At 62.1% G+C, this 115,343-nt stretch carries 104 protein-coding genes, 1 pseudogene and 1 riboswitch (2 of these 106 running past the window's edge); of the genes and pseudogenes, 68 read left to right on the top strand and 37 right to left on the bottom strand.

From position 1 onward, the window contains the following. Positions 1-806, bottom strand: the 5' portion of a protein-coding gene (locus J2Y48_RS11935) for an extracellular solute-binding protein (RefSeq protein ID WP_310417664.1). It extends 223 nt beyond the left edge of the window; 806 of the gene's 1,029 nt are visible here — the first part of the coding sequence; it begins with the start codon at positions 804-806; the stop codon falls past the left edge of the window. Positions 807-1,005: 199 nt separating this feature from the next. Between J2Y48_RS11935 and J2Y48_RS11930 the strand changes: the two genes are divergently transcribed. Then, the gene (locus J2Y48_RS11930) at positions 1,006-1,647 is read left to right on the top strand and encodes an XRE family transcriptional regulator (RefSeq protein WP_310417661.1); all 642 of its coding nucleotides are present in this window, start codon (positions 1,006-1,008) and stop codon (positions 1,645-1,647) included. 108 nt (positions 1,648-1,755) lie between these two features. On the opposite strand, the gene J2Y48_RS11925 is transcribed toward J2Y48_RS11930, so the two are convergent. After that, positions 1,756-1,941 (bottom strand): 4-oxalocrotonate tautomerase family protein, encoded by a 186-nt coding sequence (locus J2Y48_RS11925; RefSeq protein WP_405030211.1) that lies wholly within the window; start codon positions 1,939-1,941, stop codon positions 1,756-1,758. Between the two features lie 115 nt (positions 1,942-2,056). On the opposite strand from J2Y48_RS11925, the gene J2Y48_RS11920 reads away from it, so the two are divergent. Then, the gene (locus tag J2Y48_RS11920) at positions 2,057-2,911 is read left to right on the top strand and encodes an N-acyl homoserine lactonase family protein (protein ID WP_310417659.1); all 855 of its coding nucleotides are present in this window, start codon (positions 2,057-2,059) and stop codon (positions 2,909-2,911) included. A gap of 554 nt (positions 2,912-3,465) precedes the next feature. Here the strand turns inward: J2Y48_RS11920 and J2Y48_RS11915 are convergent. After that, the gene (locus J2Y48_RS11915) at positions 3,466-4,674 is read right to left on the bottom strand and encodes a hydantoinase/carbamoylase family amidase (RefSeq protein WP_310417654.1); all 1,209 of its coding nucleotides are present in this window, start codon (positions 4,672-4,674) and stop codon (positions 3,466-3,468) included. A 144-nt stretch (positions 4,675-4,818) separates the two neighbouring features. Here J2Y48_RS11915 and J2Y48_RS11910 point away from each other — a divergent pair, with 144 nt between their 5' ends. From J2Y48_RS11910 to J2Y48_RS11885, 6 genes are all read left to right on the top strand, one after another. Next, positions 4,819-5,727: a LysR family transcriptional regulator gene (locus J2Y48_RS11910; RefSeq protein ID WP_310417651.1), complete on the top strand. Its 909-nt coding sequence runs from the start codon at positions 4,819-4,821 to the stop codon at positions 5,725-5,727. A gap of 126 nt (positions 5,728-5,853) precedes the next feature. Then, positions 5,854-6,858, top strand: a complete 1,005-nt coding sequence (locus J2Y48_RS11905; protein WP_310417648.1) for a hypothetical protein — start codon at positions 5,854-5,856, stop codon at positions 6,856-6,858. Positions 6,859-7,018: 160 nt separating this feature from the next. After that, on the top strand, positions 7,019-7,876 hold the full coding sequence (locus J2Y48_RS11900; protein WP_310417646.1) for an ABC transporter substrate-binding protein: 858 nt from the start codon (positions 7,019-7,021) through the stop codon (positions 7,874-7,876). Then, on the top strand, positions 7,876-8,760 hold the full coding sequence (locus J2Y48_RS11895) for an amino acid ABC transporter permease (RefSeq protein WP_310417644.1): 885 nt from the start codon (positions 7,876-7,878) through the stop codon (positions 8,758-8,760). The genes J2Y48_RS11900 and J2Y48_RS11895 overlap by 1 nt, the downstream gene beginning before the upstream one ends. Then, a complete protein-coding gene (locus tag J2Y48_RS11890) occupies positions 8,757-9,536 on the top strand; it encodes an amino acid ABC transporter ATP-binding protein (RefSeq protein WP_310417643.1) in 780 nt (259 codons plus the stop codon). The genes J2Y48_RS11895 and J2Y48_RS11890 overlap by 4 nt, the downstream gene beginning before the upstream one ends. A gap of 18 nt (positions 9,537-9,554) precedes the next feature. Continuing rightward, positions 9,555-10,496 (top strand): arginase family protein, encoded by a 942-nt coding sequence (locus tag J2Y48_RS11885; protein ID WP_310417639.1) that lies wholly within the window; start codon positions 9,555-9,557, stop codon positions 10,494-10,496. 470 nt (positions 10,497-10,966) lie between these two features. Here J2Y48_RS11885 and J2Y48_RS11880 read toward each other — a convergent pair whose 3' ends face one another. Then, positions 10,967-11,896, bottom strand: a complete 930-nt coding sequence (locus tag J2Y48_RS11880) for an MYG1 family protein (protein WP_310417637.1) — start codon at positions 11,894-11,896, stop codon at positions 10,967-10,969. Positions 11,897-12,360: 464 nt separating this feature from the next. Between J2Y48_RS11880 and J2Y48_RS11875 the strand changes: the two genes are divergently transcribed. The 17 genes from J2Y48_RS11875 (at position 12,361) to J2Y48_RS11795 (ending at position 28,052) form a co-directional block, all read left to right on the top strand. After that, positions 12,361-13,899: an ABC transporter substrate-binding protein gene (locus tag J2Y48_RS11875; RefSeq protein WP_310417635.1), complete on the top strand. Its 1,539-nt coding sequence runs from the start codon at positions 12,361-12,363 to the stop codon at positions 13,897-13,899. Between the two features lie 53 nt (positions 13,900-13,952). Beyond that, entirely contained in the window at positions 13,953-14,879 is a 927-nt protein-coding gene (locus J2Y48_RS11870; RefSeq protein WP_310417632.1) for an ABC transporter permease, read from the top strand. Beyond that, entirely contained in the window at positions 14,876-15,595 is a 720-nt protein-coding gene (locus J2Y48_RS11865; RefSeq protein ID WP_310417629.1) for a PIG-L family deacetylase, read from the top strand. Before J2Y48_RS11870 ends, J2Y48_RS11865 begins: the two co-directional genes overlap by 4 nt. Beyond that, entirely contained in the window at positions 15,592-16,485 is an 894-nt protein-coding gene (locus tag J2Y48_RS11860) for an ABC transporter permease (protein ID WP_310417626.1), read from the top strand. The genes J2Y48_RS11865 and J2Y48_RS11860 overlap by 4 nt, the downstream gene beginning before the upstream one ends. After that, positions 16,482-17,480, top strand: a complete 999-nt coding sequence (locus J2Y48_RS11855; RefSeq protein WP_310417623.1) for an ABC transporter ATP-binding protein — start codon at positions 16,482-16,484, stop codon at positions 17,478-17,480. The genes J2Y48_RS11860 and J2Y48_RS11855 overlap by 4 nt, the downstream gene beginning before the upstream one ends. Beyond that, entirely contained in the window at positions 17,477-18,274 is a 798-nt protein-coding gene (locus J2Y48_RS11850; protein ID WP_310417622.1) for an ATP-binding cassette domain-containing protein, read from the top strand. Before J2Y48_RS11855 ends, J2Y48_RS11850 begins: the two co-directional genes overlap by 4 nt. Positions 18,275-18,290: 16 nt before the next feature. Beyond that, a complete protein-coding gene (locus tag J2Y48_RS11845) occupies positions 18,291-19,082 on the top strand; it encodes an SDR family oxidoreductase (RefSeq protein WP_310417619.1) in 792 nt (263 codons plus the stop codon). A 15-nt stretch (positions 19,083-19,097) separates the two neighbouring features. Then, entirely contained in the window at positions 19,098-20,249 is a 1,152-nt protein-coding gene (locus J2Y48_RS11840) for a mandelate racemase/muconate lactonizing enzyme family protein (protein ID WP_310417616.1), read from the top strand. Beyond that, positions 20,246-21,154, top strand: a complete 909-nt coding sequence (locus tag J2Y48_RS11835; protein ID WP_310417613.1) for an aldose 1-epimerase — start codon at positions 20,246-20,248, stop codon at positions 21,152-21,154. Before J2Y48_RS11840 ends, J2Y48_RS11835 begins: the two co-directional genes overlap by 4 nt. Before the next feature lie 25 nt (positions 21,155-21,179). Then, a complete protein-coding gene (locus J2Y48_RS11830; RefSeq protein WP_310417609.1) occupies positions 21,180-22,334 on the top strand; it encodes a mandelate racemase/muconate lactonizing enzyme family protein in 1,155 nt (384 codons plus the stop codon). Then, positions 22,331-23,074 carry an SDR family NAD(P)-dependent oxidoreductase gene (locus J2Y48_RS11825; RefSeq protein WP_310417606.1) on the top strand — a complete coding sequence of 248 codons (744 nt, stop codon included), beginning with the start codon at positions 22,331-22,333 and terminating at the stop codon, positions 23,072-23,074. Before J2Y48_RS11830 ends, J2Y48_RS11825 begins: the two co-directional genes overlap by 4 nt. 106 nt (positions 23,075-23,180) lie before the next feature. After that, positions 23,181-24,035 (top strand): fumarylacetoacetate hydrolase family protein, encoded by an 855-nt coding sequence (locus tag J2Y48_RS11820; protein WP_310417603.1) that lies wholly within the window; start codon positions 23,181-23,183, stop codon positions 24,033-24,035. Positions 24,036-24,041: 6 nt separating this feature from the next. Then, positions 24,042-24,788 carry an SDR family oxidoreductase gene (locus J2Y48_RS11815; RefSeq protein ID WP_310417600.1) on the top strand — a complete coding sequence of 249 codons (747 nt, stop codon included), beginning with the start codon at positions 24,042-24,044 and terminating at the stop codon, positions 24,786-24,788. 125 nt (positions 24,789-24,913) lie between these two features. Continuing rightward, the gene (locus J2Y48_RS11810) at positions 24,914-25,786 is read left to right on the top strand and encodes a transporter substrate-binding domain-containing protein (protein ID WP_310417597.1); all 873 of its coding nucleotides are present in this window, start codon (positions 24,914-24,916) and stop codon (positions 25,784-25,786) included. A gap of 73 nt (positions 25,787-25,859) precedes the next feature. Next, the gene (locus tag J2Y48_RS11805; protein WP_310417594.1) at positions 25,860-26,555 is read left to right on the top strand and encodes an amino acid ABC transporter permease; all 696 of its coding nucleotides are present in this window, start codon (positions 25,860-25,862) and stop codon (positions 26,553-26,555) included. Then, positions 26,552-27,319: an amino acid ABC transporter ATP-binding protein gene (locus J2Y48_RS11800; RefSeq protein ID WP_310417591.1), complete on the top strand. Its 768-nt coding sequence runs from the start codon at positions 26,552-26,554 to the stop codon at positions 27,317-27,319. The genes J2Y48_RS11805 and J2Y48_RS11800 overlap by 4 nt, the downstream gene beginning before the upstream one ends. Before the next feature lie 7 nt (positions 27,320-27,326). Continuing rightward, positions 27,327-28,052: a GntR family transcriptional regulator gene (locus tag J2Y48_RS11795; protein ID WP_310417588.1), complete on the top strand. Its 726-nt coding sequence runs from the start codon at positions 27,327-27,329 to the stop codon at positions 28,050-28,052. A gap of 396 nt (positions 28,053-28,448) precedes the next feature. On the opposite strand, the gene J2Y48_RS11790 is transcribed toward J2Y48_RS11795, so the two are convergent. The 4 genes from J2Y48_RS11790 to J2Y48_RS11775 are packed head-to-tail and all read right to left on the bottom strand — an operon-like array spanning position 28,449 to position 32,879. Next, positions 28,449-29,567, bottom strand: coding sequence for a beta-eliminating lyase-related protein (locus J2Y48_RS11790; protein ID WP_310417585.1), 1,119 nt, complete (start codon positions 29,565-29,567; stop codon positions 28,449-28,451). Continuing rightward, positions 29,564-30,598, bottom strand: a complete 1,035-nt coding sequence (locus tag J2Y48_RS11785) for a succinylglutamate desuccinylase/aspartoacylase family protein (RefSeq protein ID WP_310417582.1) — start codon at positions 30,596-30,598, stop codon at positions 29,564-29,566. The genes J2Y48_RS11790 and J2Y48_RS11785 overlap by 4 nt, the downstream gene beginning before the upstream one ends. Positions 30,599-30,658: 60 nt before the next feature. Beyond that, positions 30,659-32,197 carry an ABC transporter substrate-binding protein gene (locus J2Y48_RS11780; RefSeq protein ID WP_310417579.1) on the bottom strand — a complete coding sequence of 513 codons (1,539 nt, stop codon included), beginning with the start codon at positions 32,195-32,197 and terminating at the stop codon, positions 30,659-30,661. Continuing rightward, positions 32,190-32,879, bottom strand: coding sequence for a GntR family transcriptional regulator (locus J2Y48_RS11775; RefSeq protein WP_310417576.1), 690 nt, complete (start codon positions 32,877-32,879; stop codon positions 32,190-32,192). Before J2Y48_RS11775 ends, J2Y48_RS11780 begins: the two co-directional genes overlap by 8 nt. A 284-nt stretch (positions 32,880-33,163) precedes the next feature. Here J2Y48_RS11775 and J2Y48_RS11770 point away from each other — a divergent pair, with 284 nt between their 5' ends. Further along, complete coding sequence (locus J2Y48_RS11770) at positions 33,164-33,838, top strand: hypothetical protein (protein ID WP_310417573.1); 675 nt, start codon at positions 33,164-33,166, stop codon at positions 33,836-33,838. Positions 33,839-34,127: 289 nt separating this feature from the next. Here J2Y48_RS11770 and J2Y48_RS11765 read toward each other — a convergent pair whose 3' ends face one another. From J2Y48_RS11765 to J2Y48_RS11720, 10 genes are all read right to left on the bottom strand, one after another. Further along, positions 34,128-35,051 (bottom strand): carbohydrate kinase family protein, encoded by a 924-nt coding sequence (locus J2Y48_RS11765; RefSeq protein WP_310417571.1) that lies wholly within the window; start codon positions 35,049-35,051, stop codon positions 34,128-34,130. Beyond that, the gene (locus tag J2Y48_RS11760; protein ID WP_310417568.1) at positions 35,048-35,566 is read right to left on the bottom strand and encodes an ureidoglycolate lyase; all 519 of its coding nucleotides are present in this window, start codon (positions 35,564-35,566) and stop codon (positions 35,048-35,050) included. The genes J2Y48_RS11765 and J2Y48_RS11760 overlap by 4 nt, the downstream gene beginning before the upstream one ends. Continuing rightward, positions 35,563-36,303 (bottom strand): BtpA/SgcQ family protein, encoded by a 741-nt coding sequence (locus J2Y48_RS11755; RefSeq protein WP_310417564.1) that lies wholly within the window; start codon positions 36,301-36,303, stop codon positions 35,563-35,565. Before J2Y48_RS11755 ends, J2Y48_RS11760 begins: the two co-directional genes overlap by 4 nt. Before the next feature lie 27 nt (positions 36,304-36,330). After that, a complete protein-coding gene (locus J2Y48_RS11750; RefSeq protein ID WP_310417560.1) occupies positions 36,331-37,116 on the bottom strand; it encodes a GntR family transcriptional regulator in 786 nt (261 codons plus the stop codon). A 23-nt stretch (positions 37,117-37,139) separates the two neighbouring features. Next, complete coding sequence (locus J2Y48_RS11745) at positions 37,140-38,003, bottom strand: ABC transporter substrate-binding protein (protein WP_310417558.1); 864 nt, start codon at positions 38,001-38,003, stop codon at positions 37,140-37,142. A gap of 31 nt (positions 38,004-38,034) precedes the next feature. Further along, positions 38,035-38,799, bottom strand: coding sequence for an amino acid ABC transporter ATP-binding protein (locus tag J2Y48_RS11740; protein ID WP_310417554.1), 765 nt, complete (start codon positions 38,797-38,799; stop codon positions 38,035-38,037). Beyond that, positions 38,796-39,725, bottom strand: coding sequence for an amino acid ABC transporter permease (locus J2Y48_RS11735; RefSeq protein WP_310417552.1), 930 nt, complete (start codon positions 39,723-39,725; stop codon positions 38,796-38,798). Before J2Y48_RS11735 ends, J2Y48_RS11740 begins: the two co-directional genes overlap by 4 nt. A 429-nt stretch (positions 39,726-40,154) precedes the next feature. Further along, positions 40,155-41,273 (bottom strand): site-2 protease family protein, encoded by a 1,119-nt coding sequence (locus tag J2Y48_RS11730; RefSeq protein WP_310417549.1) that lies wholly within the window; start codon positions 41,271-41,273, stop codon positions 40,155-40,157. A gap of 449 nt (positions 41,274-41,722) precedes the next feature. Next, a complete protein-coding gene (locus tag J2Y48_RS11725; protein WP_405030210.1) occupies positions 41,723-43,381 on the bottom strand; it encodes an FMN-binding glutamate synthase family protein in 1,659 nt (552 codons plus the stop codon). Positions 43,382-43,483: 102 nt separating this feature from the next. Further along, positions 43,484-44,182 (bottom strand): hypothetical protein, encoded by a 699-nt coding sequence (locus tag J2Y48_RS11720; RefSeq protein ID WP_310417546.1) that lies wholly within the window; start codon positions 44,180-44,182, stop codon positions 43,484-43,486. Positions 44,183-44,795: 613 nt separating this feature from the next. After that, positions 44,796-44,942, top strand: a riboswitch (FMN riboswitch). Positions 44,943-45,067: 125 nt separating this feature from the next. Between J2Y48_RS11720 and ribB the strand changes: the two genes are divergently transcribed. The 3 genes from ribB (at position 45,068) to J2Y48_RS11705 (ending at position 48,738) form a co-directional block, all read left to right on the top strand. After that, complete coding sequence (gene ribB, locus J2Y48_RS11715) at positions 45,068-45,706, top strand: 3,4-dihydroxy-2-butanone-4-phosphate synthase (RefSeq protein ID WP_310417792.1); 639 nt, start codon at positions 45,068-45,070, stop codon at positions 45,704-45,706. 375 nt (positions 45,707-46,081) lie between these two features. Further along, entirely contained in the window at positions 46,082-47,284 is a 1,203-nt protein-coding gene (locus J2Y48_RS11710; protein ID WP_310417543.1) for an NnrS family protein, read from the top strand. Between the two features lie 263 nt (positions 47,285-47,547). After that, complete coding sequence (locus J2Y48_RS11705) at positions 47,548-48,738, top strand: cytochrome P450 (RefSeq protein WP_310417539.1); 1,191 nt, start codon at positions 47,548-47,550, stop codon at positions 48,736-48,738. Between the two features lie 100 nt (positions 48,739-48,838). On the opposite strand, the gene J2Y48_RS11700 is transcribed toward J2Y48_RS11705, so the two are convergent. Beyond that, positions 48,839-49,321, bottom strand: a complete 483-nt coding sequence (locus tag J2Y48_RS11700; RefSeq protein ID WP_310417535.1) for a hypothetical protein — start codon at positions 49,319-49,321, stop codon at positions 48,839-48,841. A 632-nt stretch (positions 49,322-49,953) separates the two neighbouring features. Here J2Y48_RS11700 and J2Y48_RS11695 point away from each other — a divergent pair. From J2Y48_RS11695 to J2Y48_RS11680, 4 genes are all read left to right on the top strand, one after another. Further along, the gene (locus J2Y48_RS11695; RefSeq protein ID WP_310417532.1) at positions 49,954-51,720 is read left to right on the top strand and encodes a hypothetical protein; all 1,767 of its coding nucleotides are present in this window, start codon (positions 49,954-49,956) and stop codon (positions 51,718-51,720) included. A 117-nt stretch (positions 51,721-51,837) separates the two neighbouring features. Further along, entirely contained in the window at positions 51,838-53,847 is a 2,010-nt protein-coding gene (locus tag J2Y48_RS11690; protein ID WP_310417528.1) for a hypothetical protein, read from the top strand. Between the two features lie 10 nt (positions 53,848-53,857). After that, a complete protein-coding gene (locus J2Y48_RS11685; RefSeq protein WP_310417525.1) occupies positions 53,858-56,599 on the top strand; it encodes a type I secretion system permease/ATPase in 2,742 nt (913 codons plus the stop codon). 13 nt (positions 56,600-56,612) lie between these two features. Beyond that, positions 56,613-57,953, top strand: a complete 1,341-nt coding sequence (locus J2Y48_RS11680; RefSeq protein WP_310417522.1) for an HlyD family type I secretion periplasmic adaptor subunit — start codon at positions 56,613-56,615, stop codon at positions 57,951-57,953. Positions 57,954-58,071: 118 nt separating this feature from the next. Here the strand turns inward: J2Y48_RS11680 and gdhA are convergent, their stop codons facing one another. Further along, entirely contained in the window at positions 58,072-59,421 is a 1,350-nt protein-coding gene (gdhA, locus tag J2Y48_RS11675) for an NADP-specific glutamate dehydrogenase (protein WP_310417519.1), read from the bottom strand. Positions 59,422-59,816: 395 nt separating this feature from the next. On the opposite strand from gdhA, the gene rnk reads away from it, so the two are divergent. From rnk to J2Y48_RS11640, 7 genes are all read left to right on the top strand, one after another. Then, positions 59,817-60,215 (top strand): nucleoside diphosphate kinase regulator, encoded by a 399-nt coding sequence (gene rnk, locus J2Y48_RS11670; RefSeq protein WP_310417516.1) that lies wholly within the window; start codon positions 59,817-59,819, stop codon positions 60,213-60,215. 377 nt (positions 60,216-60,592) lie between these two features. Further along, positions 60,593-61,690, top strand: coding sequence for a carboxynorspermidine decarboxylase (gene nspC / locus J2Y48_RS11665; protein WP_310417513.1), 1,098 nt, complete (start codon positions 60,593-60,595; stop codon positions 61,688-61,690). A gap of 39 nt (positions 61,691-61,729) precedes the next feature. After that, positions 61,730-62,968: a saccharopine dehydrogenase family protein gene (locus J2Y48_RS11660; protein ID WP_310417510.1), complete on the top strand. Its 1,239-nt coding sequence runs from the start codon at positions 61,730-61,732 to the stop codon at positions 62,966-62,968. Positions 62,969-63,231: 263 nt separating this feature from the next. Continuing rightward, a complete protein-coding gene (locus J2Y48_RS11655) occupies positions 63,232-64,467 on the top strand; it encodes an AGE family epimerase/isomerase (protein WP_310417508.1) in 1,236 nt (411 codons plus the stop codon). 245 nt (positions 64,468-64,712) lie between these two features. Next, complete coding sequence (locus tag J2Y48_RS11650; protein WP_405030209.1) at positions 64,713-65,609, top strand: DMT family transporter; 897 nt, start codon at positions 64,713-64,715, stop codon at positions 65,607-65,609. Between the two features lie 246 nt (positions 65,610-65,855). Beyond that, positions 65,856-67,634, top strand: a complete 1,779-nt coding sequence (locus J2Y48_RS11645) for a heavy metal translocating P-type ATPase (RefSeq protein ID WP_405030217.1) — start codon at positions 65,856-65,858, stop codon at positions 67,632-67,634. Positions 67,635-67,851: 217 nt separating this feature from the next. Next, positions 67,852-68,766, top strand: a complete 915-nt coding sequence (locus J2Y48_RS11640) for a DMT family transporter (protein WP_310417502.1) — start codon at positions 67,852-67,854, stop codon at positions 68,764-68,766. A 39-nt stretch (positions 68,767-68,805) separates the two neighbouring features. Here the strand turns inward: J2Y48_RS11640 and J2Y48_RS11635 are convergent, their stop codons facing one another. The 4 genes from J2Y48_RS11635 to J2Y48_RS11620 all read right to left on the bottom strand — a co-directional run bounded on the left by J2Y48_RS11635 (position 68,806) and on the right by J2Y48_RS11620 (position 72,577). Continuing rightward, positions 68,806-69,201 carry a VOC family protein gene (locus J2Y48_RS11635; RefSeq protein ID WP_310417499.1) on the bottom strand — a complete coding sequence of 132 codons (396 nt, stop codon included), beginning with the start codon at positions 69,199-69,201 and terminating at the stop codon, positions 68,806-68,808. 257 nt (positions 69,202-69,458) lie between these two features. After that, positions 69,459-69,953, bottom strand: a complete 495-nt coding sequence (locus J2Y48_RS11630; RefSeq protein ID WP_310417496.1) for a nuclear transport factor 2 family protein — start codon at positions 69,951-69,953, stop codon at positions 69,459-69,461. A gap of 139 nt (positions 69,954-70,092) precedes the next feature. Beyond that, complete coding sequence (locus tag J2Y48_RS11625; protein WP_310417492.1) at positions 70,093-71,232, bottom strand: alpha-hydroxy acid oxidase; 1,140 nt, start codon at positions 71,230-71,232, stop codon at positions 70,093-70,095. Between the two features lie 67 nt (positions 71,233-71,299). Continuing rightward, positions 71,300-72,577, bottom strand: coding sequence for an L-fuconate dehydratase (locus tag J2Y48_RS11620; protein WP_310417489.1), 1,278 nt, complete (start codon positions 72,575-72,577; stop codon positions 71,300-71,302). Between the two features lie 192 nt (positions 72,578-72,769). Here J2Y48_RS11620 and J2Y48_RS11615 point away from each other — a divergent pair, with 192 nt between their 5' ends. After that, a complete protein-coding gene (locus tag J2Y48_RS11615) occupies positions 72,770-73,606 on the top strand; it encodes an amidohydrolase (protein ID WP_310417485.1) in 837 nt (278 codons plus the stop codon). Between the two features lie 68 nt (positions 73,607-73,674). Here the strand turns inward: J2Y48_RS11615 and J2Y48_RS11610 are convergent, their stop codons facing one another. Beyond that, entirely contained in the window at positions 73,675-73,848 is a 174-nt protein-coding gene (locus J2Y48_RS11610) for a hypothetical protein (protein WP_310417482.1), read from the bottom strand. A 332-nt stretch (positions 73,849-74,180) separates the two neighbouring features. Between J2Y48_RS11610 and groL the strand changes: the two genes are divergently transcribed. Continuing rightward, positions 74,181-75,809 (top strand): chaperonin GroEL, encoded by a 1,629-nt coding sequence (gene groL / locus J2Y48_RS11605; RefSeq protein ID WP_310417478.1) that lies wholly within the window; start codon positions 74,181-74,183, stop codon positions 75,807-75,809. A gap of 201 nt (positions 75,810-76,010) precedes the next feature. Next, a complete protein-coding gene (locus J2Y48_RS11600) occupies positions 76,011-76,703 on the top strand; it encodes a GntR family transcriptional regulator (RefSeq protein ID WP_310417475.1) in 693 nt (230 codons plus the stop codon). Between the two features lie 52 nt (positions 76,704-76,755). Here J2Y48_RS11600 and J2Y48_RS11595 read toward each other — a convergent pair whose 3' ends face one another. Continuing rightward, positions 76,756-78,096, bottom strand: a complete 1,341-nt coding sequence (locus tag J2Y48_RS11595) for an alpha/beta fold hydrolase (protein WP_310417472.1) — start codon at positions 78,094-78,096, stop codon at positions 76,756-76,758. Between the two features lie 145 nt (positions 78,097-78,241). Between J2Y48_RS11595 and J2Y48_RS11590 the strand changes: the two genes are divergently transcribed. After that, entirely contained in the window at positions 78,242-79,384 is a 1,143-nt protein-coding gene (locus J2Y48_RS11590) for a Xaa-Pro peptidase family protein (protein WP_310417469.1), read from the top strand. 82 nt (positions 79,385-79,466) lie between these two features. Here J2Y48_RS11590 and J2Y48_RS11585 read toward each other — a convergent pair whose 3' ends face one another. From J2Y48_RS11585 to J2Y48_RS11570, 4 genes are all read right to left on the bottom strand, one after another. Next, positions 79,467-80,450 (bottom strand): zinc-dependent alcohol dehydrogenase family protein, encoded by a 984-nt coding sequence (locus tag J2Y48_RS11585; RefSeq protein ID WP_310417466.1) that lies wholly within the window; start codon positions 80,448-80,450, stop codon positions 79,467-79,469. Positions 80,451-80,585: 135 nt separating this feature from the next. Next, positions 80,586-82,166 (bottom strand): alkyl hydroperoxide reductase subunit F, encoded by a 1,581-nt coding sequence (gene ahpF / locus J2Y48_RS11580; RefSeq protein WP_310417463.1) that lies wholly within the window; start codon positions 82,164-82,166, stop codon positions 80,586-80,588. Positions 82,167-82,324: 158 nt separating this feature from the next. After that, a complete protein-coding gene (ahpC, locus tag J2Y48_RS11575) occupies positions 82,325-82,888 on the bottom strand; it encodes an alkyl hydroperoxide reductase subunit C (RefSeq protein ID WP_310417459.1) in 564 nt (187 codons plus the stop codon). 315 nt (positions 82,889-83,203) lie between these two features. After that, positions 83,204-83,896 (bottom strand): GntR family transcriptional regulator, encoded by a 693-nt coding sequence (locus tag J2Y48_RS11570; RefSeq protein WP_310417455.1) that lies wholly within the window; start codon positions 83,894-83,896, stop codon positions 83,204-83,206. Between the two features lie 322 nt (positions 83,897-84,218). Between J2Y48_RS11570 and J2Y48_RS11565 the strand changes: the two genes are divergently transcribed. The 14 genes and pseudogenes from J2Y48_RS11565 to J2Y48_RS11505 all read left to right on the top strand — a co-directional run bounded on the left by J2Y48_RS11565 (position 84,219) and on the right by J2Y48_RS11505 (position 98,613). Further along, a complete protein-coding gene (locus J2Y48_RS11565; RefSeq protein ID WP_405030208.1) occupies positions 84,219-85,319 on the top strand; it encodes an ABC transporter ATP-binding protein in 1,101 nt (366 codons plus the stop codon). A gap of 2 nt (positions 85,320-85,321) precedes the next feature. Continuing rightward, positions 85,322-86,245 carry an ABC transporter permease gene (locus J2Y48_RS11560; protein ID WP_310417452.1) on the top strand — a complete coding sequence of 308 codons (924 nt, stop codon included), beginning with the start codon at positions 85,322-85,324 and terminating at the stop codon, positions 86,243-86,245. Then, positions 86,238-87,041 carry an ABC transporter permease gene (locus J2Y48_RS11555; protein ID WP_310417449.1) on the top strand — a complete coding sequence of 268 codons (804 nt, stop codon included), beginning with the start codon at positions 86,238-86,240 and terminating at the stop codon, positions 87,039-87,041. Before J2Y48_RS11560 ends, J2Y48_RS11555 begins: the two co-directional genes overlap by 8 nt. Before the next feature lie 40 nt (positions 87,042-87,081). Then, on the top strand, positions 87,082-88,116 hold the full coding sequence (locus tag J2Y48_RS11550; RefSeq protein WP_310417784.1) for an extracellular solute-binding protein: 1,035 nt from the start codon (positions 87,082-87,084) through the stop codon (positions 88,114-88,116). Positions 88,117-88,259: 143 nt separating this feature from the next. Beyond that, entirely contained in the window at positions 88,260-89,441 is a 1,182-nt protein-coding gene (locus J2Y48_RS11545; RefSeq protein WP_310417446.1) for a serine hydrolase, read from the top strand. Positions 89,442-89,536: 95 nt separating this feature from the next. Beyond that, complete coding sequence (locus J2Y48_RS11540; RefSeq protein WP_310417443.1) at positions 89,537-91,207, top strand: amidohydrolase; 1,671 nt, start codon at positions 89,537-89,539, stop codon at positions 91,205-91,207. A gap of 175 nt (positions 91,208-91,382) precedes the next feature. Next, positions 91,383-92,255, top strand: a complete 873-nt coding sequence (gene aguB / locus J2Y48_RS11535; protein WP_310417440.1) for an N-carbamoylputrescine amidase — start codon at positions 91,383-91,385, stop codon at positions 92,253-92,255. A 168-nt stretch (positions 92,256-92,423) separates the two neighbouring features. Next, positions 92,424-92,987, top strand: coding sequence for a dual specificity protein phosphatase family protein (locus J2Y48_RS11530; RefSeq protein WP_310417437.1), 564 nt, complete (start codon positions 92,424-92,426; stop codon positions 92,985-92,987). 144 nt (positions 92,988-93,131) lie between these two features. Then, positions 93,132-93,524: pseudogene (locus tag J2Y48_RS25360) on the top strand (EamA family transporter); the annotation flags it as partial. Further along, positions 93,513-94,022: an EamA family transporter gene (locus J2Y48_RS25355; RefSeq protein WP_405030216.1), complete on the top strand. Its 510-nt coding sequence runs from the start codon at positions 93,513-93,515 to the stop codon at positions 94,020-94,022. The pseudogene J2Y48_RS25360 and the gene J2Y48_RS25355, both read left to right, overlap by 12 nt. Before the next feature lie 141 nt (positions 94,023-94,163). After that, positions 94,164-94,808, top strand: a complete 645-nt coding sequence (locus J2Y48_RS11520; RefSeq protein ID WP_310417431.1) for a DUF47 domain-containing protein — start codon at positions 94,164-94,166, stop codon at positions 94,806-94,808. After that, positions 94,808-95,818 carry an anion permease gene (locus J2Y48_RS11515; RefSeq protein ID WP_310417428.1) on the top strand — a complete coding sequence of 337 codons (1,011 nt, stop codon included), beginning with the start codon at positions 94,808-94,810 and terminating at the stop codon, positions 95,816-95,818. The genes J2Y48_RS11520 and J2Y48_RS11515 overlap by 1 nt, the downstream gene beginning before the upstream one ends. Before the next feature lie 353 nt (positions 95,819-96,171). Continuing rightward, positions 96,172-97,629, top strand: coding sequence for a DUF3300 domain-containing protein (locus J2Y48_RS11510; protein WP_310417424.1), 1,458 nt, complete (start codon positions 96,172-96,174; stop codon positions 97,627-97,629). 24 nt (positions 97,630-97,653) lie between these two features. After that, entirely contained in the window at positions 97,654-98,613 is a 960-nt protein-coding gene (locus J2Y48_RS11505) for a DUF2950 family protein (protein ID WP_310417421.1), read from the top strand. Between the two features lie 166 nt (positions 98,614-98,779). Here the strand turns inward: J2Y48_RS11505 and J2Y48_RS11500 are convergent, their stop codons facing one another. The 6 genes from J2Y48_RS11500 to speB form a co-directional block, all read right to left on the bottom strand. After that, positions 98,780-99,559, bottom strand: coding sequence for a carbon-nitrogen hydrolase family protein (locus J2Y48_RS11500; RefSeq protein ID WP_310417417.1), 780 nt, complete (start codon positions 99,557-99,559; stop codon positions 98,780-98,782). 39 nt (positions 99,560-99,598) lie between these two features. Then, entirely contained in the window at positions 99,599-100,399 is an 801-nt protein-coding gene (locus tag J2Y48_RS11495; RefSeq protein ID WP_310417413.1) for an ABC transporter permease, read from the bottom strand. Then, positions 100,396-101,250: an ABC transporter permease gene (locus J2Y48_RS11490; protein ID WP_310417410.1), complete on the bottom strand. Its 855-nt coding sequence runs from the start codon at positions 101,248-101,250 to the stop codon at positions 100,396-100,398. Before J2Y48_RS11490 ends, J2Y48_RS11495 begins: the two co-directional genes overlap by 4 nt. Then, positions 101,247-102,284: an ABC transporter ATP-binding protein gene (locus tag J2Y48_RS11485; RefSeq protein ID WP_310417407.1), complete on the bottom strand. Its 1,038-nt coding sequence runs from the start codon at positions 102,282-102,284 to the stop codon at positions 101,247-101,249. The genes J2Y48_RS11490 and J2Y48_RS11485 overlap by 4 nt, the downstream gene beginning before the upstream one ends. A 167-nt stretch (positions 102,285-102,451) precedes the next feature. After that, positions 102,452-103,540 carry a PotD/PotF family extracellular solute-binding protein gene (locus J2Y48_RS11480; protein ID WP_405030207.1) on the bottom strand — a complete coding sequence of 363 codons (1,089 nt, stop codon included), beginning with the start codon at positions 103,538-103,540 and terminating at the stop codon, positions 102,452-102,454. A 68-nt stretch (positions 103,541-103,608) separates the two neighbouring features. Further along, positions 103,609-104,667 carry an agmatinase gene (speB, locus tag J2Y48_RS11475; protein WP_310417404.1) on the bottom strand — a complete coding sequence of 353 codons (1,059 nt, stop codon included), beginning with the start codon at positions 104,665-104,667 and terminating at the stop codon, positions 103,609-103,611. Positions 104,668-104,851: 184 nt separating this feature from the next. On the opposite strand from speB, the gene J2Y48_RS11470 reads away from it, so the two are divergent. From J2Y48_RS11470 to J2Y48_RS11425, 10 genes are all read left to right on the top strand, one after another. After that, positions 104,852-105,889, top strand: coding sequence for a LysR substrate-binding domain-containing protein (locus J2Y48_RS11470; protein ID WP_310417401.1), 1,038 nt, complete (start codon positions 104,852-104,854; stop codon positions 105,887-105,889). Positions 105,890-105,900: 11 nt separating this feature from the next. Further along, entirely contained in the window at positions 105,901-107,076 is a 1,176-nt protein-coding gene (locus J2Y48_RS11465; protein ID WP_310417398.1) for an aminotransferase, read from the top strand. A gap of 185 nt (positions 107,077-107,261) precedes the next feature. Then, the gene (locus J2Y48_RS11460) at positions 107,262-107,750 is read left to right on the top strand and encodes a MarR family winged helix-turn-helix transcriptional regulator (protein ID WP_310417397.1); all 489 of its coding nucleotides are present in this window, start codon (positions 107,262-107,264) and stop codon (positions 107,748-107,750) included. Between the two features lie 241 nt (positions 107,751-107,991). After that, positions 107,992-109,236, top strand: coding sequence for a plasmid partitioning protein RepA (gene repA, locus J2Y48_RS11455; protein ID WP_310417394.1), 1,245 nt, complete (start codon positions 107,992-107,994; stop codon positions 109,234-109,236). 336 nt (positions 109,237-109,572) lie between these two features. After that, positions 109,573-110,775, top strand: a complete 1,203-nt coding sequence (gene repC / locus J2Y48_RS11450) for a plasmid replication protein RepC (RefSeq protein ID WP_310417391.1) — start codon at positions 109,573-109,575, stop codon at positions 110,773-110,775. After that, entirely contained in the window at positions 110,772-110,903 is a 132-nt protein-coding gene (locus tag J2Y48_RS11445; protein ID WP_310417388.1) for a hypothetical protein, read from the top strand. The genes repC and J2Y48_RS11445 overlap by 4 nt, the downstream gene beginning before the upstream one ends. A 63-nt stretch (positions 110,904-110,966) precedes the next feature. Then, positions 110,967-111,635 (top strand): TetR/AcrR family transcriptional regulator, encoded by a 669-nt coding sequence (locus tag J2Y48_RS11440; RefSeq protein ID WP_310417385.1) that lies wholly within the window; start codon positions 110,967-110,969, stop codon positions 111,633-111,635. Positions 111,636-111,689: 54 nt separating this feature from the next. Further along, complete coding sequence (locus J2Y48_RS11435; protein WP_310417382.1) at positions 111,690-111,905, top strand: heavy-metal-associated domain-containing protein; 216 nt, start codon at positions 111,690-111,692, stop codon at positions 111,903-111,905. 379 nt (positions 111,906-112,284) lie between these two features. Beyond that, entirely contained in the window at positions 112,285-112,923 is a 639-nt protein-coding gene (locus tag J2Y48_RS11430; RefSeq protein WP_310417379.1) for an NUDIX hydrolase, read from the top strand. A 169-nt stretch (positions 112,924-113,092) separates the two neighbouring features. Beyond that, positions 113,093-114,016: a glycosyltransferase gene (locus tag J2Y48_RS11425; RefSeq protein ID WP_310417376.1), complete on the top strand. Its 924-nt coding sequence runs from the start codon at positions 113,093-113,095 to the stop codon at positions 114,014-114,016. Positions 114,017-114,026: 10 nt separating this feature from the next. On the opposite strand, the gene J2Y48_RS11420 is transcribed toward J2Y48_RS11425, so the two are convergent. Beyond that, a protein-coding gene (locus J2Y48_RS11420) for a GMC oxidoreductase (protein WP_310417373.1) crosses the window boundary here: on the bottom strand, positions 114,027-115,343 show its 3' portion. The gene runs 276 nt beyond the window's last position; only the last 1,317 of its 1,593 coding nucleotides appear in the window; its start codon lies beyond the right edge, outside the window; it ends in the stop codon at positions 114,027-114,029.

Below are 115,343 nucleotides of genomic sequence, written 5' to 3'. Positions count from 1 at the left end.
TCCGCTCCCTTGAGCATGACGATATTGTTGATGCTGACCGGGATGAAGGGTTTTGGCGATACGAAGCGGAACTGCGGGCCGGCCTTGCGCAGGCTGAAATAGTTGGCGACCGGCGCAAAGGCGATGACGTCGATCTCGCCGGACGACAGAAGGCGAACCTGCTCGGCATCGGACGTGGTGAAGATCGAGAAGTTGGGCTTCATCGCCTTGGCCAGTTCGAAGCCGGGATCGACATTCTTCTCGTCGCCGCCGGCAAGCGCGGCCAGAAGCGCGATGAACAGACCGTTGTAGTTCGCGCCGTAAGGCGCACCGATCTTACCCTTCAGCCGCTCGTCCTTGAGATCGGTCCATTCCTTGATCTCGAACGGCGTCGTTTCCGCATTGTAGATAATACCGTAGGGCAGGTTCCAGACGCCGACGAAATTTTCGTTGGCCATGTTTGCCGGCAGTTGCGCGGCATTGGCGAGCTTGTCGACCGGGATCGTCTCGAGCAGGCCATCGCGCATGGCCAGCGTTGCAGGCGAGATGGCGGAAAGCCAGAGGTCGTCATCCATACGCCCCTTGTTGGCGCGAAGCGCCGCCAACGTCTCCATGGACGAGGACTGGAGCTGGATCTCGGAGGCGATGCCGCTTTGCGAGGCGAACGGATCCATCCAGTTGGCACGCATCGCCTCGCCATAGGCCCCTCCCCAGGCGATGACCTTCAGGAGCTTTTCCTGTGCCATGAGGCTGGACGCGCCGGCAAGGCCAAGCGCGCTGCAGGCGGCCGCCAGCTTCATGAAGTCCCGACGATTGAAAGTGCTCATGCTTCCCCTCCTCATTTGACGCGGCCCGCAGACCCGTCGACCATCCCATAACCGCATGCCCACCCTCCTCCAGGGCGATATCGGCATGTTTCCGATAAGGAATAATGGTCCCTGAAGGAAATGCAAGCATATTTTTGGTGCATTCGTATCTTCTCCGTGCTACGGGGCAAAAAACAGGAAACCGCGCGGAGGCAGCGTCGTGAACGGCGATCTATTTCGCAGCAAGAATGAAGACCCGGCCGTCGCAGGGCCGGAAGAACCGGGGCACGGCTTCCACCCGGAGCAGTCGGTCGGCGCGCGGTTACGAGCCATCCGGCAGGCACGGCGCTGGACCCTGGAAGAGGCCAGCAAACGCAGTTCTGTCGGGCGCTCCACCCTGTCCAAGATCGAAAATGATCTGATGTCGCCAACCTTCGATCTCCTGAAGAAGATCACTCGCGGCATGCAGATCGATCTCGTGGAGCTTTTCGACGAGCGGCAACAGGAGCTGGAGCCGCGCGGGCGCAGGAGCATCACCCGCAGAGGCGAGGGAAAAGTCAATCTAACCCGGGCCTACAGCCACGAGTTGATCGCCACTGACATGAAATCGAAGCGCATGCTGCCGTTCCGCACAACGGTCAAGGCACGCTCCCTCGACGATTTCAGTGGCTGGGAGCGCCACGACGGCGAGGAAGTGCTGATGGTCGCGTCGGGCACGGTCGAGGTCCACACCGAGTATTATGCGCCGACGCGGCTCGAAGTCGGCGACTCGATCTATTTCGACAGCCGCATGGGCCATTGCGTGATCTCGGTGGGCGAGAGCGACGCAGAAGTCCTTTGGGTCAGCTCAGGCGCAATGTAGCACTCCGCGTACGCTTCGGCTGCTGCCGGCCCCCGAAAAATTACAAAAAAACAAAGAGATGGCGCGCTCTGGCGATGCGCTCCTGCGCCAGCGCGGCAACGTTTAGCCTTACTCCTGCGACAGCAACTTGCCTGCGATGGCCCAGTCTTCGCGAGCTTTCTCGTCGAAGACAACAGTCACGTCTTCGGGCTTCGAACCGAAATGATCGACGAGCGCGGCCGTCAGCGCCTCGGCTGCCTCGGCTTTTTGCTGCCGGCTGCGACCCTTCAGAAACGATACACGAATAACGGGCATGCCTTTTCCCTTCCTGGAGACCGGTCCATAATCCTCCTAAGCGCGCAATCATCTCCTTGCAACAGCAAAAATTTCTGATAGGAAACATTTGCATTTAAAGATGGAGATTATTTCGATGACTCTTACCGTGCAGGTGCTGAACTTCGGCAACATTCGCGGCGACTGGACCGCGCAGCTCGCCGGCCGCAAGCAGGGCCGCCGCGTGCTCACGCCGACCAACGCGTTCCTGATCCAGGGCGGAAAATACCCGGTTCTGGTCGATGCCGGCACGCGCAGCGTCGAGGCCCTGACACGCCTGCCGCTCGGGCTGGAAACGGAATTTGGGCAAGAGCACAGCCTGGAGGCGCAGCTTGCGAGCCATGGCGTTCGCCCCGAGGATATCGGGATGATCATCCTGACCCATCTTCATGTCGACCACGCTGGCTATCTCGACCGTTTCCCGATGGCCACCCCGGTCATGGTCTGCCGCAGGGAACTCGAATTTGCATTCAGCGGCGCCAGCCCGATGGATTATGCGCCGGAAGATCTCCATCACATCGTCGAGCGGCTCTATACGCCGGGCGCGCTTGGCATGTTCGACCTGTCCTTTGGTGAGCGCGCGCCCGTCATGCCGGGCATCAGCGTCGTGTGCCTGGCCGGCCATACACCCGGCAGCATCGCCGTCGTCGTCGAGACGGAAGCCGGCGCGGTCTGCATCTGTGGCGACGTCGTCTACGACGTCCACGGCACGTTCGTCGAACGGACCGGCCAGACCCATGCCTTCGAACCGCAGACCTCCGGCAATTTTGCAACCAGTCGGGTCGAGGAAAAGCGCGCGATCAAGCTGGCCGCAAGTCTCGGCCGGTTCCTCTACCCCTCCCACGACCACCACGGCGCGGTCATGGAAGACGGCCAGATCGTCGGGCGCATCGGCCGCACCATTCCCGGTCCGCTGCTCCCGCTCGACCCGCGATACGCCACAGCGCCTTGATCGATCGCAGGGCTCGCGGCTGCCGTGGCAGCATCCCATGTTGCGGCAGCCGGGCCGAGCCAGAACGGGAGCTGGCAGCCGTGCCTCTCCCAGCGGTCATCTTGAGCACGAAGGAACACCGCAGGGAAATGATGACATCGAATCGCGGCTGATTTCGCTTAGTGGGGCATCAAACGCGCCGCATCCTGGCTCGACATATTGAGCACAGGGGTGCGTAGAGAACGTGAACGTGCAACAGGCCCCTGCACAGGGCTCGTGAGAACGGCTCAGTTTGCACTTCTCGCCTTTCCGCCGCAAAGGCTGAACGGGAGTCCTGATCCCTTTTGACTTTCGTCAGCGGCCATCGGATGGCCGCGTTCCACGTTTCGGTCATACAGAGTATCGGATCGACCCCTGGAAGCCGACGGTCTGCTTGGGTGTGACGCACGATTTGTCTCAGGGCGCTGACGTAGCGACCTTGGTCTGGACGAGGCGATCTCGGGCAGAGACTTTTAGACCGCAACGTCACGCAGTTTTCGCCACCCTCCCTCAGGCTCCCCAGAACGGCAATCTTTCTATTTCAAGCTGGCGACGACCTCAGCCAGCACTTCGGCGCCCAACGCCAGGTCCGCCCTGTCGGTGTCTTCAGCAAAATCGTGGCTGATGCCGCCCTTGGAAGGCACGAACAGCATGGCCATGGGAAGAACGCTCGATACATTGGCCGCATCGTGAAGAGCACCAGAGGGCATCCGGCGCCAGAGTCCCGGGGCCAGATGCTCGGCGGCTCCTGCCATGGCCTCCACCAATGTTGCGTTTGACTGTGTCGGCGCGATCAGATCGCAGCCGAAATGCTGCCATTCGAGACCAAGGCTGCCAGCTGTCTCACGCGCGGTGGCGTAGATGATCTCTGTCATCCGGTCGAGCCGTGCATCGTCAGCGTCACGCCACTGGATTGTGAAATCCGCGCGGCCCGGAACGATTGAATTGGCGTTCGGATGAAGATCGACATGTCCGACAGTCCATACGGTCGCTGGAGCAGCCACTTCCGCCAGCCGGTCGTTCACCACTGAAACGAAACGGTTCAAACCCTGAAAGGCGTCACGGCGCAAACGCATCGGCGTTGTGCCCGCGTGGTTCTGCTCGCCGAGAAAACGCATCTTTTCGGTTCGGATACCGACGATATTCTCCACAACACCAATGCTTTCGCCGGCAGTATCAAGCACCGGCCCCTGTTCGATATGGATCTCTAGGAATGCCGAGAAGCGATCTGTGGGGACCTCCCGTGCGTCAGGTAAACCGGTGCGCTCCAGTCGAGCCTCCCCGAGGCGAAGACCCGCGCCATCGCGGCATTCATCGGCTTCTTCCAACGACATCAGGCCCGTCCAGACGCGACTTCCCGGTAGCGTCGAAAAGCGTCCCTCCTCGTCCTGGAAGGACACGCAGGCGACCGGAGGACCGCCGTGCTCCAGGCTTGCCCGAGCGATCTCAAGCCCAACGATGACCCCATAGGCGCCATCCAGCCAGCCGCCCTCGGGCTGGGTATCGGAGTGCGAGCCGACCAGAATGCATTTTTCGTTTCCAGGCGGCAGGCCGAAGACGTTACCGATGGCGTCGACAGAAACCTCCAGCCCCGCCTCTTCCATCCGTTCGGCCAGCCATATCCGTGCTAATCGGTCGGCTTCGGAATAGGCCGGACGGACCACGCCGGTTTTCATCGCACCGATACTGCGCAGCGTGTCCAGATCGGCGAGCATGCGCTGAGTATTTATCCTGAAACGGGCCATCGTCGATCTCATCCCTCTGAAGAGGCCGCAGCCCCTCTCCCGAAACGCCACAATCCTGCAGCTTTAAGCCTAGCCTGTCCAATATTGCGGAGAAAGGTTCAAGATGGTTAGTTCACTTGCCGATTTGCGCAAGTGTGAGTTCGAATGGCCCGCTTTCTGACTTCCAGTTACGACGTACGCCACCTGCGTACATTTCTCGCCGTCGTCGAGCATGGCGGCTTGTCTTCCGCCGCCTATCGACTTGGCGTGAGCCTTTCCAGCGTCAGTCGTGACCTAACTGCTTTTGAGACGCGGCTCGGCCTTGAATTGTGCCGGCGCGGCCGCTCCGGCTTTTCGCTCACGCCGCAGGGCGAGGACGTCTACCAGGCAGCGGTCGGCTTGCGTTCGGTTCTGCAATCGTTCGAGGAAACCGTAGAGAACACGCGCCAGTCCCTTGGCGGCACCCTGATGCTCGGCACCATAGACAGCGTAATCACCAATCCGAATGCGGGAATAGTGTCGGCGCTGGCGAGGATGCATCGCATGTTCCCGGAAATGCAGGTCAATGTCAGCATGCACACGGTCTCGATCATCGACATGTATGTGCGCGACAGTAAGCTGGATGTCGGGATTACCGGTCAACCCGAAGGGCTGGAGCAGTTGGTTTACGAGCCGGCCTTCGTGGAAAGCCATCAGCTCTACATAGCCCGCCATTCGCCCTATTTCGACCTCGCCCGCCAGATGGGCGACAAGCCGCAAGGCCATACAAGGCCGCGCGTGCCCTACATCGCGCGGGAGTACCGTACGGATATTTTCAAGCCGTTCGAACGCGAATATCCGTTTCAGGTCGTGGCCCGCGGCAGCACACTCGAGGCCATTCTGGCCTCCGTTCTTGCCGGCGTCGGATGCGCGCTCCTGCCCTCGCATCTGGTGCAGAGCGCGGGCGATGCCCAGATTGTCGAAATCAAGACACGGCATACGCCCATCGATGTCCAGTTCCATTTTGCCTATCGGCGCGACGCAGCCAAGCGTCGCGCGATCCGAGCCATGCTCGACTGCTTCCGCAAACGGTAGCGGCCTCCCGGTCTCCATACTCCATCCTTCACTTGCAGTTTATGCAAGTTCGATTGCGTCCTTTGAGCTTTTGCCAACATCGATTTCGGTGAACGTTCACGAACCTTGCAATGTATGGAGGAATGCATGGCTGCTTCGATGTCGGTGACTTCACCCCTGGACCAGATCCATGTCGAGTCCGAATGGGCTCCGCTCAGGGAATGCGTCTATGGATCGCCTGACACCTGGGTTCTGCCAGTCTTCCTCAGCGACGTGAAGCTGCGCGCCCAGGGCGAGTTCGGCGAGTTCTGGGCAAAGAACCAGGGTCGCGACGTCAAGGATGCCTCCCCCGAACTGTTTGCCGAATTCAACAGCCAGATCAACGGCGCGATCGGCCTTCTGGAAAAGCATGGTGTGAAGGTTCATGTGGCCGGCGAAATCAGCGCCAGTAACCGCAAATATCCGCGCGGACAGGACCATGGCGTTTCAACGCCCTGGATGCGCGACCCCTTCGTGACCATCGGCAACAATGTCATCGAACTGGCGCCGCGCAGCTTCTTCCATCGACGCCAGCGCTTTGCCATCCGCGAAATCCTCGCTGGCACCATGGATCGCGGCGCGCGCTACTTCTCCCAGCCGGACGGAGGGGCCGACGACTATAATGAAGGCCCGGGATGGGGATATCTGGAAGGCGGCGACGTCTTCGTGCTTGGCAAGGATATTTTGGTCGGCAATTCCGGCGGCTGCAGCAATCCCGAGGGCGCGCGCTGGCTACAGCACATGCTGGGACCGGACTATCGCGTCCAGACGGTCAAGATCGACCCGATGTTCCCGCATCTCGATTGCGTGCTGATGACGCCGCGCGAGGGCGTCGCCGTCGCCTGCATGGAGGCGCTGCCCGACGGGCTGCCAGCCTTCATGAAGGACTGGGAGGTCGTTGCCGTTCCGAAGAGCCTCGCCAAGGGCCATATGGGCTGCAACAATCTCGTGCTCGACGACCAGACCGTCGTCGTCCCCTCGGAAGAGGCGCTAGACCCGGTGGCGGAGGCGCTTGCCGCCCGCAAATTCGAGGTCATTCGCATTCCCTATCGCGTGCCCTGCATGGCTGGCGGCTCCTTCCGCTGCGCTCATCAGCCGCTGATCCGCGTCTAGGGCATTTCCAGCCGAAACGGAATCGCTCCGGATCGGACAACGCGGAAAAACAAAGCACGAGAGTGCGCGCGGAAACAATCGCGCCGACATCGGGCGGCGCGGCTCACCCAACAATAGAAAAGAGATCGGGTTCATCCAGCCCGCAATCGGAGGAAAATTCATGCGGAAACTTGCGTCCATTCTGCCCGCCATCGCGGTGCTGTCGTGTGTAACATTTGCGTCGGCCAGCCTTGCAGCGCCGAACGAAAGGCTTCCCGAAGCGATAAAGGCGTCGGGGGTGCTGGTGCTCGGCACGACATCCAGCATCGGCCTGCCCTGGACCGGCATCGAGGAAGGCACCAGCGACGTCTATGTCGGCGTTGAACCCGACCTCGCCGCCGAGATCGCCAAGCGTCTCGGCCTGAAGCTCGAAGTAAACAACCTCGGCTTCGACTCGCTCATTCCCAGCCTTGAAGCCAATCGCATCAACCTCATCATGTCCGACATGCTGGATACGCCGGTCCGCCAAAAGAAGGTCGATTTCGTCGATCACATCATGGGCGGTTCCGCCATGATGCAGAAGACCGGTTCCGAGCAAAAGATCGCGTCCCTCGACGACGTCTGCGGCCTCAAGGCTTCGGCGTTGCGCGGCTCCATGGAATCGCTGTCGATCTCCAAACAGTCGGAAAAGTGCGTCGCCGAAGGCAAGCCCGCCATCGAAGTGCAGCTCTTCCCTGACACCGGCGCGCAGATAACGGCCCTCAACAGCAATCGCACCGATGTGGCGATGAGCGACCTCATCTATGTCGGCATGCTCGCCAACAAGCAGCCCGAGCAGTTCACGATGGTCGGCGAGCCGTTCAACTTCGGCCCGTGCGGCATCGCTGTCCCGAAGGACTCGCCGCTCGGTCCGCTGATTGCTGAAACCCTCGATGCGATGATCGCCGACGGTACCTATGCCGAGATCATGGAGCGAAACGGCTTCGTCCCGCAGTCGTACGTCACCAAGGCCGTCATAAACGGCGGCGTGGACCGGTAATGGCCACGTCCGGCAAACTGGCAGGGCTGCCGTCCGTACTCACGGACGAGCAGCTTGCATCGGCGCGGCTTTTGCCGCGCAGGCAGCCATGGACCTGGGTCGCGGCCGTCATCGTCATCCTGGTGCTTGCGAACGCGCTCTATTCGATGCTCACCAATCCCGGCTTCGGATGGCCGGTCGTCGGCGAGTATTTCTTAGCGCCGCAGGTCATGGCGGGTCTCTTCACCACTCTGATGCTCACCGCGATTTCGATGACGCTGGCACTGTTGCTCGGCATCATCGTCGCAGTTTCGGCTGCCAGCAGCAACCCGGTCCTGTCATCGGTCGCCAAGGGTTACATCTGGATTTTCCGCGCCATTCCGCTGCTGGTCCAGATCATCTTCTGGTACAATCTGGCAGCGCTCTATCCGAAACTGGGCTTGGGCCTCCCCTTCCTGCCATCGATCGTCGAGTTCGACACCAACAGCGTGATAACGGCTGTCAGCGCGGCCATCATCGCAATGTCCCTGAACGAAGGCGCCTACATGGCCGAAATTGTCCGCTCGGGTCTCAACTCGGTGGATTCGGGGCAACGCGAAGCCGCCCGCGCACTCGGCATGTCCTCCTGGGATTCCTTCCGGCGCATCGTGATGCCTCAGGCTATGCGCGTCATCATTCCGCCAACCGGCAACGAGACGCTGTCCATGTTGAAATATACCTCGCTGGTAAGCGTCATCGCCTTGCCGGACCTGCTCTATTCAACGCAGCTCATCTCCTCGCGCAACTTCGAAGTCATCCCAATGCTTCTCGTCGCCAGCCTCTGGTACCTGCTCGTCAGTACGATCCTGATGATCATACAGTCCGGTATAGAGCGGCACTTCGCAAAATCGGTGGTGCGTCCATGAGCGGTTCTGTGGTCAATCCAATCCGCGCGCGCGGCATCCGCAAATCGTTCGGCGCACTGGAAGTCCTGAAAGGCGTCGATCTCGATCTGGCCAAGGGCGAAGTACTGTGCATTCTGGGCCCCTCAGGCTCTGGCAAGAGCACCCTGCTGCGCTGCGTCAACCATCTGGAACGGCCGGATGGCGGCATGATCGAGCTGAACGGCGTGCCGATAGGCTACCGCCTCTCGGGTACGACTTTCCACGAACTGCCTGAGCGCGAAATACAGAAGCAGCGTGCCGCAATGGGCATGGTGTTCCAGCGCTTCAACCTGTTCCCGCACCTGACGGCGCGCCAGAACATCATGGAGGCGCCGCGCCGGGTTCTCGGCCTGTCGGCGGCCGAAGCGTCGCAGCGCGCCGAGCGCTTGATGAAGCAGGTCGGCCTTGCCGAAAAGATTGACACCTATCCGGGTGCGCTTTCCGGCGGTCAGCAGCAGCGGGTTGCGATTGCCAGGGCACTCGCGATGGAGCCCGCGGTCATGCTCTTCGACGAGCCCACATCGGCGCTCGACCCCGAACTGGTGGGCGAGGTTCTCGACGTGATGCGTTCTCTCGCCGACTCCCACGCGATGTCGATGATCGTCGTGACCCACGAGATCGGTTTCGCCCGCAGCGTCGCCGACCGCGTCATGTTCATGGATGGCGGCGTCGTGGTGGAACAGGGCAAGCCGCAGGACGTGCTGGCAAACCCTGAGCACGAACGAACCCGCGCCTTCCTGCGCAGAATCCTCGAATAACATTCCGGAGTACAAACTATGCTCGCCCCTTCATTTCCGACTTTCCTCGGTGCTGATAGCAGCACCGATCCCGCTGGCGTCAAAACGCCCTACGCCTTCCTCGGCATACCCTACGGTCCTGCATACGAGGCCTGGGAGTTGTCGGCAGCCGCCGACGCCGCCGACAAGGTCCGCGCCGCGGCAGTGGCACATGCCTATACCCGCTTCCTTACCCACTGGAATTTCGACATAGGCGAGCCGCAATTCGAGGACGGCAAGCCCAACCTGACCGACCTCGGCAACATTGCCGGCAACGTGCGGGAGCCAGAGCGCATGGTGGAGGACGCGGCAGTCGTGCTCGGCCCGCTTATCAGGGCCGGCGTGGTCCCTGTGGTGATCGGCGGCATGGATTCGGTGCCCCCCATGCTCGTCGCGCCCTTCGAAGGCCACGAGGACATCAATCTCCTCCAGATCGACGCCCATATAGACTTTCGCGATGAGATAAACGGCCGGCGCGACGGATTCTCCAGCCCGATGCGGCGCATCCGCGACTATTCCTGCGTCCACGATCTTGTTCAGGTCGGAGCACGCTCCATCGGCAGCGCACGACGGCAGGAAGTCGAGGCCGCGTTCAAGGCCGGCAACAGGATCGTGACAGCCTGGGATGTGCATGAGAATGGAGCGAAGTGGGTCGCGGAATCACTCGACCTTTCCCGGCGGTGGGTCGTCGCGCTAGATTGCGACGGCATGGATCCGACGGTCGCGCCGGGTGTCGGCGCGATAGAGCCGGGCGGGCTGACCTTCATTCAGACGGCGATCCTGCTGAACCACCTGGCCCGAAACAATCGGTTGGCCGGCATCGTCTTTACGGAGTTCCAGCCGGCAAGGGACGTGGGTGACACGACCGCGCACACCATCGCCCGCCTGATCCTGAATATTCTTGGGATGCAACGCCAACCGGAGCGCATCAGGCCAAAGTAGCAGCCAGAGGCGATGTTATGTTGACGGACGAATCTTATGCAACGCTGACGGCGGCATTCGATTGAGCTAGTCGGCGGCAATGATCCGCCCCACAGAGCGGGTTCGACCACCAGTGAAATCCGGTGGTCGAGCCTAGAGCAGTCGATCGACGTCTGCTTTGCGCCCCCGTTTCGGTCATTCAGAGTATCGGATCGAGCTCCTGGAAGCCGACGATCTGCTTTTACAAACAGGGAAATGCGGCTTGCGGCCGGTGCCCGAATGCCGGAAATAAAGGACAATCTCGAAACCGGCTCCTGCTGCTTCGCCGCCGGCTCGAAGAAAAGCAGGCGCCTATACGCATCGCCCGGTGGGCAGAGGCCGCGTTCGCCTGGAGGCGGAAGGGCGACTCGTCCTTGAAGCTCCCGGAGAGTAGTGTGCTTCAGGTTTGGCGGCCGAAGATGCGGCCGGGCAAACCAGGCTTGATCCGACGTTCAACCGGCTCTTTGCTCTGCGCCCCTAACCGCCAGATCAGCCAGAGCGAGGGCTGCCTCTCGTGTTCTGGCGGCTGCGATAAAACGGCCGTTGTGGCAGAAGCTGGCGCCTTCAACGCCAGTTGTCGCCTCGAGGTCGCTCCCGGTAAGTCCCGCCCAGGCCTCGGGTAGATCGGCACGCAATTCGAAGCCCTCCTCGGCGCGGCGAATTCCGGTCAGGCACCAGTCGGTCTCACGCGGATGGACGACGAACAGCAGATGATCCGCATCTGCCTTGACGATGGCCGGCCGAAACGGCATGCCCATCGGCAGCTCGAGAACGCGGCTCTTTCCCGCAGTCTCGATCGCCCGCAACACCAGCGCTTCGGCACGCATTTTGGCATGTATCCCTTCGATTTTCGCCTCGACGAAACTGCGGGCTACCGCCGCCGCCGCAAGAAATGCCCGATCGGTCGCCTCTGGATCCCGCTCGTCGAAGACAGGTTTCAACGTCTCCAGTAGAGACGGCAAGGTCAGGCTGGCCAGTAAGCCGGCGCTGTCCGGGCTGAGTGCACCATTGTCGACAAGGTCGACCGGCAACACGAAGCTCGCATCGAAAGCGGCATGCACCGTCTCGATAAAGCCGTCGGGGACAGAGAGGGCGGACAGATAATCGCGCCCGAAATGTTTCCAGATCAATCCGAACGAACTGAAGGGCCGACCGTCGTCGCGTTGCGGTGCTCCACGCTGGTGATGGTCGAAGATCCGGGCGACCGCATCGTAGGCGCCACCGACATCGTAGACGATACGATCAGCGCCGGCCGCGATCCATTCGTGCGCCCTGCTTCGAACCAGCCGCGCTTGCGGGAAAAGCCGCGTGAGGACGACGGTGGACAAGACTTCGTCGGCATGAAAACCGCCGGAATGCGTGACGAGGAAATCTGGAGTCATGCCAGGACCTTGTGTTTGAAAATTCTGCCGAGCGGCAAATAGCCAGTTTCCGGCATGATCTCAATCGACTTCCTGCAACCGCGAGAACCGTTGCCGCCGGCCTGACGACGCCGCCCGCGAGCTGAAAGAGACTGGATCCTGAACCTTTCCCCCGGCGGCCTGCCGCCTGGCACCGCAAACTCAACGATCGCGATGCCTTAGTTGTCGGTCCGTCGCTAAACCAGCCGTTCATGTCCCAGCGATTTGTGCCCACAGGTTCATCGCTGCGGCGCGCAGCTCGCGATTGTGGCTGTTCGCCGAACACTCCATGCCATGAATTATCCGACTTTTGCGTAGCCCGCAGTGCACGCCAACTGCCGTGAGCTATTTTTTCAACGGCGGCCTTAAGCGCTTGACATACGGTATACCGTATTTACTAATTGGGGAGGAGATACACCGCAACGAGTGACACAACGGGGGAGCAGATGACCAATTTGACAGGCAACGTCACCGGTTTAGCGTCAATGAACCTCAGCCGGCGCAGACTTCTTCAAAGCGCAGCGGCTGCAGGTCTTGTGAGCGTCTTACCGCTTCGGGCGGCGGCCCAGGGGACCCCTGAAGGTACTCTGGTGTTCGGCAATGCCGAACCGCCAACTTCGAACTACTGGGATCCTGCCGCCGGCTTTGGTCTCGTGGACGAGCAGGTGGCATCGCTGGTGCATGATTCCCTGCTCTCCTTCGGCGAAAAGGGCGAGATCACCCCCGGCCTCGCGACGACCTGGGCCATCAAGGACGATCGCACCGTCGCCCTGACTCTGCGCGAGGGCGTCACCTTCCACGACGGCACGCCTTTGACGGCCGAGGACGTCAAGGCCACCATCGATCGTCTTGGAGAGGGCAAGCTTGCCCAGTCCATGGTCGCGGTGCCGGGGATCTCGGTCACTATCCTGTCCCCAAGCGAGATCGAAGTGGTATCACCGGAGCCGTTTGGCGTGGTGTTGAATGCCCTGGCCTTCATCAAGGTCCTGCCGAAGGCCAATATCGACAATCCCGACAGCTTCAAGACAGGCGCCATGGGGACCGGCCCTTATCGTTTCGTCTCCTACAGCGGCAACGACGTAAAGCTGGAGGCGAACGAGAACTGGTGGGGCGGCACCCCTAAGATCAAGTCTGTCGTCTTCCGTTACATCGAGGATGCCGAGGCCCGCATCAACGCCTTGCTGACCGGTCAGGTCGACATCCTCACCCGCGTGAACGCCGAGTTTCTATCGCGCGTCGAGGGCAATGCGGATTTCAACGTGAACAATCAATCGCCACCCTCGCAGATCGTCGGTCTCATGCAGCACAACGGCCCGCTTGGGGACGTGAAGCTGCGCCAGGCGGTTGCCTATGCAGTCGACCGTGAGGCGATTGCCGCCTCGGTAATGCGTGGCCTTAATCCGGTCAACTATTCGGCTCTGCCAACCACGTCAGCCTTCTACGAACCTCTGGAGCCGAAGTTTGAACACAACCCCGAGAAGGCGCGCGAGTTGATCGCGCAGTCCTCCTATCCTGACGGCGTGACGCTGCGCATGGCCACGACCACGCTCGTGCCCAACCAGCTTGAAATTGATCAGATCATTGCCGCCTCGCTGCAGCAGGTGGGCATCACAGTGGAGCTGGAACGCTTGGAAGTAGGCGCCTACCGTTCGTCCTACAACACCTACGACATGACTCTCGACACGCTGGCGGTGTTCAATAACGACCCGGATTTCGTGTTGGGTACCTACATCGGCGCCGCCGGCGAGGCGGTGTTCCATCTCAAGGACGAGACTTACGAGAAGCTGCATGCGGCCCAGCGCGCGGCGCCGGCGGAAAGCCGGGCCGAGGCGGTGAAGGCGGCTGCGCAGTATCTTTGGGAGAACCAGATCACCTTCTTCCTGACCGACGAGATCTGGTACTCGATCGTCAACAAGCGGGTGAAGGACTATGTCCGCGCGCCGCTGGTTGGCGAGAACCTTGTCCCGCGTGCAACACGCACCTGATCGTTTGCGCGGGGGGCGTGTGACAGGCACGCCCTTCCGCCCACGAGGTTTCCATGAAGTTCTACATCCTGCAACGGATCATTCAGGCCCTGGTGGTCGTGTCGGCCATCACCGTCGCCGTGTTCGTGGTCCTGCGTCTTTCAGCTGGAGACCCGGCGCGCATCCGTGCGCCGGTGTTCGCGCGACCCGACGTAATCGAGCAGTATCGACGTGATTTCGGCATCGACAGGCCTATCGTTGAACAACTAGGCTCCTTCATCTCAAGCGCGCTGCGCGGCGATCTTGGCATGTCGTTTCGCTTCCAGGCACCGGTGAGCGAGCTGATTGCTGTTGCCCTTCCGAAGACTCTGGCGCTTGCTGGCGTTTCCCTTGCGATATCGCTGGTTCTGGCTGTTTTCCTGGGCGCGATGGCCGCTACTCGCCCGCGATCGGTCTGGGCAGTTTTGAGCACGGTTCTGGCCACGCTCGGCCAGTCGGCTCCGGTATTCTGGACCGGGGCGCTGATGGTGATGCTATTCGCTGTCAATTTCGGATGGCTGCCGGCCGGAGGCTACAATGGCCTTTCCAGCCTGATCCTCCCGGCGATCGCGGTGGCGCTTTCCATACTGCCCACGCAACTTCGCGTGCTGCGCAGCTCCATGCGCGGCGTGCTCGGCGAGGAATATATCCGCACCGCGCATGCCTTCGGCCTCTCGCCGCATCGCATAACCTTCGTCTACGCCCTGAAGAACGCCTGCCTGCCTTTGCTGACCGTGATCGGCGTCGACGTGGGTTATCTATTAGGCGGCGTCATTGTCGCGGAAGTGATCTTCGCCTTTCCAGGCATTGGTGAACTCGCTCTCGTGGCGATGAAGGCTCGCGACTACCCGCTGATCCAAGGCATCACCATCATCACGGCAAGTCTCTTCGTCATCGTCAATCTGCTGATCGACCTCGCCTATGCGGCCGTCGATCCCCGCATTCGCATGGAGAAGCTATGAATATCCTCGCCATCGGAGCCCATCCCGACGATATCGAATGCCTGTGCGCCGGCACACTCGCGCTCTATGCCCAGGCGGGCCACAGGGTCGTCATGGCCGTGGCCACCAACGGCAATGTCGGTTCGCCCACCTTGCCAAGTGAAGAGATCGCGGCGGTGCGGCGCAAGGAGCAGCAGGCTTCCTGCGACCTTATCGGCGCCGAACTGATCTGGATGAATTTCGACGACGAATGGCTGATGAACGAGCGCCCCACGCGCGAGCGTTTCATCGACGTCATTCGACAGGCCGATCCGGATGTCATGTTCATCCACTCGCTGAACGACTATCACCCCGACCACAGGATCGCGGGCCAGGTGGCCGAAGACGCGCGCATCCCCGCCTCGGTGCGGTTGGTCGAAACCAGCCTGCCCGCCATCGGCAAGATCCCGCACATGTTCTACATGGACACCGTCGGCAGCGTCGATTTCCAGCCCGAGGCCTATGTCGACATTTCCCCGGTCTTCGAGCTGAAAAAGCGGATGCTCCTCTGCCACGAAAGCCAGGATAGCTGGATGCGTGCGGTCTATGGCGAGGACACCTCGATCACCGACATGATGATCGATCAGGCACGCTCGCGCGGCCATGCCGCCGGCGTCCGTTATGCCGAAGGTTTCCGCGAGGTGCGCACCTACCCTCGAACCGGTTCCTGGGCACTGCTGCCGGGGTTCGGAAAATGACCTCGACAAGCCTTTATGCCGGCCTCGATTCCGGGAGTCCGAAGGCGCGGCGCGGGGTTCTCGCCCGGCTCGAGCTGACCCCGGCGCTGGCTGCCGGGCTGTTGTTGCTTGCGGCAATCGGCGCAGCCGTGACGGCGGCTCCAATTCTGACAGCGGCCGACCCGAATGCAGTGAACTTGCTTGCCGTGCGCAAGCCGCCGTCTGCCGACCACATCTTCGGCACCGACGCCATCGGGCGTGATCTGCTGGCGCGCGTGCTGTTCGGCGGGCGTGTTTCGCTGATGGTCGCTGGCGCGGGCATGATTGGTTCGCTATTCCTAGGCACGGTTCTGGGTATGATGCGCGCTTTCGGCCCCCAACTGTTGCGCGCAGCGGTCGATCGCATGATCGATATCCAGCTCGCCTTTCCCTACGTGCTTCTCGCCATCGCGATCACCAGCGCGGTCAAGCCCTCGGTACCGGTCCTGATCCTGCTCATGGTGCTCGCGGGCTGGGCGGGCGTGGCGCGGGTCGTGCGCGCGATCGCGCTTCAGGAGCGTTCCAAGGACTACGTCAAAGCGGCAGAGGTCATCGGCGCTTCGCGGCTTCGCATCGCGTGCTTCCACGTTTTTCCAAGCGTCCTGCCCAGCCTGATGGTCCTGGCTGCGATGCAGACTGCCGCGATGATCGTCTTCGAGGCAACGCTCTCCTTCCTCGGCATGGGCATCCAGCCGCCGACCGCGAGCTGGGGCGGCATCATGCTCGAAGGCAAGGATTACATCACCACCTCCTGGTGGCTGACCACGCTGCCCGGCCTTGCCATCATGCTGACCTCGCTCAGCCTCGTGCTGATCGGCGACGGGCTTGAATCAAGGACCGAAAAACTGCGCGCAAAGGAGTCCGACGCATGACCGGCACCCCACTGCTCGAGGTCGAGAACCTGACCGTGACCTTTCCGGGCCGCAACGGGCCGTTCCGCGCCGTCGATGGCGTCAGCTTCCGGCTGGCGCCAGGCGAAAGCCTCGTCATCGCCGGAGAATCCGGATCCGGCAAGTCGATGCTGTGCCGAGCGTTGATGAACATCCAGCCGGATCCGGCAAAAGTCGGCGCCGATCGGCTGGAGTGGCAGGGCCGAAGCCTGAAGGGCCTCGACGAACGCGAATGGCGGCAGTTGCGCGGCGGCGAGATCGCCATGATCTTCCAGGACCCGACGGCGGCCCTCAACCCGCTGCTGAGTGTCGGGCGACAGATCATCGACGCGGTGCTGGCGCATCGGCAGTGCAGCCGGGAGGAGGCACGGGCCCGCGCCATTGAGGTGATGGGGCTGGCCGGCCTGCCTGAGCCCGAGCACCGGCTTTCAAGCTATCCCTCCGAACTGTCCGGCGGCATGCGCCAGCGGGTCGCCATCGCGCTCGCGCTCTCGGCCGGACCGAAACTCATCATTGCCGACGAGGCGACGACCAACCTCGACGTTTCCATCCAGGCCCAGATCGTCACGCTTCTGAAGCGGCTGCGGAAAGAACTCGGCATGGGGCTGATCTTCGTGACCCATGATCTCGACCTTGCCGCCGAGGTCGGTGGCCGCCTGATGGTCATGTATGCGAGTCAGCCGGTTGAGACCGGGGCGGTCGTCGATGTGCTGCGAGACCCCTGTCATCCCTATACCCGCGGCCTCCTGCGTTCCGCGCCCACGCTGCATTCGAGCCGTGACACTCCGTTGCGCCCGATACCGGGACAGACGCCGAAGCCGGGCACGATCGGCACCGGAGCGCCCTTCCGCGATCGCTGCCCTGTGCCGGTTGCAGGGGTTTGCGAGATCAGGCGCGCGGAATGGACGGAAGCCGGACCGGGACACCGCGTTGCCTGCAATCGCTTCGCACTGGAAGGAAGGGCTGGACTGCCATGACCGCTCCCGTTCTTGAAGCCTCCGCAATCGGCAAGGTTTTTACCGGCCGCCGCGAAGGCAAGATCCACCATCACCATGCCCTGCGACAGGTCAGTGCCAGCCTGTCAGAGGGCGAGATCCTCGGCATCGTTGGCGAGAGCGGCAGCGGCAAGACCACGCTGTCGCGGATCATGATCGGCATCGAGTCCGCAAGTTCCGGCGAGATTGCCTTCCGTGGCACGCCGGTACGGAGGCAAGCTGACTGGCGCGCGCTGCGACGCCAGGTGCAATATGTGTTCCAGGACCCGTTCACGGCGCTCTGCCCGACGATGCGGATCGGCAAGGCACTGGCCGAACCTCTCGCGATCCACGGGATCTGCCCGACATCCGAACGCCAGCAACGGGTCGCGCAGATGCTGGAGATGGTCGGTCTGCACCCTGACATCGCTGGCCGCCTGCCAGCCCAGCTTTCCGGCGGCCAGCGCCAGCGAGTCAATCTGGCGCGGGCGCTGATGCTGGAGCCGCAGGTGCTGATCTGCGACGAAATCGTCTCCGGGCTCGACGTGTCCGTCCAGGCCCAGGTGCTGGCACTGCTGGTCGAGTTGCAAAAGAAGCTCGGTCTGTCGCTGATCTTCATCTCCCACGATCTGCGGGTGATCCGATATCTCTGCGACCGTGTGCTCGTCATGCATCTGGGCGAGGTGGTCGAGCAAGGGGCGACCGAACAGGTCTTTGACGCGCCCTCTCACAATTACACCCGAGCCCTTCTCGCCGCCATTCCCGACCGCAATCGGGTGACTGACACCCCCATTTGAACAATCGGAATGCAAAATGACCGAAGATCTTCGCTCACTCGCCAATCGGCGTGCCCTGGTTACCGGTGCCGCCCGCGGGATAGGAGCGGCCATCGCCGCTGAACTTGCACGGCGGGGTGCCGCAGTGCTGTTGGTCGACATCGACGGCCCGGAACTCGACGCCACGACCGACAGTCTGTCGAGGGGCGGAGCAAGGGTTCATGCTTTCCGCGGTGACGTCACCGCCGAAGCGGAACTTGCCGAAATGGCCCGCACCGCGCAGGCCCGCCTAGGCGGCCTCGACATCCTTGTCAACAATGCGGCAATCCTCGACGCCACGCCCCTCGATGCACTGACGCGCAGCCGTTATGCCGAGGTGCAGGAAATCAATCAGAATGCGGCTCTCTGGACGGCAAAGGCCATGCTCCCGCTGCTGGCGGCCTCGCCGCATGCGCGGATCGTGAACATCGCCTCGATCCTCGGGATCCGCGGCACCACCGACAGCCTCGCCTACGCCATTGCCAAGGGCGGTGTGGTCAACATGACCCGCGCGCTCGCGGTCGACCTTGCGCCGAAGGGGGTACTGGTCAACTGCATCTGCCCCGGCTTCGTAGACACTCGCATGGCAATCCTGCCTGACGGCAGCGGCCACGAGCACGAGGCCGACTGGTTCAGGGATGTCTACATCAAATATGGGCGCATACCCTTGCGCCGCCCCGCACCGCCGGAAGAGATCGCTCGCGCGACTATGTTCTTCTGCGGCGACGATTGCAGCTATGTGACCGGCCAGATCCTGCTGGTCGATGGCGGTATTTCCGCAACTTTCTGACCTGCCGAGGTAAGCATGAAAATCACCAGAGTCGAGGCCCTTGGCCTCTTCGGAAAATCACCAAAGGGCGGATGGTCGAACGAGATCAAGCCCGAGGATTCCATCCATAGCCTGATCGTCGTCCAGACCGACAACGGGGTGACCGGGATCGGGTCCGTCTTCACCGATGCGAGGCTGGTCAAGGCGGGACTCGATCTCCTACGCCCGCTGCTCATGGGCGAAAGCGCCAACGAACCGATGCGCGTGAGCGAAAAGCTGCACCAGAACACGTTCTGGATGGGCAGAGGCGGAACATTGACCCACGTTGTCTCAGGCGTCGACATCGCGCTCTGGGACATTTTCGGCAAGATCTGCGGACAGCCGATCGCACGGCTGCTGGGCGGCAGCTACCGCACCAAGGTGCGTGCCTACGCATCGATCCTCATGGAAGAACCCGATCTCATGCGCGAACGCACGGCCTTCTTCCGTGCGCAGGGCTTCAAGGCCATCAAGATCGGCTGGGGTCCGTTCGGGCGGCGCGACAATGCCCGTCTGGACGAGGACATCGTGCGTGCCGCGCGCGAGGGTGCGGGCGCCGACTGCCAGCTGATGGTCGATGCCGGCGCCAGTGATGCCTATTGGCCGAACGGCCTGAAATGGGCGTTGAACACCGCCCGCATGCTCCATGACTACGACGTGGCGTGGTTCGAGGAGGCGCTAAACCCGGACGCGCTGGATGACTTCCGCCAGCTCAGGCTCCAGAGCCCCGTACCGATCGCGACCGGCGAATGCCTGACGCGGCGCCAGTCCTACCTGCCATGGTTCGAAGCGCGCGCGCTCGACATCGTCCAACCGGACGTGACCAAAGTGGGCGGCATCACTGAGCAGGTGCGCATCGCCCAGATGGCCAATGCCTTCGGCATCAAGTACATCGGACATGGATGGAACACGGCCGTGGGCCTCGCCGCCGACCTGCAGCTTGCCGCGGCCTTCCCCGACACGGATCTGGTCGAGTTCATTGGCGGCTCGCCCTACATCGACGACATTGTCCAGACACCGTGGGCGCTTGATGCGGAGGGCATGCTAGACATTCCCCAGACGCCCGGCCTGGGGCTGAAGCTGAAGCTCGACAGCCTGGCAGACATCTCGGCCGACATGGAAACCGTCGCACTGCTGGCGGATACATGAAACGGCTCGACCTCACCTACGGGGCGTTGACACTCCAGCTTGCCCCCGCAAGCGGTGGTGCCGTTGCAGGACTTCAGCTCTCGCGCGGCAAGGAGCGCTTTTCGCTTCTGCGCCCCCTTCCCGAGGGGGCCACGGATGCGTTGCATGCCGCAATGTTTCCAATGCTGCCGTTCGCGAACTGCCTGCGCGACAACCGTTTTGATTTTCAAGGACTGCAGTTCGAGGTCGCGCCGAACATGGGCGGCAGCCGGCTGAACTTTCACGGTTCCGGCTGGCGTCTTCCGTGGCGGGTCGAACGCAGTGACAGGAAATCCGCAACTCTGTCTCTGGAGACCGACGACGGTATTTGGCGCTATCGGGCGGAACAGCACTTCGAGCTTGGTGAGCAAGGTCTGCGTGTGTGCATCAACATCACCAATCGTGGTGAGCACGCCATGCCCTTCAGCTTGGGCCTCCATCCATGGTTTCCCCGACATGGTATCGCGCATGTCGGCTTCGATGCCTCTGGCTTCTGGCGGCTGACCCCGGACGGCGAAACCTTGGCACTCGATCTGGTGCCGGATGAAGCCGATCATTCAACTCCGCGCGCCTTTCCGCGCCGTGCCTTCAACAATTGCTACGAGGGCTGGTCCCGCATTGCCCGCATCAACTGGCCCGCGATCGGCATAGGCGTGGAGTTGCTGGCCGATCCGGTTTTCGGGCGACTGATGGTCTACAGCCCGGCAGAGGATCCGGAGACCTTTTGTCTGGAACCCCAGACCTGCGCTCCCTGCGGCTTTGACTGGCTCGACGAGGATCCCGCTCGCGGCGGCGCCCATATACTCGCGCCCGGTGAAACCCTTTCTGGTGGCTTCACTCTGGGCATCATCCACACGGCCTTGGAGACTTCCGGCAATGAGAATTGAATCTGTAGACTTCTTTTACCTTTCCATGCCGGAGGTGACGACCGCGGCGGACGGCAGCCAGGATGCGCTGGTAGTACGTGTGGCCGCGGGCGGGTCGATCGGCTGGGGCGAGTGCGAGGCCTCGCCGCTGGTCTCGATTGCCGCGTTTGTGACGCCCATGTCGCATGGCGCCTGCCGTCCGGTGTCGGCCTCAGTGCTGGGCCGCAGCCTGACCTCACCCGACGACATCCGCGCCATGGCTGCTGATGTCGCCTACAATTCCATGGATCTCCTGCAAGCGGCCCACACCTGGTCGGGGATCGAGATGGCGCTGTGGGACCTGTTGGGTAAGGTTCGGGGAGAACCAGCCTGGAAGCTTCTGGGCTACCAGAAGGCATGGCCCAAGCTGCCCTATGCCTCGGTGCTCTTCGGCGGCACCCCCGAAGAAACCCTGAACCGCGCGCGCGCGATCCGTGCCCAAGGCTTCCGGGCAGCAAAATTCGGCTGGGCTCCCTTCGGAGCCTCGCTTGAAGGCGACATCGCTCAGCTGGAGGCTGCCCGTGCCGGATTGGGCGTGGACGGAGTGTTGTTGGTCGATGCGGGCCAGGTGTTCGGCGAGGACGTCGCGGCCGCCGCCGCGCGGCTTAAGGCCATGGAGCGCTTCGAGGTCACATGGTTCGAGGAACCTTTCAGAGGGGATGCGCTCAACGCCTACAAGGCGCTATCGCAAAAAACGGACAAGGTGGGCATCGCCGGCGGCGAGGCCGCGCACACGAGCCAGATGGCAAAGCACCTCATAGACTTCGGTGGGGTGAGATACATCCAGATCGACTGCGGCCGCATCGGTGGGCTCGGGCCAGCCAAGGCGGTGGCCGATCATGCGGCGGCAAGTGGCGTGACCTATGTCAACCATACCTTCACCTCCAACCTCGCGCTCTCTGCCTCGCTGCAACCCTATGCCGGGCTCAAGGAGCACAAGATCTGCGAATATCCAACAGAACTGCGTTCCCTTGCGCGTGAGCTTACCCTGAACCGCATCACGCCGGATGCCGAGGGCCTGATTCATGTGCCCGACGCCCCTGGCCTGGGAATCGAGATCAACCCGGACGCGCTCGCAAAATATCGCGTCGAGGTCGAGATCCGCGTGCAGGGCAGGACCCTGTTCGCTTCGCCCTGCCCCCAGCAAGAGGAAAAGAAATGAATCGTATCGATCTTGAAGGCCGCGTAGCGGTCGTGACCGGAGGCGGTCAGGGTATCGGACTGGCGGTCGCGCAAAGATGCGCGTCCTCCGGCGCGAAGGTGGCGATCTGGGACATGAACGCCGAGACCGCCGTCAGGGCAGCGAACACCATCGCAGAAGCGCAAGCCTTCACGGTGGACATCGCGGATGCCTCATCCGTCGCCGCCACGCTGGCAGACGTCGAAGTGGCCCTCGGTCCGGTCGACATTCTCGTCAACTCCGCCGGCATCGCCGGCCCCAACCATCGGCTTTCGGACTATCCAGACGTCGACTGGAAACGGGTGATCGACATCAACCTCAACGGCACCTTCAACGTAAACAAGGCCGTGACAAAGGGAATGGAGGCGCGCGGGTACGGCAGGATCGTCAACATTGCCTCCATTGCGGGTAAGGAGGGAAATCCCAACGCTGCCGCCTATTCTGCCGCGAAGGCTGGCGTCATCGCGCTGACCAAGTCGCTGGGAAAGGAACTTGCGGGACAGAATATCGCGGTGAACTGCATCACCCCTGCCGCAGCGCGCACGCCGATATTCGACCAGATGACGCAAACCCACATCGACTACATGCTCTCCAAAATCCCGCGCGGACGCTTCCTGGAGGTCGAGGAAGTGGCGTCCATGGTCGCCTGGCTGGTCTCGGAAGAGAACTCGTTCACGACCGGCGCCGTCTTCGACCTGTCCGGCGGGCGCGCAACGTACTGACTGTGTCAGGGATGCACCGGCGAGCGATGCGTTGCGCCAAAGGCAGGCCAAGCCGCAGGTCGAGCTCATAAATAAAAGCCCCTGAAATCCAAAGAAAGGCGATCACATGAAACTACTTCGGCTCGAACTTGGCGGACGCATCATTCCCTGCGTTCTGGATGATCGGGGACATGCGCGCGACGTCTCGTCACTGGTGAGCGATTTCGGCCCGGAAACGGCAATGTCGCTGGCGCCAACCCTCGCCGCAGCGAACCTGTCGGCGTTGCCGGAGGTCAATCGAACCGCGGCGAAAGTATTGGCACCGCTTTCGGCGCCCCGCAACATCTGGTGCATCGGGCTGAACTACTCCGACCATGCAGCAGAATCGGGCATGCCGATCCCGGATGAGCCGATTCTATTCAGCAAGGCATCTTCCACCTATTGCAGCCCTGACGATCCGATCCTGTGGTCGGACCGGATGACCAAGCTCGACTGGGAGGTCGAGTTGGGCGTGGTGATCGGCAAGGGCGGGCTGGACATTGCCAGAGAAGACGCGCTCGACCACGTCCTAGGCTATGTTCTGGTCAACGACGTTTCGGAACGTGCATGGCAAATCGAGCGTGGCGGCCAATGGGTCAAGGGAAAGAGCTTCCCGAATTTCTGCCCTACTGGCCCCATACTCACCACGACTGACGAGCTCGGCCCGGCTGACAATCTTGCGATGTGGCTCGATGTGAACGGCGAGCGGATGCAAACCGGTTCGACTTCGAAAATGATCTTCAACGTACCCACGATCGTTTCCTACATGAGCGAATTCTGTGCACTCCAGCCGGGCGATCTGATCTGCACCGGAACGCCGCCCGGGGTCGGTCTCGGCATGAAGCCGCCGCGTTACCTGTCGCCAGGCGATATCGTGACACTTGGCATCCAGGGGCTGGGCGAGCAGCGTCAGATCGTGACGCCGCTAAACGCGAAGGGCTGAGCGGCAATGGCAAGCACACAACGTCTGGAAGGCAAGATCGCGGTGGTTACCGCAGCTGGCCAGGGCATAGGGCGCGCAGTGGCGGAGCGGTTAGCCGCAGAGGGCGCAGAGGTTCATGCAAGCGACCTCAACCCGTCGCTCCTTACGACACTAGCCTGTGCGCACATCGATACAATGGATGGGACCTGCGCCAAAGCCGTAGATGCCTATTTCGCGAAATTTTCCCGGATCGACATATTGATCCATGCCGTGGGCTACGTGCATCAGGGCACGATCGAGGAATGCGAGCCGGAAGACTGGCGCCGGTCCATGGAAATCACGCTCGACAGCGCATACCTCGTGCTGCGCGCCGCCGTCCCCAAGATGACGACCTTTGGCGGTTCGATCACCACCATCGGTTCTGTGGTGTCCTCGATCAAGGGTATGCCCCGCCGCGCCGCGTATGGTGCTGCCAAGGGTGGGGTCATCGCCCTGACCAAATCCGTTGCTGCGGACTATGTCACCAAACGGATTCGCGCCAACTGCGTCTGCCCCGGAACCGTGGCATCACCTTCGCTCGAAGTCAGAATCGACGAGCTTGCCCGGAGTACGGGCTCCCGTGAGGTCGCCTACAACTCGTTCGTCAGCCGCCAGCCGCTGGGCCGGCTCGGCACACCGCAGGAGATCGCCGGCCTTTGCGCCTTTCTGGCGTCAGAGGATGGATCCTTTATCACCGGCCAGGCGATCAATGTCGATGGGGGTATCACCATCTAATGATTGCCAAGTGCTTTTACAGACAGTGAAGTATTTGACATACGGTATACCATATGCAAACTTTGTTCTGAACCGAAGATTGACATAACTCCAACAGAAAAGGTGCATTCATGAAATTGTCCTCTATGCTGGCCGCCTGCGCCCTCGTCGCGACGACATTTGCCTCCTCGCAGATCAGAGCAGAAGAAGCAGGTCAGGACTTTCGTTTCGAGTTCAAGCCGGATTTCGCGGCCTGCGAGGGCGATGGTTCGCTGAAAAAGGCCCTGTCCGATGGCATCGTGCTGGGCATCAGCCCAAGCCCGCCCTACACCTCGATCGATCCAGCGAATGGAAAGGCTGGAGGGATCGACGTGGAGATCGTCGAGTCAGCATTGCAATGGCTGGGCGTCACCAAGATCAGCTATGAAGTTGCGCCATTTAGCTCATTGACGCCGGCGCTTTTGTCGAAGCGCATCGACATGATCGCAGCCAACATTCATGTCACGCCCGACCGGCTCGAGGTCATCAGCTTCACAGGTCCCGGTTGGTGGTATGGCCCCGCGATCACGGTTCTGGCAGGGAACCCCTCGAGCATCCAAAGCTTCGAAGATTTGAAGTCGCACAAGGTGGGCGCCATCGCCGGGTCGGCTGCAGATGAATACCTGCGCTCAATGGGCGTCGAGGTCGTGCCGTTCCAGACCGACGCCGATCAGTTCATGAGCCTCTCGCAGGGTCGCGTCGACGTCATCTTGGAAGATGATGTGAAAGTCGCCACTTTCATCAATGAGAACCAGGGAGCGGGTATCGAGATGGTAGCCGGAGTGGCAATCCCGGACGATTTGATCTTTACCTATGGCTATGGATACGCCCGCTACGGCATGCGCAAGGACGACTGCTCTCTGCGGACGGCCATATCTCATGCGTTGGCTGAGGTGCGCGGCAACGGCAAGGTTTCGGCCGTCCTGCGCCAGAACGGTCTGAGCGACCGCAACCTGTTCTATTTCCCGGTCTCAAACTGATCTTTTCACAAGGGATGGAGGCGTCGGGAAGACCCCGCGCCTCCATCTCCTTGTGCCAGAGGAGACCACCCCGATGGAACTACTGAACTTCTCGGTTGTTACCCAGTACTATGACGTGCTGCTGCGCGGCTTCGGGATAACAATCGCGATGACGCTGGCCGTCATCACGATGAGCCTGGTTCTTGCAGTGCCCGTCGCGCTGGCACGGATGTCCAACTCGTTCCTGATCCGACTGGTGAGTGGCATCTATGTCGAGGTGCTGCGAGGAACGCCGCTCGTGCTGCAACTGGTTTACATCTACTTCGTCCTGCCGGGTGTGGGCATCCGGCTCAACGGTATGGTCGCGGCGATCCTGGCGCTGACGCTGCACTACACAGCCTATCTGAGCGAGGTCTATAGGGCCGGCATCCTGTCCGTGCCGAAAGGGCAATGGCAGGCCGCCTCAGCGCTCGGTATGTCGCGGAGCCGAGCCTTCATCCGCATCATCCTGCCGCAGGCGGTGCGGACCGTAACGCCGGCGCTCGGCAACTACTTCATCTCCCTGTTCAAGGATACGGCGCTGGCTTCCGTCGTCACTGTTCAGGAATTGCTGTTTTCCGGGCAGATCATCGCGGCCCGCACCTACCAGTATTTCACCATCTATACCGTCTGCATGATCATGTACTTCAGCGTAGGCTATCCGGCCGCTATCTTTGTACGCTGGCTGGAAAAACGGACAAGCAGCGGCTATGCAAGAAAGCGCTGCTATACGAAAGGCAAGGCCGCATGATCGAGCTGATCGGCATAGAGAAATCCTACGGCGCGTTGAACGTTCTAAAGGGTGTTTCGCTCTCAGTGGCCCGCGGCGACGTTGTCTGCATCATCGGCCCTTCGGGGTCGGGAAAGTCCACGCTGCTGCGTTGTATCAACTATCTGGAAGAGCCTGAAGCCGGCACCATCATGCTCGCCGGCGTTCCCGCCTATCGCGACATTGTCAACGGCCGAATGTTCCCGCGCCCACGTGCCGAGATCGATGCCACACGCCGCGATTTGGGCATGGTATTCCAGGATTTCAACCTGTTCCCGCATCTCACCGTGATGCGCAACATCACGGAAGCGCCGATCACGGTCTGCCGCGTTCCCCGCGCGGAGGCGGAGAAGCGCGCCGTGTCTCTGCTCGAACGCGTCGGACTTGCGGACAAGGTCGATGCCTATCCTGAAGAGTTGTCGGGTGGCCAGAAGCAGCGTGTCGCAATAGCCCGGGCCTTGGCCATGGGGCCCAAAGCCATGCTATTCGATGAACCGACCAGTGCTCTTGATCCTGAGTTGGTCGGAGAAGTATTGGAAGTCATGCGTAGCCTTGCGGCGGACGGCATGACCATGATCGTTGTTACGCACGAAATGGGTTTCGCGCGACAGGTTGCGGACAGGGTCATCTTCATGGATCAGGGTCAGATCGTCGAGGATGCACCACCGGAGCAGTTCTTCACCGCACCAGCCATGGCGCGCACGCGGTCATTTCTCCGCTCCGTCAACCCGGCATCGGCAGGATAAATCGTCCATGAAAACAAGAAACACCGGAGAGAGCGACATGGGTCATTCGCAACTCACACCCGGCGACGGCCGTGTGTCAGCACTCTCAGCCATCCAACGGCCCAAAACCACCGCCGACGAGGTCGAGGAACGCATCGTCCTAGCAATTGCGATAGGTGAGAAGAGCCCCGGCGAGCGCATCACCGAGGCCGAGCTTGCGTCGACCCTCAACGTCAGCCGCGTGCCGGCACGCGAGGCGATCCAAAAGTTACATTTGCGCGGTGTGCTCGTAGAAGGCGGCCAGCGCGGCGTGCGGGTTTCCGACTACAATGACGAGCGTATCGCTGAGCTTTACGAACTGAGATACGCCGTCGAATGCATCATCTTTCGGCACATCATGAAGAACGATTTCGATCGCGCACCACTGATCCGCAAACTCGACCAGATCGTCGCCCGGATGGGTGAGCTTGCAGGGTCCGGCGATCCGCTTGCTCTCAGCACGATTGACCTCGAATTCCACAGTGCCATCGTTCGACATTCGGGCAACCAACTCGCCCGCGGCATCTGGGAGGGTCTATCCCAGCATACAATGATCGTCTTTCTGCGCGACTGGGCCAATGTTGCCGACCGAGCCGGCGAGGTCGAGCTTCACAGGACATTGGTGGATTTTCTGCGCAATGGCTCTGCCGCCGATATCGAGCAGGTACTGGAGAAACACTATACGCCGGCGGCGATCCGCCTGGCGCGCGATTGAGGTGGTTCCAACCGGACGCGGCGCCGATCGGCTCGATCTCCGAGCTTGCTACGAACAAAATCGATGGCAGCAAGGGCGACGCCGAATGCCGCCGTCGGCATGGCTTTTTTGAAGCGTTCCGCGGCACACCCGCAGTGAGCATGCGAAAATTCCACCAACCTAGGCATCGTCGGCCAATGACCGGTCGGCAAATTCCGATTGCGGTTTTGCCTTCGTGAACTGTGGCCGCCAGGCCTCGGCGAGCGGTCGGTGAACCGCATCGGGTTTGCTGTCATGCTCAATTTAGAGCCAGGCAACGGAACCGCGGTCTCGCGCGCCCAGGCAATCCCTATGGCGGCTCTGGCAAAGCGCGGAGCACTCAAGATGAAGAGCACCGGAGGAATCAGCATAGCGCCGTTACAGGCGGGATTTCGGGCGTTCTCGACACGGGACATTCGCCAGAGCCTCGCTGCCGACACGGCCTGTTTGCTTCCCCGCTGTCGTGAACGAAGCTGCGAGACACTCTTCGATAGCACGGGCAAGCGCCTTGATTTCTGCCGGCTGGGTGTCGTGTGATGTCACCAGACGGGCGACCAGGTGCCCATCTGGCTGTTCCATGAAATAATGGAGAAAGCCCTTATCAGCCAGCATCTGGCTTTGATCGGAGCTCATCTCGACGAAAACCATATTACCCTCGACCGGATAGTGTGGCTGAATACCACTCGCCCGCAGCGCCTGGTCAAGCATTGCGGCCATGGTGTTGCTGTGACCTGCCGCGCGCAACCAATACTCACCGTCGAGCCAAGCTTGGATTTGCGCTGAAAGGAACCACATCCGGGCCCCGAGATGGCCGGCTCGTTTCATCATCCGTCGAAATTCTCGGGCATCGTCGGGGCAGAAGAAAATCACGGCCTCTGCCCCGATCGCTCCTCCTTTGGTCGCGCCAAGACACAGCACGTCGACCCCGGCTCGCCAAGTCAATTCTGCTGGAGACGCTCCGGTAAACGCCACTGCATTTGCAAACCGAGTGCCATCCATATGCACACGCAATCCCGCCAGCTTGGCCTTTCCCGCAAGATAAGCGATTTCGTCAGGGCGATAGACTAACCCTGTCTCGGTGCATTGGCTCAGGGAAAGGATGGCTGGTTTGCCGCGATGCGGATCTCCGCTGTCCATCAACGGAGGCAGGCTCTCTGGCAGTATTTTGCCGTGGCGACCCTCAATTGGCCGAAGCCGCACTTGAGAATGAAACTCGACCGCACCGCATTCATCGAGAAAGATATGCGAATTGCGGTGGCAGATCACCTCACCAAATCGGTCTGATAGCTGAGCAATGGCCAGGGCATTGGCCGCCGTTCCCGTAAAGATCGGGAAGAAATCAACCTCGTGTTCAAAAATCTGGCTGAGACTGGCGCGGGTCGCTGAAGTGATTTCGTCCTCTGCATAGGCCGAACCACCAGCAGCCAGAGCGTGCTGCAACCGGGCGAGAACGGCGGGAGCCGGCGGGCATGTGTTGTCCGAACGAAAATCACTCACGCCAGATTTTCCATCGCCGCTAGGATTTCTTCGCGTTCCGTCTCGCCCAGAAGCTGGAACAGACAATCGCCCTCCCGACTACGCCCCATTGTGCGAATGACAGAAACGATGCCATCGGTCCTGAATCGCAATTCCAAAGGTGCTTCCCAAGGGCTTTCCGGCCGGTGCAAGTAGCCGGCCAGCTGACCTGCTTCAACCGTGTCGCCTAGCTTGACAAGGGACTCGAGCACTCCAGCCTGCGGCGCGTAAACGAAATGGTCCTGAATGTTGAATACGAAACGTGTCGGGGTTTCGACTCGCCATTTCTCCTCCATCGCTAGGATACCAAAATGGTCGAGCACACGATAAATACAGCGCTCAGCCACTTCGAAGGCGTCATGCTTGAGCCGCCCGCCACCGCCGAACTCCCCGGAGAGGTGAATCGCACCCTTGCGGAGTGCCGCTCGACCAGCCACGGGTCCGCTCGGACAACCCGGCTGTGCCCAGGAAAACGGTGCGTTCATAGCCTCAAGGGCCGCAAATGTTCTTTGCGCCATCACCTTATCAGTGCCGAGGTCTGCATAAGAGCACGACAGATGATCCAGGGAGCTGCCCCCGGAGTGCAGGTCTAGAATCGCATCGCAGTGGCTGAACAACTCCTCGGCGATGAAGGCCGCAATACAGCCGGTTGGGGTATCGGTGTAACTGTCGCCAAAAGATCGATTTAGGTTTCCGTCATCCAGCGGCGAGGTGCGCTGCCCTGCTGCCACAGCGGGTCGATTGGCGGCCGGCAACACCAGGATCCGGCCGTGAATCCGACCCACATCGATTTCGCGAATAAGGCGGGTCAAGGCGAGTTGTCCCTCATACTCGTCACCGTGCGAACCCGCCATCAGGAGAAGAGTTGGCCCCTGACCGTTGGCAAAAACTGCGAATGGGATCGGAATTGTCCCATATGCTGAACGATGCACCGAGTGCTCGACCCGAATGAACCCGACCTGTCGACCTGGGGCCTCCAGATCGACGTCGGTCCACACTGCTGACAATGACATTTGAGATCTCCGCTAGCGCCGGTGGCTGGGAATGTAACCAGCCACTGTTGGCATCCGTCTTTATTCTTCGATCCAGACACGCTCGATGATCCGGTCGCCGGACAGATCCGACACTCCGCTTGGCTCAAAACCCTTGATCCGAGTGGACTTGGCATCGAGAAAATCTGCGAAGATTGGGATCACGCTGGGGCCTTCATCATGCAGGATTCTTTGCAACTCGCCGTAGATTTCTCTGCGCTTGTCGAAATCGAGGGTGGCCTTGCCCTCGGCCAGAAGCTTATCAAACCGATCGTTTGACCAGTAGCTTTCGTTCCACGCGGAACCAGTGCCGTAAATCAAGGAAAAGGTCTGATCGATGGGTCGATTAAGCCAGCTCGAAACTGCGAAGGGCTTCTTCATCCAGGTGTCGGACCAATAGCCATCCGCAGGACGCCGAATTACATTGAGCTTAATGCCGGCGGCAACGGTCTTACTCTGATAGACTTCAGACAGGCTGACCGCTTCTGGCAAGGCTGCATCCGAAGTATAGAGGTCCAGAGAAAATTCCGCGAGCCCGGCCTCTTTGAGATGAAATTTGGCACGATCGGGGTCGAAACTGCGCTGCTCCAGCGCGCCGTTGAAATATGGATTGTCTGGCGAGATAGGGTGATCATTTCCCAGCGCCCCGAGCCCTCCCATGACGACATCGAGCATTGCCTGCCGGTCGCAGCCGTATTTCAGCGCCTGCCGAACATGATTATTGCTCGTCGGCTCAGCGTTGAAAGCGCAGATAAAGGTCCAGTGCACCGCGCCCGGTGAGCGCACCAATTCCAGCGATGGGTTCCGACCAATGAATGCAGCAACTTTGCGGTCTACCTGATTTATTATATCTGCATGACCGCTTTGAAGTGCAGCAACGCGGGCGGTGGCGTCATTGACGACCGTCAGATCGACACGCTCGACATGCGCACGATCCGCCTTCCAATAGTTGGAATTGCGATTCAGGGTTGCTCGGATTCCCGGCTCAAAGCTCTCAAGAGTGTAGCCGCCAGTGCCGATTAGATTGGTCCAATCCTCGAACCCCTTCGGGACGATCATTGCGTGGTAATCAGCAAAGGTGCGCATAAACTCTGCATTTGCGCTGTCAAGCTTGAGGCTCACCTCATAGCGACCGTTGACAGCGATTTCGGCGATCACCCCGAAAAGAGATTTGGCGCCAGAGGTTGTGTTCTCGCCGCGATGAAGGTTAATCGAATAAACTACATCATCGGCCTCCAACGTTTTCCCATTGTGGAATGAAACGTCTTGACGGATGTGGAGAGTCCAGTTGATCGCATCGTCGCTCTCCCAGCGCTCAGCTAGTTCAGGCACGAGCGTGCCGTCCGGGAGAATTTCGACAAGCTGGTTGCAAACTGCAACACCAACGACCCGCTGCATTTGCTGGGTAAAGGCCCGCGGGTCCAAAGAATTGTCCGAACTACCGCCGGCCATCGCGAGGCGCAGTTCCCCGCCTTTTCGCGGAGCGGCAGCCCAGGTTGCGCCAAAAGGCATTAGTAGCCCAGCAGCAGCGCTTCCCGCCAAGAAACCGCGCCGTGTAAGCGATGATATGCAATTAGCCATGATTTGATCGCTCTCCGTTTGAATTGTCCGATGGATTGTTCTGCAGATCGTGCATATCGTCGTGCAGACTGCGTCGCGTATGAATGCGCACGGCAGTCGCTGCGGCTTCCTCGTCTCGTGCAAGGATCGCGTCGAAGATCGGCTTGTGCCACTCAAGAAGATTGATCCGTCGGGGCCAGTTCTTCTCTGACCACCTGTAAAGCCATTCGGTCTGTCCGGAGATCCCTTCATATTGGCGTATCAGTAGTTTATTGCCGCTGGCCCGAACGATACCCGCATGGAAACCCAGGTCTGCCTGAAGACGTTCTTCAGCGCCTCCATCCCGCTCAGCGACGACAAGTCGCTCATAGGAGGCAACCAGATCCGCCCGATTGTCAGCCTCCAGTGCCGTCGAAAGTAGGCGCACTGAAAGCTCCTCGAGGGCGCCGCGAACTTGATAGTTCTCACGCAGAACCTCTTCATCAACCGTCTGCACAGCCCAGCCGGAATAAGGTCGCCGCACGACGAGACTTTCCGTTGCCATTGCAGACAGAGCCGCTCGGATTGTGCCTCGGGCAACCTGCATCTTGTCCGACAGATCCTGCTCGGTCAGCCTTGAACCAGGGGGCAGCGTAGCGCCGATGATCATCTCGCGCAGTTGCTGGGCCGCGCGATCTACGAGGCTGAGTTTCTCAAGTTCCATCACTTTTTCCTTCCATCAACTACATCATTGTCGATTGTCAACAATTGTCAATCCGCCATGAGAGGATTTCTGCTCGACACGAGCCATTGGTCTCTCAATGTCCTGTCGGAGCGCCCCTAAATTCGCCTAGATGAGCACTGGCAGCTTGATCACACCGTTGAGGCGGTGCCGGCGGTCTGTTTGCGGACAATCAATCTCTATTCCACCAGATACTCCGGTGTTTTCAGCACTGCGCCCATGCTAAGAGGCGCCTACAACACAACAGAACACAACGAGATACGCCGATGCTTCCCTGGATTCAGCTTGATCGCGCAACCATTCCCGGCGATGGAGGTGAGTTGCGCCTGAAGCAGCGTGGTAGCGAATTTTCCATCATGCTCGGCTCGACCGAGCTGATGAACAGCAGGCTGAGCGGTTCTGAAGAGGCACTGGCAACGCTGTGCTGTGAGCGGATTGCACGGCGGAAAAACGCCAGCATCCTAATCGGTGGCCTCGGCATGGGCTTTACATTGCGGGCCGCCCTCGGCGGATTGCCAGACGACGCCCGAGTCACGGTCGCGGAACTCGTTCCGGCCGTGGTCGATTGGGCGCGGGGGCCGATGTCAGATCTCCACGAGGGCACGCTCGACGACCCACGTGTCGATATCAATATCGGTGACGTCGGCGCGCTGATCCGGTCACAGAAAGCGGCTTACGATGCAATCCTGCTCGACGTCGACAATGGTCCGGATGGGCTGACGCGCGCCTCCAACGACAGCCTCTATGACCGCAGCGGCCTTCGTGCCGCCAAAGTTGCCCTGCGCGCGAACGGCGTGCTTGCGGTTTGGTCATCCGCGCCGGATAGTGCTTTTACACGTCGATTGCGGGAGGTTGGCTTTGCCACCGACGAGGTGAATGTGCGCGCCAATGGAAAACGTGGTGGCGCCCGCCATGTATTATGGATGGCAACCAAACGATAGCATTTCAGTCGGGAACTGCCACCTGCGACGGAGCGCGGGTCAAAGAGCAAAATGTCGGCTCACACAGGCAGGCTGAGGATTTTCTCCTATACGACATAGTCACGCTGAGCCGTCGAAGGAGATCGCCAAGCCGCGTGCAGGATGGCACCGTCGGGCCCCGCCATCGACGTCTCCCAGCCTATCCGCCAGTCGTTGCTAGCGGACGGAAACCATTCAATGCGCTTGTTGCCGGGATCGTACCAGGGGCGGCCTATCGTCAGCCTGGGTACAAGCCTCCGTGTCTCGGGCCTCATCCATTGCGCCAGCGGTGAATGTCTTCGGCGCTCGCCTTGCCGCCGCGCGGTCCGTGGATCGTCACGGAGCGGGAGGCAGCAGCCACCGAAAACGCCAGCGCCTCGGCAAAGGGCTGGCCTTGCGCCAGGCACCAGGTCAGCGTGCCGCCGAAGGTATCGCCGGCGCCGGTGACGTCAACGACATCGACCGCAAAGCCGGGCGTGCGCAGCAGCGTCTCACCGCTCTTGGCCTCAGCACCGTCTGCGGCCAACGTGCGGACTACCCAGCCAATCTCGTGATCGCCCATCCAGTCGCCGATGCGGGTGATGTCGTCATGGCCGAAGGCGGTGCGGAAGCCGACCTGGTTGAAGATGACGACGGCGGCGCCGGTGAGGTAGGGCATGTCCTCGGCGGTGCAGCCGCCGACGTCAAGATCGAAGATGGCGCGGCGGCCATGGCGGCGCAGGTCCGCCAGCAGCCCGGCCTGCTTGATGACGCCGTCCTCCGCCTCGGCATGCAGCCGGCGGGCGCGGTAGAGCGTGGTGTAGAGGAAGCCCGGCTGGCGCAGGGCCGAAAGGCTGGCTGGCGTCAGCCACATCGGCTGCTCGCCCATTTCGACAGTGAGCACGACATGCTCGCCATCGACGAGGAAGATCAGGTTGCGCGATTCCGCAATGGCGGGATCGATCAGCATGTGGTCGACGCCGACGCCGTTTTCCTTCAGATCGGCGATCAGCCGCTGCGACAGCGCGCTGCCATTGAGCAGGGAAATGAACTGGGTCTCGCCGCCGAGTGCTGCGTGCACGACGGCGGCATTGGCGATCGAGCCGCCGATCTCGGCCGGCAGTTCCGTCACCATGCCCTTGTCGGCGCGGCCGGGCCAGCGATCGGCGGTGTAATATTCGTCGAGCGCGACGTCGCCGATGAAGAAGGCGGTCATGCGCCCGATCCTTCTTCCGCTTCGGTCCGGACCAGGCGTGGTCCGCCGGCGACCGGCACCCAGGGGCTTTCGCCCAGGCCGCAGATCGCCATCCAGTAGTAGGGCGTCGGGCCGGCCACGCCGCGGCAGGCATCGTGCCAGACGTTGCGGTGCATCACCACCGCCTGGCCCGGCGCGATCACGAAAGCCTCGATCTCGTCACGATGCGGCGCATCCGCGTCCGACGCCGGAGCGACGGCCAGGACGATTGGCTGTGCGGCGCAGAAGAGCGCCTCTTCGGTGTGCGGATGCCGCTCCATCGCCGTGCAGTGCCAAGGCGCACTGCCACCGCGGGTGATGCCGAGATGGCCGGATCCCTCGATGAGCGGCGTGCGGGTGAAGCCGTCGCGCCAGCCATCGCCGGCGGTCCAGATCACCTGCGGGTCGGTATCGCCGGTCAGGTCGTAGACTTTTCCGTATCGCGAAAAGTTTTCGGCGGTCACCGGGCTGGCGACAATGCCATCCGAGGCGGTCATGCGGCACTCCTGATGGCCCGCACGATGCGCATCAGCCGGGCAACATGGCTGGCCTCGACGCGGCCGGTATCCTTGTGGTCGTGCTTGAACCAGCTGCCGACGACGGCGCCGTCGGCATGGGCCAGTTGCTCGGTGGCATTGCTTTCGGTGAGGCCGGCGCCGATCAGCAGCGGCACGGTCCCGCCGGTCGCGGCGCGGAAGCGGGCCACCTTGTCCATGTCGGTCGGCTGGCCGGTGGCATCGGAGGTCACCACGAGACTGTCGCAGCGGGCGGCGCCGATGCGCACGTCCTCGGCCTCCGGCCGGCCGGACAGGACCGGCTGGTACTTGAACCGCACGCCGCCGAACAGCAGCGCCGAAACGCTCCCGCGGCGGGCGGCGAGATCGGCGGCGAACGGGACGTCGGCCTCCGGCGGCAGATGGCCGGCAACGGAATCGACCTGGATGAAGGCGACCGGATAACGCTCGGCGAGCGCAAAGGCGCGCGCATCGTCGCGCAGCACGTTGACGCCGATCTTCGTGCCGAGATCGAGGCCGCACAGCCGGTCAAGCACGCGCTCGACATCGTCGGCATCGGCGAAATAGTTTTCGACGACCAGCCCGTCGACGCCTTCGCCGGCCATGATGCGGGCTTCTTCATCCGCCTGGGCGAGCTTGGCGGCAGGGCCGTCGCCGGCCAGGTGCAGCATGCCGAGGATCGGCTTCGGCGTGGTAAAGGTCTCACTGAGACGGCTCATGTCTTGTTCTCCTGCGTCGCGCCGCTGTCAGGCTGGCGCGGTATCGCGCCCCCAGCGCGTTGCGAATTTCATTTGGACCGCCGGCGAGTAGACGATCGACGTGCGCTCCACCAACCGGTCATCGGCATCGAGCACATCGCCGCTGGCGCAAAGGTAGCCCGGCACGTCGGCCGCCGGGGCAAAGACCTCCCGCAGGCGATCGGACGGCGGCACGACGGTCAGCAGCAGCTCCGAGCGCACCGGATGGCGGTTGTAGTCGCGGCGCAACACCTCATAGAGAGATTGCGCCGCGAAATCGTAGGCGTCGATGCCGGGATAAAGGCCAAGGTCGAGCTGCGACGTATCGACGTTCAGCCAGCTGATCGTCTCGCCGTTGGCAAGCCCGCGGGCGCGGACCAGCAGCAGTTCGTCGTTCTCCACCTTGTGCTCCAGCACCCGGGTCACTGGGCGCTGGCCCTGCCGACGCGCCAGTTCCGTAAAACTGCCGAAGTTCCAGATGCTGTGGCTGACCGGTCGATGCGACACGATCGTGCCACGGCCGCGAACCTGCTGGACCAATCCTTCCGACACCAGCAGCGCCATCGCGTTGCGCACCGTGGTCCGGGCGATGCCGAACTGGTCGCGCAACTGGTTCTCCGAGGGGATGGCTTCCCCCTCGGAAAAGTCACCGCTGAGGATCGCGGCGCGGAGCGCCCGATACAGCTGCCGGTAGAGCTGCTCGCTCGAATAGAGGTCGAGGCGCAGCCGGCACAGCCTGTCATCCGGGCGTTCGCCCGTTGCGGTGGAGGCGTCTGGTGTGGAAGGAGGGGTCAAGGGCAGGCTCCGACGCGTTTTCGTTACTTCGTAGCGCCGTTTATCGTGAATTCCTCAACGCCGGCTTGCTTCAGGCCATAGCGGTCGAGGATCTCGGCGTAGGTGCCATCGGCCTTCATTGCATTGAGGGCCGCCAGCACGACATCGCGCAACTCGCCGTTCGCCTTGGCAAAGGCGATACCGTAGTGATTGATTTCGGCCACTTCGCCGATCTGGTAGAACTTGCCCGGCTCCTGCTTCATCAGGTCGAGAAGCCCTTCGAGACCGATCACCGAGGCCTGGGCGCGGCCCTGGCGGATCTGCATGATGTGCTCGGCCTGGGTCGGGATCTGGATGACGTTGATCAGCTTGTCCGCCGGGCAGACGGACTTGCCGAGTTCTTCGGCCCAGGTGACCCAGCTCGTGCCAGTCGCCACGGCGACCGTCTTGCCGCAGAGGTCGGCCTCGACCTTGATCTCGTCCTGGTGGTCGGCAGTCGAATAGAAGACGTTGCCGGTTTTGAAGTAGTCGATGAAGTCGAGCTGGGTCTGGCGCTCGACCTTGTCGGAGAAGGCCGTCATGATCAGGTCGGAGCGGCCGGTGACGACCTGCGGGATCAGTTGCGGGAACTCGACGTTCTGGAAGTCCGGCGTCAGGCCGAGACGTTCGGCAATGGCCTTGGCGAGATCGATGTCGAAGCCCTTCAGCTCGGTCGAGCCGGCGTCGTTGTATTCCATCGGCGGATAGGCAAGGCTGATGGTGACGTTGAGCTTGCCCGTGTCGCGCACGGCATCCGGCACGGCAGCCGCCAGCTTCTCGTCGGCGGCAGCATGGGCCGCACCGGTCGCGGCGAGGCTGAGGAAGGTGGCGGAGGCGAGCCCCAGGACCATAGGCAGCAGTCGTTTCATTCTCTGTTCTCCCATTGTTGAGCTTTGAACTTCAGGCCAGCACGCGGCTGAGGAATGTGCGCACGCGCGGATCGCCGGGATTGCTGAGCACCTGCTCCGGCGTACCCGTTTCGCGAATTTCGCCATCGATCATCACCACGACGCGGTCGGCCACCTCGCGGGCGAAGCCGATTTCATGGGTGACGACGATCATGGTGGTGCCGCCGCGCGCCAGGTTGCGCATGACTTCGAGCACCTCGCCCACCAATTCCGGGTCGAGCGCGCTGGTCGGCTCGTCGAACAGCATCACGCGCGGCTCCATCGCCAGCGCCCGAGCGATCGCCACCCGCTGCTTCTGGCCGCCGGACAGCTGCGCGGGATAGCTCGACGCCTTGCCGGCCATGCCGACCTGCTCCAGCAGCTCCATGGCGCGGGCCTCGGCCTCGGCGCGACGCAGGCCGCGCACGACCATCGGCCCCTCGGTGACATTGCCGAGCACCGTGCGATGCGCGAACAGATTGAAATGCTGGAACACCATGCCGAGCTGGCTCTGCTGGGCGCGCAGCCGCTTGACCGGCAATTCCTGCAGGGCACCGCCGCTGAGCTGGTATCCCATGATGGCACCGTCGACCCAGACATAGCCGCGGTTCGGCGTCTCCAGATGGTTGATGCAGCGCAGGAAGGTGCTCTTGCCGCTGCCCGATGGGCCGAGGATGCACAACACCTCGCCATAGGCGACTTCCAGGTCGAGGCCCTTAAGCACCTCGTGATCGCCAAAACTTTTGCGGATTCCGACCGCCTTGACCGCGAGACTCATGCTTCCTCCGAGGCGACAGCCCGTCGCGCCGCCCATCCCTTGAACCAGCTGGACTTGCTGACGGCGGCCTCGGCATCGCGGCCGAAATGGCGCTCGAGATAATACTGGCCGATGGACAGCACGGTCGTTCCGGCCAGATACCAGATGGCACAGACGAACAGCAGCTCGATGACGGCGCCGTTGATGAAATAGATGCGCTGGGCTGCGTTCAGCATCTCGCCCATGGCGATGGTGGCGGCGAGCGAGGAAAACTTCAGCATGCCGTTGGCGCTGTTGCCGAGCACCGGCAGGATCAGCCGCAGGGTCTGCGGCAGGATAATGCGCCGCATCGTCTGGCCGGGCGTCATGCCGAGCGTATGGGCCGCCTCCTTCTGGCCGCGATCGACGGAGGTAATGCCGCCGCGCACGACTTCCGTCAGATACGAGCCCTCGTTGACGCCGAGGCCGAGAACGGCGGCGACGAAGGGCGTCACCACGTCGACCATGCGCTCATCGACGAGGCCGGGTATGTAGAGCCGCGGGAAGACGAGCGCGATGTTGAACCAGATGAGCAGCTGCAGCAGCACCGGCGTACCGCGGAACACCCAGACATAGAGCCAGGCGGCAAGGCGCAGGATCGGGTTTTCCGAGAGCCGCATGATGCCGAAGGCAAAGCCGAGCGCGACGCCGAGCACCAGCGCGCAGCCCGAGATCAGCAGCGTCCAGCCGAAGCCGGTGATGATGACGCCGGCCGTCAGGAACTCCCCGACCACGGTCCACTGGATCTGCCCGACCGCGAAGGCGCGGCCGATCACGGCGAGCAGCAGGATGACGAGGCCGCCGCTGATCCAGCGGCCGGGATGACGCAAGCCGCGAATGGGGACCTCAGGTCCGGGCAGGTCCGAGAGTGACAGCGCGGCGGATGATTTTGGATTTGGCTGTGGCATGGCATCCAAATTGTAGGGTTAGGCCTACAACCTACTAGAGGCGTTGGTTGGGCCAGTCAAGCCAGCCGGGATCCTTTTTCCATGCGACTGTTCTTTCCCGGACGCTACCCAATGCATTGGCGATGCCGCCCTCTGCTTCCAGCGCGGCCCGATGATGGCGCTGGGGTAGCAAGGTTCACGTCGATTGGTGCTCGTGGGGGACGGACAGAGTCTTCGACACAACATTATGTGCCGCAGATGAGCGCCACCTGATCGATCCGCAGCAATTCTTGGCTGCTTGGGACAAGAGCCTGCTAGCCCGCGAGCGTGAGCGCGCTGACCCCGTGCCGGAGCAAGCCGAGCTTACCGGCACGACGGGTGCCAGAGAGCTCTACAATGTGCTTCCGATCGCGGGCACGTGCTTTGAACAGTGTCGCTGCCGGCTCAAGCTTACGGACGGGTCCGGTGTCGGCGCAGGGAATCAAAGCGGAAGTCCTCGGCGGCCGCGCGCAGCATCAGCAATTCCCCGATCGTCTCGAGGTTCATCAGGCCGACGAGACGCTTATCCTGATCGACGACCGCAGCGGCGGACGAGTTTGCAGCCCGCATGATGCGGAGGCTCTCGTTGATCGCAGTGTCCCTGGCAATCGTCGGGATCTCGGCGCGCATTACACTGAGCACGGATGCGTGCGCCCGCCCCTCCTTCATGGCGGCAATGATGCCGTCGCGGGTTAGCAATCCCTCGAACGTGCCGTCGGCGCCGACGATCGGAAACTCGTTCTGGCTCGTTGCGAGCAGAAGCTCGACCGCATCATCCAAGCGCGCGGATGGTTCAAGCACGGCGAACTTGGTCACCATTACATCTCCGACTGCGACCTGGCCGGAGATCGCCTCCAGATCGCTGCCCTGCGCTTCCGCCTGTGCGGCGAGATAAACGAAGACCGCGATTAGTATGAGCAGCGGATTATAGAACAGTCCGACAATGCCCATCGCGAAGGCGACGCCCTGGCCGATTCTGGCAGCAACTCTTGTGGCGCGCCCCCAGGGCCAGCGCATTGCCAGGACCGCCCGCAGCACGCGGCCGCCATCCATGGGAAAGGCCGGTATCATGTTGAACAGAACGAGGAAAACGTTCACGCCGGCGAGCCGGACCAGGAAATTGACACTGGGATCTTCGGGCGTCGTCAACTCGTCCCAACCGACCGCACCGCCAATAAAAGCCACGAGCAGGGCCGCGATCACCACGTTGACGAGCGGACCTGCAATGGCGATCAGAAGCTCCTCGAACGGCTTGGTCGGCATGCGCTCCAGTCGCGCCACGCCGCCGATGGGCAGAAGGATTATGTCGGGCGTCCTTATCCCGAACCTGCGCGCGACGGCAATGTGCCCGAACTCATGCAGCACCACACATGCGAACACGCAGACGACGAAGACCGTGCCTTCCCAGGCCGCCGGTGCTCCGCCGATCCGATAATGCATGAGCCAGATCCAGACGAGCAACAGCAGGAAAGTCATGTGCATGCGGATGGCGGTGCCGCGGACAGTTCCAAGCGTTACGGACCATTCCATGGTATTCACCCGTTTTTGCAGCGGCACGTCGCCCCGTTCGCCCCAGCGATGTCGGCCGAAAAGAACGGCAGATATGCGAGGGCCAAGAGATTGACGCCGAGCTGAAGGATCGCGGCGCAGAGAGCCGTTTCAAGTGTGGCGTCACCCGTGCTTGCCGTCAAATCGATCGCACGCCGCCGGTCGGCGCGGGGTCGCAGCTATTGCTCGGCATTTTCTGCAGCACCATTCTAACGCGGGCGGAGACCTCCCGCAGATGTTCTCTATAATCGTAAGTATCGTCGAGATTTGGAGGTGTCGCGGACACGGCTATTGGGCTGTCCGGCGCGAGGACAGCACCCGCGGGTGCTTGCGGTTCGGAGAGCCGTGCAGCCCTCCGAACCCTATCCAAATATCCCGGTCATCTTGGACGCAGGACATATCGAGAACCGGAGCAGTCTTGCGGCCAGCCCTCAGGCGACGCGTTTGCGCGCCGTAAATGGCCCATGTGGAATTTCCGGCGGGGCGAACGTGTCCGCCGATGCCCGGTCCCAACGGCTGTGCCAGTCGGCGAGGCCTTCAATTTCCTCGTCAGCGAGCAGGAAGCCTTCGGGGAGATAGGGATAGGCTTCATTCCCATCCAGGAATTCATTGTCCTTCTGCCTGAACATGAAGTGGTAGGGCATGAAGTCGCTCGGATTGCTAAGCCCGGCCGCACCGGCGATCTCGCCCAACGCTTTCATCGTGTTGCGATGGAAACGTGCCACCCGGTCACTCTTGTCGCCGACGTGGATTGCTTTTTGGCGCAGCTTGTCCTGGGTGGCGATGCCAACCGGGCAGTGGTTGGTGTGGCAGGACTGGGCCTGGATGCAGCCCACTGCGAACATGAAGCCGCGGGCCGAATTGCACCAGTCCGCCCCCAGGGCGAGCGTGCGGGCGATGTCGAAGGCGGAAATGATCTTGCCGGCGGCGCCGATCTTGACCTCGTGCCGGATTCCCGCGCCACGCAAGGCATTGTGGACGAAAGTGAGGCCTTCCAGCATCGGCATGCCGACACGATTGGCAAACTCCACGGGTGCCGCACCGGTCCCCCCCTCCTTGCCGTCGACAACGATGAAGTCAGGGATGATTCCGGTCTTGAGCATCGCTTTCACCATGCTCAGAAACTCCCGGCGATGGCCGATGCAGAGCTTGATGCCGACCGGTTTGCCTCCGGACAAGTCGCGCAGCTGCCCGACAAACTCCATCAGGCCGACCGGCGTCGAGAAGGTGCTGTGGGCTGCGGGCGAAATGCAGTCGACCCCCATTGGAATACCGCGGGCCTCGGCGATCTCCTTTGAGATTTTCGATGCCGGCAACATGCCGCCATGGCCGGGCTTGGCGCCCTGGCTGAGCTTTATCTCGATCATCTTGATCTGAGGATCGGCGGCCAGCTCGGCAAACCGTTCAGGTGAGAAGGTGCCGTCGTCGTTGCGGCAGCCAAAGTAGCCGGATGCCACCTGGTAGATCAGGTCGCCGCCGCCCTGGCGATGGTAGCGGCTGATGCTGCCCTCGCCCGTGTCATGTGCGAACCCGCCCTTCTTGGCGCCCGTGTTCAGCGCGAGGATCGCATTTGCCGACAGCGAGCCGAAGCTCATCGCCGATATGTTGTAAAGGCTGGCATTGTAGGGCTGCTTGCAGGCAGACCCGCCGATCCTGACCCGGAAGTCGGTCGTCTTGATCTCCGTCGGCGCGGCAGAGTGGGTCAGCCATGCATAGCCGGAACCGTAGACGTTCTCGATCGTGCCGAAGGGCCGCTTGTCTTCGACACCCTTGGCGCGCTGATAGACGAGACCACGATCCTGGCGGCTGAATGGTTCTTCATCCCGGTCGCTCTCGATCAGATACTGGCGTAGCTCGGGACGGAAGCTCTCCAAAATAAAGCGCATGTGTCCGATGATCGGATAGTTGCGCAAGATCGCATGTTTGTACTGCCGCATGTCGCGCAAGCCGACGAGTGTCAACGCCACGAATAGTGCGGCGAAGATCCACATCCAGTGGCTGTAGAGGCTTGCCGCGATGATCGAGGCAAACGCAAGCAGCGCCACAAAAGCAAAGATGGCGTAGCGCTGGTATGTGGGGAAAACTCTCACGGCTGGAGACCCTCGGGAAATCAAACTCTCTATCGACAGCGGTCGGGAGCACCGACCGAGCGTGCCGCTGCTACAACGCAGCGGCACGCTCGTCAATTTGTCTTATCCGGCCTGCAGGAAGCCGACCTTGGCGGCGCTTTCGCTGGCGAAGTAAGTATAATGGAATGCATCGACCCGTCCGCTGATCAACGGCACTTCGTCGCGTCTCCAATACCAGGCGGTTTTGTTGAGTTCCTGCTCGAACGCAGGCGAGCTTGTGGCGGACCAGAAGCCGCCGATGCCACCAGGCTTCAGGGCCCGCTTTATCTGTCCGATCCCGGAGCTCTGATAGATAGCTTCGTTCGGCGCGCGCACGGTGAAGTCAGGTCCGTTGTCCGTGTCCATCAGGATCACGTCAAAGGGGTCCCGCTCTTCCCCCAGCACCTCCATTGCGTCACCAACCCGAACTTTGACACGGGGGTCTTGCAACGGATGGTCGGCAAGGTGTCCAATATGGGTTCGGTTCCACTCGACGATCTCGGGAACCAGTTCGCCCACGACGATCTCCGCATCCGGCTCCAGATGCTTCAGGGCCGTCCGCAGGGTGAAGCCCATGCCAAGGCCGCCGATGAAGATCCTGCGTGCCGGCGCACCGTGCAGCCTCAGGGAGCGTTTCGCGAGGATGTCTTCGGATTGGTGGCTGAGGTTCGACATCAGCTCCAATCCATTGTAGCGGATTTCGAACAGCTCGTTTCGTGTACGCAGGATAATCTCGTCGCCAGCAGAGTTGCTGGCGCGTGCCAGTTCGGTCCAAAGGGTCACGGCTATTCCTAACGATTTTTTCAGGCTGCCTTGCAGCCTCATATTACGCTTAAGGGTGTCGGAAGTTCGGGTTGCCCGGCTCGACTAGAGCCGCGGCAACCCGAAGGCATCGCCGACGGTTGCGCCGTTCTGGAATGCAAAGATCGCGGACCTGGCCGACGCCATGTATCGCCGGTCGCCAACCGCCTCGCCCGTCATCTTGAAAATGGACAACGGATCCCTTGCCCCGCCGACAGCGTCGAGCCGTGCAGGGTGAAAGCGATGACAGAAGATGGAGGTCTGGAATGCGGGAGATACACCCATTGACAGGCCCAATCAGTGCTGCGCTTGCGCGCTGGCAGAAGAACGAACCGCAAATGATGAGGATCCCGGGGCGGAAAAGTGTGCGGCGTCTGGTTCAGAAAGGCCCGCACCGGGACAAGCCGGGTGCTTCCTTAGCGAGCCTCGATATCCTGACGAATGTTTCCAAGCACATGATGTCTATATGGTTCCCGAAAAGGGCCGTTCAATGGCAATAGGACCAGTAGCATTTTCGGCGTGGATTAGCGAAGGGGCATCTTCGCGTCGAGGGACGCGCCCCCTTGCAATTTACGGTCGATTGCTCCTATCTTCGCGGCGTTCTCAGGGCGGGGTGCAATTCCCCACCGGCGGTATCGGGAAACATCCCGGAGCCCGCGAGCGCTTCCGGTCTCGCCGGAAGGTCAGCAGATCCGGTGCGATGCCGGAGCCGACGGTATAGTCCGGATGAAAGAGAGCAAGGTCACTGCAGCACTCCTCGCGGAGGCGCGACGGTGTTTGTTCGCCCAAGGGAAGTTTTGCCGATGCGCGCAGGCGCGAAGGCGCAACAATGGCCGGGATCCGGCCCAACCCTTGAAAGACCGAAGTATGACTATCCATAAAATTGAAGATGCGATCGCCGCCATTGCCCGCGGGGAGATGGTTATTGTCGTGGACGACGAAGGTCGCGAAAACGAAGGCGACATCGTCTTTGCATCTGAGGATGCGACGGCTGACAAGATCGCGTTCATGATGAACAAGGCCCGCGGCCTGATCTGCGTGTCTATGGAAGGTGCCCGTCTTGATGCGCTGGACATTCAACTGATGGTTCCCAACAACACGGAATCGCTCAAGACCGCCTTCACCGTTTCGGTCGACTACCTGCCCGGAACGACGACGGGCATCTCGGCTGCAGATCGCGCTGCAACCATCAGGGCTCTGGTCGATCCGGCTGCAAGGCCGGAGGAGTTCGCGCGGCCTGGGCATATTTTTCCGTTGCGGGCCAACCCGCAGGGCGTGCTCGGCCGCCCCGGCCACACGGAGGCTGCCGTCGACTTCTGCCGCCTTGCCGGCAAGACCCCCTCCGGCGTGATCTGCGAGATTGCCAACGACGACGGCACCATGGCCCGCTTGCCGGATCTCGAGATCTTTGCCGAACAGCATGGCTTGTGCCTCGTGACGATCGAGGATCTCATCGCCTACTTGCACGACACGCAACCTTCCCGACTTGCGGAAGCCGCCGCATAGGCGCGACGACCATCATTCCGGGGCGGCATCGGCCGCCCCGGAGTGATGCATGTCATGTCCCTCGTCTCCGTCCTCGACCTGGCCCGTAAGCCTCTCATCGATCGCCCGGCCATCCCGTCGTCCACGGATCCGCACCGGATAGCCATCGGCTGCGGCAAGGGCTGCGAGCCGTCCTGCCCTCTCCGGATCTCCCCCGACCCCGTTGGAGCAGCGCACCCGCATACTTGCGTTTTCGCAAAGAAGGCGCCCGATGGAGGCCCTATTCATGGCTTTGATTATTTTAGAAGACTGCTGCATGAGCCGGAAACACACCTCACTGACCGCCTCGCTGCATCCCATCCGGCGCGCGCACGCCATCACCGAAGGAAACTGACCATGGCGAGTCAAGCCCCGACAAAACCGTCTTCCGCAGTTGCGGGCTTCTTCTCGGCGGGCTTCCGCCCCTTCTTCCTCTTCGGTGCCCTCCAGCCGGCGGTGATGATGGCGCTTTGGGTCCCGTGGTTTCTCGGCTGGACGCAGCTGCCGTCGGCAATGCCACCGGTCGCCTGGCACCAACACGAACTGATGTTCGGATACGTGCCGGCGGTTATCGCCGGATTTCTGTTGACGGCGGTTCCGAACTGGACCGGTCGCAAGCCGCTGTCCGGTTGGCCGCTCTTTCTGCTTTTTGCGCTCTGGCTGGCCGGCCGCGTGGCGATCGCCTGCTCGGATTGGATCGGAGCCGATGCGGCCATGGTGGTGGCTGCAGGGTTCCTGCCGGTCCTTGCCATCTTCGTCCTGCGTGAACTGGTGGTTGCGGGCAACCGGCGCAACTACAAGGTCGTTGTTGCCCTCGGCGCGTTGTTCGCCGCGGAGCTTCTGTTCTTTTACGAAGTGAGCCGCTACGGTTTCGCCGAGATAGCCGATCGGCTGGCGATCGGCACGATCATCATGCTCGTCGCCATCATTGGCGGACGCATTATTCCGGCCTTTACCGGCAACTGGCTGCGCCAGAAAAATCCGGGCAGAATGCCATCGTCTTTCGACCGGTTCGACATGGCCGGCATGGCCCTCGCCTTCCTGGCTTTCGCCGCGTGGGCGATCGCAGCACGCCTTGAGGCCTTCGTTTGGCCGGCCGGCATCCTGATGCTGCTTGCTGCCGGTGCGCAGTTCGCGCGGCAATTGCGCTGGGCGCCGCTCCGCACCGTTTCCGAGCCGCTGGTGACGGTGCTGCATGTCGCGTTTTTCTTCGTTCCAGCCGGTTTCCTGCTGACGGGCGCAGCCCTGCTGTCGGGCGACATCGGCCTGCGTACCGCGGGCATCCATGCCTGGACGGTGGGCGCGATCGGCGGCATGACGCTCGCGGTGATGACACGAGCCACACGCGGGCACAGCGGCCAGATGCTGCGTGCACCCGCATCGACGGTCCTGGCCATCTATGTGCCGATTGTCCTTGCCGCGCTGGCACGGATCGTCGCAGCCCTTGCGCCGGAACTCACAGTGCTGCTCCTGCCACTTTCCGGGGCGTGTTGGATCGTCGCCTTCCTCGGTTTTGTCGTGCTCTACGGGCCGCTGCTCCTGCGTCACGGCGTCAGATAAGCGGCGCGGACATGCCGGAACAGCGGCCGCGCGCTGCACTTCGACCATCATGGCACGGAGCGCGACAAACGGTTGCTGCCTTTGCCCGCGGCATCCCAGCCGCTCCTCCCCGGTCCTGGCGGCTGCAATTATAAAGTGTGAGGTTCGCGACCTTTTCCCAACGGCCAATCAGGATTTGCGTCACACTCTTTGCGCCACGGCAAAGAACGCACGGCTCGACTTTCCCACAGATGGCAGGAGATCGACACGAGGGGGCGAGGCAGATGAAATCAACAGCCGGCACGGAATGCGACACCAACGGGCCGTCGGGCGGACCTGCCTTCGATTGGGACCCCCGCAGCGAAGCTGTTCTGAACGACCAGTTCCAGGCCTATGACCACATGCGCAAAACCTGCCCCGTTGCCCACAGCGATTATCTCGGCTGGTCGCTGTTTCGACATGAGGACGTCCTGAAGGCGCTCATGGATCATGAGACGTTCAGCAATGCCGCGTCGCGGCATCCATCCGTGCCCAACGGTATGGACCCGCCGCAGCACACCCCCTACCGACGGATGATCGAGACCTATTTCACGGCGGAACGGGTCGATGCCTTCGAGCCTGAATGTCGGGCCATCGCGCGCGAACTGGTCGCCGGCCTGCAAAAGGGCCACTCGACCGAAATCATCAGCGAATTCGCCGATCCCTACGCGGTCCGCATCCAGTGCGCCTTTCTCGGGTGGCCAGCCTCGCTGCACGGTCCGCTGCGCCAGTGGGTCCGCAAGAACCAGGAGGCCACCCTGGCCCGCAATACGGAGGCCATGGCGGCGATCGCGCTGGAGTTCGACGGCTATATCCGGGGCCAGTTGAACGAACGGGAGCATGCCGGTTCGGCGGCACCGGACGACATCACCACCAGCCTTCTCCGGCAGACCGTCGACGGTAAACCACTCGACCACGACGCCATTGTCAGCATCTTGCGCAACTGGACCGTGGGCGAGCTTGGCACCATCGCGGCTTGCGTCGGCATCGTCGCGGATTTCCTGGCGGATCGCCCCGAACTCCAGGCGGAGCTCCGCCGGGACATTGGCCGTTTACTTCCGGCCATCGACGAGATCCTGCGGCTGCACGCACCGCTGATATCCAACCGGCGTGTGGCGACAAAGCCGGTTGAAATAGGTGGTCGCAGGATTGCGGCTGGAGAGCGGATCACGCTCATCTGGGCCTCGGCCAACCGCGACGAGGCCGCCTTTGATGACGCCCGAGAATTTCGCCTCGATCGCGACCCCTCGCAGAACCTGCTCTACGGCGCTGGGATCCATGTCTGCCCCGGTGCTGCTTTGGCTCGGATGGAACTGCGTGTGGTCATGGAAGAATTGCTCGCGCGCACGGATCACATCGCACCGATACCCGGCGGCGGCGTACGCGCCATCTACCCGGCGAGCGGCTTCGCATCACTTCCGTTGCGGATCAGCTAGGCAGTCTGCCTTGCCGCCGGAACTGCAGTTCTCCATCGGAGCGTTGTGAAGGTCACCGACTGCTGCGGACCGGCGTCAGAAGCCCCGCCGTGCCGCAGACCTATCGAGGAAAATTATACTTTTCAGTGATGTCCCACAGCCTGTGATTGAGGTCGATCAGTGAGCGAATGCTCTCCTTGATCCGCGCCATCTCCAGGGTGTCGAGCGCTTCGACTTTGCCGTACTTAACGTCGTCCTTGCTGTCGAATATCCGCATGAGCTGCGTCAGTCCCTGGCCGCTGTCCGGATCAAACGAATAGATGCAGTGATTGTATTTGTTTCTCAGTTTCGACAGGTCGCTCAGCCGTCTCGTCGCATCCAGCACGTCGTTGCGGCATTCAGCCGATGTTTTTTGCATCTTCGCCAGGCGCTCGACCAAGTCAAGACGCGCGCGGGTCGTATTCAACGTCAGAAAGATGACGATGGCCGTCTCTTTGTCGACCTGGGCAAGGCCGGCAATCATGTGGATCAGAAGGCTCTCCGTGTTTGTCCAAGTGTAGTTTAGCTGCCCAACCAACAGGAGTATTTCCTGAAACTTCGGCATTCCTTTCCCTCCAAATACATCCGCAAAACATACCCGAGATACCACATCCGGATATTGCCATCAGTCTGACCGCATCAACCTCAATGATGTCTCACGCACCAGAGCAATCCAAAGGGTAACGTCCCTAACTGCAATACGGCAGCGGAGTAATTCGCAACAAGGCATAGCCGTTAGTAGTATTTCCCTAGGTCATAAGGAAGGTGCAGAGCAAAGCCATCCTTGCCAGAATTCACGGTTCCGCGGAAATCTTTTAGCGAACCCCTTCTATCAACGGCAGTACTGGGGCCTATTCGAATACCCCGTAGACGCAGCACGATCATACCCCCTAACTCCAATGGTCAGCTATAACGATCGCTCCTTCCCAACAGACTATTGCGCCGGGCTTGGGTCAAAACATGGAATGCAAGCGAGGCGGATATGCCCCGGTTACGACCAGATGGACCCCGTTTGAGCCCTATTCCATTTTGACCCAAATCCGGAGGAGGAAAAAATCCTCCAGTTAGTGGTGCACGGCCGCGAGAACGCGCCCGGCGCAACCAAAAAGCACGACTCATGTTCAACCGCCGCGCGGTGATGACCCCAAGAAGATGAATGGCGGTCAAGCCAGCGGCTCAGCGACAGAGGATAGAGCTATGGCTGACAGAGGCCGGACCAACTGGGATCTTATCAACGACGATCCGAGTCAGGAACAGGAACAACAACAGCAAGAGCAGCAGCGCCAGCAGGAGCAGCAGCAGCAGGAACAGTCGTCCACCCAGGACCAGACATCCACTCAGGATCAGTCCCAGACAAGCGAATCCGAGAACTTGAATGGCAATGGCAATGGCAACCTGAACCTTAACGGGAACGGAAACCTCAACCTGAACGGCAACGGCAACTGGAATTCGAGCGAAAACTCCAACGCCAATACCAACTCGAACACCAACGCCACAACCGTCGGCGTCACCGTGGACGTCGGAGTGAACCTCGACGGATTTGAGCCGACCGACAACGACTTCGCCGACATCGATCAGACGGGTAACAACAACTCGATCGATGGGCTGTTTAACATCCAGTTCGACAACATCCTGAACAATGCCTTCAGCGGCGACGGCAACAACGTAGCGAACGTCTTCAGCCAGGTTGCCAACCTGCAGGACAACGACACGGTCGAGAACGCCAGCGTCTCCAATGACGGCACGGCCAACTTCAACCTCGGCGCGTCCGGCGGCACGGCCAACGCGGAAGAGGGGATTTCGGCTGGCGGCAGGGGCGGTTCGGGCGGCGACGATGCCGACGCCGACGGCGGCGACGGCGGTGATGGTGGCTTTGCGCTCGGCGGCTTCGCCGTCGGCGGCGACGGCAGCGGTGGCACCGCTGGCAGTGGTGCAACTGGCGGCACCGCCAATGGTGGGGCGGCAACCGGCGGCGCAGGCTCGAGCGGCAACGCCAATAGTGGCGATGCCACCGGCGGCGCAGGCGCAGGCGGTGCAGGCGGTGCGGGCGGTGCCGGTGTCGGTCTCGGCCTTGGCCTTGGTCTCGGCCTTGGCGCCGGCCTGGCATTGGCCGGTGAAGGCGGCGACGGCGGCGACAACGATGGCGGCGACGGCGACGAAGGCGGCGATGGCGGCAACGCCAACGGTGGCGAAGGCGGTGATGGCGGCGACGGCGGCGACGGCGGCGACGGCGGCACGACCACGACCGGCGATGCCGGCGCGGCGGCCGGCAATCTCCTCGGCTTCCTCAGCCCCGCTCTCGCCGCGGCCGTTTCGGGCGTCGATGACTCGAGCAACGGCGGCGATGGCGGTGCCGGCGGCGGCGGAGGTGCTGGCGGCGCCGGTGGTACCGGTGGTGCCGGTGGAGCTGGTGGTGCTGGCGGAAGTGCTACGGATGCCGGTGACGGCGGTGCCGGCGGCAGCGCGACCGGATCCGGAAGCGGAACCGGCACCGGTACAGGTAGCGGTTCTGGTGCCGGTGGTGCCGGTGGTGCCGGTGGTGCCGGGACCGGTGGCAGCGCGGTCAGCGGCTATGCGGACAGCGGCGACGGCATCGGCGGCGACGCCTCGGCCGACGGCGGCACGGGCGGCCTGGCCCTCAGTGGCGCCTGGGCCGACGGTATCGGCGGCGACGGCTATGGCGGCTGGGCCCTTGGTGGGGACGGCGGTGCAGGTGCGGCCGGTGGTACGGCGACGAATGGTGACGGCGGCGCCGGTGGCAACGGCGGCTCGTGGGGCTCGAACAATGGCGATGACGGCTACGTCACCGGCACGAGCCACGCTTCGGCCGACGCTGCGATCAACCTCAGTGCCTTCAACCAGGAAATCGTGCTCGGCGCGAACCTGCAGCAGAACGCAGTCGACATGACGGTGGTCGGGGGAGACCTCATCAACACCGTTGTCGGTGAAGACGACGACGCATGACGCGATGAAGTGGCTTCGCCCGGTCTGGGCGAAGCCACTTTCGTTTGATCTGACCGTGCAGTTCCTTCCAGGCTGCAGGGCTCGCCTAACGGCCAAACGTCGAAAGGGTCGCGTGTCATGACGGCAATGGACAAGATCACCGAAGAGATCGCCCATTTCATCGGCATGTTCCAGCTCAATGCTGAACGCGCAATGCATAGGGAGGCCTACGACGATTTCCAGGCCCACAAGTCCGTGGATGCGGATTTGCCCCCGCCCCTCCCCGATAAAAGTCCGTTTGCGGCGCCCTATGACTTTCTTGGCTATGACCCGGGCGTGAAGTACTTTTCCCCGGGGCCTGAGCTCATCTATGTGCCGCCGTGGAAACTGCCGCTCCCACAGTTACCAGCAACGCCGTTCAACCTGGAGTCCTTCCCCTTCCCCGAACCGCCTTGGCACACGCCGCAAGGCTTCGCTGCGGGCATCGCTGCCAACACGGTCCTTATGCCGGAAATCGATCCCATCGGCTCGGTAGTCACCTACGTCAACCAGATGATCCTGCTCTCCGATAACGACTATTTCAGCGTCGGCGGGCACGGCCTGGTTTTCTCGCCCAATCCGGTCGACAGCGCGGAAATGCTCGATGCGGCAGAGATGGCCTATTCGCTGTCGCCGATCGGCGACCTGCAACGGCCGGGATCGAGCGCGGAGATCATCGAGACGATCAAGTTGGCCGGGACGCGGCTGGAACAGGTCGACGCCGATCACGACGGCCCCTTCAAGGTCTTCGTCACCCAGTCGACGTCCCTCCAGGGCATCTATGTCAACGGCGAACTCGTCGACGAAGCACCCGATCTGAAGGACTACTACAATTTCGACGACCAGGAAGAGGAGGCGCCGGACGGCGACACCTGGACCGGCAACGTGACGGTCGGCGAGGACGGATCCTACAAGGTCGAGGCTTCCGTCACCCTGACCGCAGGCGACAATACGCTGGTCAACGAAGCCATTCTGAAGAACCTCTGGACCGGGGCCAAGGTCACCGCGGTCGTCGGCAACTACTACGAAATCAACGCGATCGTCCAGGTCAACGTCCTGTGGGACGTCGACACGATCAGCGCCGGCATCAAGGACTGGTCGAGCAACGGTACGATCAACCAGCTGTTCAACATTGCCGAGTTCGAGCGCATCGACAAATCGACCGATGACGACACCGGTGCCGATCTAGGCGGCTTTCCCAAATACTGGTCGATCACCAAGATCGACGGCGACCTGCTGATGGTCAACTGGCTCGAACAATTCATCTTCAAGACCGACGACGATATCGGTGTTTTGTCTTCGTCCGGGGTCACCACAAGCGTCATCAGCGGCGGCAATCTGGGGGTCAACCAGACGTCCATTCTCGACCTTGGCTTCGCCTACGATCTGATCATCGTTGGTGGCTCCGTGTACGACGCCAACCTGATTCAACAGATCAACGTGTTGTTCGACAACGACGTCGTGGGCGCGCTTCCCGGATTCCATACGACGGGTACGGGCTCGGTATCCACCGGCGGGAACTTGCTGTGGAACGACGCCTATATCGCCAACATTGGCGGCGCCGACCGTTTTGAAGCCCTGTCGAGCAAGTATCTGACCCTCGCAAACGATCTCGCAGACGGCGGCAACAGCATTTCCAAAGGCGTGTTGACGGATGATGCCTTCACCGGCTTGGAAGGCTTGCGGGTTCTCTACATCAATGGTGACCTGCTCAACCTGCAATATATCAAGCAGACGAGCATCCTGGGCGACAGCGACCAGATCGCCCTGGCGATGGACCAGTTGAAGCCGCATCTGGATGCGGACTGGGCCGTGTCGACAGGCGGAAATGCGCTCATCAATCACGCCGTCATCCTTGACCTGGACTCCTTGGGAAAGACCTATGTCGGAGGCGAAAAATACTCCCAGGAAACACTCGTCCAGGCGGAACTGATCTCGAACAAGCCCGACTTCGGCGGCCCCGGTGCCGACGCACTGGTCAGCGAGGCCGTGCTGTTCCTCGACGATTCGATGCTCGAGCCCGCTCACGAAGCAGCACCGGGCGTTTACCTGCCTGCCGCTCACGAAGGGCAGACGGACGACGGGCTGCAACACCTACTCGGACATTGAGGGGAAAACGATGTCAGACCATCGGAGGAGGGCTGCCGACTCGACGGATGCCTATGCACTGTTCGAGCAGGCCGTACAGCAATGCCGGGACGCGGCGGCCATCGACCCGCATGCGGAACCCGCACAGCCAGCGCCAGAGGGGCCACCGGATCCGCCTTTGTTGTCGCTGATCCAGACGGTCGATCCGCCTGCCGCCGACGAACGGCCCTCGCCGGCGAAAGATTCTCCGCCTGGCGAGGCCATCAATACAGACGACCGCGCGGGCGACATCCCCTTTTGGAGTAGCGCCCGCAGGAGCTTCCAGCCCGCGACGTCCGGTTTGGTTCAAGTCGTGCCTGATTTCACCGCAGAGGCGCCGGTCCAGCCTCTGGCTACCCGGCCCGAACCGGTCCCGCAGATCACCAAGCCTTCTTCATGCGCTGGCGGAAACGAATCGGGTCCGACCAAGTTCGTTGCGACCGTTACAGCGCTCGCGCCTGCCCTGAAAAATCCGCGGCAGGCGGAATCTCGCGCCGCCCCGCAGGCAAGCGCGCAGGACGGCGATGCCGAGACGCATCGGTCGATCGGCCATGTTAAACCGGCACAGGCCAAATCCGACGGCGGCTCAGTCAAGGCACCGGAACGCGTCACGGCAGTTGCAAATGCCGCTTCCCCCCCGAAGGCTAGCGAACTCTCCGAACGAAGCCCGGCCCTGGCTGCCCAAGGCGGGCCAGCCGCCGCACCATTGCAGGCAACTGGCCACGATCCCGCCGCGCAACCGCCGCAGCGATCGGAAAATACAGCATCGGCTGCGCAGGCGCGCACATCTGGTTCAGATGCGGTGCAAGCCGATGAACGGGTGCTGCCGACCGGAAAGGCCCGTCCTGCCCCGGTGAAGCGGGAGGAGACGGTGGCCAAAGGCCCGGAGGGCATCGTAACGATCGAGGGCGACACGGGGCCGATCAAGACCGACGAGCACCGTCCCAACAAGACCCTTAACGGCGGTGGCGGCAAGGGAACGGGTTCCGGCGGGGGCACGTTTCACAAACGCCTCGGTCCCGTCGATTTCTCCGCCAGCCTCAAGGCTGGTGTCGATGCCGTTCGGCGCAACCTCGTCGTCGTCATGATCTTTACGCTCGCCAGCAACATTCTCGTGCTGGCGATTCCGATCTACCTGTTCCAGATATCGGATCGGGTTCTGACAAGCCGATCGATGGACACCCTGATCATGCTGACGCTGGTCATTGTCGGCGCCATCGTCCTGCAATCGATATTTGACGCCATTCGCCGTTTCATTTTGATGCGCACCGCGGTCGAGGTCGCCGCGCAGCTGGGCGCTCCCATTCTCAGCGCTGCGGCGCGCGCGTCCCTGAACTCGAACGGCCGGGAATACCAGACGCTGGGCGATCTCCAGCAGGTCCGCTCGTTCCTGGTATCCAGAACGCTTCTGTCGTTTCTTGATGCCCCGCTTGCGCCCTTCTTCGTGGTGGCCGTCTTTCTGATCCACCCCCATCTCGGGGCCATCGTAATTGCGACCGCTCTCATGCTCCTGGTCTTCACGCTCATCAATCAGCGACTAACCGCAGCTTCGTTTGCGGAAGCGAACACCGCGCAGGTGAAGGCCAACCTCCACCTGGAGTCGATGTCCCGCAACTCACAGATCATCAATGCACTGGCGATGATACCGGAGGCGGTGCAGATCTGGGGACGGGATACGGCGGCCTCCCTCAAAGCGCAGGTCATCGCCCAGGACCGCAACATCGCCGTTGCGGCCGCTTCGAAGGGCGTCCGGCTGCTGGCACAGGTCGCCATGCTGGGTTGGGGGGCGCATCTGGCCATTCAGGGCGAAATGACCGGCGGCATGGTGATCGCCTCGTCGATCATCGCAGGCCGCGGGTTGGCCCCCATCGAAGGCGCCATCGAAGGCTGGCACCAGTACAGCCAGTCCCGTGCCGCCTATGGGCGGATAACGGCCCTGCTCAAGGCCTCGCCGCTGAATTTCGAACGCCTGAACCTGCCGCGGCCGGAAGGCCGCCTCGACGTCGAGCGGTTGCTCTACGTGCCCGGTGGCACCAAGCGCGTCGTGCTGAACGGCATTTCCTTTGCGCTGCAACCGGGCGATTCCTTGGCGGTCATCGGCAATTCCGGCGCGGGAAAGACAACGCTGGGGAAGATGCTGGTCGGCTCGATCCTGCCCACATCGGGAAACGTTCGCCTCGACCTGATGGATTTGAGGAACTGGGACCAGCGGCAGTTCGGCGAGAACATCGGCTACCTGCCGCAAGACGTGCAACTGTTTCCGGGTACGATCAAGGCGAACATCGCCCGCATGCGCGAGGACGCAACCGACGAACAGATCTACAGAGCAGCAATGCTGGCCGACGTCCACGAAATGATCGCCACGCTGCCGCATGGCTACGAGACGATCGTGGCGGCCGATGGAGCACCGCTTTCCGGCGGCCAGAAGCAGCGAATCGCACTGGCTCGCGCGTTCTTCGGCGATCCCCGCATGGTCGTGCTCGACGAGCCCAATTCGAATCTCGACAGTGCCGGCGATGCGGCGCTCACGCGCGCTTTGCAGCATGCGAAGGACCACAAGATCACGGTGATAACGATCACCCAGCGTCCGTCCCTCCTCAACAGCGTCGACAAGGTCTTGCTGATGGTCAACGGCACGGTGGCGCTGTTTGGCATGCGCCAGGACGTCTTGAAGGCGCTGGAGGCACGCGGAATCAACACCGAAACCGGCTCGTTCGGCCATCTGTTGCAGTAGGAGTTCCCCGAACATGTCCGATATAGCCAAGGTCCATGACATCGAGTGGTACGCGGACGTTCCCCGATCGATCCGGAAACAATTGGCGGTCGGAATGATCCTGTTGTGCGCGACATTCGGAGGTTTCGGCGTCTGGGCGTTCACCGCCCCGCTGGCCGCCGCGGTCATCGCCCAGGGCAGCTTTGTCGCAACCGGGCGCAACAAGGTCGTCCAGCACTATGAAGGCGGCATCATCAAGGAACTGCTGGTCAACGAGGGCGACGAGGTGGTGGAAGGCCAGCCGCTGATCAAGCTCGACGAGACGGCTGCCTTGGCCAAGGAACGGGAACTGTTCCTCCGTCGGATCCGGCTGGAGGCGACCGTCGCGCGCCTGACCTCGCAGTTTGAGGGCGACGAACAGATGGAGGTTTCCGAACTGCTGGACAAGTATCGCGGCGACGCGGAAGTCTGGTCCATCATCGTCAACCAGCAGCTCAACTTCAAAGCGCAGCGGATGAAGCAATCCAACGAGCTTTCCCTGCTCAGCCAGAACATCAAGGCACTGGAATTCCGCAGCGTCGGCTATAACCGGCAACGTGACGCGGTCATCGAGCAATTGTCGCTGCTGAGGGAGGAGCACCAGAACAAGAAAAAGCTGGTGAGCATGGGGTTGCTGCGGCTGACCGAAATGAAGGCGCTCGAACGCGCGATGGCCGACGCCCAGGGGCAGATCGGCAGGCTGGAGGCCGAGGTTGCCGAGACGCAGGCGCAGATCGTGAAGGGCCAGCAGGAAGTCAGCCGCGCCGAGGTCTCCTACCGGGAAGACGCGCTGGACAAGCTGCAAGCCATCCAGGGCGATCTCGACACGGTGCGGGAGCAGGCGCGCCAGGCCGAGAATATTCTGAAGCGCGTTACGATCATCGCACCCGTCACCGGCACGGTGATCCGCACCTACTATCACACGCCGGGCGGCGTCATCGAAAGCGGCAAGGGAATCCTGGAAATACTGCCGAAGGGCGTGCCCTTGATCATCGAAGCCCAGATCCCGCGCAACAGCATCGACAGCGTCGCGGTCGGGCAGACGGCGACCGTTCGCCTGGTTGCCCTGAATCAGAGGACGACGCCGGTTCTGCATGGCGAGTTGTTCTACATTTCGGCCGATGCGCTGGAAGACAGCAAACCCGGCATGCCGGCCCATGATGTCTATCTGGCGCGTATAGACATTCCGGCGAGTGAACTTGCCAAGGTCAAGGGATTCCACCCGACTCCGGGAATGCCGGCAGAGGTGATGATCCAGACGGCGCAGCGAACCTTCTTCAGCTACCTGGTCAAGCCGATCACCGACAGCATGTCCAGGGCGTTCACCGAGCGCTGATTCCTCCGAAAGGGAGCGGGCAAAAGGCAACGAAAGCGGAACTCCGTCGTCCCGCTTTCCATGCCCCGCCCGAACTGAGCCACGGGCGACTGGTCGCCCGTGGCTCGATCAATCTGCGTCAGATGACGCCGAGGGCGTCCATCGCCTCCGCCACGCGGACGAAGCCGGCGATGTTGGCCCCAAGCACGTAATCGCCGGGCGCGCCATATTCCTCCGCCGTCTCGGCACAGCGGTCGTGGATGTCGCGCATGATCGTCGCAAGGCGCGTCTCGGTCTGCTCGAACGTCCAGCTGTCACGCGAGGCGTTTTGCTGCATTTCCAGTGCCGAGGTTGCAACGCCGCCGGCATTCGCGGCCTTGCCGGGGGCAAACAGCACGCCGGCGTCCTGGAAGATGCGCACGGCTTCCGGCGTGCACGGCATGTTGGCACCCTCGCCGACGGCAGTGACGCCGTTCTTGACGAGGAGGCGCGCATCCCGGCCGGTTAGTTCGTTTTGCGTAGCCGACGGCATGGCGACATCGCAGGGCACGTCCCAAACGGAGCCGCCCTCCACATAGTGAGACCCGGCCCCTTTCAGGCGCGCATATTCAGCGATCCGGGCCCGGCGAACTTCCTTGATTTCCTTGACCAAATTGAGATCGATGCCCGCCTCGTCGACGATGTAGCCGTTCGAGTCCGAGCAGGCGACGACCTTGCCGCCGAACTCGATCACCTTCTCCATGGTATAGACCGCGACGTTGCCCGAGCCGGAGACCACCACCCGCTTTCCTGCAAAATCCTGGCCCTTGGTGCCAAGCATCCGCTGGACGAAATATGTCGCGCCGTAGCCGGTTGCTTCCTTGCGTGCACGCGAGCCGCCATAAAACAACGCCTTGCCGGTGAGGACGCCCGCCTCGTAGCGGTTCGTGAGCCGCTTGTACTGGCCGAACATGTAGCCGATTTCGCGTCCCCCCACGCCGATATCGCCGGCCGGGACGTCGGTGTATTCTCCCAGGTGCCGGTGCAGTTCGGTCATGAAGGACTGGCAGAACCGCATGATCTCGCGGTCCGAGCGGCCTCTCGGATTGAAATCTGATCCTCCCTTGCCGCCACCGATCGGCATGCCCGTCAGTGCGTTCTTGAATGTCTGCTCGAAGCCGAGGAACTTGATGATGCCGACGTTGACGGACGGGTGGAAGCGGATTCCGCCCTTGTAGGGGCCTAGTGCCGAATTGAACTGGACGCGGAAACCGCGATTGATCTGGACCTGGCCGGCGTCGTCGATCCACGGCACGCGGAAAATGATCTGGCGTTCCGGTTCGCAAATGCGTTCGATGAGTGCGTTCTCGGCGTAACGCGGATGTTTGGCCACCACGCGCCCAAGGCTTTCAAGAACCTCCCGAACGGCTTGATGGAACTCAACTTCACCCACATTACGCCGTAAAACCTCGGTGAGGATCGGCTCCAACTTCTCATCTACATTGGTCATCGTGCTCTCCGTGCGCCGATAGTTAACAAGGCAATCGTTGGCGCGAAAACGGAACTATCGGAATATCGGGACGATTTGAACCGGAAATTGACAAAGTTCGGTGCGGTGCTCTCCGCGATCATCTGACGCGGCCTCCTTGACACCGGATCGTCGAGCGGCAATCATTATAAGATGACTACTAATTCGATCGCCCATCCGGGTAGCCGGTACCAAGACTGTCCGATCGCAGGACATTAGCCCGAATCCGGTCGCTGTCGCGCCCCGGGTGTCGGGGAGCATGGTAGTCATCTTCTGCAACGCGCGACACCAATCAACAAACACATCTACCCGCTGCGGCATCGTTCATCGTGCGCGCAGAAGCGACACATTGCAGATTGAACAGGAGTTACATCGTTATGAACAAGCCGTTGATCTATGTCCGGGAGGCCGACTATGCCCGCCTCAACGATCTGGCCCAAGCCGCGCTCGACCGCAATTTCGAAGTTGCGGACGAACTGCTCGGAGAATTGGAGCGCGCGTCGGTTCTCCCGAGCGATCAGGTGGCGTCCGATACGGTCCAGATGGGCTCGACCGTGACCTACGAAACCGAGGCCGGCCAGGCCAGGACGGTGACGCTTGTTTATCCGGGCGACGCCGACATCGAACAGGCGAAAATCTCCGTGATGACCCCCATCGGCGTTGCCCTCCTTGGTCTTGCGCCGGGACAGGCCATCGACTGGAAGGCCCGCGACGGTCAGAACCACCGGCTGAAGGTCGTCGAGGTGAAGGATAATGCCCCCGCAGAGGGAGCCTGACGGGTCGCGCTCCCCCAGGCAGGCCGATGGGCCAAAACCCGCTACCGGGGGTCCCGCCCACGCCTTGACTTCCCGGGCTTCCGGACTTAGATGGCGCCATGCTGTCGTTCTTCTCTCACCGCGGGCAGAGGCTATTGCGATTTAAGGCGCGATCGTAGCCCGGCCGTTGCAACGGTTGTCCGCGGCCGGGACGAGGAATCGCGCAAGGTGCTCCCTTAGCTCTAGAGATGACAATCCCGTCACCGCGCCGATGTGCAGGACGCCGGTGCCGCTTTCCGAATTGAACACGATAGGCCGACTGAGCGATCCATCGCGCGGAGGCTTGCATGCGGGAGAAGACCGCAACGCCTTCCACCTCACGAAAGACACGAAGATCCATGATCCAGACGCCCTACTATCTGATCGACAAGTCGAAGCTTCTCCAGAACATGGAGAAGATCGCCGAGGTGCGGGAGAAGTCCGGCGCCAAGGCCCTGTTGGCGCTGAAATGCTTCGCCACCTGGTCCGTCTTCGATCTGATGCGCGACTACATGGACGGCACGACGTCTTCCTCCCTCAACGAGGTACGCCTCGGTCACGAGCGCTTCGGCAAGGAAACCCACGCCTATTCGGTTGCCTATGCCGACTATGAGATCGATGAGGTCGTCAGCCATGCCGACAAGATCATCTTCAATTCGATCGGTCAGTTGGAGCGTTTTGCCGACAAGGCCTCGGGCATCGTCCGCGGCCTGCGGCTGAATCCGCAGGTGAGTTCCTCGAGCTTCGATCTCGCCGATCCTGCCCGCCCCTTCTCGCGTCTCGGCGAATGGGGCGTCGCACGCGTGGAGAAAGTGATGGACCGGGTTTCGGGCTTCATGATCCACAACAACTGCGAAAATTCCGACTTCGACCTGTTCGACAGCATGCTCGGGACGATCGAGGAACGCTTCGCACCGCTCCTGAAGAAGGCCGAATGGGTCAGCCTCGGCGGCGGCATCCACTTCACCGGCGACGATTATCCGATCGAGCGCTTCGCCGAGCGGCTGAAGCGTTTTTCCGGCGAGTACGGCGTGCAGGTCTATCTCGAGCCCGGCGAGGCCTCGATCACCAAATCGACGACGCTGGAAGTGACCGTGCTCGACACGCTTTTCAATGGCAAGAATCTCGCCATCGTCGACTCGTCGATCGAGGCCCACATGCTTGATCTGCTGATCTATCGCGAGAACGCGAAGGTCTCTCCGAATGAAGGGCCGCACAACTACATGGTCTGCGGCAAGTCCTGCCTCGCCGGCGATGTCTTCGGCGAGTTCCGATTTGCGAACGAGTTGAAGGTCGGCGACCGAATCTCGTTCCAGGACGCCGCCGGTTATACGATGGTCAAAAAGAACTGGTTCAATGGCGTGAAGATGCCGGCGATCGCCATCAGGGAATTGGATGGCAGCATCAGAACCGTCCGCGAATTCACCTATACGGACTTCGAACAGAGCCTTTCCTGAGGCTCCTTGGCAAACGGGTAGAAGGAGATATCCCCCGAAATGAAAAAGAACGTTCTCATCATCGGCGCCGGTGGCGTGGCACAGGTCGTGGCGCACAAGTGCGCCCAGAACAACGATGTATTGGGAGACATTCATATCGCTTCGCGGACCAAGGCGAAGTGCGACGCGATCATCGCATCGGTGAATGAGAAGAAGGCGATGAAGCAGCCGGGCGTCCTCGAAGCCCACGCGCTCGACGCCCTCGACATCGAGGCGACAAAGGCGCTGATCCAAAAGACCGGCATCCAGATCGTCATCAACGTCGGCACCGCCTTCCTCAACATGTCGGTGCTGCGCGCCTGCATGGACACCGGCGTCGCCTATATCGACACGGCGATCCACGAAGAGCCGGGCAAGATCTGCGAGACGCCGCCGTGGTATGGAAACTACGAGTGGAAGCGCGCCGATGAGTGCAAGGATAAGGGCATCACCGCCATCCTCGGCGCCGGCTTCGATCCGGGCGTCGTCAACGCCTATGCGCGCCTCGCCAAGGACGAATACCTCGACAAGGTCACCGAGGTCGACATCGTCGACATCAACGCCGGCAGCCACGGCAAGTACTTCGCCACCAACTTCGACCCGGAGATCAACTTCCGCGAATTCACCGGCGTCGTCTATTCCTGGCAGAAGGGCGAGTGGCAGACCAACCAGATGTTCGAGATCGGCAAGGAATACGACCTGCCGGTGGTCGGCAAGCGCAAGGCCTATCTCTGCGGCCATGACGAGGTGCACTCGCTGGCGAAGAACATGGACGGCGCGGACGTCCGCTTCTGGATGGGCTTCGGCGATCACTACATCAACGTCTTCACCGTGCTGAAGAACATCGGCCTGCTCTCCGAGCAGCCGGTCAAGACGGCGGAAGGCCAGGAAGTCGTGCCGCTCAAGGTGGTCAAGGCCTGCCTGCCGGACCCGGCCTCGCTCGCCCCGAACTATGAAGGCAAGACCTGCATCGGCGACTACGTCAAGGGCATCAAGGACGGCAAGGAGCGGACGGTGTTCATCTACAACGTCGCCGACCACAAGGAAGCCTACAACGAAGTCGGCTCGCAGGGCATTTCCTACACCGCGGGCGTGCCGGCGGTCGCCGCTGCCATGCTGGTCGCTCGAGGTGAATGGGACGTCAAGCAGATGGCAAACGTCGAAGAACTGCCGCCGAAGCCGTTCCTCGAAGTCCTCGGCAAGATCGGACTTTCCACCTGGATCCAGGAAAACGGCGAGGAGCGTCCCCTGTTCACCTGAGCGGGTCGCTGATTGCTCCTAACAAGGGACTCGCGGTCATGCCGCGAGTCCAGTTCCGGCAGTTGCGTTGCCGTGCGTTGCAGCCGACAGCGGCTGCGACGATATCTGCAATTTAAAACGTTTTAAACTTGCTCATGCACCAATTCTAAGCAATAAAGTGCCTCCCATTCCGTTGACCTCGCCGAGATCAATTCGGCCGAGAGTCCCCCGGTATCGAACGGTTTACGGTTTCGTTCGACATGAATTAGCGAGGAGGATACACCATGGGCACGAACGGTCAGTTGGGCCTTGCCTGGCGCAAGCGGACCTATCATCGCGAATGGCTCTGGACCCAGGCGAACGGCCTCTTCGACTTCTTCCAGACCAACACGTTCAATCCGAATGGTGGCTTCTTTGAACTGGACGCCGATGGCCGGCCGCTGAATCCCGGCAACCCGACCCGCGGCATCCATTCGACCACGCGCATGGTGCATTGCTTCTCGATCGGCAGCCTGCTTGGCCGGCCAGGTTCCGACGACATCATCGACCATGGCATGCGGTTCCTCTGGGAGAAGCATCGCGACCATGCGCGGGGCGGGTACTACTGGTCGCTCGACAACTCCGGCCCATTGGATACCAGCAAGCAGGGATATGGTCATGCGTTCGTGCTGCTGGCAGCGTCCAGCGCCAAGGTTGCCGGCCACCCGGACGCCGATCGCATGCTCGCGGATGTCACCGACGTTCTGAACACCCGTTTCTGGGAGGACGAGCACGGCGCCATCGCCGAGGAATTTGCCGCCGACTGGTCGCTGGTCCCGGGGTATCGCGGTCAGAACTCGAACATGCACCTGACCGAAGCGCTGATGGCAGCTTTCGAGGCCACCGGCGAGACGGATTATCTGCACAAGGCCGAACGGATCGCCGACTTGATCATCCGCCGCCGGGCCGGCGAGAACGGTTTTCGCGTGCCGGAGCACTTCGACGAGAACTGGGTGCTCGACAAGGATTACCAGGGCAACGAGATGTTTCGCCCTTCGGGCACCACTCCCGGCCATTGGCTCGAATGGGCGCGGCTGGTGCTGCAGCTCTGGTCGCTTGGCGGACGCAGGCACGACTGGATGCCTGAGGCGGCCAAGGCGCTGTTCTTACAGTCCATCGAACTTGCTTGGGACGACGACAAGGGCGGCTTCTTCTACACGCTCGACTGGAACGACGAGCCGGCCAAGCGCAGCAAGCTCTGGTGGCCGATGGCCGAGGGCGTGGGGGCGGCGGCCTTCCTGTGCGAGCACCTGCCGAGCGCCTTTCACGAGACCTGGTACCGGAAGATCTGGGACGGCATTTCCCGTCACTTCATCGACCGCGCACGCGGCGGCTGGCATGAGGAACTGACCGAGGATCTTACTCCGAGCTACACGCTCTTTTCCGGCAAGGGCGATATCTATCATGCCCTTCAGGCCTGCCTGATCCCGCTCTATCCGGCGACAGGCAGCCTGACCAAGGGCATCGTCGAGGCGGGTTAGCTGCCCGTCACGATCTCAGCGTTCGGAAGCGCCGTTTGATCGAATGCGCCGCAGGCTGTTTCCTCCGGCTTATCAGCCGGGGCAGGCGCTTGAACCGCTCTCGCCTTGACCGAGCACAACCACTCACCGGTGCGAATACTGCCCCTGTTGCAAGCGGCACCATTCTGCTAGCTCTGTCATCTCCTCCCCCCCCCCGCCTGATCTCAGCCATCGGGCCGCCGTTTGCACTTTCAAGCAGGAATCCATTGACCCAGACCCAGACTTTGCCAACATCGGCGTCGGCCAACCAGGTGGCGCTGCTCGCAATCGTCGCCGGCAGCATCGCCATCGGCGGCTCGCCGATTTTCGTGCGGCTTTCCGAAGTCGGCCCGCTGGCGACGGCGCTCTGGCGGGTTGTACTGGCGCTGATCCCGTTGACCATCTTTTCACTGCTCAACCGTGGCAAGCGCAGTGACGTGCCACCGCGGACACTTGGCGACTGCTTGCTTCTGGCACTGCCGGGTGTGTTTCTCGCAATTGACCTCGCCGCCTGGCACATTGCGGTCAAAATCACCTCCGTCGCGAATGCCACGCTTCTTAGCAACGTCGCGCCGGTCTTCGTGACCATTTTCGGGTGGCTGCTGTTCGGCTTTGCGATCACGCGCACCTTCGTTGCCGGACTTTTCATGGCGGCGATCGGCATCGTGGTCCTCAAGGGCGGTCCGGCGGCGCTCGAGGGCGGCGACCTTCACGGCGACGCAATCGCTGTTCTGGCGGCAATTTTCTATGCCGGATATATCCTCGCCATTAACAGATTGCGCACCCGCTACGACACGTTGCGCATCATGCAATGGGGATCGGCCTCGGCCGCCTGCTGCCTGCTGCCGGTCACGCTGTACTTCGAGCCGGCGCTATTGCCCTCCACCGTCCCTGGCTGGGCCACCGTCTTCGGCCTGGCCTTTGTGTGTCACGCGGGTGGACAGGCGCTGATCACCTATGCCCTCGCCTTCCTGCCGGCAGCCTTCTCTTCGCTCACGCTGCTATTGCAGCCGGTTGTGGCAGCCGTGCTCGCCTGGGGCCTCCTTGGCGAATCGCTCGGCGTCATGCAGGCGATCGGCGGCTTGATCATCCTGGCAGGAATCCTGATCGCGCGCCGCGGATAGTCGCCGAGCGGGGCAACAGGAACCGTTTGCGATACGCGGAAGGATGGTGTCGGTGTAGCACTGTTTCCTTCCGCGTATCGACTCGTCCGATGGGGTATCCTAAGCTCCTTCTTTACCAATTGTTTCTGCTCCTCACCGCATTCGTTCAGGGGTGTGTTCGATATTGCGATCACGAAGGTAGTGTCTTTGTCGACGTCCATTGCCAGTTCTCTCTTCACGTTGCGATCGACGCTCGTCGCCATCGCCATGGCTGGCTTGGCCGGCGGCACGATCACCTGGCTCTATGGCAGCGAAACATGGGCCGACCGGACTTGGTTCACGGCCACCGTCCCGGTACTGATCGCGCTCGCCATCGAGATCGTCACGTCGTTGCGAAAGGGCGAAGTCGGCCTCGATCTCGTCGCCGCCTTCTCAATGACGGCGGCGCTGGCCTTCGGCGAACCGCTCGCCGCAAACGTGGTGGCGCTGATGTATTCCGGCGGCCAGCTTCTCGAAAGCTATGCGGAAGGACGGGCACGGCGCGAGATGACGGCGCTGCTGGGGCGGGTCGCCCACACGGCGATGCGCTACACCGGGGAGGCGCTGGAGGAAGTCCCGCTCTCGGAGATCCGGGCCGGTGACCGAATTCTCGTTCGCCACGGCGAAGTCGTTCCGGTCGACGGCACGCTTGCATCGGAGGCGGCGGCCCTCGACCAATCGAGCCTCACCGGCGAGAGTGCCAAGGTCGACAAGGCGAGCGGGGACGAGATCCTGAGCGGTTCCACCAACCTCGGCAACGCCTTCGACATCATCGCCACCCGTCCGGCTGCCGAAAGCACCTACGCCAACATCGTGCGTCTGGTGCAGCAGGCGCAGGCGAGCAAGGCCCCGAGCGTGCGCATCGCCGACCGCTACGCGGTGTGGTTCCTGGTCCTGACGCTGCTGATCGCAGGCGTCGCCTGGTGGCTCTCCGGCGACCGCATCCGGGCGCTGGCGGTGCTCGTTGTCGCCACGCCGTGCCCGCTGATCCTGGCACTGCCGGTGGCAATCATCTCCGGCATGTCCCGTTCGGCCAAGCTCGGTGTCCTGATCAAGAGCGGGGGCGCTCTCGAGGCACTTGCCAAAGTGCGGACGGCCGTCCTCGACAAGACCGGCACGCTCACCTACGGACAGGCCCGCGTCATCGAGATGAAGACGACGGAGGGCTGGGATGGACAGGAAATGCTGCGTCTGGCGGCATCGCTCGACCAGGCGTCAAGCCACGTCATCGCCGAAGCACTGGTCGGGGAAGCGCGCCGACGCGGCCTGCCGCTCTCCACACCAACCGACATCAGCGAGGCGGCTGGCACGGGCGTCACCGGCGTGGTGGACGGATGCCGGGTAACGATCGGCGGCAGCCGCTACGTCCGCGACAGCAGCAAGGGTGACCCCTATGCCCTGCGTGACGGGGTCCCTGACGATGCCGCGGTGGTGGCCGTCGCGGTGGACGGAGAGCTTGCCGGCATCATCATGCTGGCCGATCGGATCCGGCCGGATGCGGCGGCGATGCTGGAGGCTTTGCATGGTGTCGGCGTCGGCCGCATCGTGCTTGCTTCAGGCGATCGGTCCGATGTCGTCGCTGCGGTCGCGGCAAAATTGGGGATCGACGAGGCACATGGCGAACTGACGCCCGCACAGAAGGTTGAGATCGTCCGTCGGGAATCGTTCAAGGAGCCAACCATGATGGTCGGCGACGGCGTCAACGATGCGCCGGCATTGGCGACAGCGACCGTCGGCATCGCCATGGGTGCCCGCGGCGCAGCCGCGTCTTCGGAGAGCGCCGACGTGGTGCTTCTCGTAGACCGGCTCGACCACCTCATAAAGGCGATCCATACCGCGCATCGAACGAAGAGGATCGCGCTGCAGAGCGTTCTGATCGGCCTCGGGCTGTCGGTCGTGGCAATGCTGGTCGCGGCGGCAGGCTATCTCCCGCCGGTCGCCGGTGCCTTCACGCAGGAACTGATCGATATTGCGGTGATACTCAATGCCCTGCGCGCATTGCGCTAAAGCGCTTCGCGATCTTTCAGATTCGCTTGCCGCGCTTTGGGTCGTTGTTCTTTCGCATGTCTTGGCCCCACATGCTGACGCGATGCTTCGCTGGACTTCATGCAGCCATCAATATTGTTGACTGGATCGTCGCGAATGTGCGAGAGGCGACAGTGTCTCTTCGTGGCCGGTAGACGCCTTGCGCAGGCGCAGTGCCCAAGCGCATGAAAGCCACAAAATGACAGACGCGATCACTTCCTCCTCTCCCACATCCCATTCCAGCGGCACACGCGCCGGCATCTTGATCATGGTGTTCGGCATGGTGTTGTTTTCGTTGAACGACGCGCTCGGTAAATGGCTGGTCAGCAGCTATTCGGTTCCGCAACTGATGCTGATCCGCAGCATCGCGGCAATCGCCGTGCTTCTGCCGTTCTTCTGGCGCACCGGCTGGCGGAGCCTGATCCGGGTCGAACGCCCTTGGCTGCAGGTGTTGCGTTCTTTCCTTTTCGCCTTCGATGCGGTGGCGTTCTACTTCGCGGTCGGTTATATGCCGCTCGCCGACACCATGACCTACTGGCTGGCAACTCCGATCTACGTTGCCGCACTCTCGCCGCTGATGCTGGGTGAAAAAATCGGCTGGCGACGCTGGACAGCGATTCTGGTCGGGTTCGCCGGTGTCGTCATCGCCCTCGAGCCGTCTTCCGAAAGCCTCACTCTGCCCGCCTTGATCGCATTCTGCGGCAGCATTGCCTTCGCCCTTGCCATGGTTCTCGGCCGCACGCTGCGCGGCACGCCGGATACCACGCTGGTCTTCTGGCAGGTGGCGGGCGCCGGCCTATTTTCGGTGGTGGGCCTTGCTTTGAATCCGGGCGGCTGGGCACCGGTAAGTCCGGTTGACTTCGGCCTGCTTGGTCTGCTCGGAATCGTCGCGATGGGGGCACACATACTGGTGAACCGATCGCTGAAACTGGCGGATGCATCGACGGTCGTGCCGCTGCAATACACCTCGCTCATCTGGGCGGTCTTGTTCGGCTGGATCTTTTTCGGCGACCTGCCGCGCACGGCGATGCTCGTTGGCGCCGGATTTATCGTGGCCTCCGGCCTCTTCATCTTTTTCCGAGAGCAGACGTTGAAGCGAGACGGACGGCGCTGAGCGATTTCGGCTCGGGGTAGCGGCGCCGTCCCCTGCCGCCTATTGGAAGCGTCCCTGCCGCTGCAGCACCTCGATCTTGTAGCCATCTGGATCGGTGATGAAGAAGAAGCGGGCAATCATTGTACCATCGCGATTGAATTCAACGATCTTGTTGGGGTTGAGGCCCAGCGCAGAGACGCGCGCGTGCTCCGCATCGAGGTCGGAGACCGAGACGGCGAGATGGCCGTAGCCGTCGCCGAGCGCATAGGGTTCGGTCCGGCCCTTGTTGACCGTCAGTTCGAGCTCGAATTCGCTTTCAGCATTGCTGAGATAGACGAGCGTGAAGGTTTCGAAATCGAGCCGGTCGGCCACGTCAAGGCCGAAGGCCCGACGGTAGAATTCGACCGAACGGGCCTCGTCCAGGACGCGGATCATGGAGTGGATGGATTTTGCCAATTTGGGCCTCTTCTGCTTGCTGCGTTTGGCGAAAACCATTCGTCGAAAAATGGTCGCGATCAACGACAGCCCCGATACCACAATTGACAAACATTGGGTGATAAATGCCGGGAAGGACCGGGCTTTTCCATCACGGCCCTTCGTGACATATGAGATCACAGCCATCGCCTCGCTATGGCGAAATCGTCTAGCGACGATCCACGCACGCGCTGCCGATGCCGCACTCGCACCGACCGTCTCAAGGCGGAAGGCTGCTCTCAGGCGTTTGGCCGGTCGGCATCTTCCATTGCGTCCAGCGGTTCCATCGGCACCCCCGGCACGCCGGTCCAGATGCCGGATGGTTTGACAAAGCCGATGATCTCCGCCGCGAGCAGCGTGTCGACGAACTCGGTGAATTCGATCACGCGTCCCTCGCGAAAGGTCAGCTTGTCCATCATCTCGGTGTCGAAGAATTTGTCTTCCGGGATGAAACGAACCGGACCGGTCCGATGGACCACCGCCGTGTCGCCGTCCACGTGCATGCTTTCGATCTTCATGACGGACAGGTCCCAGTTCGCGATCAAATCAGCAAAACGGGCCCGGATCTCGGATGCGCCCTCGACCATGTGCGTCAGCGGACCCAGGCGAAAGTTGCCCGCAATGCGGAAGCTGGCGTCCGGGTCGACAAGGCTCATCACCGCGTCAAGATCATGGTCATTCCGGGCCCTGTAGAACGCCCGGACAGTTCTCTCGAGTTCGCTGCGATCCATCATGGATGCCTCCCTCCGTTTGAACGGAGGGAGTGTGCGCCCGTTAGCCATCGCAGGCAATTCCGGGCGCCGCATCATTTTGGATTAACTTTTGCAGATTTGACGCGAGAGGTGAGCGGGCAGCGCTGCCCCCCGCCGCCGATCACTCCTGGTGCAGGTTTCGCCGCGACAGGTTGCGCACGTCGCGTTCACCGCAGAGCGCCATGGTGGTGTCGAGTTCCTTGCGGATGATCTCCAGCGCCTTGGTGACGCCGCGCTTTCCGCCGGCGCCGAGGCCATAGAGGAAGGGGCGGCCGATATGGGTGCCCTTGGCGCCGTAGCAGAGCGCCTTCAGGACGTCCTGGCCGGAGCGGATGCCGCCATCGAGATGCACCTCCATGTGCCCGCCGACGGCATCGACGATGCGCGGCAGCATGCTGATCGTCGACGGCGCGCCGTCGAGCTGACGGCCGCCGTGGTTCGAGACGATGATCGCGTCGGCGCCGGTGGACACGGCCATGCGCGCGTCCTCTTCGTCAAGGATGCCCTTGAGGATCAGCTTGCCGCCCCAGCGCTCCTTGATCCAGGCGACGTCCTTCCAGGAGAGCTGCGGGTCGAACTGCTCGCTCGTCCAGACCGAGAGCGAGGTGAGATCGGTGACGCTTTTGGCGTGGCCGACGATGTTTCCAAAGGTGCGGCGCTTCGTGCCCAGCATCTGGGCGCACCAGAGCGGCCGCGTCGCCATCTGCCAGATATGCTTCGGCGTGAACCTGGGCGGTGCGGACAGACCATTGCGGATGTCCTTGTGGCGCTGGCCGAGAAGCTGCAGGTCGAGCGTCAGCACAAGTGCCGAGCACCCGGCGGCCTTGGCGCGATCGATCAGGTTCTCCACGAATTCGCGGTCTTGCATGACGTAGAGCTGGAACCAGAACGGCTTCGTCGTGACAGAAGCAATGTCCTCGATCGAGCAGATGCTCATGGTCGAAAGCGTGAAGGGAATGCCGAACTCCTCGGCGGCCTGCGCCGCCAGCATCTCGCCATCGGCGTGCTGCATTCCGGTCATTCCGGTCGGGGCGAGCGCGACGGGCATCGACACCTTCTCGCCGATCATCTCGCTTGCAAGCGACCGGTTGGTCATGTCGACCAGCACACGCTGGCGCAGCTTTACCTTATGGAAATCCTCCTCGTTCGCCCGGTAGGTGCCTTCGGTATAGGCGCCGGAATCGGCATAGTCGAAGAACATCTTCGGCACGCGGCGCTTCGCGCGCGCCTTCAGGTCGGCGATCGTCAGGATATCTTCCACGCTAGTCTCCCCCCAGTCAGGACGGACGGCATGCCGGACGGCGCCGCCAGAAATCAACGTCCGCCTTTTAGGGCCGGAAGGTGTATTCGGCAATCGATTCCGGCTTCATCTCGATCGAAAATCCCGGTTTGGTTGGCGGCATGTAGGCAGCGTCTTGAATGACGCAGGGATCAACGAAATGCTCGTGCAGGTGGTCGACATATTCGATCACCCTGCCCTCTTTCGTGGCGGAGACGGCGACGTAATCGATCATCGACAGGTGCTGGACATATTCGCAAAGCCCGACGCCACCGGCGTGCGGCCAGGCGGGCAGCCCATATTTCGCCGCGACCAGCAGCACCGCCAGCACCTCGTTCAACCCGCCCATGCGGCATGAGTCGATCTGGACGATGTCGATGGCCCCTTCCGCGATGAACTGCTTGAACATGATGCGGTTCTGGCACATCTCGCCGGTCGCGACCTTCACCGGGCCTACGCCCGCGCGGATCTTGCGATGGCCAGTAATGTCGTCCGGGCTGGTCGGCTCCTCGATGAAGTAGGGCTTGGCAAAGGCAAGCTTCTTCACCCAGTCGATTGCCTGGTCCACTTCCCAGACCTGGTTGGCGTCGATCATCAGGAAACGGTCCGGGCCGATCACCTCGCGGGCGATCGTGAGCCTGCGGATATCGTCGTCAAGGTCGCGGCCGACCTTCATCTTCACGTGGTTGAAGCCGGCGTCCACCGCCTCCTGGCAAAGGCGCCGCAGCTTTTCCTCCGGATAGCCGAGCCAGCCTGCCGAGGTGGTGTAGCAGGCATAGCCCTCACGCTTCAGCGTCTCGATTCGCTCGGCCTTTCCAACCTCGGCCTTTTTCAGGATCGCAACTGCCTCGTCACGGGTCAGGACGTCGGTGAGGTAACGGAAGTCGACAATATCGGCGATCTCCTCCGGCGAGAGCTCGCAGACGAGTTGCCAGACGGGCTTGGCGGACTGCTTGGCCAGCAAGTCCCACACCGAATTGACGATCGCACCGGTGGCAAGGTGCATCGCCCCCTTGTCCGGTCCGATCCAGCGCAACTGGCTGTCGCCCGTCAGGTGTCGCCAATATTTTCCGGGCGCTTTGCGCACCGCGTCCAGCTCCGTGCCGACGACCAGATGCTCCATGGCCCTGATCGCCATGCAGCAGATGTCGTTGCCGCGGCCGATGGTGAAGGTCAGTCCGTGGCCGGTAAGCCCAGGCTGGTCGGTGTCGAGGATGACATAGGCGGCCGAATAATCCGGATCGGGGTTCATCGCGTCGGAGCCGTCCAGGTTCTGCGATGTCGGGAAGCGCAGGTCGAACACGCGCATGCCTGTGATACGAGCCATTTTGTCCTCCTACGCAGCGAGCGGCGACGGTCCAGGCGATGCGCCGCCGTTGATGCTTGTCAAGTCATAATTGTACTTTATACATAAGAGACAAAAAATATCGCTGTCAACGACAGGAACAAACAGCGGCTTGAACGTTTACGCCGCTCTGCGCAACATAGGTCCGAACGCGGCAACTCGGGGGAATGCGCCATGTTCATCGACACGCACCTGCACCTGATCGACCAGTCGAGGCTTGCCTACCCCTGGCTTTCCGGCGCCGGCGACCTGAACCGTGATTTCACCTATGCCGAATACGCGCGGGAAGCGAAGCGGCTCGGCATCGAGACGGCGCTGCATATGGAGGTCGACGTCGCGACCTCGGATATCGAGGTCGAGACCGAGGTGGTACGAGCCCTCGCCGACACCACCGGCGACCTGATCCGGGGCGTGATCGCCGCCTGCCGGCCGGAAGAGATCGACTTTCCCGCCTATCTGGAAAAGTGCACGGCCGATCCGTTCGTGAAGGGGCTTCGTCGCGTGCTGCACGTCGTTCCCGACGACATTTCGGAGCAGGCGCTCTTTCGCGACAATCTCAAGCGGTTGGCAAGCGGTCGGCTGACCTTCGACATCTGCATGCTGGCGCGCCAGCAGCCGCTCGCGCTCACGTTGATCGACAGCGCGCCGGCCGTTCACTTCGTGCTTGATCATTGCGGCGTCCCGGACATCGTCTCCGGTGCCTTCGACAACTGGAAGCGCGGGATCAGCGGGATTGCACAGCGGCCGAACGTGACGGCCAAGGTCTCTGGCATCGTCGCCTATGCGGATCCGCAGACCTGGACCGTCGACACCATCCGGCCCTATGCCGAGCACATCGTCTCCGCCTTCGGCTGGGATCGGGTCGTCTGGGGCAGCGACTGGCCGGTCTGCACGCGCGGCGGCGGCCTTTCCGTCTGGGTCGGCGCGACGCAGGCGATTTTCGGCGCTTGCACGCCCGAGGAGCGGGAAAAACTTTACCGAGGAAATGCCAAACGTATCTGGAACCTATGAGGCGTCATCTGTGTGGTCGGCTGTGCGCACCACAAGACAATCCCATCCGCCACGCTCGGGCGGAACGGTTATCCCCCGATCAGGCCGAAGACCAAGGCCACGACGAAGAGGAAGGCCGCAGCGGCGACCACGTTGCAGACGATCCCGTCCAGAGCCCAGCGCTGGGTGCGTTTCGAACGTTCGGACTGCGCTTCGCGCTTGTGACCAAAGCCCGCCTTGCCGACAGCATTCGCGTTGCCCATCGTCGTCTTCCTTTCGTTCGGACGCCCCGTTGGACAAGCGCCATCCGTCGGACCTGTCATGCCCGCGACTGCAAATTATAGAGAATGTCTATAAGAATGATAGGGTTCATTTTCTCTTTTTTGCCACAATCGTAAACAGCCGTACCCGGCGGAACGGCAATGACTTTCTGTCTGTCCGTCGCGCCGGATCGGATCCAATCCCGCTCCGCGCGTGGAAGCGTAGAGGCCACGAAACAGGTTAGCAGTCCGCCTTAGGGAGTGCTAATATTTGCCGCCGCATCGCTGAGAACGAAACTCAAAGGGCACTTTGCGACCGAAGGAGGAGAAGTAAAATGGCTGCGAAGGAAGTGAAGTTTCATACCGAAGCCCGCGAAAAGATGCTGCGTGGCGTCGACATCCTTGCCAATGCAGTCAAAGTGACGCTCGGCCCGAAGGGGCGCAACGTGGTGCTCGACAGGTCGTTCGGCGCTCCCCGCATCACCAAGGACGGGGTCACGGTGGCAAAGGAGGTCGAACTTGAGGACAAGTTCGAGAACATGGGCGCCCAGATGGTGCGCGAAGTGGCCTCGAAGACGAGCGACATCGCCGGCGATGGCACCACCACCGCAACCGTTTTGGCCCAGGCGATCGTCCTGGAAGGCGCAAAGGCCGTCGCCGCCGGCATGAACCCGATGGACCTCAAGCGCGGTATCGACAAGGCGGTCGAGGCCATCGTCGAGGAACTCAGGAAGAATGCCCGCAAGATCACCCGGAACGACGAGATCGCCCAGGTCGGCACTATCTCAGCCAATGGCGACACCGAAATCGGCCGCTTCCTGGCCGAGGCGATGGAGAAGGTCGGAAACGAAGGCGTCATTACCGTGGAGGAGGCCAAGACCGCCGAGACCGAGTTGGAGGTGGTGGAGGGCATGCAGTTCGACCGGGGCTATCTCTCCCCCTATTTCATCACCGACCAGGAAAGGATGCGCGTCGAACTGGAGGAGCCGTATCTCCTCATCCACGAAAAGAAGCTCTCCAACCTGCAGGCGATGCTTCCCGTCCTCGAGGCGGTGGTCCAGTCGGGCAAGCCGCTGCTGATCATTGCCGAAGACGTGGAGGGTGAGGCTCTCGCCACGCTGGTCGTCAACAAGCTTCGCGGCGGCCTGAAAGTCGCGGCGGTCAAGGCACCGGGTTTCGGCGACCGTCGCAAGGCGATGCTGGAGGACATCGCCATCCTGACCAACGGCACGACGATCTCCGAAGACCTCGGCATCAAGCTCGAACACGTCACGCTGGAGATGTTGGGCCGGGCCAAGAAGGTTATGGTGGAAAAAGAGCACACCACGATCGTGGATGGGGCCGGCACCAAGCAGGAAATCCAGGGACGCATCACCCAGATCAGGGCGCAGATCGAGGAAACAACGTCCGAATACGATCGGGAAAAGCTCCAGGAGCGGTTGGCCAAGCTTGCCGGTGGCGTTGCTGTCATCCGGGTCGGGGGCTCGACCGAAGTCGAGGTCCGGGAACGCAAGGACCGGGTCGACGATGCAATGCATGCGACCAGGGCTGCGGTTGAGGAAGGCATCCTGCCTGGCGGCGGCATTGCCCTGCTCAGAGCAGTGGCGGCGCTTGGCGGCGTGCAGACCGACAACCCCGACCAGAAGCACGGTGTCGAGATCGTCCGCCGCGCCATCGAGGCTCCAGTGCGCCAGATCGCGGAAAACGCCGGCGCCGAAGGCTCGATCATCGTCGGCCGGCTGCGCGAGGTGGCCGATTTCAGCTATGGCTGGAACGCACAGACAAACGCGTTCGGCGACATGTTCGCGCAAGGCGTCATCGACCCGGTGAAGGTCGTTCGCACCGCACTCCAGGATGCGGCGTCGGTAGCGGGCTTGCTGGTCACCACGGAAGCCATGATCGCCGAGAAGCCGAAAAAGGAAGGCCCAATGCCGCAGATGCCGCCAGGCGGCATGGACTTCTGACGACAGCACCGTATCCGCACCAAGGAGCGGGTACGGTGTTCACATCTCAAGCCGTTCGGCGAAGAACTCCCTGCAGTTCATCCCCCATCGCCCCCATGCGGAGATCGGCGGCGGACTTGATCTGTCTTCAAGTTGGGTGCAAGCAAGACAGTCAAAGGCTGCTCGCAAAGAGACAAAAAGCCGAAAAAGGGGAACAAGGGCATGGAAGTTAACAAAACCCGCGGGTCGGGACCGCAAACAATCTACGGCAAGATTCGCCAGGAAATCCTGACGATGGCAATGAAGCCCGGCAGCCCTCTGGACGAGGCGAGCCTTTCCGAGCGTTTCGGGATGTCGCGCACGCCCGTGCGCGAGGCGCTGCTGAGATTGGCGGCTGACGGGCTGGTGACCACGTTACCGAACCGCAACACCGTGGTCGCGGCCATCGACTTCGCAGCACTTCCGGCCTATTTCGACGCCTTGACGCTGATGTACCGGGCCACGACGCGCGCCGCCGCGATGCGCAAGGATCGCGAGGCCATCGCCAAGATCCGCAATCACCACGACGACTTCACCAAAGCCGTGGACGAGCAGGATGCGTTCGCGATGATCGAGGCCAATCGCGAGTTCCACGTCGCAATCGCCGAACTCGGCGGCAACCCCTACTACACGGCCTTCTTTGCACGGCTGCTGGACGAGGGCAGGCGCATCCTGCGCCTGTACTACTCGTCTTTCAATGATCGGCTGCCGCGTGAATTTGTCGATGAACACGAGGAAATCATCGCCGCGATCGAGGCCGGCGACATCGACCGGTGCGACCGGCTGGCGACGAAACACGCGACCCAGATCGTTCGCCAGATCCAAGATTATGTCGCTCGTGACCTGCAACGCCCGATCGATTTCGCGGCGGCGTAGTCACTCCGATGGCGATCGCAGGTCGCACCTGCAATCGCCGTAAGCATCGACGTCAGGCGAGCGGGCCGCCGCGCTCCTTCACCATCGTCATGAGGCGGGTGAGCACGGCGCCGGACTGGCGCACGCCGTCGTGCTCGTACTCGTTCGTGACCCAGGCCTCGAGGTTGCCGACGCGGCGGGCGGTATCGAGCGACAACCCCGCGTCGACATACATGTCGTCGAAATAGATGGCGGCGGCGACGGGTACTTCATTTGTCGCCAGCCGTTCCGGATCGTAGAGCCTGCCGTGGCTCTTGCGGGCGGCGAGCGCCTCCGCGCCGGCGCGGAACGGACGCAGCGAACGGATCTCCTCGAACATCCACGGATACAACATTTCGCCGGTGAGTTGCAGCGGCCGGTGATCCTCGGCGAAGTCGGGATATTCGGCACGGATATGCTCTGCAGCCCAGTCGGTGGCGCCGTCTCCCTGGCCGTAGATGCTCTCATGGAGAACGGCAAAAAGCGGATTGGCGTCATAGGAGGTGAGCGCCATGACGGAGGCAAGGAAGTGGTCCGACAGGCGATCCTCGCCCGGGCCCGAAAACGCCTCGTCCATCAGCCAGTGGACGTTTTCGAGGCCTGGCGCCATGCCCAAGTCGATGCCGAGGGTCTGCAGCCGGCGCACGGTCAGCCGGTCGCCGTCCGGCAGGCGGACGTCGTTGTCGGCGATAAAGTCGGCGATGCGACCGATCCGCTCGCGATCGTGCGGATAACGATGGTAGTAGCGCGCGTTCTTCTCCGCCACGCGCGGATAGGTGCGGCGATAGACATCGGCGGCCGTCGCGTCCAGTCCCGCCAATCCGCCGGTCACGTAGCAGGCCGCAAGCCCTTCCGGTGCCTTCGACAGGTAGGTCAGCGTCAGAAATCCGCCATAACTCTGGCCGAGCGTCGACCACCTCGCACCGCCAAACACGGCCTTTCGCAGGTGCTCGCAATCCGCGACGATGCTGTCGGCGCGGAACTGGGAGAGGTAGTCAGCGGCCGCCTCCGCGTCTTCAAAGCCGGCCATGGTCGCGCTTTCGATGCGCGTGCTTCGACCGGTGCCGCGTTGATCGACGAGGATGACGCGGTGGGTCTTCAGTGCCTCGGCGAGCCAGGATGGCCCGCCGCCGGTTGGGCGCGGCGACTTTCCTCCGGGGCCGCCCTGCAGGAAAACAAGCATCGGCAGGGTTTCGCGTTGCCGCGCGGGATCACAAACCTCCCGGGCGAACACGTTGATCGTTGCGCCATCGGGCCTCGACCAATCCAGCGGGACAGGCACGACATGGTCACGAAAAAACATTCCCGGAATGGTATACTCTCGGACAGTCAATGGTTGATCCTCGTCATTGGATTGAATTGCTCCCGGCGGCATGGCGCGAAAGCGAGATGGCGACCATAGCAGTCGCCACGCCTGTCGACAAATTGCCTACAAAGGAAATATGCTCGCTGCCCTGATGGAACGTGGCCCCGCCTTACCGGCGTCGGCCGTCTTCGCCAATTCGAAACTGGAGCCTCGCATGTCTTTTTCAACCCCTCCCGCACCCATCACCGACGCAGAGCGACAGCTGCGGCTCTATCGGCTGCGCCAGGACATGCAGGCAGGCGGCTTCGCCGGCGTTCTGCTCGGCTCCACGGAAAGCCTGCGCTATTTCACCGGCCTTGAATGGCACCAAAGCGAACGCCTGCTCGGCGCGCTCGTCACCCCTTCCGACCTCTCCTACATCGTTCCCGCGTTCGAGCGCAGCCGCGTGGAAACCCTGCCGCACCTTCCGGGCGACATCGCCACATGGGAGGAGGAGGAAAGCCCTGCGGCACTCGTGGCCGCATTGCTCGGACCGAAGGGGCGGCTGGCACTCGACGACGCGCTCCCGCTCTTCAGTTTCCACGCGCTCGCGGCATGTCTGGGCATGGATCGGCTCGCCGACGGCGGCCGTCTGGTCCGCGACCTGCGCCTGCGCAAGTCGCCGGCCGAGATCGCGATCATTCAATATGCGATGGGACTGACGCTGGAGGTTCAGAAACGCGCCCACGCCATCATGAAGCCCGGCATCCGCGCTTCCGACGTCGTTCGCTATATCGACGAACAGCACCGGGCACTCGGCGCAGCAGGCGGTTCGACCTTCTGCATCGTCTCCTTCGGCACGGCCACCGCGCTGCCGCATGGCGCCGAAGGCGACCAGACGCTTGCGGCGGGCGACGTCATCCTCGTCGACACCGGAGCGAGGATCGACGGCTATCACTCCGACCTGACCAGGACCTATGTGCTGGACGAGCCGGATGCCGAGTTCGCCCGCGCGTGGGCGATCGAGCGTGAAGCACAGCAGGCCGTTTTTGATGCAGCGAAGATCGGCGCACCTTGCCACAGTCTCGACGACGCCGCGCGCGCCGTGTTTACGCGCCACGGGCTGGGACCCGATTACAAGCTCCCGGGCCTGCCGCATCGTGCCGGCCACGGGTTGGGGCTCGAGATCCACGAGGAGCCCTATCTCGTTCGCGGCAACACGGTGCCACTTGCCGAAGGCATGTGCTTCTCCAACGAGCCGATGCTCGTTTTCCCCGATCGCTTCGGCATCCGGCTCGAGGACCACATCCACATGACGGCAAACGGTCCGGCATGGTTTACGCACCCGGCGAAGGGCCCCGCCGAGCCATTCGCCTGAGCAACCCGACCGTGACGGCGGCGGCACCCTTGCCGCCGTGCCCGTTTGACTGCCCTTTCTGGTGTCAGGCGGGATGATCAGACTACGGAATGAGGACGGCCGCGCCGCTGAGCCGTCCGGCCCGCAGATCGGCAAGCGCATCGTTCGCACGTGCCAGTGGATAGGTGACGGTGTGCGTCCGGACAGACGCCTTGCGCGCGATCTCGAAAAATTCCCGCCCGTCCCGGCGCGTCAGGTTGGCAACCGATGCGACGCTCCGCTCCCCCCAGAGAATGGAATAGGGCATGGCCGGCAGATCGCTCATATGGATGCCGCCGCAGACGACGCGCCCGCCCTTGCGGACAGCACGGAGGGCGGCGGCAACGAGTTCGCCGGCGGGGGCGAAGATGATGGCGGCGTCCAGTTCGACCGGCGCCGGCAAGTGTGAGCTTCCCGCCCAGACCGCTCCAAGACTGATTGCAAAGGCCTGCGCATCGCCGTCGCCCTCGCGGGTGAAGGCATAGACCTCGCGCCCCTGCCAGCGGCAGACCTGAGTGATGATATGGGCGGCGGCGCCAAAGCCGTAGATGCCGATGCGTTCGCTATCGCCTGCCTTCTTCAGGGCACGCCAGCCGATCAACCCGGCGCAAAGGAGCGGCGCGAGCGAGGCCGCATCCTGAGTGCGCTCCAGCTCGAAGGCGAAATCGGCATCGGCAAGTGTGTGCGTCGCAAAGCCACCGTCGCAGGTGTAGCCGGTGAACAGCGGTTGGTCGCAGAGATTTTCCTCGTCGCGGCGACAGTAGGGACATTGGCCGCACGCATGGCCGAGCCATGGAACGCCGACGCGGCGTCCGATCCTGTCGCTGGAGACGCCGCCTCCGACCGCTTCGACGATGCCGACGATTTCATGGCCGGGGACGAGCGGCAGTTTCGGTTCGGGCAGGTCGCCGTCGACGACGTGCAGGTCGGTGCGGCAGACGGCGCAGGCCTCCACTCGGATCAATAGCTGGCCGGCAAGCGGCAGTGGATCGGGCCGCTCGACCAGGCGAAGCGGGTCGCCGATCCTCTCCAGGATCATCGCCTTCATCGCGCTTCCTTCCGCGCATGAGCGGATATCAGTCTACCGCGTTCGAGCGATTGGAAAAGAAGCAGCGAACCCGGGTCGGCTCACCTTTGTTGAAATGCACGTTCAACAGCGGTGAGCCAACCGGTGGCAAGGCCTTTAGGCCGCCTTGGCGTTGTCCGTATCCGGCGCCGAGGTGCGCATCAGATGGTCGAAGGCGGCAAGCGAAGCCTTGGCACCCTCGCCGACAGCGATCACGATCTGCTTGTAGGGCACCGTCGTGCAGTCGCCGGCGGCAAAGACACCGGGAACCGAGGTCTGGCCGTGGTTGTCGACGACGATCTCGCCACGCGAGGACAGCTCGATGGTGCCCTTCAGCCATTCCGTGTTCGGCAGCAAGCCGATCTGCACGAAGATGCCCTCCAGCGAAAGCGTGTGGCGCTGGCCGGCAATCCGGTTCTCGTAAACGAGGCCTGTGACCCTCTGGCCGTCACCGACCACCTCCGTCGTCCTGGCATTGAGCAGAATTTCGACGTTCGGCAGGCTACGGAGCTTGCGCTGCAGCACGTCGTCGGCGCGCAGCTTGCCGTCGAACTCGATCAGCGTCACGTGGCTGACGATGTTGGCGAGGTCGATCGCCGCTTCGACGCCGGAATTGCCGCCGCCGATGACCGCCACCCGCTTGCCCTTGAACAGCGGCCCGTCGCAATGTGGACAGTAGGCCACGCCCTTGTTGCGGTACTTGTCCTCGCCCGGAACCTCCATCTGCCGCCAGCGTGCGCCGGTGGAGAGGATCACCGTCTTCGAGCGCAGCGTCGCGCCGTTGGCCAGTTCGACGGCGATCAGGTCCCTCCCCGGCACCAGCTTCTCGGCGCGCTGCAGGTTCATGATGTCGACGTCATAGTCCTTCACATGCGCCTCCAGCGAAGCGGCAAGCTGCGGCCCTTCGGTATGGCGAACGGAGATGAAGTTCTCGATCGACATCGTGTCGAGCACCTGCCCGCCGAAGCGCTCGGCGGCAATGCCGGTGCGGATGCCCTTGCGCGCCGCATAGATCGCAGCCGCCGCCCCTGCCGGACCGCCGCCGATGACGAGCACTTCATAGGGCTCTTGTGCGTTGAGCTTCGCCGCGGCGCGGGCGGCGGAATTGGTATCGAGCTTGGCGACGATCTCCTCGATCTCCATGCGGCCCTGGGCGAAGACCTCGCCGTTGAGGTAGACGGTCGGGACCGACATTACCTGACGGCTTTCGACCTCCGCCGGGAACACGCCGCCGTCGATGGCGACGTGCTTGATGCGCGGATTGAGCACGGCCATCAGGTTCAGCGCCTGCACCACGTCCGGGCAGTTCTGGCAGGACAGCGAGAAATAGGTCTCGAAGGTCAGGTCGGTGTCGAGCTCGCGGACCTGGTCGATGATCGCCTGCTCAACGCGGGGCGGATGGCCGCCGACCTGCAGGAGCGCCAGCACGAGCGAGGTGAATTCGTGGCCGAGGGGAATGCCGGCAAACCGCAAATGGATGTCGTGGCCGGGGCTGCTCAGCGCGAATGACGGCGCGCGCTCGCCATCGTCGCCGCGCTCGGTCAGGGAAATCTTGTCGTTCAGCGCCACCAGTTCGTTCAGCAGCGTCATCATCTCCTGCGACTTCGCGCTGTCGTCGGTCGAGGCCGTGATCTCGACGGGGCGAACGAGCTTTTCGAGATAGGCATTGAGCTGGGATTTGAGATTGTCGTCGAGCATCGGGCACTCCGTATAAGAGCAATTCCAGCAAGAGCGGGCAGGGTCTCGCGTTCGGAATTGCGTACAAACAAGCAGTTAGACATCGCGGCCGCGGTCTTGGGAGGAAGACGCGGCAGGGTCGCCGCCCCGCATCGAGCGGGGCGGCGCATCGCTAAAGGTTAGATCTTGCCGACGAGCTGCAGAGAAGGGGCGAGCGTCTTTGCGCCCTCTTCCCACTTGGCCGGGCAGACTTCACCGGGATGGGCGCGGACGTACTGCGCGGCCTTGACCTTGCGCAGCAGGTCGGCGGCATTGCGGCCGATGCCTTCTGCCGTGATTTCCATCGCCTGGATGATGCCGTCCGGGTCGACGATGAAGGTGCCGCGGTCGGCGAGGCCCTCGCCTTCACGCATGACTTCGAAGTTGCGGGTAATCGTGCCGGTCGGGTCGCCGATCATGGCGTACTCGATCTTGCCGATCGTCTCCGACGCGTCATGCCAGCCCTTGTGGCTGAAGTGCGTGTCGGTCGAGATTGAGAAGACCTCGACGCCGAGGCGCTGCAGTTCGGCATAGTGATCGGCCAGGTCGCCGAGTTCGGTCGGGCAGACGAAGGTGAAGTCGGCCGGATAGAAGAAGAAGATCGCCCACTTGCCCTGTATGTCGGCTTCGCTCACTTCGATGAACTTGCCTTGCTTGAAGGCCTGCGCCTTGAACGGCTTGATGGGGGTATTGAGGACGGACATGGGTACTCCTGTAGAAATTTGCTGCAAAGCGAAAATCGCTTCGCGGCGCAACATAGACAGGAGCTAGTGATAAGTAAAATGGATAAAGAATGAAAGTTCGATAGGTGCGAACTATCGCCGCGGCTGTGGCCAAGGGGCGTCGCGGCACGCACGGTTCTCAATAATTGGCCTCTCACGCCAATCATCCGCTGCAAGCATCAACCGGCTTGCGCGTGGCCAGGTTCGCTGATTGAACGGGGGGGAATTTTTGCCGAATGTAATGGTCGGCGTACAACGGCTCGTCGTCGTCCAATTGGGAGTGCCATGCCGGCACCGCTACCGCCTTGTTGCGAACGCGCGTGCGGCGGCGTCTAGAAACTGCGTCCGGCCAAGATGGCCGATTCCGTCCTGGATATCCGCGGTTATTGCTGTTTTCAGCGCTTCCGCGTTCTTGTCACGAATCGCAACCATCGCCTCGGCGTGGCGGTCTACCTTATAGCTTTGCCAATGGTTCTCGGCGGCGTGGCGCATGAAGGGGCCCAGACGTAGCCAGAGCGATTCGATCATCGGCAGAAGCACGCCGTTGGAGTGGACTTCATAGATGCAGCGGTGAAAATCGAAGTTGGCCACCATGCCGCGTTCGATATCCCCGGCATCGTAGGCATCGTCCACCAGGGAATCGAGATGCTGTAGCCGGGCGACGCGGATGAAGTCCATCTCCGGCAGGGCCCGTTCGGCCGCAACCGTCTCCAGTGCGATCCGGGCGGCAAGGATCTCGTCGAATTTTTCCGGCACCATTTCCGGCACGCGGACACGGCGGTTGTCCAGAAGCTCCAGCGCGCCGTCGGCCACCAGATATTGCAACGCCTCGCGCACTGGCATGGCGCTCACGTCCAGCATCTCGGCGAGGCCGTTGATGGTCACCGGTTCGCCCGGCTGGAAACGTCCCGTCATCAGGGCGTGGCGTAGCGTGCGATGGACCCAGTGCTTGATCGATTCGTACGGTTGCCTTTCCTCCGATGCCAGCATGCCTGTCCCCTCCGTGGGTCGAGCCCGATGCCCCTTTGTGGGTGCGTCGCGCATTGAACTAACCCTTTGAAACCGCGTTTTTTCTCAATTCCGCAGGCGGATCGCTCCGGAAAGGCTCGCGTTCAGTTCCCCGGCATATTTCGACGTAGGGTTGATATTGTCCCGTCCGCGAAATTGCCTCTTTACAGTTTTGATCAAATTATGGTTTGTTGTGATCATAAGCAAGCGACGACTATCACATAGAAGCTGCGGCAAGCAGCCATTGTGCAGACCGCCGGGGTGAAGGGGGAGCCTTTCAGAACCCGGGTGAAATGGGGAACAAATGGACCAGACCCAGGTGAAATCCGCCAATGGCGGCGCTATCGGCATGCGCGCCATCCAGAAATGGTTCGGGACTTTTCAAGCCGTCAACGACGTGACCTTGGATATCCGGTCGAACGAGTTCTTCACGCTCCTTGGACCTTCCGGTTGCGGCAAGACCACGCTCCTTCGAATGATCGCTGGCTTCGAGCTGCCGACCGAAGGTCAGGTCCTGCTCGACGGCAAGGACATCTCCAGCCTTCGTCCCAACCAGCGACCGGTCAATACGGTCTTCCAGAACTACGCGCTTTTCCCGCATCTGACCGTCGCCGAGAATATCGGCTTCGGACTGAAGATGCTGGGCACTCCGAAATCCAAGATCGACGGCGTCGTCAAGGAAATGCTGAAGCTCGTGCACCTTGAAGGTCGCGGCGACAACGCGGTGACGCAGCTGTCCGGCGGCCAGCAGCAGCGCGTGGCCCTGGCGCGCGCCCTTGCGCCGCAGCCGAAGGTGTTGCTGCTCGATGAGCCGCTTTCGGCGCTGGACCTGAAATTGCGCAAATCGATGCAGATGGAACTGAAGCGCCTGCAGCTCGAAACCGGCATCACCTTCGTTTTCGTCACGCACGACCAGGAAGAAGCGCTGACGATGTCGGATCGCATCGCCGTCATGTCGACCGGCACGGTCCGGCAGGTCGGTACGCCCTGGGACATCTACGACCGCCCGGCCGAACGCTTCGTCGCCGACTTCATCGGCGAGACGAATTTCCTCGAGGCCGACGTCGTTTCCGTTTCGGGCAACAAGGCCCGTGTGCGCCTTTCCTCGGGCGCTGAGATTCCAGCGACCTTCCCCACCGACTTGACGCCGAGCGGCAAGGTCACGATCGTTGTCCGTCCGGAGCACGCCCAGGTCAGCGCGCCTTCGCCTGCCTCGCTCTTGCAAGGGGTCATCCACGAGGTTGTCTATCTCGGCACCGATACGCACCTCCACATCCGCCTCGACGACGGCACGACCTTCATGGTTCGCCAGCAGAATGCCCGTAGCGGCCACAGCGGCTTCTCCAAGGACGACACGGTCGGCATCGGCTTCAGCGACGACGTCGCCCAGATCCTGAGGGACTGACGATGAATGGCGCCCAGCAGGCCGCCCTCGCGGCCAGGAAAAAAGATACCCGCTCCCGCTGGCTGCTCAGTACGCCGGCCCTGTTGATCATTTTCTTTGCGGCGGTCGGGCCTCTCCTCGTCATGCTGCTCTACTCCTTTATGGCGAAGGGCGACTATGGCGACGTAAGGTTCGGGGAATTCTCGCTTGAGGGGTGGACCTCCGTCCTCTTCCAGCGTGACATATTCGATGACACGCTGGGGTTCGCGGACGCGCACCTGTCCATCATCTGGCGCTCGATCCAGCTGTCGTTCTTCACGACGATCCTCACCCTGATCCTCGGTTTTCCGACAGCCTATTTCATCGCGACGCGCCCGCCGCACACCCGCGAGATCTGGGTGTTCCTGGTCACAATCCCGTTCTGGACCAACCTGCTGATCCGCACCTTCGCGATGCAGCAGGTCATCCGCCACGAGGGCATGCTGAACAATGCTCTGATCTGGCTCGGCATCATCAAGCAGCCCTTGCAGATCATGTACACGGACACCGCCAACCTGCTTGGCATGACCTATGTGTATTTGCCGCTCATGGTGCTGCCGCTTTACGCTTCGATCGAAAAGCTCGACTTCCGGCTGGTTGAGGCGGGGTACGACCTTTATGCGACGCGCTTTCAAGTGTTGCGGCGGGTTGTGATTCCGCTGGTCAAGCCCGGCCTTATCGCCGGCTCGATCCTCGTGTTCATCCCTTCGCTCGGGGCCTACGTCATCCCGCGCGTTCTGGGCGGCGGCAAGAACATGATGCTCGGCAACCTGATCGAGATGCAGTTCGGCTCTGGCCGCAACTGGCCCCTGGGGGCGGCGATGTCGATCACCCTGATGGCCTTGGTGATGGTCGCGCTGATCTTTTATGTGCGCAATGCCTCACGCGGAGGAACGGGCCATGCTTAAGTCGCGCTTCGACGTCCGCGCCCAACCCGGTTTCGGGCTCATCACCCTGTTCACATTCTTTGCGCTTTATCTGCCGATTGGCGCGCTGGTCGTCTACTCCTTCAATGGCGCGGAGTCCCTCTCCCGGTGGGATGGGTTCTCGACGCGCTGGTTCGTGGTGGCATGGCAGAACGCTGCCGTTCAGGACGCAGCCATGCGTTCGCTTGTCATCGCGTCATGGGCGGCGTTTCTGGCATCGGTCGCGGCCACGATGGCCGCGCTTGCTACGACGCGGACGGCGCCCTATCGCGGCCTGACCTTCAAATACGCGCTGATCAACCAGCCGCTCATGGTGCCGGAAATCGTGACCGCGGTGGCGCTTCTGATCGTCTTCTCGCGGATCAAGGTCTGGACCGGCTACTCGGGCCTGGGCTACCTGATTGTCGCCCATACCGCCTTCTGCATTCCCTTCGCCTACCTGCCCATCCGTGCCCGTCTTGAAAGCATGGACCTGACGCTGGAACGGGCGGCAGCCGACCTCTATGCGACGCCCTGGAAGACCTTCTGGCATGTGACCTTGCCGCTGCTGCGTCCGGCGATCATCGCCGGCTTCATGCTGGCTTTCGTCATTTCGCTGGATGACGTCGTCATCACGGAATTCGTGAAGTCCGGCGGGCAGGACACGTTGCCGACCTACATGCTCGGACAACTCCGGCGCGAGACCTCCCCGGAGATCAATGCGATCGCCACCGTATTCCTCGCGCTTTCCACCGCGCTGGTGGTGGTCTTCTTCTTCATCAATCGGCGAAAGCAGTAGTCATCTCGGAAACAATCACAGAGAGGAACAGAGAATGAAAATGAAATGGATGGCAACGACAGCAATGGCGGCGGTTGGAGTGCTGGCGCTGGCAAACGCCGCCTCGGCGGCGGGCGAGCTCAACATCTACAACTGGGGTGACTACACCAATCCGGAGCTCATCAAGAAGTTCGAAGCGGAGTACGACGTCAAGGTCACGATCACCGATTACGACTCCAACGACACCGCGCTCGCCAAGGTCCGGGCCGGTGGTCACGGCTTCGACATCGTCGTGCCGTCGGCGAACTATGTTCAGGTCTGGGTGAAGGAAGGCCTTCTGCAGGAAGCCCGTCCCGACCAGATGGAGAACTTCAAGAACGTCGACGAGCGCTGGGTCGACGTGCCGTGGGATCCGGGTCGCCACTATACCGTTCCGTGGTTGTGGGGCCTGACGGGCATCGGCGTCAACAGCTCGGTCTACAAGGGCGACATCAACACCTCCGCCATCTTCCTGGACCCGCCGGAAGAGCTGGTCGGCAAGATCAACGTGGCGCCGGAAATGAACGACGTCCTCTTCGCCACCATCAAGTATTTTGGCGGCGAGTGGTGCACGATGGACAAGGAGATCCTTCGCAAGGTCCGCGACAAGCTTGTCGAGGCAAAGGCGAAGTGGCTTGCCATGGACTACAGCGTGACGGAAAAGCTGCCGGCCGGCGATTACGCGGCCGTGTACTACTGGAACGGCGCCGTCATGCGCTCGCGGGCGAAGAACGCGGACATCAAGTTCGGCTATCCGAAGGAGGGCTTCCCCTACTTCATGGACAGCGTCGCGCTCCTGAAGGATGCGAAGAACACGGAAAATGCCAAGCTGTTCATGAACTTCATCATGGAACCGGAAAATGCGGCATTGCTTTCCGCCTTTGCCAAGTATGCCAACGGCATCAAGGGTTCGGAGGCCTTCATGCCCGCCGAAATGCAGGCGGCGCCGGAGCTGTTCATCCCGGCTGAATTCCAGGCGGCAGGCGAGTTCCTCGCGAGCTGCGAGCCGGAAACGCTGCAGCTCTACACCAAGATCTGGACCGAGTTGCATAAGTAACTCCGAGAGACGCAAGAACTGCGCCGCGCGACATCGCGCGGCGCAGTGAGATGATGAATTTTCGCGCCCGCGCCCGGTTGCGCGATCAGCAGGAGACCGCCGCGGCGAAAGCCTGACTTTTCGCCAGCCGGTCAGGTGATGCGATGACTTCCACCTTCAAGGACCAGCACGGCTTTGCCCGTTCCGACGTAACACTCGCGAACTGGCGCACCGCTCCCTTTAGCCGCTGGAGCTTCCAGAATGCCCACGACCTCGTGCCGACCGCGGAGATCCGTGCGTCCCGTCCGGATCCGGAAACGGCGATCGCTTCCGAAGCGTTCCTGTCTACGAGGGTAGAGACCGACGTCGAAGGCGCCGCAACGGTCAGGGACTTTCTCGACTACGCACACACGGACGGCTTCGTCGTCCTGCGCGACGGTCGCATTGTCGCGGATTACTACGCGCCTCATGCGGACGTGAACGCGAGGCATCTGATCTTCTCCATCTCAAAATCGATGACGGCGATCATCTCGGGAATCCTCGAAGCCCAGGGGGTGATTGATCCCGACCGCCTGATCACCCACTACCTGCCGGAGGCCGGCGGCAGTGCGTATGGCACTTGCAGTTATCGCGACGTGCTGGACATGCGGGTCAGCCTCGATTTCGAGGAAGCCTATCTCGATCCGCTCGGCGCCTTTGCGCGCTATCGCCGCGCCACGCTGTGGAATCCCCCCGAGCCGGGTGCTCAGACCGAGACACTGGCATCGTTCCTGATGACGTTGCCGAAGGCGGCGCACGCCCATGGCGGCCCGTTCTTCTACGCCTCGCCGAACTCCGATCTGCTCGGCGTCGTTATCGAGCGCGTCACCGGGCGGCGCTTCTCCGATCTGATGTCGGAATTGCTGTGGCAGCCGATGGGGGCGAAGAACGACGCCTATGTGACCGTCGACGCCATCGGTACGCCGCGCTGCGCCGGCGGCATCTGCATGACCGCACGTGACCTTGCCCGTGTTGGGGAGCTCTTGCGCACCGGCGGAGCGGCGAACGGCCGCCAGATCGTCCCCGAGGCCTGGATCGCCGACATGACGACCAAGGGCGATCACGAGGCATGGGTCGCCGGTCTCAACACGATGCTGCCGAACGGCCGTTATCGCAGCCAGTGGTATCAGTCAGGCGAGGCAGATGGCGCCTTTTGCGCGATCGGAATCCACGGCCAGTGGCTCTACGTCGACCCGAGTACGAAGACCGTCATCGTCAAGCAGTCCTCGCAACCGAACCCTTTGGATGACGAGCTGAAGCAGGACATTTTCGCCTTCTTCCGCACAATCAGCGCCATGGCGTTCTGAGTTCTGCGCCGGCGCCAGTGGCGCCGCGCCACCAAATAAAGCCGGCAGTCTGTCTCAACGACGTGGATCGGCCGGCATCAGATCGAGGGAACACCATGCAAACAGAGGCAAGCTACATCATCCGCAATGCGCGGATTCTCACCATGGACGAGGCCAATCCGACGGCCGAGGCGATCGCGATCTCGGGCAATCGGGTCCTTGCTGTCGGCTCCGAACCGCAGATCGACGTGTTTTCCGGGCCGGATACCCATGTCATCGATGCCAAGGGCGGCACGGTGCTGCCCGGCTTCAACGAAGCGCACATGCATATCTTCGGCGGTTCGGTCGGTCTCACCCAGCTCTCCCTCTTCGGCGTCAAAGGCTTCGAGACCTTGCAGGAGAAGGTGCGTGCCTATGCGGCGGCAAATCCCGACCTGCCGCTGCTCGAGGCGCAGTATGCCGATTACACGATCCTGTCGGAGACCGAGCGCGTCACCCGCCACCATCTCGACCGGATCATCTCCGACCGGCCCTTCATGATGGTGGCGCCGGATCGTCACACCGCCTGGGCGAACACGATCGCACTCGATATGGCGGGCATCCTGAAGGGCGGCGAGGTCGGCGTCGGCAACGAGATCGTCATGGGCGACGACGGACTTGCCAGCGGCGAGCTGCGCGAATCCGACGCGATGCGCCCGGTCGCGGCACTCAGCGAGACCGGTGGTCGCGAGATGCTCGGCGTCGGCACCGGCGGCGATCCGGAGCACGTCACGCCTGAGGAGCGCGCCAAGGATATTGCCGTTATCAAGCGCGGCCTTGCCTATTGCGCCTCCCTTGGCATCACCTCGCTGCAGAACATGGATGGAAGTCTCTACCAGCTGGAGATGCTGGACGAGATCGAAAGGACCGATGGGCTCCCGGTGCGCGTGCGCATGCCCTTCCACCTGAAAAACTTCATGCCGCTGTCTGATCTGGAGGACAAGGCGGCCGCCTGGCGCGACCGCTTCGACACCGACAAGCTGCGCTGCGACTTCGTCAAGATGTTCATGGACGGCGTTACCGAGTCCGGTACCGCCGTGTTCATCGACGACTACAAGCACCAGCCGGGCTGGAAGGGCGAGCCGCTGTTCACGCAGGATCAGTTCGACAGCATTGCGACCATGGCCGACAAGCTCGGCCTGCAGATCGCGGTGCACGCGATCGGCGACGGCGCCGTGCGGATGGTCCTGAATGGTTACGAGGCGGCAATCACGGTCAACGGCAAGCGCGACAGCCGCAACCGCATCGAGCACATCGAGGTCGTCCATCCCGACGACATCAAGCGCTTCGCCGAAACCGGCACCGTCGCTTCGATGCAGCCGACCCATCCGCCGGGCAATGCCGGCCTGCCGCTGGAGCCGTACCTCTCCTATATCGGCGAGGAGCGCTGGCCCTACGCTTTCGCTTGGCGAACGCTCGTCGATGCCGGCGCGAACATCGTCTTCGCCACCGACTGGCCGGTCTCGCCGCTCGATCCGATGAGCTGCATCCATGACGCGATGACGCGCAAGACCTGGAAGGCAGACATGGCCGACCAGCGGCTGACGTTGCAGGAGACGCTTGTGGCTTACACGAAGACCAGCGCCTGGGTCGAATTCATGGAGGATCGCAAGGGCGTGCTCAAGGAGGGCTACCTCGCCGACGTCGTTGTCCTGTCCGGCGACGTCGAGCGCACGGCCTTCGAAGATCTCGCCTCGGTGCGGCCGGTCACGACAATCTGCGACGGGCGGATCACCTATCAGGCGTGAAACAAGTACGGTGACGCTTTAGCCCCTCACCCAAACCTCCCCCGCAGGCGGGGAGAGGGACGAAGACGGTACGGCCTGTCCCTTCTCCCCGTTCACGGGGAGAAGGTGCCGGCAGGCGGATGAGGGCAGTTCGAGCAGAAGGGCTTGCGTCGCAAGCAAACAAGGGAGCATCACCATGCGGCAAGTGACGCTGGCAGCCACGCAGATGGCCTGCAGCTGGGATACCGACCAGAACATTGCCACCGCCGACCGGCTGGTGCGCGAGGCGGCGGGACGCGGGGCGAATATCATCCTGATCCAGGAGCTGTTCGAGACCCCGTACTTCTGCCAGGACCAGTTTTCCGGCTTCAATGTGCTCGCACGGCCGCTGGAGGGCAATCCGCTGGTGGCGCATTTCGCAAGGCTTGCCAAGGAACTCGGCGTCGTGCTGCCCGTCAGCTATTTCGAAAAGGCCGGCCCGGCGCACTTCAATTCGGTGGCGATCGTCGACGCGGACGGTAGCGTTCTCGGCAATTACCGCAAGAGCCACATACCGGACGGCCCGGGCTATACGGAAAAGTTCTATTTCTCGCCTGGCGACACCGGTTTCAAGGTCTGGAAGACCCGCTTCGGCACGATCGGCTGCGGCATTTGCTGGGACCAATGGTTCCCGGAAGCGGCGCGCAGCATGGCGCTGCTGGGTGCGGAAATCCTGCTCTATCCGACCGCGATCGGCACCGAACCGCAGGACCCGACGCTCGACAGCGCCGCGCACTGGCAGCGCGTGATGCAGGGCCATGCCGGCGCCAACATGGTGCCCGTCGTCGCCTCGAACCGCATCGGCACCGAGGAAGGGCGCAACAACACCTCGATGACCTTCTACGGTTCGTCGTTCATCGCCGACCAGACCGGCGCGAAGATCGCCGAGGCCGACCGGCAGAGCGAGGCGGTACTGACCGCCACCTTCGATCTTGACGCCATCGAGCGGCAGCGCTGGGGCTGGGGCCTGTTCCGCGACCGCCGGCCGGAACTCTATCGTGCGGTTGGCACCCTGGACGGACAATTCTAGCAAGCGGGGTGGCGTGACCGGTGGTGTCGGGGGCCCGGGACGGACTCGCTCACTCGCTCCGGGGCGAGGTTGTCTCTAGCGCGCGCGTTCAGTAACCTGTCAGCTCGGCAAGCGACAGTGCGGACCTTTCCCGGGCCGTACGGCCGGGGGAGATTGCGGGGGTGGAGTTTGGCGCGCAGATACATTGCCTGGGCGGGAACACTGACGGCACTCATTGCTTTTGTGGTCAGTGCCTTTCTGATTGGCCTGCAACTCGCCGGCAATTTCCACGAAGTCATTCCGGGTGAACTCTATCGCTCCGCTCAGCCTTCGGCCGCGCAGATCGAGCGCTATGTGCGCCAGTACGGAATCCGAACGATCGTGAATCTTCGCGGCCCGAGCAGTAGGCCTTGGTACCAAAGCGAGGTGGCAACCGCCGAGCGGCTCGATGTCAGGCATTTCGATTTCGGGATGTCCTCGTCTAGAGTGCTCACGCTGGCGAAGACGAAGGAACTCGTGGTGCTTCTGCGTGACGCGCCAAAGCCCATCCTCATCCATTGTCGTTCCGGAGCCGATCGGACCGGTCTAGTCTCACTTATATATCTTCACCAGATTGCCGGCGTTGACGAGGAAATCGCCGAAAGGCAGTTGTCGATCCGCTTTGGTCACGTCGGCATCCCCTTCCTGTCGCCGGCCTTCGCCATGGACGAGTCCTGGGAGGCTTTGGAGCAAGCGTTAGGGTTTCCGAGCTGATTGTTGCGGAGACGTCTGCCGTTGCCGCGCTGCGCTTTTCTACAACGCGGAGAGCTGTGAACGAATTGTTGACACGAGTTTTAGTGATTGTCGCATCGTTTCGCTCTGTGCCATAGGCGGAGCAGCATTCCACAGACGATCCCCATGTACATATCCGAGCTCCTCGCCATTTCCTCCGCCGCCTGCGTCGCCTTGAGCGCCATTCTGATTGGTGAATTGAAGGGCCGCGTGCCGCTGATCGTGCTTACCCGTTGGCAGATGTTCGCCGGCTTTGGCATAACGGGTGCCGCATCGCTTGTTACTGGCGGCTGGCGTGCAATCGAACCGTGGCAGGCAGGTACACTCGCACTTTCCGGCCTGTTCGGCATCATTATCGCCAGTAGTGCCTATTTCGCGGCAATCTACATTGCTGGCGCGCGAATGACTTCGCTGCTCTACTCGTTGACTGCACCCTTCGCCGTGCTGTTCGGCTATCTGGGGCTCGGCGAAACGATAACTGGCCAGCAGGGCATCGGCATCGGGCTTGTGGTCGCAGGCGTAGCCTTGGCGATCTGCGGACCGAAGGAGGGCAAAAGCCCGGCAACCGCTTCCAAAATCGCGCGCTTCGCCGGGCTGGGCATTGCGCTCGGCCTGATCACGGCAATTGGCCAGGCGATCGGCACGTTGGCGGCGCGGCCGGCGATGGCTTCGGGCGTGGAGCCCTTTACAGCCATGGCGATCCGCTCGGGCGTAGCTGCCCTGTTCTATCTTGTTCTGTCCTCGCTGCCCATTGCCGCGGTGAAGAGCACCGGTCACTTCACGAAGCGAACCCGCCTCATAGCCTTCGCTGCGGCCTTCTTCGGCACCGGAGTCGGGATGTCGCTGCTAATGGCGGCACTCGCCCGCGGCAATGTGGGTATCGTCGCGACGCTGTCGTCGCTGACGCCGCTGCTGATCCTGCCCATGGTCTGGATGCGGACGGGGAACGCGCCCACCGCTTCTGCCTGGTCCGGAGCCGCCCTGGCAGTCGCCGGCATCGCGCTAATCAGCCTCTGACAGGCCAGTTCGCTCAAAAAACTGGGGAAGGATCGCATTGCGAACGCCAACCGGCGCGGCATTTCCGGTCCTTGCGTCTTTCCACGCCGGTTTCTCTGTTCTATGTGCTGTCGCAATTCTGTCATACATGGAAAAACGATCGTGCTGAGTTGGTTTCGTGCCCTGATGCCCCGGGAAGACCGGTTCTTCGACCTGTTCGACGCGCATGCGCTCACCGTCGTCGGCGGGGCGGAAGCGCTGGAGAAGGTGCTGGCCGGTGGGCCGGACATCGAGCAGTATTGCAACCGCATCGTCGAACTGGAAGACAAGGCGGACCACATCACCGCCGAGGTGCTCCATGCGGTCCGCAAGAGCTTCATCACCCCGTTCGACCGCGGTGACATCAAGGACCTGATCCAGTCGCTCGACGACGCGATCGACATGATGCACAAGACGGTCAAGACGATCCGCCTGTTCGAGCAGTCGAGCTTCGACCCAGGCATGCAGGAAATGGGGACGATCATCGTTCGGGCCGCCCGCCTCGTCGCCGAGGCCGTTCCGCTGCTGAACAAGATCGGCGCCAACATCACCCGCCTCAATGCGATCGCCGAGGAGGTGATGCGCATCGAGGGGCGGGCGGACGAATTGCATGAGGCGGGGCTGAAGGACCTGTTCCGTCGCCACGGCGCCTCCAACCCGATGGCCTACATGATCGGCAGCGAGCTTTACGGTCAGCTCGAGAAGGTCGTCGACCGCTTCGAGGACGTGGCGAACGAGATCAGCGGCATCGTGATCGAGAACGTCTGATGGAGGCCACCCTCGCCCTTCCACTGCTGGTGGCGCTCATCGGCATCGCGCTGCTGTTCGATTTCCTGAACGGGCTGCACGATGCGGCCAACTCGATCGCCACCATCGTTTCGACGCGGGTGCTCAGGCCGCAATATGCGGTGATGTGGGCGGCCTTTTTCAACTTCATAGCCTTCCTTTTCTTCGGCTTGCATGTGGCCGAGACGATCGGCCGAGGCATCATCGATCCGGCCATCGTCACGCCCTTGGTGATCTTCTCCGCCCTGATGGGGGCGATCGTCTGGAACGTCGTCACCTGGCTGTTCGGCATTCCTTCCAGTTCTTCGCACGCGTTGATCGGCGGGCTGGTGGGCGCTGGCCTGGCGCGAAGCGGTGGTGATGCCATCGTGTTCTGGGGCGTGGCGAAGACGGTCGGCGCCATCTTCATGTCGCCGGCCATCGGCTTCTTCCTCGCGCTGATGCTGGTACTGCTCGTCTCCTGGATTTTCGTGAAGCAGACGCCGTTCGCCGTCGACAAGGCGTTTCGAGGGATGCAGTTCATCTCCGCATCTCTCTATTCACTGGGCCATGGCGGCAACGATGCCCAGAAGACGATGGGCATCATTGCCGTCCTGCTCTTCTCGCAGGGCCATCTCGGCTCCGAATTCTACGTCCCCTTCTGGGTGGTCATCACCTGCCAGGCCGCGATTGCTCTGGGCACGCTGTTCGGCGGTTGGCGCATCGTGCACACGATGGGGTCGAAGATCACCCGGCTGAATCCCATGCAGGGCTTCTGCGCGGAAACCGGCGGCGCGATCACGCTGTTCGGTGCGACCTGGCTCGGAATTCCGGTCTCCACCACCCATACGATCACCGGCGCCATCATCGGCGTCGGCGCGGCTCGCCGCGTCTCGGCGGTGCGGTGGGGACTCGCGACAAACATCGTGGTTGCCTGGTTCGTGACGCTGCCGGCCGCGGCGTTGGTGTCGGCTTTGACCTTTTGGGTTGTCGGGTTGCTCGGCGGTCAATGACCGCCGGGCTGTGCGCCTCGATTGCGCGGCCGCGTCCTGAAGGTGAAAAACACCGGTATTCCCGCCAAAATCGGCAGCCTCGTTGAGGTGTTGCACTGCGCAGTCAGGGGCAGCGGGTCTCCGCCGCCTGCCGTGCATACGGGCGTGGCTACATGTAGCTACGGCATGGCCACTACCTTTCCTCGTTGCTTTGGAACACAATCGTGCGTGGGTTTAACCATGCCGTGATGCCGGGGCGTCTTGCGTTCCCAGCAACGTGAGCATGATGGCCAGCTTGAAGCGCTGGCCAGGTTGAGCGTCCTCGAGACTGAAGCTGAATGACCGGTGTGTACCGGATGGGAGGTTTCAAGGTCATGGATTTCGAAAGGTTTTCAAGCTGCCTGCGCTCGAACGTCGCCATCGGCCTTTTGCTGGCGACAGCGAGCGTTTCCTGGTCGGAATCAGCTTTGGCTCAGCAGCAGCAGCAGCAACAGCAGGCTTCCGCCCCGGCCAGTTCCAGCGGCGCCCAGGCCGAACAGCCCGACCTCTTGACCGAGGACGAACTGGAGGTGCTGGTGGCGCGCATCGCGCTCTATCCCGACGAGTTGGTTGCTCTGGTCTCCTCCGCCTCGCTGTTTCCGCTGCAGATCGTCGAGGCCGAGCGCTTCCTCGAGAAGAAGAAGTCGAACAAGGACCTGGAGCCGGACAAGGACTGGGACGACAGCGTGATTTCGCTGCTCAACTACCCCGAGATCGTCAAGATGATGAGTGACGACCTCGACTGGACGCAGTCGCTCGGCAGCGCGCTCGCCTACCAGCAAAAGGACGTGCTGATGGCGATCCAGACCTTGCGCGACAAGGCCGTGGTCGAGGGCATGATCAAGTCGGATGACAAGATCAAGGTCGAAGCGCAGGGCGACAACGTGGTGATCCAGGCCGCCAATCCGGAAGTGATCTACGTCCCGCAGTACGAGCCGCAAATGCTTTACGAGCCCGGCTACGCGGCGGCTCCGATCAGCTACTACAACGATCCCTACCCGAACTACTACTATCCCACGGCGCCCTATTTCGCAGCGGCGATCACTGGTGCCGCGATCTGGGCGGCGGCGGTTGACTGGGACGACTGGGGCGTCTGGGGCGGCAATTGGGGTGGCGACGTCGACATCGATTGCGACAAGTGCTTCAACGACATCAACATCGATCGCGACAAGTTCAAGATGAACGACGTCGACTGGTCGAATATTGACCGTTCGAAGATCAAGTTCGACAAGAACCAGTTCGCCAATTTCGACCGGACCGAGTTCAAGAACGAGTTCAAGGGAAACCGCGACAACAACATCGCCAACCGTGCCAAGGACGTACGGCGTAACGGCGGTGATACGCTTGCGAATCGGGCCGGCAAGGTATCGGTCGACGACGTCCGCAGAAGCAAGGTCGATGCGCAGCGCGCACGCGAACGGGCCGGGAACGCCGCTGGTAACAGGGCCGGTCAGGCGGCCGGCGCGCGTCGGGAGGGCGGCGGCGCGGGCGTCAACCGCCCTGGCGGAGCCAGCGCCGGCAAGGCCGCAGGCGCCAGACCGGCGAATGCCAACCGCAAGGTCAACAAACCGAAGCCTGGCGGCCAGGTGCAGAAGCGCTCCGGCAATCGCCCGTCAGCGATGGGCAACGTCAGCAGCAAGCGCAATACACAGGCTGCCTCCAACCGTGGCCGGCAATCGATGAGCGGTGGCGGTCATCGCAGGCCGAGTGCGAGCGGCGGCGGGCGTCGCGGTGGCGGTGGCGCCCCACGGCCGCGTGGCGGCGGCGGCGGGCGCGGTGGCGGCCGTCGTTGAACAACAGGCGATCAGGAGAGAGCAATGTTGAGAATTGCGCGTGATAGGATTGCAATTTCGCTTGCAGGCGCGATCGCTCTGGTTGCGCTCCAGCTTGCCGGAGTTCCGGCGGCGGCGCAGCAGACGCCCTCGCTGGATGACTATGTTGCGGCAGAGGCGCCGCCCGAATTCGACACGCCCGAGCAGGCGGTCGAGGCCTTCAAGACGGCGGTGAACAACAGCGACTTCGACGCGGTGGCGAGACTTTTTGGACTTGACCCGGCCAAGGCCAAGGCCAGCCCCGGGGCGATGGACACGTTTGCCGACATCCAGGCCGGTGTGAAAGAGAAGGTGGACGTCGAGGACAAGGATGGCGACAAGGTGCTGGACATCGGCAAGATCCAATGGCCGCTGCCCTTCCCGATCGCAAAGGACGACAAGGGCAAATGGGCGTTCGACACCCGTGCCGGTCTTGAGGAGATCGCCGACCGCCACGTCGGCGAGAACGAGCTTTCGACAATCGACACGCTGAAAGCCTACGTCGATGCGCAGGAGGACTACGCGTCCCAGGATCGGGACGGCGACGGCGTGCTCGAATATGCGCAGAAGGTGGTCAGCAGCCCCGGCAAGCAGGACGGCCTCTACTGGCCGGCCGAAGAATTCGGCGGGCAGGAGAGTCCGGCCGGGCCGGCGCTCGCGGACGGCGACGCCCTTCAAAGGGCCAAGGCCGGACAGGGTTACCACGGCTACCGCTACCGCATCCTGACTGGCCAGGGCGACAACATCGCCGGCGGCAAGTTTAGCTATATCATCAACGGCAACATGATCGCCGGCCATGCCGCCATCGCCTGGCCGGTTGCCTATGGCCTCACCGGCGTCAAGACCTTCCTCGTCAACAAGAACGGCATCATCTACGAGGCCGATCTCGGCGCAAACACGGCGGAGATCGCGGCGAAGATCCGGACGTTCAACCCGAGCGACGAATGGGACGTGGTGCAGGACTGATCGTGATCACGGGACCAGGATCGCGAGAAAAGACGTGTCTCTGCAATCTTCATGACCGGGCGCCGCCCGGTCATCCGGCGCGTGCAGATGATGCCGTGTCCTCGAATACGACACGATCCAACGCAGTCACCCGATCAAGGGCGCGAGCAGAATCGATCGCGGAGGCTCAGACTGGCCGCACCAGATCGGCGAGGTAGGAGTTTTCCGCGCGAGAGGTGGCATAGTCCGACGGGACGATCTCGGCGAAAAGCAGCGCCTCGCCTTCGGCCGGGGCTTCGGCAAGCAGGCTGCCATCGGGCGCTGCAATGCGCGAGAGCCCGGCATAGCTGAAGCGTCCCACGGTGCCGCAGTGATTGATATAGGCGACGAAGGTCTGGTTCTCGAAGGCGCGGACCTGGATCATCTTGTCGGCAATGAAGGCGCCGGAGGGCCCGTTCGGCAGCGCCGTCGGCACGACGACGAGGTCGACTCCGTCAAGCGCGAGTCGGCGGACATTTTCTGGAAACTCGACGTCGTAGCAGATCAGCATGCCGATGTTCAGGCCACCGTGGCTGACGATCGCTGACGATGGCGCAGCCGGGCGGAACCAACGCCGCTCGTAGTCGCCGTACAGATGGGACTTCCGATAAATGGCGTTGGTGCCGGCGCCATCGGTGAAGAGCGCACTGTTGTACGTGACGTCGCCGTCCTTCTCAGCAAATCCCGTGATGATGGCGAGCCCGTTCTCGCGGGCGATCGTGGCGAGCCTCTCGATGACAGCACCTTCCGCCGCCGACGCGGTTTCCAGAAACGCCTCCCCTGCCCCATAGCCGTCGACGGCCAGTTCCGGAGCGATCAGAAGCCCGGCCCCGCCATCGGCCGCCTCGCGTGCGGCTGTCGCAATCCGGGCGATGTTGGTTTCGATGTCCCCGTCCACGGCCTGCATCTGCAGGGCTGCAATCTTCATGTCTTCTCCTCCAGACGATCAAGCGGGCAGATGATCGTGCTATTTCTCATTGCTGGCCATCGCACCCAACAGCTTCGGCAGATCACCGAAGCGGGCGACGAGGCCGAAGATCAGGGCGGCAATCGTGACAAACAGGATCGTCACCGAAGCCATGGTTGGCGTGTAACCGTAGCGCAGCGCGTTGAAGATCTTGATTGGCAACGTCTCCATCGTAAAGCCGATCGTCATGTACGCGACGATGTACTCGTTCAGCGACAGCACGAAGGCGAAGGCATAGCCGGAGACGAGATAGGGCAGGATGAGCGGCAGCACGACGGTGCGGAAGACCGTCCGGTCGTCGGCGCCCATCGTTGCGGCCGCCTCCACCAGCGACCGGTCGATCGAGGAGAAGCCGAGCGACAGCGTCACCAGCGGCAGGGTGACGAAGAAGATCGCGTGGCTGATCGCCGCCGTCCATGGCTGTCCGTAGAAGCCGGTCGTCGCCCAGAAGGTCAGCATGCCGAGTGCCGTGATGACAGGCGGAAGCGTGAAGGGGGCGATGCCGAGCAGCTGGAAGATGTTTGCCCAGGGTGCATGGCGGCGCCAGAGAAACCAGGCAAGCGGCAGTGCGATCAGAAGCGCCAGCGCAGCGGAAACGGCTGCCAGCGTGATCGAGGCCAACAGTGCGCTGCGCCATTCGGGGTTGAGGAAGATCTCGCCATACCAGGACAGCGAAAACCCCTGAGGCGGAAAGGCGAGCGTCTGCTTCTCGTTAACCGAAACGCCGGCGACGACGATCAGCGGCATGGACAGGAAGAGTGCGACAAGACCGAGATAGAAGCGCGTGAGGATCGACGTCATGCGGCTTCTCCCTTGCGGCCGGCGAAGAGCGTCAGGCCAACCAGCGCCAGCGTGACGAGCACCAGGAACACGGCCATGGCTGCGGCGAACGGCATGTTGGACTGGTAGATGGCCTGGTCGGTGATCAGCACCGACAGCGTCCAGTGCTGCGGCCGGCCGAGAATCTGCGGCAGCAGATAGGAGCCGAGCGCGAAGATGAAGACCATGATCAGCGTGGCGACTACCGTGTTGCGCAGGGCCGGCACGACGACGGTAAAGAACGATTTCAACGGCGATGCGCCAAGCGTGCGGGCGGCTTCCGTCAGCGTCGGGTCGAGGCGTACGAGGGCCGGATAGAGCACGAGCACGGTATAGGGCAGCGCCTGGTAGACCATCGCCGTCAGGACCGCGCCGAAGCTCGGATTGAGCGCCACTGGTTCGCTCATCAGCCCGATCGCAACGAGCAGATTGGTGATGCCGGCGGTGCGCGAAAACAGCGTCGACCAGGCAAAGCCGATGATAACCTCGGACAGCGACAGCACCGACAGCAGCGCCACCAGCCAGACGACCTGGGTGCGGCGGCGAGCGCGTGTCAGCAGATAGGTGAAGGGCACGGCGATCAGCACGCAGCAGATGGCGACGGCAATCGCAAGGAACAGCGAGAAGCCGAGCACCTTGCCGAAGAACGGGCTGAGGAAGCGGGCGTAGTTGTCAAAGACGAAGGCGGTCGAGTAGAAGCCGGCCGGGTCGCGCTTGAAGAACGAGACGGCAATCATCGTCGCGAACGGCACGACGAAGAACACCGTCAGCATCGCGGCCGGGAAGAACAGCGGACCGTAGTCGGCGAGCCTTTGCGGCGCTTCCCGTCTCATGACTTGAGCACCACGCAGGCGTCGGGACTGAGCTTGACGCCAATCTCTTGGCCGACCGAGACGTCGGGGCGCGCATTCGGCATCGACACGGCGACAATCTGCTTGCCGCCGGCCTCTACGAACGTCTCGATCGTGCCGCCGAGATCGCGCACGAAGATCACCTTTCCGGGAATCGCACCCGGCCCGGGGGCGGTCAGGCGCACGTCTTCCGGGCGAACCGAGAGGATGCCCTTCCCGAGCCCGGCGGGAACGGAGAGGTCTTCGATTGGAGTGCCGAGGACATTGGCGCGGGCGGCGCTGTCGACGGAGAAGTCGATCAGGTTCGTCATGCCGATGAAGTCGGCGACAAACGTATCGGCGGGGCGGCGATAGATTTCGATCGGCGCTGCCGCCTGGCGGATTTCGCCGCTGTTCATGACGACGACGGTGTCGGCCATGGTCATGGCCTCGCGCTGGTCATGGGTGACGACGATCGTGGTGATGCCGAGCCGCTGCTGCAACTGGCGCAACTCGACCTGCATCGCCTCGCGCAATTTGGCGTCGAGGGCCGAAAGCGGCTCGTCGAGCAGGAACAGCTTCGGCGAAATCGCCAGCGCCCGGGCAATCGCCACGCGTTGGCGCTGGCCGCCTGACAGCTTGGAAACCGGCCGGTCGGCATAGCCGGACAGATGGATCATCGCCAGCAGTTCATCGACGCGTTTCTTCTGGTCCTCTTTGGGCAGGCCGCGTATGCGCAGCGAATAGGCGATGTTCTCGCCGACCGTCAGGTGCGGAAACAGGGCCAGCGACTGGAACACCATGCCGAGATCGCGCTTGTGGGTCGGCACGCGGGTGATGTCGGCTCCATCGAGACTGATCGCGCCGCCGGTCGGAAGATCGAGGCCGGCGATCATGCGCATCAAGGTGGTCTTGCCGCAGCCGGAGGGACCAAGCAGGCAGACAAAGGTGCCGTGCGGAACCGTCAAGTTGACGCTCTTCACCGCGGTGAAGCTGCCAAATTCCTTGGTGACGTTTTGTAGGGCCAGTCCGGACATTGGGTCTCCGCTCTGCAGGTTCGCGAGCATTCAGATTGTGAAATTGCCCCTCCCTCTGGCCCTCTCCCCGCATGCGGGGAGAGGGTACGCGCGGAGGCTGCCGCTTGTGTCTTCTCCCCGTTCACGGGGCGAAGCTGGCCGGCAGGCCAGATAAGGGGCCGCTTGGATCAGCCGACGATCAGTTCCGTCCACTTCTGGTTCAGCCAGTCGGACTTGGTCTGATAGAGGTCGTAGCGCGGGATGATCGGCTCGATGTCGGACGATACGGCGGCGAATTCCGCATCCGTCAGGTCGAGCAGTTCGCGCTTGACGGTCGGTGCCGTGCCAACCTTGCGCGACAGCGTCGCCTGGATGGACGGCTGGCACATGTAGTCGATGAAGAGGTGGGCCTCGTCGACTTTCTTGGAGGCGCGCGACAGCGCCCAGCAACCGGAATCCTGGATGCCGCCTTCCTTCGGGAAGGTCGAGCGGACCGGATAGCCGTCGGCGGCGGCAAGGCCGGTGACGTCGTGATAGTACTGGCCCATCGGGATCTCGCCCGATTTCAGCGCCTGTTCGAACTGGGCCTCGTCGCGATACCAGAGTGCCACGTTCGGCTTGACCTCGGAGAGCTTCTCGAACGCCTTGAGGATGCCTTCCTCGGTGTCGAGCGCGTTGGTGCCGCCCATGAAAGTCTTGGCCGTTACCTCAAGCAGGAAGGAGTTGGAGACCAGGGCCAGCAATCCGAGCTTGTCGGCGTTGGCCGGATCCCAGAACGCCTGCCAGGAGGTCGGCGCCTCCTTGTAGACATTGGTGTTGGTGACGAGCGTGATGTACCAAGCCACCGCCCCGATGCCGGCTATGCGGCCGTCCGGATACTTGTTGACGAAGCGGTCGAGCAGGTTGCCGGCATTCTTGATCTTGCCCGTGTCGAGCGGCGCCCAAAGTTCAGTCGCCTGGCCCTTCAGCATCGCCACCTGCGACATCATCGAAACGTCCGCCGGAGCCTGGCCGGCCTTCGCTGCCTGCTCGAGCTGAACGAGCCAGGCTTCGCCCGTCGGCTCGGCGATCGATTCGATCGCGATGCCGGTCGCCTTGGTGAATTCCGGAAAGATGTTCTTGTCGAACGAATCCTTGAAGTAGCCGCCATAGACGCCAACCTTCAGGGACTTTTCCTGCGCGCGGAGGATCGAGGGCATCGCCAGCAGCGATGCACCGGCCATGCCGGCGCCGAGCACGCCGCGGCGGCTCACGTTTGCGTTGAGGATGTCACGCATCGTCTTTCTCCAGTTTCTGCGATCCGGATTGATCCACGGATCGGCATGTTCCCATTTTCTATTATATCTCAAGCCTTTGCCATAACGGAAGGGCTGAATACCATCAGGCTCAGGATTTCGAACAGAACCTGCGCGCCGGCATGCGCCGTATTCGTCGTGGCATCGTATTGCGGAGCCACTTCAACGACGTCGCCGCCGACGAGGTTGATACCCTTCAATCCACGGATCAATTCGAGCACCTCGCGGGTGGTGAGACCGCCGACTTCCGGTGTGCCGGTGCCCGGTGCGAAGCTCGGGTCGAGGCTGTCGATGTCGAAGGACAGATAGGTCGGACCGTCGCCGACGATTTTCTTCGCCTTCTCGATGATCGCCGGGATGCCCATGCCGGTGACTTCCTCGGCATGGATCACCGTCATGCCGGAGTCATAGGAGAACTCCCACAGATATTCCGATGAACCGCGGATGCCGATCTGGATCGTGCGGGTCGGGTCGAGAACGCCGTCAAGCACGGCGTTGCGGAACGGTCCGCCGTGGTGGAACTTGGTGCCGTCGAAAGAGCCGCCGGTATCGCAATGGGCGTCGATGTGGATCATGCCGACCGGCTGCTTCTTGCCGACCGCCTTCATGATCGGGTGTGTGATCGAATGGTCGCCGCCGACGGCGAGCGGAATGACGCCGGCATCGACGATCTGGTTGAAGCGTTTCTCGATGTCCTCATGGCTCATCTCCAGCCGGAAGCGGCTGCGAAACGGGACGTCACCGATATCGGCAACCCGCAGATCCTGTACCGGGGCGCAGTCCAGCACGTGGTTGTAGGGGCCGATGCGCTCGATGGCGCGCATGGCGCGCGGTCCAAAGCGCGAGCCATTGCGGTTCGTCACGGCGAGATCCATCGGCACGCCGGTGATGGCGACCTGGAGATCGCCGAAGTCCGGGTTTTCCGCATCGACCGGCTTGTGCGGTGCCGACAGGAGGGTGGGTACGCCCGCATACGGTGCGAGGCGGGTGCCGCTTTTGGAGAAGATCTTGTCTGCGACCTTGCGGAAGGCGGGATTGAAAATGTCGCCGCCGTGACCGTCGCCGAATTTTGCCCGAAGTGCCTGGAGCTTGCTGTCGTCAAATGCCATTTTCGCCTCGCTTGACCTGATCTGTCGGCACGGGGATACGTCGGCTTGATTTGTCAGCAGCGAATTCCGTTCCCCGGGCTTTGCCCTTGTTGCCATCATTACGTAACAAATCGGCTGGAAAAGCAATTGACATTGTTATAGCGTTTTATGTGAGAAAAATTCACACTGAAGCGCGCCTCCATCCATGTCCAGCCGTCTGCCGCCCCTGAACCCGTTGCGCGCCTTCGAGGCCGCGGCGCGTCGAGGTTCGGTTTCAGCAGCTGCCCGGGAACTGAGCGTTACCCACGGCGCCATCAGTCATCAGATCAAAGCGCTCGAAGAGGCGCTTGGCGCAGTGTTGTTCGAGCGCGGCGGCAAGCGGCTGAAGCTGACCTCGCAGGGCGCGCTGCTGCTGCCAGCGGTCACGGAGGCGTTCGGCGGCATCGCGGCGGCGACGGCATTGATGAGACGGCCGGCGACCACCGGTTCGTTGACGATCACCTGCGTGCCGGCACTGTTGTCATTCTGGATCATCCCAAGGCTGAACCGTTTTACGGATCGATATCCGGGCATCAAGCTCACCCTCATTCCTGCGAATGATCCGTCTCAGGTGTTCTCGCGCGACGTGGACGTGTCCATTCTCTATGGCGACGGCAATTGGCCGGACTGCTGGACGCGGCTCTGGAGCCATCTGCGGCTCTTTCCGATTGCGAGTCCCACCCTTCTCAACAGCCGGCCCTTGCGTTCTGTGCGTGACCTTGTCGACCACACGCTGTTGCACGGCGACCGGGACGGGCGAGAGTGGACCACCTGGTTTGCCGCCGCCGACGCCGTTCATTTGCCGCGCGGGCCGCAGCATTTCCTGAGCGATGCTCGCCTTTCGACCGAGGCTGCCCTGCACGGCCAGGGAATTGCGCTGGGTGATACGATCACAGCGGCGAGCCTGATCGCCCGCGGTGAAATTGTTGTGCCGTTCGATCTGTCGGTTCCAGCCAATGATGCGTTCTACGTCGCTTGCCGGCAGGATGTCCGCGCGGCGCCCATCGTCAAAGTATTCATTGACTGGCTGTTCACCTCTCTGGAAGAGGACAGTTTGCCGGAGCCGCAAATCTCGGCGCGCATGCTGCTGCGCGGTCGAGGCGGGCGGACGGCGGAGAACTCTAACCCCCTCCCCGGCCTGCCGGACGGCGAAAAAAGACAATCCTGGACCGACGAACCCGCGTGCGACGCGGATTTACCTTGAAAGAAGCGCCAATGCCCAAATTCAACCCTGCCGTTGAAACCCTCGCCGCACCGCCGATCCCCACGGTCTTTGCCTGGGGACGGAGCTATGATGGCCGCAGCGGTCCGATGATCGACCTGTCGCAGGCCGTGCCTGGATATCCTGCCCATCCGCAGATGCTGCGGCTGCTTGGCGACTATGCTGCCAACAGCGCCTATACCGGCTATGGTCCGATCGAAGGCGATACCCGCCTGCGGCAGGTGTACGGGGCGCACGTGGCTTCCGTCTACGGCGCCAGCCTTGACGCCAAAAACGTGCATATCACGTCCGGATGCAATCAGGCCTTCGTCTGCGCCGCGATTGCCCTCGCCGGTGCGGGTGACACCGTGCTGATGAGCAATCCGTACTACTTCAACCAGGAAACAACGCTTGGCATGCTCGGGATCAAGGTGCGGCTGGCAGCCTGCGATCCTGAGAACGGTTTTCTTCCCGATGTTGCGATGCTTGAGGAAGCGATCACGCCGGACGTGCGGGCATTGGCGCTCGTGTCTCCGAACAATCCGACCGGCGCAGTCTATTCGCCGGAGCTCCTGTCCGGCATTTTCGACCTTTGCCGTGCGCGCGGTATCTGGCTGATGCTGGACGAGACCTATCGCGACTTCCTGCCGGAAGCAGGCGTGCGCCCGCACCGGCTTTTTGAGAAGCCGGACTGGCAGCAGACGCTGATCAGCCTTTACAGCTTCTCGAAATCCTTCTGCATCCCCGGCCACCGTCTTGGCGCGATCACCGCTGGTCCTGCGGTCGTCGAGCAGGTCGCCAAGGTCATGGACAACGTGCAGATTTGCCCGCCCCGCTCTGCGCAGGCCGCCGTCGCCGACGCGCTACCCCTGCTGACTGAATGGCGCGAACAGAACCGGCTGGAAATCGCCCGCCGAGCCTCAGCGCTTAAGGAAACGCTGGAGGGGTTGAGCGGCTGGTCGATCGGTGCTGTCGGAGCGTATTTCGCTTTCGTCCGCCATCCATTCGCGGACAGAACGTCGAGCGACGTTGCAGAGGGGCTCGCCAAGGAAGCGGGCATACTGTGCCTGCCCGGGAGTTATTTCGGCCCGGGCCAGGAGCGCTACCTCCGCTTTGCCTTCGCCAACGCCAACAGCGAAACGATCCGGCTGTTGAGGGATCGGGTGCAGCGGTTCGGCGACGCTTCCTAATGGGACGCATCCGGTCGGGGCGTCGCACACTTGGCCGCCGCGCAAATGTGTGAGGCGCCTCAGCCGAACGACATATGTAAGTCATACTATTTATCCCCAGGTCGTGTTGGTCGCCCGGCATTTGCGTGTTGCCAATTGCCACATTTCGGAGGAGCCTCATTTCAGAGACGGCGATGTGGGACGCCATGACGAACACTGTTGAAAATGAGGAGCTTGGTGAGGCCGGCGCGCTCGATGTCTCGTCGATCGAACACAGCGTCATCTTCCAGATGAAGCGCACGCAGACGCTGCTGACGCGCCGCTTCCACTCACGGTTTGCCGGCTTCGACCTGCGCCCCGGCGAGTACGGGATCCTTCTCTTGATAGCCACGAATCCGGGCCGCAAACAGACCGAGATCGCCGACGCGCTCGGTGTCCAGCGTGCCAATTTCGTACCGCTCATCAATGCGCTGGAGCGCCGGCAGTTGACCGAACGCCGGCCGTCGCTGCAGGACCGTCGTTCCAATGCGCTCTACCTGACGCCGATTGGAGAGAGCTTTGTGCAGAAGATCTGCCAGGTCGAAGCAGCGTTCGAGGCCGAATGCACCGCCCGTCTTGGCGGCGTGAAGGCGCGGGAGGCTTTCCTTGCGCTGTTGTCGCGGGTCGTGGCAGGCACGGCAGCCACCAGCCCATGAAGGTGCGGCTTCCCTGTAAGTGGCGGAAATGATTCTGTTTCCCCGCCCCCCCTGTTTATAACTCGTTAACCAATTCCGCCTTGACGCGGAACGGGAATCGGCACACCGTCTCTAACGGAAATTGATGACCGATCGGCATTTCGCCGTTACCGAGCGACTTTCCTGTTAGATCGGTCGTCTGACGTAACCGCGCAGCAGCGCGATTTTGTGTTGGGCAGTTGATGCCCCGAGGACGAGTATGATGGTAGCGCCGAACAGAACGGACGACGCGCAGCCCGCCGCCGACGAGGCGATTGCGGCGGATGCGCGCATCCTGTCGGCGCAGCTCAAGGCGATGCGCGAGCGGTTCTTTCCTCCCACCGCGAAGAAGGTCCTGCGCAGCTTCACCTCTGGCGAGGCGGCGCGTCTGATCGGTGTTTCGGACGGCTACCTCCGACAGCTCTCACTTGCAGGCGAAGGGCCGCAGCCGGAAACCGGCCCGGGCGGACGGCGATTCTATTCACTGACCGATATAAACGCGCTGCGAGCCCATCTGGCCGACCAGGCGCTCGCCAAGGGCAACCTGGCCAAGGCACGCGGCTATCGCAAGTGGCGCGACCACGGTGGCGGCGAACACCTGCAGGTCATTGCCGTGACCAACTTCAAGGGCGGCTCGGGCAAGACCACCTCGGCCGCCCATCTGGCGCAGTATCTCGCGCTTGCCGGCTACCGGGTGCTGGCGGTCGATCTCGACCCGCAGGCCTCGCTCTCGGCCCTGTTCGGCTACCAGCCCGAGCTTGATCTCCATGGCAACGACACGCTCTACGGGACGATCCGCTATGACGACGAAGCGCGGCCACTGAAGGACATCATCCGCAAGACCTATTTCGACGGACTCGATCTGGTGCCCGGTAACCTCGAACTGCAGGAGTTCGAGCACGCAACGCCGCGCGCATTGGCAATGCGACAGGCGGGCGCGCCCGGCCAGCCGCTGTTCTTCGCCCGCGTCCACGCAGCGCTACGCACCGTCGAGGACGACTACGACGTCGTTGTGCTCGATTGCCCGCCGCAGCTCGGTTACCTGACCCTTTCAGCGCTTTGCGCCTCGACATCGGTGATCGTCACCGTTCATCCGCAGATGCTCGACGTCGCCTCGATGAACCAGTTCCTGTTCATGACCTCGGATCTGCTGGCGGTCGTGCGCGAGGCGGGCGGCCGGCTCAATTTCGATTTTCTACGCTATCTCGTCACGCGCTTCGAGCCGAACGACGCACCACAGGCGCAGATCGTCGGGCTGATGCGTTCGCTCTTCGGCGACCGAGTGCTGACGGCGCCCATGGTCAAGTCGACGGCGGTCTCGGATGCCGGCCTGACGAAGGAAACGCTCTACGAGGTTGGCCGGGAGAACTTCACCCGCACCACCTACGACCGGGCGATGGAAAGCATGAATGCCGTCAACGCCGAGATCGAGGGGCTGATGCTCTCCGCCTGGGGGCGCATCGGCTAGCGCAAGGATTCCGGTCGGGCGAGCCGCCTTGCCGGGAATGATGGAAACGAAACGGGAAAGGATCGAAGCAAGAAAAAAGGCCTCCAAAACGTCGCCATTCCGGAAGCCCTCTTCAATGTAGCAGTTCGAGAGAATCACTTCCGACAGTCAAAGTCAAGAGTCCGCCATCGTTTTTGCCGGTTGCGGAACGGACATTTATTGTCTGTCGCCATCCGCGGCGCAACAAAAAATGCTCTGATTTCAATGGATTAGAGCCTTCCCGCGCATTTGTCGAATGCGTGACGGCTTTGCTATGACGTTCGGGCCCGACCTCTTGCCTCCTTGAGAGGGACCACCATGACGGAGAGACTGGCGACGACGCCTTTCGGCGGCGGCAGGATGACTGCGCGCGTCTTTGCGATGCAGAAGCGGGTTTTCGAGACGCAGGCCAGGCTTGCGGCCGAGGCGGGCGGCAACGAGACGGGGACCGCCGAGAAATGGCAGCTCCTTCGTGCATTGACGGAAGCGCGCGTGCACTACGGACTCTCGGACCGGACGATCGCCGTGCTTGAGGCGCTGCTGACGTTCCATCCGGAAAAAGTCCTCGACGGTCGCGCACCGATCGTCGTGTTTCCGTCAAATGCGGAACTGTCGGTCCGCTCGCGCGGCATGGCGCCGGCAACGCTTCGGCGGCATTTGGCGCTGCTGATGGCGGCCGGCATGTTGCTGCGCCGCGACAGTCCGAACGGCAAGCGCTATTGCCGCCGCGACGAGCGCGGCGTGGTGGAGGAGGCCTTCGGGTTCGACCTGGCGCCGCTGGCGCTGATGGCGAGTGATATCCATCAACAGGCTGAGCGCGCGCGTGCAGAGGCCAAGCGCCATCAGGCTCTCCGTGCCGAGGTGACACTGCACCTGCGCGACGTGGCGAAGATCATCGAGGCGGCGCTCGCCGAGGGGCGCCCGGGTGCGTGGGTGGAGCACCAGATCGCCTTGGTCGCGGTGTCGGGGAGGCTCAGCCGCAAGGCCTCGTCCGAGGCGCTGGGCGAGCGCAAGGCGGCCCTGGTGACGTTGCGGCGACAGGTGGAAGAAGACTACCTGAATTCGCTCACAAACGAAGAAATGAGCGCCAATGACTTTCAAGATGAGCGGCATATTCAGAATTCAAATGCAGACCCCACCTTTGAAATAAACGGCAAAGAGTCAACGCAGGCGGAGCCGGCGGCGCAGGAAAGCAGCCCGACGCGCAAGGGGGTGGCGGTTAGCCTGAAGCGAGTCCTGGCGGCATGCCCGGAAATCGGATCCTATGCGAAAGACGGGTTGGCGACCTGGGCCGATCTCATCAAGGCGGCCGCGTTGGTCCGCTCGATGCTCGGGATTTCGCCTGACGCCTACGCAAAGGCCAGGGCGGCGATGGGGGACGGGGCCGCTTCGGTGGTGGTCGCCGCCATCTTGGAGCGTTCCGACCAGATCCGCTCGCCCGGCGGCTACCTGCGCGAACTGACGCGCAAGGCCGAGGCGGGACAATTCTCGGTACTGCCGATGATCAAGGCGCTGGAATGACCGCGATTCCAAAGTTCGACGCGTTGGGTGAAGGAGTGGCCGGAACCGGCGGCGCCGTGCCGGCGATAACCCAAAATGATCGGCGCGGCACCGAAAGAAAGGAGAAAGCGTACGACGGCGGGGAATAATTCCTTAAGCTGCAGCTGATTTGGTGAGAGAATAACGTGGTGATTCACGCAGGAAGCACGGGCATGACGGCGAAAGCCGGGGATCTGGAACAGCGCCTCAGGCGCAGACCGAAACAGGAACGCAGCCGCGGGCGCGTCGAGGAAATATTGCGGGTCGCAAAAGAGCTGATCGGTGAGAAGGGTATCGACGGCATGACGATGCGGGAGGTCGCGTTGCTCACCGGCGGCCCGATTGCCTCCGTCTACCAGTATTTTCCAAACAAGTCGGCAATCATCGCCATGCTCTACGAGCAGCACAGTGCCGAAACGCGCGCAGGCATCGAGGTCAGCCTTTCCGGAGTTCAGGACATGGCTGGCATCCGCGATGCAGCCGACGCAATCCTGAATGGGTACTATCTGCAAGTTGCCGGAGATCCGGCGATCCAGGACCTGCTGAACGCCATTCAGGCCGACAAGGAACTCCAGAACATGGACATCGTGGAGACGCGGCGGCAGGCCGAACTTTTCTGCGCGATGTCGTCTCACCTGCTCGAGACAACCGACCGTGAGCGCTTCGGCCGGCTCGTATTTCTGCTCTTTCAGCTGGCGGGCGGCGTCGTCAGGCTGGCGATCACGCTTCCCGCGGATGAAGCGGAGATGATGCTGGTCGATTTCAAGCAGATTATCCACGGCCAACTGGCAGGCTTCCGTGCGGCCGACGCACCGGAGCTCAAAGCCCAAGAAAGCGCTTGACCTTGTCACGGGGGAAAGGCTCAGGATCCACTCGTTCAACAGGAAAATTGCGAAATGACGAACGAGACCACCCTTGCCTTCTCCGTTGAGGATATGACCTGCGGCCATTGCGTGCGGACCATCACGGCAGCCGTCGAGGCGGCCTTCCCTAGCGCGAAGGTATCCGCCGACGCTGCGAGCCATCGAGTAACCGTCGCGGGCGTTCAGGATGCAGGTGCCATCGCTGGCGTCATTGCAGCTGAAGGTTATACGCCGGTCACATTGGACTGAGCACCGATGAGCTTGCGGGGGCATGTGACATCGCCATCTTTTGGCCGGGCAGACGGGTGCTCGTCTGCTTCAGCGCTAGCCGCGCCTCATGGCGAAGTGCGGATCGGCGCTGGCCGAAAGCAGTGCCCGATGGGCGACCGGGTCATTTTCGCACGCCTGTCATTGAACGGCCTTGATTGACCCCTATATATCTTAACATGTGCATGGAAACGTTCATCAGGATATCAAGGCTGGCCGGGACCTCTCGTGGGTTTTCCCGGAGCGGCCTTCTTGAACCCTGAATACCGCACGCCTCGTCCGCTCCGGGACATTCTCAACGCCAACTTGCGGTTCACTCCCTTGCCGCACCCTCCAGGTGCCGCACCGATTGGACCTATCAATGAGAATTTCGTCCTCCACCCGAACCTGCAGTTCATGCCACCGTTACCTTCCACGCGCGGCTTCACGCTGCCCCTGGTGTGCGTCGCCGGCCGTTCTTCCCTCCTATCGCCCCGCCCGTTCACCGGCTCGTTCGTCTGCTGATTCCAGTAACCGCCGCGGCGAACAAAAGGATGCGACGTCCCGCGCTTCGACCCGTGAAGCCGAGGCGCCGGCTCCCCTGCTCCAATATGGGGCACTGCCATGGCGTGTCGGGCGTTGTGGAAACGTAAGGACACTTCTGATTACCTCGCGGCGGCGTGGACGTTGGATCGTGCCAAAAGGCTGGCTCGTGCGCGGGGCCTCGCCGACCCAGTCCGCCGCTCGGGAAGCCTACGAAGAGGCAGGGGTCATCGGCAAGATCCACGGAACGCCGTTGGGACAGTACAGCTACATGAAAGAACACGATGACGGGTCGAGCGATCTGTGCGACGTGTCACTGTTCGGTCTGCGCGTCCGCGGTACGTTGATCAACTGGCCGGAGAAGGGGCAACGGCAGCGCCGCTGGTGCACATTGGCCGAGGCGAGCGAACTGGTCGACGAACCGCAACTGAAGCAGCTTCTGAAAACCGTAGAGAAAGACGCGACAGCCTTAATGTGATGGCTGCCGGCCGTGCCCAGCAGCAACGTCCTTGCCGGGTACGGCGTCGGCCAAAGCGGTTCAAACTAAATGATGACGTTTTTTGCTCAAAGGTTGGGCGTGTCACCCCTTTCATTGCCCGGCGGCGCCCTGCACCATGTGGTTAAACCACCGGGTGGGATTGCTTTTCATGGGGACATTGCCGGCGCTAAGTGTTGTCATACCGCACCTCAACGAACCTAGCGACAATCTCCGTCAATGCCTGCTGGCGCTTCAGGCGCAGCGCTCCGATGGAATTTCGTTTGAAGTCATCGTCGTTGACAACGGTTCGGCCGACTTGCCAGCCGCTGTCTGCGCGAGCTTTCCGGATGTACGCCTGGTCAGCCAACCGACGCCCGGCCCAGGTCCTGCGCGCAATCTTGGCGCGGCCGAAAGCTCGGGCGATCTGTTGGCCTTTATCGATGCCGATTGCGTGGCCCAGCCCGGCTGGATCAAGAGCCTGGTCGGTTTTCTGAACGGTCGGCCCGAGGTGGATCTTGTCGGTGGCGACATCGGAATTCGCATGACCGATCCAGAAAAGCCCACCAGTATCGAAGCCTATGAGAGCATCTACAGTTACCGCGCGCGCAGCTATGTCGAGCGATATGGTTTCGCGGCGACCGGAAACATGGCAGTCCGGCGCACGGTTTTTGAAGCCGTCGGGCCTTTCGGCGGCATCTCGACGATGGAAGATACCGAGTGGGGTCAGAAAGCAACTTCCATGGGGTACCGCATTGCCTTTGTCCCAGAAGCCAAGGTCTTGACCCCCTCCTGCAAGTCGTTTGCGGAGCTGTCGCGGCGGTGGGATCGGCATGTCGCCCACGAGTTTCGCCACATTGAAGGGCGCCGGCTTGGAACCCTCCGCTGGCTGCTGTCATGCGCTGTTGTCGCTGCCTCACCGATCGGCGAGTTGGCGAAAGTCCTCGCGTCCGATCGCATTTCCGGCGTCGGCAGTCGTGTCGGGGCGATGGCCTGCCTCACCCGTATTCGGCTGTATCGGGCGTGGTTGATGGTTCGCCTACTGCAAACACGCCGCCAGGCTGCATTGGTCGACAATTGGAATCGCGGCGATTAGGGCAGCGCTTTCAGGCCGCGCCAAAACGCCTCGTCGCGGCGTACATGTCGGCAAAATAGTAAGCCAATTTCATGATAGTGAAGGTAGGATTGGCGCTGCCCGCCGTCGGGAAAACCGATGCGCTGACGACGGATACATTCGAAATGGCGTGGCAGCGCAGGCTTGGCGACACGACCGAGGTGTGGGGATCCATACCCATTCGCGTCGTCCCTGAAGGATGGGCGCATGGCTCTGCGCTCTCTCCCAAACTGGCGCTTTCGTTCAATACCGCAGCGGTCCAATGCAGCGGGCAAAGATGCGCCAGCCCTACAGATCTCCAGTACTCCGAGAGGTGCGAAATCGTGGCACGGAGGGTTCGCTCTTCGCTGGGCATAGCCTGCCATCGCAACAGGGCCTTCGGTACACCGAGGCGATCCCGCTCGCAGGACAACGAAATGCGGTTGTTCCAGTTCGGCAACTGCTCAGCACAGAGCATGATCTTGAAATTGACGCCGCTTGGAACGAATAGCTGCTTATGAGACAGCCGCCAGTAAGCGCCTTTGGCGAGCAAACCGATATTGCGTGACAGTCTCAGCAGTTCTTCGAAGTCAACCTTTCCGAGCTGCACGCCTTCCATGACCTTCTTCAGACCGGCGAGCTGGCTGTTGCCGAATTCCATAGCCAGGTATGCGAAGGAACTGCCGACGCCGGCCGTCACCTGTGCCTGGTGTCCGAGCTCCAGATGCAAGTCCCGTCGGGTCGAGTTGATGTATCGGTATCCAAACAACTGATTGGTCGAAGCTACGTCGCTACGGTCAACAGTTGCGATTTCAAGCTTCAGATGATCCTGGAAGTAATGTCCCAACCCGCTGGATGGATGAAATATCCGGTCATCGGAAGCCCGGTTGATCAATAGCAATAGCCTTGTCGTCTCGATCGTGCCGGCTGCTATTACGAAGTGATCCGCCCGTATTATGATAGATTTGCCACTGAAATTGCGTGCGACTATCCCGCGCAACAGGCCGACTTCCCGGTTCAGCTCGAATTCGCAGGCAGTGGCGCCGAGCCAGATATCAATATTCGGATTGCTCTCCAATTGGCGTCGCAACAAGGTTGCAATATTGCATTTTCTGAAACTAGGGCATTTGGCCCACCGCAGCCGAAATTGGGTCCGAGGCTCATACGGCTTCCATACCGGTATGCCGGAGACGCCATCGTATGCGCCCCTCGCCACTCCAAGGGCTTGTTCAATTTCGTCCCCGTACCGATCTAGCCGAGAAATATCGATCGGCCAGGCTGGCAGTTCGACATGCTCGCGGCTGCCGGTGTCGCAGTCGCTCAGGGGGAT

It is taken from the genome of Mycoplana sp. BE70 (genome assembly GCF_031455855.1).
In the GTDB taxonomy this organism is placed as follows: domain Bacteria; phylum Pseudomonadota; class Alphaproteobacteria; order Rhizobiales; family Rhizobiaceae; genus Mycoplana.
Note: the sequence above shows the minus strand (reverse complement) of the source record. Positions and strands in the feature narration are given on the sequence as shown.

Bases quoted from the DNA above. Each gene is read 5' to 3' on its own strand.
- J2Y48_RS11925 (WP_405030211.1), bottom strand. From the start codon at position 1,941: ATGCCCGTTATTCGTGTATCGTTTCTGAAGGGTCGCAGCCGGCAGCAA.
- J2Y48_RS11550 (WP_310417784.1), top strand. From the start codon at position 87,082: ATGAAATGGATGGCAACGACAGCAATGGCGGCGGTTGGAGTGCTGGCG.
- J2Y48_RS11500 (WP_310417417.1), bottom strand. From the start codon at position 99,559: ATGAAGATTGCAGCCCTGCAGATGCAGGCCGTGGACGGGGACATCGAA.
- gdhA (WP_310417519.1), bottom strand. From the start codon at position 59,421: ATGACCAATGTAGATGAGAAGTTGGAGCCGATCCTCACCGAGGTTTTA.
- J2Y48_RS11835 (WP_310417613.1), top strand. From the start codon at position 20,246: ATGAAACGGCTCGACCTCACCTACGGGGCGTTGACACTCCAGCTTGCC.
- ahpF (WP_310417463.1), bottom strand. From the start codon at position 82,166: ATGCTCGACGACAATCTCAAATCCCAGCTCAATGCCTATCTCGAAAAG.
- J2Y48_RS11440 (WP_310417385.1), top strand. From the start codon at position 110,967: ATGACGGCGAAAGCCGGGGATCTGGAACAGCGCCTCAGGCGCAGACCG.
- J2Y48_RS11660 (WP_310417510.1), top strand. From the start codon at position 61,730: ATGAAAAAGAACGTTCTCATCATCGGCGCCGGTGGCGTGGCACAGGTC.
- J2Y48_RS11820 (WP_310417603.1), top strand. From the start codon at position 23,181: ATGAAACTACTTCGGCTCGAACTTGGCGGACGCATCATTCCCTGCGTT.
- J2Y48_RS11490 (WP_310417410.1), bottom strand. From the start codon at position 101,250: ATGAGACGGGAAGCGCCGCAAAGGCTCGCCGACTACGGTCCGCTGTTC.
- J2Y48_RS11840 (WP_310417616.1), top strand. From the start codon at position 19,098: ATGAAAATCACCAGAGTCGAGGCCCTTGGCCTCTTCGGAAAATCACCA.
- J2Y48_RS11540 (WP_310417443.1), top strand. From the start codon at position 89,537: ATGCAAACAGAGGCAAGCTACATCATCCGCAATGCGCGGATTCTCACC.
- J2Y48_RS11860 (WP_310417626.1), top strand. From the start codon at position 15,592: ATGACCTCGACAAGCCTTTATGCCGGCCTCGATTCCGGGAGTCCGAAG.
- J2Y48_RS11510 (WP_310417424.1), top strand. From the start codon at position 96,172: ATGGATTTCGAAAGGTTTTCAAGCTGCCTGCGCTCGAACGTCGCCATC.
- repC (WP_310417391.1), top strand. From the start codon at position 109,573: ATGACGGAGAGACTGGCGACGACGCCTTTCGGCGGCGGCAGGATGACT.
- J2Y48_RS11585 (WP_310417466.1), bottom strand. From the start codon at position 80,450: ATGAAGGCGATGATCCTGGAGAGGATCGGCGACCCGCTTCGCCTGGTC.
- J2Y48_RS11595 (WP_310417472.1), bottom strand. From the start codon at position 78,096: ATGCCGCCGGGAGCAATTCAATCCAATGACGAGGATCAACCATTGACT.
- J2Y48_RS11445 (WP_310417388.1), top strand. From the start codon at position 110,772: ATGACCGCGATTCCAAAGTTCGACGCGTTGGGTGAAGGAGTGGCCGGA.
- J2Y48_RS11685 (WP_310417525.1), top strand. From the start codon at position 53,858: ATGTCAGACCATCGGAGGAGGGCTGCCGACTCGACGGATGCCTATGCA.
- J2Y48_RS11425 (WP_310417376.1), top strand. From the start codon at position 113,093: ATGGGGACATTGCCGGCGCTAAGTGTTGTCATACCGCACCTCAACGAA.
- J2Y48_RS11830 (WP_310417609.1), top strand. From the start codon at position 21,180: ATGCCGGAGGTGACGACCGCGGCGGACGGCAGCCAGGATGCGCTGGTA.
- J2Y48_RS11460 (WP_310417397.1), top strand. From the start codon at position 107,262: ATGACGAACACTGTTGAAAATGAGGAGCTTGGTGAGGCCGGCGCGCTC.
- J2Y48_RS11515 (WP_310417428.1), top strand. From the start codon at position 94,808: ATGGAGGCCACCCTCGCCCTTCCACTGCTGGTGGCGCTCATCGGCATC.
- J2Y48_RS11785 (WP_310417582.1), bottom strand. From the start codon at position 30,598: ATGTCATTGTCAGCAGTGTGGACCGACGTCGATCTGGAGGCCCCAGGT.
- J2Y48_RS11465 (WP_310417398.1), top strand. From the start codon at position 105,901: ATGCCCAAATTCAACCCTGCCGTTGAAACCCTCGCCGCACCGCCGATC.
- J2Y48_RS11430 (WP_310417379.1), top strand. From the start codon at position 112,285: ATGAGAATTTCGTCCTCCACCCGAACCTGCAGTTCATGCCACCGTTAC.
- J2Y48_RS11865 (WP_310417629.1), top strand. From the start codon at position 14,876: ATGAATATCCTCGCCATCGGAGCCCATCCCGACGATATCGAATGCCTG.
- J2Y48_RS11730 (WP_310417549.1), bottom strand. From the start codon at position 41,273: ATGGAATGGTCCGTAACGCTTGGAACTGTCCGCGGCACCGCCATCCGC.
- J2Y48_RS11915 (WP_310417654.1), bottom strand. From the start codon at position 4,674: ATGGCCCGTTTCAGGATAAATACTCAGCGCATGCTCGCCGATCTGGAC.
- J2Y48_RS11745 (WP_310417558.1), bottom strand. From the start codon at position 38,003: ATGAAACGACTGCTGCCTATGGTCCTGGGGCTCGCCTCCGCCACCTTC.
- J2Y48_RS11845 (WP_310417619.1), top strand. From the start codon at position 18,291: ATGACCGAAGATCTTCGCTCACTCGCCAATCGGCGTGCCCTGGTTACC.
- J2Y48_RS11600 (WP_310417475.1), top strand. From the start codon at position 76,011: ATGGAAGTTAACAAAACCCGCGGGTCGGGACCGCAAACAATCTACGGC.
- J2Y48_RS11870 (WP_310417632.1), top strand. From the start codon at position 13,953: ATGAAGTTCTACATCCTGCAACGGATCATTCAGGCCCTGGTGGTCGTG.
- J2Y48_RS11740 (WP_310417554.1), bottom strand. From the start codon at position 38,799: ATGAGTCTCGCGGTCAAGGCGGTCGGAATCCGCAAAAGTTTTGGCGAT.
- J2Y48_RS11875 (WP_310417635.1), top strand. From the start codon at position 12,361: ATGACCAATTTGACAGGCAACGTCACCGGTTTAGCGTCAATGAACCTC.
- groL (WP_310417478.1), top strand. From the start codon at position 74,181: ATGGCTGCGAAGGAAGTGAAGTTTCATACCGAAGCCCGCGAAAAGATG.
- J2Y48_RS11850 (WP_310417622.1), top strand. From the start codon at position 17,477: ATGACCGCTCCCGTTCTTGAAGCCTCCGCAATCGGCAAGGTTTTTACC.
- J2Y48_RS11895 (WP_310417644.1), top strand. From the start codon at position 7,876: ATGGCCACGTCCGGCAAACTGGCAGGGCTGCCGTCCGTACTCACGGAC.
- J2Y48_RS11780 (WP_310417579.1), bottom strand. From the start codon at position 32,197: ATGGCTAATTGCATATCATCGCTTACACGGCGCGGTTTCTTGGCGGGA.
- J2Y48_RS11800 (WP_310417591.1), top strand. From the start codon at position 26,552: ATGATCGAGCTGATCGGCATAGAGAAATCCTACGGCGCGTTGAACGTT.
- J2Y48_RS11680 (WP_310417522.1), top strand. From the start codon at position 56,613: ATGTCCGATATAGCCAAGGTCCATGACATCGAGTGGTACGCGGACGTT.
- J2Y48_RS11710 (WP_310417543.1), top strand. From the start codon at position 46,082: ATGGCGAGTCAAGCCCCGACAAAACCGTCTTCCGCAGTTGCGGGCTTC.
- J2Y48_RS11910 (WP_310417651.1), top strand. From the start codon at position 4,819: ATGGCCCGCTTTCTGACTTCCAGTTACGACGTACGCCACCTGCGTACA.
- J2Y48_RS11920 (WP_310417659.1), top strand. From the start codon at position 2,057: ATGACTCTTACCGTGCAGGTGCTGAACTTCGGCAACATTCGCGGCGAC.
- J2Y48_RS11560 (WP_310417452.1), top strand. From the start codon at position 85,322: ATGAATGGCGCCCAGCAGGCCGCCCTCGCGGCCAGGAAAAAAGATACC.
- J2Y48_RS11610 (WP_310417482.1), bottom strand. From the start codon at position 73,848: ATGGGCAACGCGAATGCTGTCGGCAAGGCGGGCTTTGGTCACAAGCGC.
- J2Y48_RS11495 (WP_310417413.1), bottom strand. From the start codon at position 100,399: ATGACGTCGATCCTCACGCGCTTCTATCTCGGTCTTGTCGCACTCTTC.
- rnk (WP_310417516.1), top strand. From the start codon at position 59,817: ATGAACAAGCCGTTGATCTATGTCCGGGAGGCCGACTATGCCCGCCTC.
- J2Y48_RS11565 (WP_405030208.1), top strand. From the start codon at position 84,219: ATGGACCAGACCCAGGTGAAATCCGCCAATGGCGGCGCTATCGGCATG.
- J2Y48_RS11655 (WP_310417508.1), top strand. From the start codon at position 63,232: ATGGGCACGAACGGTCAGTTGGGCCTTGCCTGGCGCAAGCGGACCTAT.
- ribB (WP_310417792.1), top strand. From the start codon at position 45,068: ATGACTATCCATAAAATTGAAGATGCGATCGCCGCCATTGCCCGCGGG.
- J2Y48_RS11760 (WP_310417568.1), bottom strand. From the start codon at position 35,566: ATGACCGCCTCGGATGGCATTGTCGCCAGCCCGGTGACCGCCGAAAAC.
- J2Y48_RS11700 (WP_310417535.1), bottom strand. From the start codon at position 49,321: ATGCCGAAGTTTCAGGAAATACTCCTGTTGGTTGGGCAGCTAAACTAC.
- J2Y48_RS11620 (WP_310417489.1), bottom strand. From the start codon at position 72,577: ATGGCTCGTATCACAGGCATGCGCGTGTTCGACCTGCGCTTCCCGACA.
- J2Y48_RS11765 (WP_310417571.1), bottom strand. From the start codon at position 35,051: ATGACCGCCTTCTTCATCGGCGACGTCGCGCTCGACGAATATTACACC.
- J2Y48_RS11755 (WP_310417564.1), bottom strand. From the start codon at position 36,303: ATGAGCCGTCTCAGTGAGACCTTTACCACGCCGAAGCCGATCCTCGGC.
- J2Y48_RS11900 (WP_310417646.1), top strand. From the start codon at position 7,019: ATGCGGAAACTTGCGTCCATTCTGCCCGCCATCGCGGTGCTGTCGTGT.
- J2Y48_RS11695 (WP_310417532.1), top strand. From the start codon at position 49,954: ATGGCTGACAGAGGCCGGACCAACTGGGATCTTATCAACGACGATCCG.
- J2Y48_RS11645 (WP_405030217.1), top strand. From the start codon at position 65,856: ATGGCTGGCTTGGCCGGCGGCACGATCACCTGGCTCTATGGCAGCGAA.
- J2Y48_RS11505 (WP_310417421.1), top strand. From the start codon at position 97,654: ATGTTGAGAATTGCGCGTGATAGGATTGCAATTTCGCTTGCAGGCGCG.
- speB (WP_310417404.1), bottom strand. From the start codon at position 104,667: ATGGCATTTGACGACAGCAAGCTCCAGGCACTTCGGGCAAAATTCGGC.
- J2Y48_RS11890 (WP_310417643.1), top strand. From the start codon at position 8,757: ATGAGCGGTTCTGTGGTCAATCCAATCCGCGCGCGCGGCATCCGCAAA.
- J2Y48_RS11770 (WP_310417573.1), top strand. From the start codon at position 33,164: ATGCTTCCCTGGATTCAGCTTGATCGCGCAACCATTCCCGGCGATGGA.
- J2Y48_RS11480 (WP_405030207.1), bottom strand. From the start codon at position 103,540: ATGCGTGACATCCTCAACGCAAACGTGAGCCGCCGCGGCGTGCTCGGC.
- J2Y48_RS11435 (WP_310417382.1), top strand. From the start codon at position 111,690: ATGACGAACGAGACCACCCTTGCCTTCTCCGTTGAGGATATGACCTGC.
- J2Y48_RS11905 (WP_310417648.1), top strand. From the start codon at position 5,854: ATGGCTGCTTCGATGTCGGTGACTTCACCCCTGGACCAGATCCATGTC.
- J2Y48_RS11805 (WP_310417594.1), top strand. From the start codon at position 25,860: ATGGAACTACTGAACTTCTCGGTTGTTACCCAGTACTATGACGTGCTG.
- J2Y48_RS11615 (WP_310417485.1), top strand. From the start codon at position 72,770: ATGTTCATCGACACGCACCTGCACCTGATCGACCAGTCGAGGCTTGCC.
- J2Y48_RS11590 (WP_310417469.1), top strand. From the start codon at position 78,242: ATGTCTTTTTCAACCCCTCCCGCACCCATCACCGACGCAGAGCGACAG.
- J2Y48_RS11630 (WP_310417496.1), bottom strand. From the start codon at position 69,953: ATGATGGATCGCAGCGAACTCGAGAGAACTGTCCGGGCGTTCTACAGG.
- J2Y48_RS11545 (WP_310417446.1), top strand. From the start codon at position 88,260: ATGACTTCCACCTTCAAGGACCAGCACGGCTTTGCCCGTTCCGACGTA.
- J2Y48_RS11640 (WP_310417502.1), top strand. From the start codon at position 67,852: ATGACAGACGCGATCACTTCCTCCTCTCCCACATCCCATTCCAGCGGC.
- J2Y48_RS11815 (WP_310417600.1), top strand. From the start codon at position 24,042: ATGGCAAGCACACAACGTCTGGAAGGCAAGATCGCGGTGGTTACCGCA.
- J2Y48_RS11555 (WP_310417449.1), top strand. From the start codon at position 86,238: ATGCTTAAGTCGCGCTTCGACGTCCGCGCCCAACCCGGTTTCGGGCTC.
- J2Y48_RS11705 (WP_310417539.1), top strand. From the start codon at position 47,548: ATGAAATCAACAGCCGGCACGGAATGCGACACCAACGGGCCGTCGGGC.
- J2Y48_RS11880 (WP_310417637.1), bottom strand. From the start codon at position 11,896: ATGACTCCAGATTTCCTCGTCACGCATTCCGGCGGTTTTCATGCCGAC.
- J2Y48_RS11795 (WP_310417588.1), top strand. From the start codon at position 27,327: ATGAAAACAAGAAACACCGGAGAGAGCGACATGGGTCATTCGCAACTC.
- ahpC (WP_310417459.1), bottom strand. From the start codon at position 82,888: ATGTCCGTCCTCAATACCCCCATCAAGCCGTTCAAGGCGCAGGCCTTC.
- J2Y48_RS11690 (WP_310417528.1), top strand. From the start codon at position 51,838: ATGACGGCAATGGACAAGATCACCGAAGAGATCGCCCATTTCATCGGC.
- aguB (WP_310417440.1), top strand. From the start codon at position 91,383: ATGCGGCAAGTGACGCTGGCAGCCACGCAGATGGCCTGCAGCTGGGAT.
- J2Y48_RS11735 (WP_310417552.1), bottom strand. From the start codon at position 39,725: ATGCCACAGCCAAATCCAAAATCATCCGCCGCGCTGTCACTCTCGGAC.
- nspC (WP_310417513.1), top strand. From the start codon at position 60,593: ATGATCCAGACGCCCTACTATCTGATCGACAAGTCGAAGCTTCTCCAG.
- J2Y48_RS11485 (WP_310417407.1), bottom strand. From the start codon at position 102,284: ATGTCCGGACTGGCCCTACAAAACGTCACCAAGGAATTTGGCAGCTTC.
- J2Y48_RS11855 (WP_310417623.1), top strand. From the start codon at position 16,482: ATGACCGGCACCCCACTGCTCGAGGTCGAGAACCTGACCGTGACCTTT.
- repA (WP_310417394.1), top strand. From the start codon at position 107,992: ATGGTAGCGCCGAACAGAACGGACGACGCGCAGCCCGCCGCCGACGAG.
- J2Y48_RS11775 (WP_310417576.1), bottom strand. From the start codon at position 32,879: ATGGAACTTGAGAAACTCAGCCTCGTAGATCGCGCGGCCCAGCAACTG.
- J2Y48_RS11810 (WP_310417597.1), top strand. From the start codon at position 24,914: ATGCTGGCCGCCTGCGCCCTCGTCGCGACGACATTTGCCTCCTCGCAG.
- J2Y48_RS11470 (WP_310417401.1), top strand. From the start codon at position 104,852: ATGTCCAGCCGTCTGCCGCCCCTGAACCCGTTGCGCGCCTTCGAGGCC.
- J2Y48_RS11885 (WP_310417639.1), top strand. From the start codon at position 9,555: ATGCTCGCCCCTTCATTTCCGACTTTCCTCGGTGCTGATAGCAGCACC.
- J2Y48_RS11825 (WP_310417606.1), top strand. From the start codon at position 22,331: ATGAATCGTATCGATCTTGAAGGCCGCGTAGCGGTCGTGACCGGAGGC.
- J2Y48_RS11570 (WP_310417455.1), bottom strand. From the start codon at position 83,896: ATGCTGGCATCGGAGGAAAGGCAACCGTACGAATCGATCAAGCACTGG.